The organism is uncultured Idiomarina sp. (genome assembly GCF_964010655.1).
Classification (GTDB): domain Bacteria; phylum Pseudomonadota; class Gammaproteobacteria; order Enterobacterales; family Alteromonadaceae; genus Idiomarina; species Idiomarina baltica.
Genome location: NZ_CAXGLS010000006.1, coordinates 1 through 88,307, shown reverse-complemented (window position 1 = coordinate 88,307; position 88,307 = coordinate 1). Strand labels below are relative to the sequence as shown.

77 protein-coding genes and 1 tRNA gene are annotated in these 88,307 nt (G+C 47.4%); 41 read left to right on the top strand and 37 right to left on the bottom strand.

Annotation, left to right across the window (positions count from 1 at the left end; all coding sequences use genetic code 11):
* From ABNS04_RS03300 to ABNS04_RS03265, 8 genes are all read right to left on the bottom strand, one after another.
* Positions 1–727, bottom strand: a 727-nt coding sequence (locus tag ABNS04_RS03300; RefSeq protein WP_348671184.1) for a saccharopine dehydrogenase NADP-binding domain-containing protein, incomplete at its 3' end; no start/stop codon positions are given.
* A gap of 70 nt (positions 728–797) precedes the next feature.
* Positions 798–2,942: a prolyl oligopeptidase family serine peptidase gene (locus ABNS04_RS03295; RefSeq protein ID WP_272977726.1), complete on the bottom strand. Its 2,145-nt coding sequence runs from the start codon at positions 2,940–2,942 to the stop codon at positions 798–800.
* A 64-nt stretch (positions 2,943–3,006) separates the two neighbouring features.
* On the bottom strand, positions 3,007–4,719 hold the full coding sequence (locus ABNS04_RS03290; RefSeq protein ID WP_272977727.1) for a GNAT family N-acetyltransferase: 1,713 nt from the start codon (positions 4,717–4,719) through the stop codon (positions 3,007–3,009).
* Between the two features lie 47 nt (positions 4,720–4,766).
* Entirely contained in the window at positions 4,767–6,185 is a 1,419-nt protein-coding gene (locus ABNS04_RS03285; RefSeq protein ID WP_272977728.1) for a sodium-dependent transporter, read from the bottom strand.
* A 164-nt stretch (positions 6,186–6,349) separates the two neighbouring features.
* Positions 6,350–7,417: a cell division protein ZapE gene (gene zapE / locus ABNS04_RS03280; protein WP_272977729.1), complete on the bottom strand. Its 1,068-nt coding sequence runs from the start codon at positions 7,415–7,417 to the stop codon at positions 6,350–6,352.
* Between the two features lie 53 nt (positions 7,418–7,470).
* Entirely contained in the window at positions 7,471–8,322 is an 852-nt protein-coding gene (trxA, locus tag ABNS04_RS03275) for a thioredoxin (protein WP_006956118.1), read from the bottom strand.
* 72 nt (positions 8,323–8,394) lie between these two features.
* Positions 8,395–9,780 carry an aldehyde dehydrogenase family protein gene (locus ABNS04_RS03270; protein WP_272977730.1) on the bottom strand — a complete coding sequence of 462 codons (1,386 nt, stop codon included), beginning with the start codon at positions 9,778–9,780 and terminating at the stop codon, positions 8,395–8,397.
* A complete protein-coding gene (locus tag ABNS04_RS03265; RefSeq protein ID WP_272977754.1) occupies positions 9,777–11,219 on the bottom strand; it encodes an NAD-dependent succinate-semialdehyde dehydrogenase in 1,443 nt (480 codons plus the stop codon). Before ABNS04_RS03265 ends, ABNS04_RS03270 begins: the two co-directional genes overlap by 4 nt.
* A gap of 319 nt (positions 11,220–11,538) precedes the next feature.
* On the opposite strand from ABNS04_RS03265, the gene ABNS04_RS03260 reads away from it, so the two are divergent.
* Positions 11,539–13,302, top strand: a complete 1,764-nt coding sequence (locus ABNS04_RS03260; RefSeq protein ID WP_272977731.1) for a DEAD/DEAH box helicase — start codon at positions 11,539–11,541, stop codon at positions 13,300–13,302.
* Here the strand turns inward: ABNS04_RS03260 and ABNS04_RS03255 are convergent.
* The 3 genes from ABNS04_RS03255 to ABNS04_RS03245 are packed head-to-tail and all read right to left on the bottom strand — an operon-like array spanning position 13,299 to position 16,076.
* The gene (locus tag ABNS04_RS03255) at positions 13,299–13,859 is read right to left on the bottom strand and encodes a lipocalin family protein (protein ID WP_272977732.1); all 561 of its coding nucleotides are present in this window, start codon (positions 13,857–13,859) and stop codon (positions 13,299–13,301) included. The genes ABNS04_RS03260 and ABNS04_RS03255 overlap by 4 nt on opposite strands.
* A gap of 2 nt (positions 13,860–13,861) precedes the next feature.
* Complete coding sequence (locus tag ABNS04_RS03250; RefSeq protein ID WP_348671183.1) at positions 13,862–15,418, bottom strand: cryptochrome/photolyase family protein; 1,557 nt, start codon at positions 15,416–15,418, stop codon at positions 13,862–13,864.
* Entirely contained in the window at positions 15,411–16,076 is a 666-nt protein-coding gene (locus ABNS04_RS03245; protein ID WP_006956124.1) for a flavin reductase family protein, read from the bottom strand. Before ABNS04_RS03245 ends, ABNS04_RS03250 begins: the two co-directional genes overlap by 8 nt.
* A 114-nt stretch (positions 16,077–16,190) precedes the next feature.
* On the opposite strand from ABNS04_RS03245, the gene ABNS04_RS03240 reads away from it, so the two are divergent.
* Positions 16,191–16,943, top strand: a complete 753-nt coding sequence (locus tag ABNS04_RS03240; RefSeq protein WP_006956125.1) for a hypothetical protein — start codon at positions 16,191–16,193, stop codon at positions 16,941–16,943.
* 2 nt (positions 16,944–16,945) lie between these two features.
* Complete coding sequence (locus ABNS04_RS03235) at positions 16,946–18,940, top strand: 3-deoxy-D-manno-octulosonic acid kinase (protein ID WP_272977734.1); 1,995 nt, start codon at positions 16,946–16,948, stop codon at positions 18,938–18,940.
* 80 nt (positions 18,941–19,020) lie between these two features.
* On the opposite strand, the gene ABNS04_RS03230 is transcribed toward ABNS04_RS03235, so the two are convergent.
* The 4 genes from ABNS04_RS03230 to mutY all read right to left on the bottom strand — a co-directional run bounded on the left by ABNS04_RS03230 (position 19,021) and on the right by mutY (position 22,840).
* Entirely contained in the window at positions 19,021–20,274 is a 1,254-nt protein-coding gene (locus ABNS04_RS03230; protein ID WP_006956127.1) for a glutamate-5-semialdehyde dehydrogenase, read from the bottom strand.
* The gene (gene proB / locus ABNS04_RS03225) at positions 20,271–21,386 is read right to left on the bottom strand and encodes a glutamate 5-kinase (protein WP_006956128.1); all 1,116 of its coding nucleotides are present in this window, start codon (positions 21,384–21,386) and stop codon (positions 20,271–20,273) included. Before proB ends, ABNS04_RS03230 begins: the two co-directional genes overlap by 4 nt.
* A gap of 147 nt (positions 21,387–21,533) precedes the next feature.
* Positions 21,534–21,806 (bottom strand): oxidative damage protection protein, encoded by a 273-nt coding sequence (locus ABNS04_RS03220; RefSeq protein WP_272977735.1) that lies wholly within the window; start codon positions 21,804–21,806, stop codon positions 21,534–21,536.
* Positions 21,803–22,840, bottom strand: a complete 1,038-nt coding sequence (mutY, locus tag ABNS04_RS03215; RefSeq protein ID WP_272977736.1) for an A/G-specific adenine glycosylase — start codon at positions 22,838–22,840, stop codon at positions 21,803–21,805. Before mutY ends, ABNS04_RS03220 begins: the two co-directional genes overlap by 4 nt.
* A 208-nt stretch (positions 22,841–23,048) precedes the next feature.
* On the opposite strand from mutY, the gene ABNS04_RS03210 reads away from it, so the two are divergent.
* Together ABNS04_RS03210 and trmB are read left to right on the top strand one after the other, a co-directional pair.
* Positions 23,049–24,137: an OmpA family protein gene (locus ABNS04_RS03210; protein ID WP_006956131.1), complete on the top strand. Its 1,089-nt coding sequence runs from the start codon at positions 23,049–23,051 to the stop codon at positions 24,135–24,137.
* A 99-nt stretch (positions 24,138–24,236) separates the two neighbouring features.
* Positions 24,237–24,956: a tRNA (guanosine(46)-N7)-methyltransferase TrmB gene (gene trmB, locus ABNS04_RS03205; protein WP_272977737.1), complete on the top strand. Its 720-nt coding sequence runs from the start codon at positions 24,237–24,239 to the stop codon at positions 24,954–24,956.
* Here trmB and hemW read toward each other — a convergent pair.
* Entirely contained in the window at positions 24,934–26,085 is a 1,152-nt protein-coding gene (gene hemW, locus ABNS04_RS03200; RefSeq protein ID WP_272977738.1) for a radical SAM family heme chaperone HemW, read from the bottom strand. The genes trmB and hemW overlap by 23 nt on opposite strands.
* A gap of 1 nt (position 26,086) precedes the next feature.
* Entirely contained in the window at positions 26,087–26,701 is a 615-nt protein-coding gene (gene rdgB / locus ABNS04_RS03195) for an RdgB/HAM1 family non-canonical purine NTP pyrophosphatase (RefSeq protein WP_272977739.1), read from the bottom strand.
* 109 nt (positions 26,702–26,810) lie between these two features.
* Here rdgB and ABNS04_RS03190 point away from each other — a divergent pair, with 109 nt between their 5' ends.
* Positions 26,811–28,544, top strand: coding sequence for a potassium/proton antiporter (locus ABNS04_RS03190; RefSeq protein WP_272977740.1), 1,734 nt, complete (start codon positions 26,811–26,813; stop codon positions 28,542–28,544).
* A gap of 8 nt (positions 28,545–28,552) precedes the next feature.
* On the opposite strand, the gene ABNS04_RS03185 is transcribed toward ABNS04_RS03190, so the two are convergent.
* Genes ABNS04_RS03185 through ABNS04_RS03170 form a run of 4 tightly spaced genes read right to left on the bottom strand, consistent with a single transcriptional unit; the run spans position 28,553 to position 31,058 of the window.
* Positions 28,553–28,993 (bottom strand): DUF4426 domain-containing protein, encoded by a 441-nt coding sequence (locus ABNS04_RS03185; protein ID WP_272977741.1) that lies wholly within the window; start codon positions 28,991–28,993, stop codon positions 28,553–28,555.
* 9 nt (positions 28,994–29,002) lie between these two features.
* Positions 29,003–29,530, bottom strand: a complete 528-nt coding sequence (locus ABNS04_RS03180) for a YggT family protein (RefSeq protein ID WP_006956137.1) — start codon at positions 29,528–29,530, stop codon at positions 29,003–29,005.
* A gap of 8 nt (positions 29,531–29,538) precedes the next feature.
* A complete protein-coding gene (gene proC, locus ABNS04_RS03175; RefSeq protein WP_272977742.1) occupies positions 29,539–30,360 on the bottom strand; it encodes a pyrroline-5-carboxylate reductase in 822 nt (273 codons plus the stop codon).
* A 2-nt stretch (positions 30,361–30,362) separates the two neighbouring features.
* On the bottom strand, positions 30,363–31,058 hold the full coding sequence (locus ABNS04_RS03170; protein WP_272977743.1) for a YggS family pyridoxal phosphate-dependent enzyme: 696 nt from the start codon (positions 31,056–31,058) through the stop codon (positions 30,363–30,365).
* A 32-nt stretch (positions 31,059–31,090) separates the two neighbouring features.
* Here ABNS04_RS03170 and ABNS04_RS03165 point away from each other — a divergent pair, with 32 nt between their 5' ends.
* Together ABNS04_RS03165 and ABNS04_RS03160 are read left to right on the top strand one after the other, a co-directional pair.
* Positions 31,091–32,125 (top strand): type IV pilus twitching motility protein PilT, encoded by a 1,035-nt coding sequence (locus ABNS04_RS03165; protein ID WP_272977744.1) that lies wholly within the window; start codon positions 31,091–31,093, stop codon positions 32,123–32,125.
* Positions 32,125–33,156 carry an alkaline phosphatase D family protein gene (locus ABNS04_RS03160; RefSeq protein WP_272977745.1) on the top strand — a complete coding sequence of 344 codons (1,032 nt, stop codon included), beginning with the start codon at positions 32,125–32,127 and terminating at the stop codon, positions 33,154–33,156. Before ABNS04_RS03165 ends, ABNS04_RS03160 begins: the two co-directional genes overlap by 1 nt.
* Here ABNS04_RS03160 and ABNS04_RS03155 read toward each other — a convergent pair.
* Positions 33,134–34,759: an amidase gene (locus ABNS04_RS03155; protein WP_272977746.1), complete on the bottom strand. Its 1,626-nt coding sequence runs from the start codon at positions 34,757–34,759 to the stop codon at positions 33,134–33,136. The two genes, ABNS04_RS03160 and ABNS04_RS03155, sit on opposite strands and share 23 nt — an antisense overlap.
* Positions 34,760–34,877: 118 nt before the next feature.
* Between ABNS04_RS03155 and tsaD the strand changes: the two genes are divergently transcribed.
* Positions 34,878–35,897: a tRNA (adenosine(37)-N6)-threonylcarbamoyltransferase complex transferase subunit TsaD gene (gene tsaD, locus ABNS04_RS03150; protein ID WP_272977747.1), complete on the top strand. Its 1,020-nt coding sequence runs from the start codon at positions 34,878–34,880 to the stop codon at positions 35,895–35,897.
* A gap of 2 nt (positions 35,898–35,899) precedes the next feature.
* On the opposite strand, the gene plsY is transcribed toward tsaD, so the two are convergent.
* Positions 35,900–36,490: a glycerol-3-phosphate 1-O-acyltransferase PlsY gene (gene plsY, locus ABNS04_RS03145; RefSeq protein WP_006956144.1), complete on the bottom strand. Its 591-nt coding sequence runs from the start codon at positions 36,488–36,490 to the stop codon at positions 35,900–35,902.
* Positions 36,491–36,574: 84 nt separating this feature from the next.
* Here plsY and folB point away from each other — a divergent pair, with 84 nt between their 5' ends.
* Entirely contained in the window at positions 36,575–36,958 is a 384-nt protein-coding gene (gene folB / locus ABNS04_RS03140; protein ID WP_006956145.1) for a dihydroneopterin aldolase, read from the top strand.
* A gap of 5 nt (positions 36,959–36,963) precedes the next feature.
* Positions 36,964–37,458, top strand: a complete 495-nt coding sequence (gene folK, locus ABNS04_RS03135; protein ID WP_006956146.1) for a 2-amino-4-hydroxy-6-hydroxymethyldihydropteridine diphosphokinase — start codon at positions 36,964–36,966, stop codon at positions 37,456–37,458.
* On the opposite strand, the gene ABNS04_RS03130 is transcribed toward folK, so the two are convergent.
* Complete coding sequence (locus tag ABNS04_RS03130; RefSeq protein ID WP_337877888.1) at positions 37,455–38,549, bottom strand: hypothetical protein; 1,095 nt, start codon at positions 38,547–38,549, stop codon at positions 37,455–37,457. The genes folK and ABNS04_RS03130 overlap by 4 nt on opposite strands.
* 86 nt (positions 38,550–38,635) lie before the next feature.
* On the opposite strand from ABNS04_RS03130, the gene ABNS04_RS03125 reads away from it, so the two are divergent.
* The 4 genes from ABNS04_RS03125 to ABNS04_RS03110 all read left to right on the top strand — a co-directional run bounded on the left by ABNS04_RS03125 (position 38,636) and on the right by ABNS04_RS03110 (position 43,066).
* Positions 38,636–40,072: an AAA family ATPase gene (locus ABNS04_RS03125; RefSeq protein WP_272977755.1), complete on the top strand. Its 1,437-nt coding sequence runs from the start codon at positions 38,636–38,638 to the stop codon at positions 40,070–40,072.
* Entirely contained in the window at positions 40,072–40,779 is a 708-nt protein-coding gene (locus ABNS04_RS03120) for a general secretion pathway protein GspB (protein WP_272977749.1), read from the top strand. The genes ABNS04_RS03125 and ABNS04_RS03120 overlap by 1 nt, the downstream gene beginning before the upstream one ends.
* A gap of 102 nt (positions 40,780–40,881) precedes the next feature.
* On the top strand, positions 40,882–42,663 hold the full coding sequence (locus tag ABNS04_RS03115; RefSeq protein WP_272977750.1) for an acyl-CoA dehydrogenase C-terminal domain-containing protein: 1,782 nt from the start codon (positions 40,882–40,884) through the stop codon (positions 42,661–42,663).
* The gene (locus ABNS04_RS03110) at positions 42,644–43,066 is read left to right on the top strand and encodes a hypothetical protein (RefSeq protein ID WP_272977751.1); all 423 of its coding nucleotides are present in this window, start codon (positions 42,644–42,646) and stop codon (positions 43,064–43,066) included. Before ABNS04_RS03115 ends, ABNS04_RS03110 begins: the two co-directional genes overlap by 20 nt.
* 64 nt (positions 43,067–43,130) lie before the next feature.
* Here ABNS04_RS03110 and putA read toward each other — a convergent pair whose 3' ends face one another.
* The gene (gene putA, locus ABNS04_RS03105; RefSeq protein WP_286682137.1) at positions 43,131–46,298 is read right to left on the bottom strand and encodes a bifunctional proline dehydrogenase/L-glutamate gamma-semialdehyde dehydrogenase PutA; all 3,168 of its coding nucleotides are present in this window, start codon (positions 46,296–46,298) and stop codon (positions 43,131–43,133) included.
* A 219-nt stretch (positions 46,299–46,517) separates the two neighbouring features.
* On the opposite strand from putA, the gene ABNS04_RS03100 reads away from it, so the two are divergent.
* Complete coding sequence (locus ABNS04_RS03100; RefSeq protein ID WP_006956106.1) at positions 46,518–48,017, top strand: CYTH and CHAD domain-containing protein; 1,500 nt, start codon at positions 46,518–46,520, stop codon at positions 48,015–48,017.
* A 10-nt stretch (positions 48,018–48,027) separates the two neighbouring features.
* Positions 48,028–50,871 (top strand): bifunctional [glutamate--ammonia ligase]-adenylyl-L-tyrosine phosphorylase/[glutamate--ammonia-ligase] adenylyltransferase, encoded by a 2,844-nt coding sequence (gene glnE / locus ABNS04_RS03095; RefSeq protein WP_272977945.1) that lies wholly within the window; start codon positions 48,028–48,030, stop codon positions 50,869–50,871.
* Here glnE and lpxL read toward each other — a convergent pair.
* Together lpxL and tolC are read right to left on the bottom strand one after the other, a co-directional pair.
* A complete protein-coding gene (gene lpxL, locus ABNS04_RS03090) occupies positions 50,868–51,794 on the bottom strand; it encodes an LpxL/LpxP family Kdo(2)-lipid IV(A) lauroyl/palmitoleoyl acyltransferase (RefSeq protein WP_006956102.1) in 927 nt (308 codons plus the stop codon). The genes glnE and lpxL overlap by 4 nt on opposite strands.
* Positions 51,795–51,904: 110 nt before the next feature.
* Positions 51,905–53,266: an outer membrane channel protein TolC gene (tolC, locus tag ABNS04_RS03085; protein WP_272977944.1), complete on the bottom strand. Its 1,362-nt coding sequence runs from the start codon at positions 53,264–53,266 to the stop codon at positions 51,905–51,907.
* A 214-nt stretch (positions 53,267–53,480) separates the two neighbouring features.
* Between tolC and ABNS04_RS03080 the strand changes: the two genes are divergently transcribed.
* The 4 genes from ABNS04_RS03080 to parC all read left to right on the top strand — a co-directional run bounded on the left by ABNS04_RS03080 (position 53,481) and on the right by parC (position 58,867).
* Positions 53,481–54,089 carry an NUDIX domain-containing protein gene (locus ABNS04_RS03080; protein ID WP_272977943.1) on the top strand — a complete coding sequence of 203 codons (609 nt, stop codon included), beginning with the start codon at positions 53,481–53,483 and terminating at the stop codon, positions 54,087–54,089.
* Positions 54,090–54,110: 21 nt separating this feature from the next.
* Positions 54,111–54,563 (top strand): DUF1249 domain-containing protein, encoded by a 453-nt coding sequence (locus tag ABNS04_RS03075; RefSeq protein ID WP_006956983.1) that lies wholly within the window; start codon positions 54,111–54,113, stop codon positions 54,561–54,563.
* A 79-nt stretch (positions 54,564–54,642) separates the two neighbouring features.
* Positions 54,643–56,541 (top strand): DNA topoisomerase IV subunit B, encoded by a 1,899-nt coding sequence (gene parE / locus ABNS04_RS03070; RefSeq protein ID WP_207328229.1) that lies wholly within the window; start codon positions 54,643–54,645, stop codon positions 56,539–56,541.
* Positions 56,542–56,584: 43 nt separating this feature from the next.
* Positions 56,585–58,867: a DNA topoisomerase IV subunit A gene (parC, locus tag ABNS04_RS03065; RefSeq protein ID WP_348671182.1), complete on the top strand. Its 2,283-nt coding sequence runs from the start codon at positions 56,585–56,587 to the stop codon at positions 58,865–58,867.
* A 2-nt stretch (positions 58,868–58,869) separates the two neighbouring features.
* On the opposite strand, the gene ABNS04_RS03060 is transcribed toward parC, so the two are convergent.
* Positions 58,870–59,970 (bottom strand): HD domain-containing phosphohydrolase, encoded by a 1,101-nt coding sequence (locus ABNS04_RS03060; RefSeq protein WP_272978728.1) that lies wholly within the window; start codon positions 59,968–59,970, stop codon positions 58,870–58,872.
* An 82-nt stretch (positions 59,971–60,052) separates the two neighbouring features.
* Here ABNS04_RS03060 and ABNS04_RS03055 point away from each other — a divergent pair, with 82 nt between their 5' ends.
* Positions 60,053–60,787 (top strand): 1-acylglycerol-3-phosphate O-acyltransferase, encoded by a 735-nt coding sequence (locus tag ABNS04_RS03055; protein WP_272978734.1) that lies wholly within the window; start codon positions 60,053–60,055, stop codon positions 60,785–60,787.
* Positions 60,784–61,155 carry a ribonuclease E inhibitor RraB gene (rraB, locus tag ABNS04_RS03050; protein ID WP_006956978.1) on the top strand — a complete coding sequence of 124 codons (372 nt, stop codon included), beginning with the start codon at positions 60,784–60,786 and terminating at the stop codon, positions 61,153–61,155. The genes ABNS04_RS03055 and rraB overlap by 4 nt, the downstream gene beginning before the upstream one ends.
* A 19-nt stretch (positions 61,156–61,174) precedes the next feature.
* Here rraB and ABNS04_RS03045 read toward each other — a convergent pair whose 3' ends face one another.
* The 4 genes from ABNS04_RS03045 to pepA form a co-directional block, all read right to left on the bottom strand.
* On the bottom strand, positions 61,175–61,612 hold the full coding sequence (locus tag ABNS04_RS03045) for a hemerythrin domain-containing protein (protein WP_006956977.1): 438 nt from the start codon (positions 61,610–61,612) through the stop codon (positions 61,175–61,177).
* A 101-nt stretch (positions 61,613–61,713) separates the two neighbouring features.
* Positions 61,714–64,563: a valine--tRNA ligase gene (locus ABNS04_RS03040; RefSeq protein WP_348671181.1), complete on the bottom strand. Its 2,850-nt coding sequence runs from the start codon at positions 64,561–64,563 to the stop codon at positions 61,714–61,716.
* Positions 64,564–64,570: 7 nt separating this feature from the next.
* Positions 64,571–65,017 (bottom strand): DNA polymerase III subunit chi, encoded by a 447-nt coding sequence (locus ABNS04_RS03035; RefSeq protein ID WP_006956975.1) that lies wholly within the window; start codon positions 65,015–65,017, stop codon positions 64,571–64,573.
* 2 nt (positions 65,018–65,019) lie between these two features.
* Positions 65,020–66,528: a leucyl aminopeptidase gene (pepA, locus tag ABNS04_RS03030; protein WP_006956974.1), complete on the bottom strand. Its 1,509-nt coding sequence runs from the start codon at positions 66,526–66,528 to the stop codon at positions 65,020–65,022.
* 134 nt (positions 66,529–66,662) lie between these two features.
* On the opposite strand from pepA, the gene lptF reads away from it, so the two are divergent.
* Both lptF and lptG read left to right on the top strand, forming a co-directional pair.
* The gene (gene lptF / locus ABNS04_RS03025; RefSeq protein WP_006956973.1) at positions 66,663–67,778 is read left to right on the top strand and encodes an LPS export ABC transporter permease LptF; all 1,116 of its coding nucleotides are present in this window, start codon (positions 66,663–66,665) and stop codon (positions 67,776–67,778) included.
* Between the two features lie 2 nt (positions 67,779–67,780).
* Positions 67,781–68,848, top strand: coding sequence for an LPS export ABC transporter permease LptG (lptG, locus tag ABNS04_RS03020; RefSeq protein ID WP_006956972.1), 1,068 nt, complete (start codon positions 67,781–67,783; stop codon positions 68,846–68,848).
* Here lptG and ABNS04_RS03015 read toward each other — a convergent pair.
* On the bottom strand, positions 68,845–69,354 hold the full coding sequence (locus tag ABNS04_RS03015; RefSeq protein ID WP_040488268.1) for an RDD family protein: 510 nt from the start codon (positions 69,352–69,354) through the stop codon (positions 68,845–68,847). The two genes, lptG and ABNS04_RS03015, sit on opposite strands and share 4 nt — an antisense overlap.
* A 184-nt stretch (positions 69,355–69,538) precedes the next feature.
* Here ABNS04_RS03015 and ABNS04_RS03010 point away from each other — a divergent pair.
* Positions 69,539–69,625, top strand: a tRNA-Leu gene (locus ABNS04_RS03010).
* Between the two features lie 151 nt (positions 69,626–69,776).
* Here the strand turns inward: ABNS04_RS03010 and katG are convergent.
* Positions 69,777–72,041, bottom strand: coding sequence for a catalase/peroxidase HPI (katG, locus tag ABNS04_RS03005; protein WP_286682133.1), 2,265 nt, complete (start codon positions 72,039–72,041; stop codon positions 69,777–69,779).
* 224 nt (positions 72,042–72,265) lie between these two features.
* Here katG and ABNS04_RS03000 point away from each other — a divergent pair, with 224 nt between their 5' ends.
* Both ABNS04_RS03000 and ABNS04_RS02995 read left to right on the top strand, forming a co-directional pair.
* Positions 72,266–72,553 carry a hypothetical protein gene (locus ABNS04_RS03000; RefSeq protein ID WP_337877929.1) on the top strand — a complete coding sequence of 96 codons (288 nt, stop codon included), beginning with the start codon at positions 72,266–72,268 and terminating at the stop codon, positions 72,551–72,553.
* Between the two features lie 35 nt (positions 72,554–72,588).
* Complete coding sequence (locus ABNS04_RS02995; RefSeq protein ID WP_337877930.1) at positions 72,589–74,310, top strand: TonB-dependent receptor; 1,722 nt, start codon at positions 72,589–72,591, stop codon at positions 74,308–74,310.
* 67 nt (positions 74,311–74,377) lie between these two features.
* Here the strand turns inward: ABNS04_RS02995 and ABNS04_RS02990 are convergent, their stop codons facing one another.
* Together ABNS04_RS02990 and ABNS04_RS02985 are read right to left on the bottom strand one after the other, a co-directional pair.
* Positions 74,378–74,965, bottom strand: coding sequence for a CBS domain-containing protein (locus ABNS04_RS02990; protein ID WP_071463958.1), 588 nt, complete (start codon positions 74,963–74,965; stop codon positions 74,378–74,380).
* A gap of 44 nt (positions 74,966–75,009) precedes the next feature.
* Positions 75,010–75,339, bottom strand: a complete 330-nt coding sequence (locus tag ABNS04_RS02985; protein WP_006956996.1) for a hypothetical protein — start codon at positions 75,337–75,339, stop codon at positions 75,010–75,012.
* 138 nt (positions 75,340–75,477) lie between these two features.
* Between ABNS04_RS02985 and ABNS04_RS02980 the strand changes: the two genes are divergently transcribed.
* The 13 genes from ABNS04_RS02980 to dnaB all read left to right on the top strand — a co-directional run bounded on the left by ABNS04_RS02980 (position 75,478) and on the right by dnaB (position 87,748).
* Positions 75,478–76,263: a PhzF family phenazine biosynthesis protein gene (locus ABNS04_RS02980; protein ID WP_272977920.1), complete on the top strand. Its 786-nt coding sequence runs from the start codon at positions 75,478–75,480 to the stop codon at positions 76,261–76,263.
* A 166-nt stretch (positions 76,264–76,429) separates the two neighbouring features.
* Positions 76,430–78,973: an acylase gene (locus ABNS04_RS02975; RefSeq protein ID WP_272977921.1), complete on the top strand. Its 2,544-nt coding sequence runs from the start codon at positions 76,430–76,432 to the stop codon at positions 78,971–78,973.
* Positions 78,974–79,096: 123 nt separating this feature from the next.
* Positions 79,097–81,454: a ribonuclease R gene (gene rnr / locus ABNS04_RS02970; RefSeq protein ID WP_272977922.1), complete on the top strand. Its 2,358-nt coding sequence runs from the start codon at positions 79,097–79,099 to the stop codon at positions 81,452–81,454.
* A complete protein-coding gene (rlmB, locus tag ABNS04_RS02965) occupies positions 81,451–82,197 on the top strand; it encodes a 23S rRNA (guanosine(2251)-2'-O)-methyltransferase RlmB (protein ID WP_272977923.1) in 747 nt (248 codons plus the stop codon). Before rnr ends, rlmB begins: the two co-directional genes overlap by 4 nt.
* Positions 82,187–82,633 carry a hypothetical protein gene (locus tag ABNS04_RS02960; protein ID WP_006956991.1) on the top strand — a complete coding sequence of 149 codons (447 nt, stop codon included), beginning with the start codon at positions 82,187–82,189 and terminating at the stop codon, positions 82,631–82,633. The genes rlmB and ABNS04_RS02960 overlap by 11 nt, the downstream gene beginning before the upstream one ends.
* A 138-nt stretch (positions 82,634–82,771) precedes the next feature.
* Positions 82,772–83,119 carry a 30S ribosomal protein S6 gene (rpsF, locus tag ABNS04_RS02955; protein WP_006956990.1) on the top strand — a complete coding sequence of 116 codons (348 nt, stop codon included), beginning with the start codon at positions 82,772–82,774 and terminating at the stop codon, positions 83,117–83,119.
* Positions 83,120–83,144: 25 nt separating this feature from the next.
* Positions 83,145–83,444, top strand: a complete 300-nt coding sequence (gene priB / locus ABNS04_RS02950; protein WP_006956989.1) for a primosomal replication protein N — start codon at positions 83,145–83,147, stop codon at positions 83,442–83,444.
* A 10-nt stretch (positions 83,445–83,454) separates the two neighbouring features.
* Complete coding sequence (gene rpsR, locus ABNS04_RS02945; protein ID WP_006956988.1) at positions 83,455–83,682, top strand: 30S ribosomal protein S18; 228 nt, start codon at positions 83,455–83,457, stop codon at positions 83,680–83,682.
* A 41-nt stretch (positions 83,683–83,723) separates the two neighbouring features.
* Positions 83,724–84,176, top strand: coding sequence for a 50S ribosomal protein L9 (gene rplI / locus ABNS04_RS02940; RefSeq protein WP_272977924.1), 453 nt, complete (start codon positions 83,724–83,726; stop codon positions 84,174–84,176).
* A gap of 126 nt (positions 84,177–84,302) precedes the next feature.
* On the top strand, positions 84,303–84,812 hold the full coding sequence (locus ABNS04_RS02935) for an RNA polymerase sigma factor (RefSeq protein ID WP_272977925.1): 510 nt from the start codon (positions 84,303–84,305) through the stop codon (positions 84,810–84,812).
* Positions 84,809–85,333 carry a hypothetical protein gene (locus ABNS04_RS02930; RefSeq protein WP_272977926.1) on the top strand — a complete coding sequence of 175 codons (525 nt, stop codon included), beginning with the start codon at positions 84,809–84,811 and terminating at the stop codon, positions 85,331–85,333. Before ABNS04_RS02935 ends, ABNS04_RS02930 begins: the two co-directional genes overlap by 4 nt.
* 23 nt (positions 85,334–85,356) lie before the next feature.
* The gene (locus ABNS04_RS02925) at positions 85,357–86,310 is read left to right on the top strand and encodes a DUF4097 family beta strand repeat-containing protein (RefSeq protein WP_272977927.1); all 954 of its coding nucleotides are present in this window, start codon (positions 85,357–85,359) and stop codon (positions 86,308–86,310) included.
* 43 nt (positions 86,311–86,353) lie between these two features.
* On the top strand, positions 86,354–87,748 hold the full coding sequence (gene dnaB / locus ABNS04_RS02920; protein WP_006957003.1) for a replicative DNA helicase: 1,395 nt from the start codon (positions 86,354–86,356) through the stop codon (positions 87,746–87,748).
* Between the two features lie 26 nt (positions 87,749–87,774).
* On the opposite strand, the gene ABNS04_RS02915 is transcribed toward dnaB, so the two are convergent.
* Positions 87,775–88,248, bottom strand: a complete 474-nt coding sequence (locus ABNS04_RS02915) for a chemotaxis protein CheX (protein ID WP_006957002.1) — start codon at positions 88,246–88,248, stop codon at positions 87,775–87,777.
* Between the last annotated feature and the right edge of the window lie 59 nt (positions 88,249–88,307).

The window sequence follows — 88,307 nt, the reverse complement described above, 5'->3', positions numbered from 1 at the left end:
TAATGGTTGGGAAATGCTTAACCAAAGATTCAAGCTCTTCGTGATACAGCAGATAAGACGGACGTTCGCCAACATTGGGATAATCTAAATCCTTGCGGACGCTGATTGGATCGGTTTCGTGCCATTCGCCATTTTCCCAGAACTTACCTTTTTGCGTGATTTCACGAATATTGATTTCTGGATTAAAGTTGGTCGCAAAGGCTTGTCCGTGGTCACCGCCATTACAATCGACGATATCGAGATAATGAATCTCGTCAAAGTAGTGTTTAGCAGCGTAGGCTGTGAATACGTTAGTCACACCCGGATCGAATCCCGCGCCTAACAGCGCCATCAGACCCTTCTCTTTGAAGCGTTCTTGATAAGCCCATTGCCAAGAATATTCGAATTTAGCTTCATCTTTTGGTTCATAGTTAGCAGTGTCGAGGTAGTGCACGCCGGTTTCCAAACACGCGTCCATGATTGGTAAGTCTTGGTATGGCAGGGCTACGTTGATCACTAGTTTAGGCTGCACTTGGCGAATCAGATCCGCGACTTTAGCAGAATCGTCAGCGTCGACCTGATACACACCTACTACGCGATCGGCGCCGGCTTGTTCCTGCAAGGCTTCACACTTAGAAAGGGTACGGCTTGCCAAATGAATTTCTGAGAACACTTCTGGCAGCTTGGCACATTTTTGTACAACTACGCCGGCAACACCGCCCGCGCCAATGATTAAAACCTTAGACATTCGCTCTATCCTCTATCGTAAATGCAGTATCATTTCTTGCTGCGAAAGATAGCATAAAATTATCAGTGCTTCATTCGCTATCTTTGCCTTGTGTAACTGTCATGTTGAGCTTATTTGCCGCAAATGTCCAAAGCTTGCTGACGTGTTCGATGGTCATCCATGTTGGTCGATCATTTAAGTGACCAGCAGAAGGCTGTGTAAGCAGCAGTATCGGTTTGTCGCAGTTTTGCGCGCGTTGCAAAGCTGCAGCAAGCTTATAGCTGTGCCAGGGCGCCACGCGAGTATTATTTTGGGATGTGCTGACAATAGTCGCCGGATAACAGCTTGTTTTATCGATATTGTGCAGTGGCGAATAGTTATAGAGCGTATTGAATTGCGACGCATCGCTACTCAGTCCATATTCGGTGAACCAGGCTTTGGCGTTGGCGGTTTGATAGCGCAGCATGTCAAATAACCCATTATCAAGTAGCGCGACGTTAAATAGCTTGGGCGACTCGACCATTACTGCAGCACCAAGCATTGCACCATTACTGCGTCCGTAAAACGCCAACTGAGTGTGTGTGGTGTATTGGTGTTTGATCAGGTACTGAGCGGCGCCTTCAATATCGTCAATCACCTGTAGCTTACCCGCTAATCGGCCTGCATCATGCCATTGTTCGCCGAACTCGCCACCACCGCGGACATTGGCAATTGCGACTTGGCCACCGAGTTCCAACCACGTCAACCAAGCAGGGTTGTATGTAGGAAGCATCGAGATACCAAAACCACCATAAGCGATGAGCAGCGTAGGACGTGCTGTTGGCTCGGATTTAACATCTTTACCAACGATAAACATTGGGATCGGCTGGCCATCAGTGGAGGTGTACGTAATTTGTTTTGCTTGGTAGTTGTCGACCCCTGCCGGCTGTTTGAACGAACGCCAAAGTGTCGTGCGTTGCTGTGCTGCTTGGTAGCGATAGATGCTGCCAGGTTGAGTGAACTGTTCAAATTTAAAGAAAGCCTCGCGTCCGACTTTATCTGCTGTGAGCTCCGAAATATGGCCCTGCCCAGGTAGCGCTAACTCCCTTAATACATGCCCTTTTGAATTCAAAATAACTAAGCGTGACTGAGCTTTATCTAAATAATGAGCAATGATCTGGTCATCAATCACAACGGCGTCAGCTAACGTTTGCTGTTGTTCCTCTACCACGATTTTCTGAGATTGCCGCGGTTGCTGGATATCTAATGCAGCGAGTAACCCTCGACCTTGCTTACCCCGCAGTTTAAATATAAGTGATTGTCCGCTGCGGCCGATAAACGTGGCAAATTCATTATCAGGAAAGTTTATGGCAATCAGTTCGTTGGGCTGCTTTACATCAGCCAGTAAGTACCAACGATTTTTGTCAAAGCCAGACGTCTCTTTGATCAATAATGCAGAGGTATCGGGTAACGTATAGATATAGCTGTCATTTTTTATCCCGGTTGCAATCCGTTTGTCTTGTGTTTGTGCCGAACCTAGCTTATGGAAGTATGTTTGAACCGGTGCCTGGCCATCATAACCGCCATCACTGGTTTTCGGATAGCGGCTGTAGTAGAACCCCTTCGAGTCCTTGGTCCAGGCGAGCTGAGTAAATTTCACACCACTGATGACTGGTTGTGTGGGCGGGTTTGGCTCGGCAACTGGCGTGATGTACCAATCAACCCAGTCGCTGCCTTGTTCGCTCAACGAGTAAGCGATAGTCTTGCCATCAGGCGATACACTATAGTCGTGAATCGAGGTCGTGCCAGAGGGATCAAGTTGGTTTGGATCGATCACGATATGTGGTGCGCCCGAGTCTGATTGACGCACGTAGAGTACCGACTGATCTTGCAAGCCATCGTTTTGCAGATAGAACCAATGTCCAGCGACTTCGGTAGGCGCACTGGTACGTTCGTAATTTGATAACTCGGTCAGCCGTTGTCGAATAAACTCAGCGCTGCTTAACTGACCTAAGCGTTGTTCTGTATAACGGTCCTCTGCAGCCAGCCACTTTACTACTTCCGAGTGCTGTTCGTCTTCTAGGATGCGAAAGTCGTCAGTGACTTCTTCGCCGTGATAGTTATCGGTCACGGATTGTGAGGCAAGCGGGGGATAGCCATAGGGATTCTCAGGCTTGGTTGCTGGTTTTTCGTTCTGGCTCGAGCACGCTGAGACTAAAGCGAAAATTAACAGGCTAGCAAACCGTGTGTGCTTCATAGGATATCCCTTTGGTGAAATGAACGTACTATTCTATGAACCCTGACTCAGTGACTCAATCGCTTTACAGAATTTTAGCGATATCTGAACGCATTAGTGCGCTGAGTTGTTTGAAGGAGTCTGCTTTATAAGTATGTTTGAGTGACTGCATCGCGTTTTGAGGAACGGCAAAGTCAGATGGAGTAAATGTGAGCGCATCATGCTTGCTGACTAACGCGCAGGCAAATAGCACACTGTCTAGCGGCAAATTGGCTTCTTTAAAGGCGCTGAGTAAAGCGTTTGTGGTAGCGTCGAGTGTGTTTGATGGAATCTGGCCGTTAAACCACCAACGTTGTTGCGCTGCTCCCCATTCACAAAGAGGCGTACACAGCGCTTCGGCGTCTGGCGTTATTGGAGAGACCCAAAGCGAAGCATAGCGAGCGCTGACGCGATCTTGCTTACTACTGAGTCGGACCAGGTGGTAGCCGTTGGCACGCCAAAACTGAGCTAAACCTGGCTCGTAACCAAAACTTGTACCGAGCGCATGCACGTTTTGCGTTGCTACCCAGTGTCGAACGGCATTGAGGACATTCGAGGCGATATGCTGTCGACGGTGACTTTCTTGAACGGCGATTCTACTCACTCGACACCATCGTAATGCCGCTAGACGGGGGCTTTGCAGAAAGTAGGTGAGACTTTGAGGCAATAAATTTCCAGGTGGACGTCGTTTGCCTAATTGCACTTGCAAAGCGAGGTCATCTGCCAGTGGACCTTCTAGCGCGAGCCAAGCAACCGCGATGACAGAGCCATTGTTAACGTGCAAGTAAAGGTAATGCTGCGGTTCATCGAGTAATAGTTTGAGATCATTTGGACTACTTTGGTAGTGGGCTTCGAGTAGTAACTCAAACGCTTGGTGCAGAGCATCCTCAGGTAGCTCGCTGGCATGATAAACGCCGCTATCTATTGACTGGGTTAATTGTCGTGGCGCCGCATTCAGCAGTAATGCTTGCTGTAGCCAATACTCTAAAGGGTCACCCGTTAACCAACGGATGGGGTCTTGTAATGTGTGCATCTTCACGTGAGCAAATGTCCGTTCGGCCCACTCGACAAAGTGAATAGCAAAGCCTCGGCCACACCCCTCATAACCATCTACAGTTGTCGCTAGCATCCACGCCGGATACTTTTGCACCAACTTTTGAATCGCCCATAAAGGAATACCTGCCGCTTCATCGATAATGAGTCGCTCTGTTGAGCCAGGTTGCTCAATCAGTGTGTCCCATGCAACAAAGTGAGCATGAGGTGCGTGTTTCAGTAATACTTGAGCATTAGCTTTTCTGGGCGCTGTGACAATACATTGGCTTGCGTTGTCGGCTTGAGCAAGCGCTGTCCCTAAACAACTGCTTTTACCACGACCTCGTGATGCAATAACGATATGCACAGATTCCTTGTCCTGCAACTGTTGGACAAGGTCCTGTTGGGCTGCCGTAGGTAGTGAAGGTGGTTTAGCATCGCTTGTGGCCTCAATGGGCGAACGCATTTGCCAACAATCGATGAGCCGATTTAACGCGGGAGAAGGCTGTTGTGGCGTCAGTAGAACTAGCTCGCCACCGGCCATCAAAGTGCCACACAAAGCGGCTATGGCATCAAAATTCAGTTGGTTTCGACAGTCAATGACGACCTGGTTGAACTCGTGTCCAAGGAAGTCTCTATAACGGTTGGTGGCCGCATGGGCTGCGGTATCAGAGTCAGATAAATAAAGCGAAAGGTTGTTGGGGCATGTTTCGAAAGAGGGGCTCAAAAGAGCCCCATCTGAAATGATATGTAATTGCCTAAAGCCAGTATGTTTTAGAACCACGTGATGCCAAAGAATTTGCTTAATACGGTGTTGATGAATACCACAAATAGGATAGCTGGAATAAAGGTGGTAATGGACACACGTACGTATTTAGCTAAGAAGGTATTGGGGTAATTGCTATTACCCTCAGATAACTCTTTTTCAAGGCTACTATAACGCCAGTGCCACCATACAAATAAGCAAATGAGCAAACCGTTAAGCGGTAAAATGGTGTCATAAAACACATCGTAAATGACGTCAAACACAGACTTTGTAGCGCCGCCGTAACTAACAAACTCGGTAAATGCAGGAATGAATCCAAATGAAGTGGCTGCGATAATTGTGAGTACTGTGGTCGCTGCACACATAATTGATAGTGCTTTTTTACGCGACGTGCCACGTTGTTGAATGATGGCTGCCGTCGGTACCTCGATAATAGAAACCAACGAGGTAATGGCTGCCACAAAAGCGAGCAAGAAGAAAATGGTGGCCGCGATGCTGGCGCCAACATATCCAATCGATGCTTCTAACGCGATAAAAATTTGTGGGAAGAATGAAAAGATCATGCTTACCGAAGAATCGCTGAGTGAGTTAGGGTCTGTATTTGGATTAATTGCGAATATCGCCGGTAAGGTCATGAGACCAGCGGTGAAAGCGACCGCGGTGTCTGTTATCGCGACAAGCTTACCGGAGGTTACAATATCGTCCTTACGGCTGAAATAAGAGCCATAAGTGATGAGAATGCCCATACCGAGTGACAAGCTGAAGAATGCCTGTGACAGGGCGCCACTGATTACCGAACCATCAATTTTGCTAAAGTCAGGAACTAAGTAGAACTGAATGCCGAGTGATGCGTTATCTAATGAAAGTACAAAGATAACGAGTAAAATCAGCATAATAAATAACGCTGGCATCAGGAATTTAGCCGCTTTCTCAATACCCTGGCGAACGCCGCCCATGAGAATAATGTTGACGATTAACGTCACCGCGATAAGGAAACCAACAAAGCTGTAGTCGTTGACAAATTGACCGAAGTAACTCGGGTCCGCTAGTTTATTGAGGTCACCGATAGCGGCATGGTAAAGATAACCGAAAATCCAGACAGTGATGACCATATAAAATATAGCGATCATGAAAGGAGTGAGAACAGCTAAGAAGCCTGAAAAGCTCCAAAATGGTTTGCCACTGCCCAATGCTAAATAAGAGCCGAGCGGATTTTTTTGAGCTTTTCGGCCAAGCCCCATTTCGGCAAGCATGACGGGTAGACATATAAATGCAACAAAGAGTGCATAGATTAAAAGAAACGCTCCGCCACCATTTTTAGTTGCAGCGACAGGGAATCCAACCAGGTTACCAATACCAACCGCTGAACCTGCGGCAGCTAGGATAAACCCGATCTTGGAACTGAATTGATCGCGTTGTTCGCTCATTAGTTTCCTTCTTTTTAATTGTTATTGTAGAGCTCTGTATAGCGAGCCAAAAATTTAAGCAATCCTAGCAAGGGGCAGGGCGCTCGGCAAGCATGCGCCCGCCTGTTCTGCGATTAAAGGTGTAAAGCGTAGGTTTAATAAGGAAATTTAAGAGGTTCTGCGGTTTACCAAGACTGCATTTCTATAATCCGTGAAACACACCGTTGAAATGGAAACTTAAGTAGCTCTGCTTGGTACAGGCGGTCAGGCTCATCGGCAGCATTAAGTATGAGTAAGCAATCTCGGTCGTAGCACTCATCGACTAACGCGATAAAACGGCGAGCCTCATTGTCCAAGTGACTTTCGTGTTGATGCGTTGTGTCGCGTTGGTAGCCGTCCTCGACTCCTTGTTGAGTTGAGTTTTTCGGCTTAAAAGTAAAACGTGGAACCTTATCAACGGCGATCTGCTTATAGTGCTCCGCGAGTTCCATATAGTCACGCTGGCTTCTTGGACCCGAACAGAGCTGAGCGAAGTCAAACAGAATCGTTTTTTCTGAACGACATATACAAGGTAACTCGCGGTTCATGATGGTTACTGGCTTATTATCAGATAACTGACCAAAGTGTGCGGCGACTTGCTGCTTAAAGTCTTGTGCTGACTGCTCAATAAAGTAATACGGCGCTTCACCCTGTTTTAGTCGGCGGTAATCAATACCTGAATCAAGGTCAATGATTTGGCATTGGCGCTCGAGCAACTGAATGAAAGGTTCAAAGCGGTGCCGTGCAAGGCCGCCCCGATACAGCTCCGACGGTGGCGTATTTGAGGTTGTGACGAGGGTGACACCGTGACTAAACAACGCCTGCCAGAGATTAGCTAACAGCATGGCATCACCAATATCTTCGACGATAAATTCATCAAGGCATATCACACGATAATCCTGCGCCCATGCTTCTGCGATACTCAATAAGGGGTCGGATTTACCTTGGCGCTGGTTGAGCTGGTCGTGGATATGCTTCATGAAGTGGTGATAATGCAACCTGACTTTTTCTGAAATGTTCAACTGACCGTAAAACAAATCCATCAACATCGACTTTCCGCGCCCCACCGGGCCGTAAATATACACAGAGGTTGGTTCAATTGACTGAACAAGTTGCTGGCGAAGGTGTTCAAGCCGTGCGCACACTGATGCTTGCAGCGTATCTGCTTGCAATTTTCCTGAGTGAATAAGGCTTTGATACTGTGTCTTTATCATAAAAAAGCGGCCGGTTGAGGGAACCGGCCGAACTCGTTGCTAGTGAACAGCCATTAATACATCATGCTGTAAAGAGTTCTACGCGCCTTCGATGCAAGCGGATCACCGTCAGGTAATTGATTGATAACGTCGAGTGCATATTTTTTAGCTTCAGTGCGTGCGGGATCCTTTCGCATTACTTCAAATAACAATGAAATGGCTTCTTCATCTCGGTGCGACTGGTGCAATTGTAGCGCGAGTTTGATTTTTAATTCGCTATTATCTGGCTCTTCCTCGACCTGCGCTTGTAGTGCTTTAATCTCTGGCGAGTCGGCGCTATCTTCAGCGAGTTCGATTTTGCTCATGATCCGTTGATAGTCACTATCTTGCTCGACCATTGGGATCGTCGCCGCGAGCTCCTTAGCTTGTGCTAAACGACCGTGGTCGACCGCTGCTTCTGCCAGTAGTTTGATGGCAGTCATGTTGCTATTATCAATGTCAAAAGCCTGTTTGGCTTGAGTGTAAGCTTCTGCAGCGTTGCCTTCGGCAAGCGCTTGTTGTGCATTTTGAATAAAACTATCGGCTGGGCTTGGCAAATGGGGTTCGAGCATTGTCATGATTTCAGTTTCAGATTTAACCCCCGCGAAGCTGTCAACAGGCTGACCGTCCTTAAAGAAGGCGACGGTAGGCAAACTACGAACGCCAAACTGCATGGCAAGCTCTTGTTGCTCGTCACAATTAATTTTTGCCAAGGTAATGTCGTCGGGGTATTGGCTCGCAATACGTTCTAATACCGGCATTAATTGTTTGCAAGGCTCGCACCAGTCAGCCCAAAAATCGATGATCACTAATCGCTCTTTGGAGCCTTCTAATAAAACTTGCTGAAAATTTTGTAGCGTAATGTCGACAATATTACTTTGTGCCATGAGTCAGCCTTTATTTAATTGTATCAATACATAGCAACATCGGGGCAACCCATAGAAAATTCAATGGCATCATTACTTGAGCCACGCCAGCAGCTTGTCTTTAAGTTTGGTGTAAGGAGGATAACGCAGCGCTACGTCGAACTTAAAGGAACGTTTCATGACTGCCTTTTGGTGACTGAGCGTGTCAAAACCAAATTTACCGTGATAACGACCCATGCCACTTTGGCCAACGCCTCCAAACGGAAGCGCTTCGTTCAGCATAAACATCAATGTATCGTTTGCACAGTAGCTTCCGGCACTGACTTGGTGCTTAACTTGTTCTAGGGTGCGATTATTTTTACTAAAAGCATAGCAGGCTAAAGGCTTGGGCTTTGCTATCACGTAATCAATGGCGGCTTGTATGGACGTCACTGATTTGATTGGGAGTAACGGACCAAAGATCTCTTCGTGATGAAGCGGGTGCTCGCTGTCCAGTCCATCTAAGTTGATGAGTGTGGGCGCGATATAGTTATCTTTACGCTGATAGTCTCCGCCACTGATGATGTCTGTGTCGTCGAGTAGCTTTACAAGACGTTGCCAATGGTTGGCACTAATAATCCGACCGTAATCATCGCTCTGTTGCGGGTCATTGCCGTAAAACAGTTCGATTTGCTCTTTGATTTTGCTTATCAACGTATCGCGAATGCTGTCCTGAACCAGCACATAATCCGGTGCTATACAGGTCTGACCGGCGTTAAGGTATTTGCCCCAGACCAAGCGTCGAGCGGTGACCTCAATATCACAATCTTCACTTACTATCGCCGGACTTTTACCACCGAGCTCTAGTGTTGTGGGTGTCAGGTGTTGCGCCGCGTTACGTAAAACAGCTTTAGCACCATTACTACCGCCAGTGTAGAAAATATGATCAAAAGGTTGTTGGGTGAGTTCGTTAGCAACCGAGACATCCCCGGTGACAACCTTAATCGCATGGTTGTCGATATAGTAGCCCAGCTTATTGGCGATGACCTCTGCGGTGTTTGGCGCATGTTCTGATGGCTTCAGTATTACACAATTTCCAGCAGCAATGGCGGCAATAGCTGGCGCGATAAGTAGCTGCAGTGGATAATTCCACGCCCCTAAAATAAGCACGGTACCGAGCGGCTCAGGATAGAGTTGACTTGATCCAGGCCACGCCAATAACGGCGTTTTCACACGCGTCGGTTTAACCCACTTATTGAGGTGCTTCAGTGTGTAATCGATGTGACTTAATAAATAGTTGAGCTCAGTTAATCGACTTTCGCTTGGATGTTTACCCAAGTCCTGCGTGAGGGCGCGCTCGATCGAAGACTGCTCTTTTGTGAGAAAGTTTTTAATGCCTTCTAGCTGTTGTTTACGCCAAAAAACCGGGCGTGAAAGCCCGGTTTTGTGGGTGTTACTGAGTGAATCAAATAACTCAGCTATTGATGGGGTCGTGCTCATTCAAGGCCGCCTAACGTGATGGTCTTAATTTCCAAGTACTCATCTATACCGTATTTTGACCCTTCACGTCCAATACCCGATTCTTTAATTCCGCCAAAGGGGTTATAGGCGTGGGAAATCGCACCTGTGTTGACACCGACCATGCCGTATTCAAGCCCTTCACTGACTCGGAATATGCGTGCAGTATCTTTAGCGGCAAAGTAGGAAGCAAGACCGAACGGAGTGTCGTTCGCCTGTTGAATCGCTTCTTCCTCAGTTTCAAAACTCGAAATTGCGATGACGGGACCGAAAATTTCTTCTTGCGTGATTTCCATGTCCTGAGTCACACCCGAAATCACCGTCGGAGCATAGAATAAGTCGCCCAGATCGGTCATCACTGATCCGCCTTCTTCTATCTCTGCGCCATCGGATTTAGCACTGATGACGAGACGTTGAACTTTATCGACAGCGTCTTGATCAATCAATGGTCCCAGATCGACGTCTTCTTTATCACCTGGACCCACATTAAGCGCTTTAACTTTAGAGACTACTTTCTTAATGAACTCTTCTTTCACGCTATCTTGCACCAACACACGGTTCGCTGAAATACAAGTTTGACCGCCGTTGCGGAATTTGCACGCCATCAACTGTTCGGCGGCTGCATCTAAATCGGCATCATCGAACACGATAAAGGGTGCATTGCCACCGAGTTCGAGCGAGATCTTTTTAACGTTCTCGGCACATTGCTTCATTAAGATCTTGCCGACACCCGTTGAACCAGTGAAAGACAGTTTTCTAACTTGTTTTGATGTTGCCAGAATTTCGCCCACGGTTTTTGAATCCGTGGTCGGTAAAATATTAATGACACCGTCCGGAATACCGACTTCGCTCGCAAGCTGAGCCAGTGCGAGACTTGATAAGGGTGTCAGTTGTGGTGGTTTAACAACGATGGTGCAACCAGCTGCCAACGCAGGCGCGATTTTGCGCGTGATCATTGCGTTCGGGAAGTTCCAAGGCGTGATGGCGGCGCATACGCCTACCGGTTGTTTGATCACCATGACACGCTTGCTGTTATCGGTAATGGGTAGAATATCGCCGTTGATGCGTTCCGCTTCACCGGCAAACCAATCGACAAAGCTGGCACCGTACTCGACCTCACCAACAGCTTCAGGTACAGGTTTGCCTTGCTCGGCGCTCATCAGTTCGCCCAAAGCCTGCTTGTTGTCCATGATGGCTTGATACCACTTGCGCAACAGTGCTGCGCGCTCTTGAGTGGATGTGGCACGCCATTTAGCGAGTGCCACTTCAGCGGCGTTGATGGCTCGCTTCGTGAGATCGCCATCGGCGTCGGCCACTTCTGTGATTACCTCGCCATTGGCAGGGTTTGTAACGGCGAACCGTTTTTCCGTCGGTACCCAATGCCCCTCAATGAAACAATCCTGCTTTGTGAGTGACGACATAGAGTGAGATGACATAACGCCTCCTGTTATTCGGGTTAGTATATCAATGTAGGCAAAAACTAATGGAATGGTTCAGTTTTTTAGAAAAATAAATGACTATCTCTGTGTAAATGCATAAAACGTATACAAATGAGTTGTAATTTTCCAATAACTAGGTACAATTCGCGCCTCGCAGTTATCCGTGAATATGAAACACGCAATCTGCGACCGAGTAAGGGTAAGCCTAATTTCTAGAGATGCTCAAAAGCATAATGGTGGCCGGGCGAAACCCTCGAACACACATCGTGGTTTATAACCACCTTATGACTTTGAGATTTTTATGAAAAATGATACTACCGCTGTGTCTTTCCAAGACATGGCATTGCCTTCTGTTGTCTTAAATCAACTTGAAGCGCTAGGTTTTACACAACCTACACCTATCCAACAACAAGCGATTCCTAGCTTATTAGAAGGGAATGATGTATTGGGTGAAGCGCAAACCGGCACGGGTAAAACCGCCGCGTTTTCACTGCCAGCTTTAGCTTCAATTGAAGCGAATCAACGTCAAACTCAGATGCTTGTCGTGACGCCGACCCGTGAGCTCGCGATCCAGGTCGCTGATGCCATCGAAAGCTTCTCTAAGCAAATGAAGGGTATGGAAGTCGCAACCGTTTATGGTGGCAGCGCCTTTGGGCCACAAATTCAAGCGCTAAAACGTGGCGCGTCTGTGGTTGTTGGTACGCCAGGTCGATTGATCGACTTACTCAACAAGAAAGTGTTGAAGCTTGACGGACTGCGCTTTGCTGTGTTGGATGAAGCCGATGAAATGCTAAACATGGGCTTTATTGAAGACATCGAAACTATTTTACAGTCGGTGCCGGATACCGCACAACGTGCGTTGTTCTCGGCGACGATGCCAACCGCTATTCGTAAGTTAGCCAAAACGTACTTGACGGATCCTGTGAACATTCGTATTGCTCCCGTAGAGCAGGCGAAGGCGAACATTCGTCAGCGCGCATGGAAAGTCATGGGCATGACTAAAATGACAGCATTGACTCGTCTTTTAGAAGTGACTGAATATCAACGCGCGTTAGTGTTCGTGCGTACGCGTCAAGATACTATGGACGTGGCAGAGCTTTTACAGCGTCAAGGATTCCGTGCAGCGCCTTTGAGTGGTGATTTGAACCAAGCACAACGTGAACAAACAGTCACTCAATTGCGTAGCGGCCACATTAAAGTGCTCGTAGCAACAGACGTTGTCGCGCGTGGTCTTGATGTACCCGAAATTACTCACGTCATTAACTACGACCTACCGAGTGACACCGAGTCATACGTTCACCGTATCGGTCGTACCGGTCGTGCAGGTCGTAGCGGCGAGGCTATCTTGTTCTATCGCGGTAAAGAGCGTCACTTATTACGTCATTATGAAAAACTGACGAACGGTTCAATTGAATACTTTGACGTACCTTCAGCAGAAGAACTGAGTCGCTTCCGCCAAGAGCAATTGCAGCAAAGCCTATTGAAGCAGCTTGAGTCGGATGTTGACAGCAACATTCAGAAGCTTCTCAGTAGTTGGTTAGCTGACGGGTCGATGACCGCTGAACAGATCGCGCTTAGCCTATTGGCTCAGCGTAACCAGCAGCAGCCGTTATTCGTAAAAGAGGAGCGTCGTCCGCGTCCTGAACGCGCAGAGCGTGCTGATCGTGATAACGGACGTCCTCAGCGTGGTGAAAAGCGTGTACGCGCGACCACTAAACGTGTTCCGGATAGCGAGTTCGATACTTATAAGATTCAGGTCGGCCGTGACCACGGTGCGCGTCCAGGCGATATCGTGGGTGCCATCGCCAATGAAGCTGAGATCGATAGCCAATTCATTGGTCAGATTCAACTGTTCGCACAGCACTCGTTGGTACAACTGCCCAAAGGGATACCTGCTGAATTGAAGAAAGCGTTGCAACGCACACGCGTGCGTCAGCAGCCGATGGCACTTGAGTTATCTGATAGTCCGCTTAAGAAAATGCCGCCTCGCGCGAGTAAAGGCAACGGCGACAATCGCCGCCGCGCTCCGCGTAAAGGTCAACCTGCTGCACGTCGATTCAATTAATCGGCGTTAGCTACCCCGATGTCGGCCAGAGATTGTGTGATAATCATCTGGTCGATATCATATCCCCACTGTTTTGCTTTAGCTAATGCAAAGTCAATATCGCTTTGATCGACATTAGGTGAGCGCGCCAAAAACCAAAAATAGTCGTGTGAATCGCTCGTAACAATCGCCATTTTGTAGTCGGGTGATAACCAGCTGACATAGTATCCCCCATAAAACGGCCAGAAAAAGGTTACCTTGTAAGCGGCTGTCATGCCTTCTACCGGCTCGGCTTTGCCAATTGCGGTCTGCCATTCGTCATCCACTACATTATAACCGCGATTAGTCACCTCGATAGTGCCGTCAGCGTTGAGTCGGTACTCTGCGGTGACACCTTGCAGGTTTTCTTCAAAGCTGTGCGGCATACGGATAATTTCATACCATTTGCCCAAATATTTTTCCGCTGAGAACTGTTTTACTGTCGGCGCCACGGGCGTCGGGTCAGATTTGCAGCCGGTTAGGGCGAACAACACAAATAAAGATAAGAGACCGAGTAACGACTTGTTTAAATAACTCATGATTATAAATCATCCATGTTGTTTAAATAATATTCTGCTTGCTTGGCAAGCGCTTTTTGTTCTTCTTGCGTTTTTTTGTTCCACACCGAATACATCATCGCCATGCGTTGATTATTACTAAAGTGTGATTCATGTCGAGCCAAGAATTGCCAATAAAGCGAATTAAACGGACATGACCCCTCGCCAGTTTTCTTATCCGGATTATAGCGACACTGAGAACAATGGTGACTCATTTTCTTTATATAATTTGCGCTTGAAATATAGGGTTTGGTGGCTAGCACACCATTGTCAGCATATTGACTCATACCACGGGTATTGGGGAGTTCTACCCACTCGAGTGCATCGATATAAATGCCGAGATACCATTCATCGACTTGATTGGGATCGCAGCCCGCTAATAGTGCAAAATTTCCAGTCAGCATAAGACGTTGAATGTGGTGTGCGTAAGCGTACTTTAAAGACTGTTTAATGGCTTGCGATAGACAACGCATGTGTGTCTCACCATCCCAAAAAAACTTCGGCAGATCGCGTTGATGTTCGAGCGCATTAAGATTCTTATATTCAGGCATGTGATGCCAGTAAATGGCACGGATAAATTCTCGCCAACCAATAATTTGTCGAATAAACCCTTCAACTTGATTGATACTGATGGTGTCTTCATTTTCGCGCCAATGAGCGAGAACTGCGTTCACGACTTCAATTGGATGTAACATTTTGCTGTTCATCGCAAACGATAAACGCGAATGGTACAAGCTCCATGCGTGATCGTGCACTTCAGTATCCGTTATCGCATCTTGGTAGGTGCCAAAGTGAGCTAATTGGTGTTGGCAAAAGAATGATAAAATATCCCGAGCTTGCTTGCGTGTGGTCGGCCAAATAAAGTGTTGAGGATCGATTTCTCCAAAGTAATTAATATCCTGTTGGGTCACCATTTGGTGAATATCTGTGACATCATTCGCTGGGCAGCTTGGGGCAATAACAGAGCTACTTTTTGGTAGCTTGTTACGGTTATCATGATCATAGTTCCACTGGCCACCTTCGGGTTTGTCGCCGTCCATCATGATATCGAACTGCTTTCGTACGCGACGGTAAAAGCTCTCCATCAAAAAATTATCACGATCGGGAAACCACTCAGCCAAAACAGTTCGTTGGGTAAGGAAGTGCTCACTGTCGACCCAGTCAATGTGTATATCTTCTTTCCCAGCCCAGCTACGGAGTTGATGATCAACCCGGTATTCATCGGGCAGCATGCAACTCAGCTTCGCTTTGGGGTGCTGGGCTAATATGGCCGCTAAGTTCTGCGTAAGTGACTGGGGGTTGTTTGCATCATCCAGTTTCATGTAATGAACTCGATGACCTGCTTGCTCAATGGCGCTGGCAAAATTACGCATCGCGGCAAAAAAGGCAACGATCTTTTGTATATGGTGTTTGACGTAATCAGTTTCTTGGCGCATCTCCATCATCACGTACAGCACGTTATCATGCTGCGTGCGCCACCAAGTGTGCTTCGCGTTAAGCTGGTCGCCCAATACTAAGCGAACTTCCCTTATGTCATTCATCGTACGTGTCTGCCCCCTTGAGAGGGATCTCCTCTAGGGCTTTATCGGGTTTAGCATAACTGAGTCGAAATAGTCTCGAGGCGCTGTGATAGCTATCAAGGCCAGATACCGCGACGGTCTCTAATGTGTTCAAATCAATAAAGCCATCTTCTTGGATCGCCTCCTCGTCAGTTTGAATCCATTGAATTTCGCCAATGACAAAGTCGGTACCATTGTGCGTAATATTGGTAATTTCGACGAGCTTTACACCCATTGAGAGCGGGCTTTCTTTAACGAAAGGGGCGTGAAAACCATTACAACGGTCAGGCGTTAAGCCGGTTGCTTCAAACTCCGATACCTTTCTATCGTATCGCGCTGCCGTTTGATGTGCCGCTTTAACTATCGATTGGGATACATGATTAATCGTATAAACACCTGTTTCTTCAATATTTTCCAATGTATGGCGCTCAACTGAATCGGGGCGCATGATGAAACCAATGAGGGGAGGGTTAGCGCCTAAATGAACCACTGAGCTGACGATTGCCAAGTTGTCTTCATTTTTACGGCTACTAGTACCAATTAAGTTAGCGCTTTTATAACCCGATAATGAGTTGATGAAATTAACACGATGACGGTTATCCATATTAGCCAAGTCGGCCTGAGCGATATGCTTTGTCATAAGTTGAATACTCCTCTTTTGCTTTCAGTTACGTGCTAGTCTAGGGATAGGATCTAATACCGAACTGCTTTAATTTGTGGCATTATGGGCAGATTAAATGATTAGGGAGCCGTTATGAGCGACGCACAACAAAAAGTTAATGTAATCTGCATCAAATGGGGTGACAAATACGGAAACGACTACGTCAATACATTGTACTCGATGGTCAGCCGTAACCTTAGCTTACCCTATCGGTTTGTATGCTTTACAGACGAAGCAGAAGGTATTCGTGATGAGGTCGAAGTTAAGCCGATTCCAAAAATTGGGTTTGAAGACTTCGACGAGAAGAAAGCATGGGCGAAAGCGCATGGGTGGTTGAAGTTAACGTGTTTTGCGAATCCTCTCTCTGATTTAACCGGACCCACATTGTTTCTTGATTTGGACATCGTCATTGTTGGTTCGCTCGATGACTTTTTTAAACCGGAAGGTGACTTCATGGTTATTAAAGAGTGGGACAAGTCAGATGCTACCGGTAATACCTCGGTATTCCGTTTTGAAGCGGGGGCTCACGAGGATGCGCTGGATTATTTAAAGGCCGATCCCGAGAAAGCAACGGAGTCTGTTCGCAACGAACAAGAGTACATTACACAATTTGTCGACCGCCAAAATCGTCTGAAGTATTGGCCAGAGAAGTGGTGTCGAAGCTTCAAACGTCATTGTATTCGACCGTTCCCGTTGAGCTTTTTCCAACAGCCGCGGATCCCCGAAGATGCGCGCGTTATTATTTTCCACGGTAAGCCACATCCCGATGATGCGTTAGCGGGTCGTAGCGGTAAGTGGTATCGTAAAGTGCTACCAACCCGTTGGATAGCTGAATACTGGCAATAAGCATGTTACGTTGGCTCTACAGCGGTGTGATGACAGGTGTCGCACCGCTGGCGCTTGCTTGGTTTTATTACAGAGGCCGAAAAGATGCTGGTTATCGAGCGCATCTTTGGGAGCGACTGGGTCGCTTAGAGGTTACTGACACTGAGCAAAACGGATTACTCATCCATACCGTATCGGTGGGTGAGACCATCGCTGCGCGTCAGTTGATTCAACAAGCTATTGAAGAGTTTCCGCATAGCCCCATCACGATTAGTTGCATGACGCCTACTGCACGTCGTCTCATCGAGCAAAGCTTTGGTGATAGGGTGTCTGTGTGTTACTTGCCTATCGATCACCCTTGTGCAGTGCGAAGCTTCCTGTCGAAGCTCAGACCGCGCGCGATTTGGGTGATGGAAACTGAGCTTTGGCCTAATTTGTTGTATCACGCCGGCCAACGTCATATTCCTGTGAGTCTCCTCAACGCCCGTCTATCAAAACGTTCAGCACGCGGTTACGCCCGAGTCGGGAAACTCATGCGTGAAAGCTGGCACAGCCTAGCTTATGTTGGCGCACAGTCGCGTGCCACAGCAAAGCGTATGTTATGTTTGGGGGTAAGAGATACGAGGCTCTATATTGATGGTAACTTGAAATATGATGTTTCCGTGCCCACATCAGAAAAAGTAGCCGCAGAGGAATTACTGAAATTGCGCGGAGAACACTTAGTTTGGCTGGCTGCAAGTACGCACCCAGGCGAGGAACAAGCGGTACTGAGCGCGCATCAAAAACTGTTAGAAACGTATCCAGCGATGCTGCTGATTTGGGCACCACGTCATCCTGAGCGGTTTGATGAAGTTGCAGCGCAACTTCAGAGTTCTGAACTCGTTTGGATGCGCCGTAGTGAGTTGAGTGATCAAGGTGTCCCATCGGACTGTAATGTGTTGCTAGCCGACTCAATTGGCGAGATGTTGAAGTGGTGCAGTATTGCTCAAGTGACTTTTGTCGGTGGAAGCTTAATTGAGCGCGGCGGACATAATCCGCTTGAAGCCGTAGCGGCAGGTTCAGCTGTCGTTAGCGGAAGAAAGATATTTAATTTTGCCGAGGTGTATCGGCTGTTAGACGAGCAGCGGGCTGTGCATTGGGTTAAGGACTTAGATCTTGCCACACCACTGCAATATTTATTTGATAATGATTCATTGAGAAAAACGAGCGTAAGTGCCGCTGAAAACGTGCTTAGCACGCATCAGGGCGCCAGTCGACGTATGCTTAAGCATGCGCAAAGATTTAGCGATATAGGACAGCAAATGATAGCGACATTTACGACAAAACGTGATGTGATTAAGTTTGATAAGGACGTGTTGCCAGAATTTGAGGATAACTTTTTTTCTGCCAAATATTGGCAGCAGAAAAAGGCCATAGCAGGCAATGCGACGGGCCGTGCAACTGTTTGGTTTATTCAACAGGGGGATCACGGCATGGTGTTGAGGCACTATTATCGCGGTGGACTTGTAGGTAAGGTCAATAAAGATAAGTTTATGCGAGAGCCGGTAGAGCGAAGCCGTGCTATCGCAGAGTTTGATTTGTTGGTAAAGCTACGCAATCAAAATTTACCTGTACCTCGGCCTATTGCTGCACGTATGCGCAAAGTGGGTGTCATGAGTTACACCGCAGATATTTTAGTTGAAGTGATTCCTGGCGCTGTGGATGTTTACCGATTGCTCCGTGAACGTCAATTGAATGTAGAGCAATGGCAGTCTTTAGGTGCTGCGATACGTCAGTTGCACGATAAGAACGTGTTCCACTCAGACTTGAATTGCCACAATATCATGCTCGATGATAATGATAAGCCTTGGATCGTTGATTTTGATAAGTGTGGATTTAGAGAGCCCGGTGAGTGGAAAAAGGAAAACTTAGACAGGTTACTGCGCTCGTTGAAGAAAGAAAAAGCTAAGTACGATACCTTTTATTGGAAAGAGAGCCGTGATTGGCCCGAGTTATTGACCGGTTACGAAAAAGGTTAGCACTTACTCTAAACGTCTAATAAAAAGGCCTGCCAAGTTTAACTTAGCAGGCCTTTTTTGTACCGTCGCAACCTAAATGATCAGTCGCGAATTTGTCCGTTACCTGTCACTACGAACTTCTCAGTTGTAAGCGCTTGTAAGCCCATTGGACCGTATGCATGCAGCTTACTGGTTGAGATACCAATCTCAGCGCCTAAGCCAAGCTGACCGCCGTCAGAGAAGCGTGAAGATGCGTTTGCCATGGTCACTGCAGAATCAACTTCGCGAATGAAACGCTTAGCTGTCTGATCGTTTTCAGTGACGATGACTTCGGTGTGTCCGCTGCCAAAACGTTTGATGTGCTCAAGTGCACCATCAAAGTCATCAACGGTACGGACAGCTATCTCAAGCGCAAGATACTCTTGGCCGAAATCATCGACTGAAATTTCATCAGCACCGTCAAAATAGCCCACCGATTTGTTGCAAGCGTGAATGGTCACGTCTTTTTCTGCTAATGCTTTGGCTGCCATCGGTAAGAACTTATCAGCGATATCTTGATGGACTAGCAGACCTTCCAGCGCATTACATACACCTGTGCGTTGGGTCTTGCCATTAAGCAAGATGGCGAGCGCTTTATCAAGGTCGGCATCTTTATCAACATAAAGATGGCACACGCCTTTGTAATGTTGAATCACTGGGATCTTACTGGTATCGCTCACGAAATGAATGAGGCCTTCGCCGCCGCGAGGAATCACCAAATCGATGTAGTCTTTCTGCTGCAGTAGCTCGGTCATGACTTCGCGATCTGGCGTTGGTACTACAGTGATCACATCTTTTGGTAAACCGCTTTGCTCTAAAGCCTCATGCAGTGCATCAGCGATAGCTTTACTACTTTCGATTGCTTCGCGACCACAACGCAAGATAACCGCATTACCTGATTTAAAGCATAGTGCGCCCGCGTCGGCTGTGACGTTAGGACGTGCTTCATAAATCATGCAAATGACGCCCAGCGGAATACGCATCTTTTCGATTTTCAAGCCGTTAGGACGTTCTTCCAACAGGTAGCTATCACCCACAGGGTCTTTTAAATCGATAATTTCTTCGATAGCCGTCGCCATACCTTCAACACGCTCTTCAGTTAAATGAAGACGATCCATCATTGCATCGCTCAGGCCTTTTTCTTTGCCTGTTTTCATGTCCGTTTCGTTCACTTTAAGAATTTCATCTTTATGTGCACGAATGGCATTCGCCATCTTCTGTAGTACGGCGTTTTTCTCTTGTTCTGACAGTGTTGCCACCGCGTGTGCCGCATCGGCTGCACGTTTGGCAATCTGTTGTGCTAAATCTTGACTCATGAGTCCTCCAAAATCATCAAATCGTCACGGTGAATCACTTCTGTAATTGGGCTGTAACCAAATTGCTCAGCAATATCTTCCGTCTGCTGACCTTTGATGTGTAATAGTTCGTGAGAACTGTATTGGCAAATACCCTTAGCGATTGCGTCTGTATCATTTGCGCTGCGGACGAGTACCGCATCGCCTCGGTCAAAGTCGCCTTGAACATCGACAATACCGGAACTTAACAGTGACGCACCGTTCTCTAATAAAGCTTTTTCTGCACCCTCATCGATTAAAATCTCGCCTTGCGCGACAAGCGTGTGACGCAACCAGTGCTTCTTGTTACTAATGGGGTCTGATTGACGTCTAAATAAAGTGCCAGGAATCTCGCCTTGCAACAGCGATTCAAAAGTCTCGCCTTTGCGGCCGTTCACAATATAGGTATCAATACCGTGTGAAGTCGCTTTTTCTGCAGCCTCGACTTTTGTTCTCATGCCGCCTGTGCCAACCGCACTGACAGAGCCGCCTGCTAGCGAGAAAATACTTTCATCGATTTGCTCAACCACAGGAATTTTCTTGGCGTCTGGGTTCACATTCGGATCGGCGTCATAAAGTCCATCGATGTCTGAGCAAATAAATAATGCATCTGCGTCAACGAGCGTTGCGACCATCGCCGCCAAGTTATCGTTGTCGCCCACTTTCATTTCATCAGTGGCAAGTGCATCATTTTCATTCACAACAGGTAAAATGTTGTGTTCTAACAATCTATTCAGTGTGTTTTTGATACTTACGTAACGTGCACGGTCACGTAAATCACTGTGCGTCATCAAGAGTTGGGCGCATGGAAAGTCAAAAAAGCGCGACCAATACGCCATCATTTCGTTCTGTCCTACAGCTGACATGGCTTTACGAACGGTGACGGGTAACTTTTGATGCTCAAATGGAATATGCTTTCTTCCAGCGGCAACACTGCCTGAAGAAACGAGTACGACCTCTTGGCCGCGTTCTCTACACTCGTTGATGAAACGAGCGATTGGCAGTAGGTACTTGGTACTCACTCCGGTTTCATCTGGCGCAATGAGCGCACTGCCTACCTTTAGGACGGCTCTTCGCCAGGATGGCGCTTTCATATAGACTCCCTTTTCATGAATTCGTTAGTAGTCTAACAGATTGGCTTTTTTTTCTCTACTCACAGAGCTTTAAAGCTTCATAAGCCAAAGCTATTGTCAATATATTAGTCAAAAATAAATCACTGTGTTAGTGAATTTGTGCATCCATTAATCACTTGGCGGGGTGTAACCCTCAACCGTGACATCCTTTCTTTCGAATAGGAATTCTTTCATACGTTCTTCAAGGAATTTTCGATCGTCTTCCGCCATCATATTTAAACGATTTTCGTTAATTAGCATAGTTTGCTTCTTCTGCCACTCGCCCCAAGCTTCTTTGGAAATGTGATTAAATATACGTTCACCTAGTTCACCAGGGTAGAGCTGAAAATCGAGTCCCTCAGCTTCCTTTTGTAAAAATTCGCAATAAACGGTTCTGCTCATTTTAGTACCTTTAGTTTCTTAAATAGTTTTACTGTAACTGCCGAATACCCCAGTTCAATATCCTCATGGAGTGGCACCCAGCATTGCTTTCTTTCATTAATGGCATCTGTAGCGTGACTGTCAACTACGATCGGATAACAATGCAGGGTGAAATGACTAAAAACGTGCTTAAATGGTGATAATTCGATCAATTGTTCGGGATGAGCTGGCGCTGAGTTCAAGAGTGCTGATTTACTCTCGTACTCTGGAAAGCTCCAAAGTGCGCCCCAAATTCCTGTTGCTGGTCGCTGCTCTAGCAAAATGGATAATGTTTGGATATCCCGTTGAATGAGCAGATAAACGGTGCGAGTCGGGTTTTCCTTTTTAGGCTTAGGCGCTGGGATAGTCGCGACCGTGTCTTCTTGATACGCGAGACAATCGCTCCTAAGAGGGCAAGCCTGACAATCCGGCTTGCTTCGCGTGCAGACCAGAGCGCCCAAATCCATCATTGCCTGATTATAATCATCATGTCGGTGAGCGGGTGTGAGCGCTTCAGAGTGTTGCCATAACGATCGTTGTACCGCTGTTTTACCGGGCCATTCTGACTCACCGAAATAGCGAGCTAGCACACGTTTTACATTGCCGTCGAGAATGGCTGCAGGCTTGCCAAAACCTAGCGATAATATTGCGCCTGCTGTAGAACGGCCGATGCCGGGTAGCGTCTCGAGTTCAGCCTGAGAGTCGGGTAACTGACCGTCATATCGCTCGACAGCGAGCTGTGCGGCTTTATGGAGGTTGCGAGCGCGTGCATAGTAGCCTAATCCCGTCCATAAACTGAGCACGGTATCTTGTTCGGCTTCGGCTAAGTCGGGAAGTGATGGAAAGCGCTCTACGAATCGCTTAAAATAGGGGATAACGGTATTGACTTGGGTTTGCTGTAGCATAATTTCTGACAACCACACCCGATAAGGCGTTTTATTAAGTTGCCATGGAAGCGTCTTGCGCCCGAACTTATCAAACCAACTTAATACATGGCTTGAAAACTGCTCATTCATTAAGGCCTCTGACTTTTATCAAGTTACGTTAGTTCTATTTAGTTTATTGTCTAAAGCTGTGTAAATAAACCGCAAACCTATCTGACAAATAAAAAAATAGCACTATAATTTTAATAATTATGAATGATCATTATGATCTACATATTTAATTTGTCGTACTCACAGTGAGACGTACGAATTTACAGATTGCATGAATAAGGAGATTGCAATGAAAAAACTAAACGCGATTGTTCTAGCCCTTTTAAGCGCTGGTGTGTCTGGGACTGCACTTGCACAACAATCTCAAGTAGAAAAAAACGATATTTATGTGGGAGCGCGTTTGGGAGTTTTTGCGCCTGACTCGGAGCGTGTCGCTGCGCAAAACAATGTTGGTGTGCCGGTAGATAATGGTTTGAGCACTTGGACCGGCGGTCTTGAGCTAGGTGTGATGTTAACCGAAGCTTGGGAAGCACGCGTTTATTATGACTACATGGAAGCAGATTTAGACCCGAGTGGCACTGCTTACGGTAAAAGTTACGGTACTGATGTGCTGTATCATTTTAATGATATGGTCTACGGTGGTTTAGGCCTAACGAGTACTGATATCGGAGATATCGCGGACAAATCGGTTCGGTTGACGGTGGGTCACCGTTCTTTCATCAATAACAATTTAGCTTGGCGCGTAGAAGGTGGTGTTCAGCAAGGGTTTGATGAAGATTACACCGAAGGTTTTGCGAACGTTGGTCTTCAGTATTTCTTCGGCGGACGCAATGCTGTAACAGAGGCGAAACCTCGTCCAGCGGCTGCGCAGCCAACTGAAACGACACCTGCACCGCAGCAGACGATGGATAGTGACAACGACGGTGTGATAGACAGCCGCGATAAGTGCGCTGATACGCCTCGTCGTTACTCAGTGGATGCAGATGGTTGCACCATGTATGAAAATGAAACTGTACGCGAACAGCTGCTCGTTGAATTTGATTTTGATTCCTCGCAAGTTCGCAAAGATGCGATGGAACCTATTGCGGAAATGGCGGAATTTATGAACGAGCATCCGCAGTTAGATCTGACAATACATGGACATACCGACAAAATCGGTGATGCAGAGTACAACCAGTGGTTGTCGCAGCGCCGTGCAGAGTCAGTCAAAAATGTACTGGTTGAAAGCTACGGCATTTCAGCAAGCCGCATTAACACAGTCGGTCATGGCGAGAGTCAGCCTAAAGTTAAAGGTGACAGCCCTGCAGATCGTCAAGAAAATCGTCGCATTGAAGCTGAACTGAAAGTCATGACACGTGTACCTGTCATTGAGAAGTAAATTGCGTTAAGTACCTTGAATAGGTGATAATAGAGAGCAGGCTCATGAAAATGAGCCTGCTTTTTTATTATGGTGACAGCAACAGTTGAGTGTAAATAAATGAGTCAGTTTAAAAGCGCTGAAGAAGCCGCAGCGGCTGGAAAATATGTACGTCGAGTTCGCAGTTTTGTAAAGCGTGAGGGGCGATTAACTAAAGGCCAAGCAGCCGCAATTGAACGTCAATGGCCACAACTTGGTCTTGCGCTAGAGCAAGGTCTGCTCAACTTTGAAACAGTGTTCAATAACAGCAACCCAGTCACTTTAGAAATAGGCTTTGGTATGGGGCACTCGTTGGTTGAAATGGCAAAGAATGCACCTGAGCAAAACTTCATCGGTATCGAAGTCCATGAACCCGGCGTCGGTGCCTGCTTGATGGCTGCAGAGTATGCTGGTGTTACTAATTTACGCCTATTCAATGACGATGCAGTTGAAGTACTTGAGCAGTGTATTGCTGACGAGAGCTTACAGCAGGTGCAAATTTTCTTTCCTGATCCATGGCATAAGAAGCGTCATCATAAACGCCGACTAATTCAACCGGAGTTTGTTGCTCACCTGTGTAAAAAGCTCAAACCCAACGGTGTGATTCACTTGGCGACCGACTGGGAAAACTACGCCGAACATATGCTTGAGGTGTTGTCCGGCGAGCCACGTTTGAGCAACCTATCGACCGCGGGTGACTTTATTCCGCGCCCAGAAGAGCGTCCTAAAACCAAGTTTGAACAACGTGGTGAAACTAAAGGCCACGGTGTCTGGGACCTTAAGTTTCAGAAAGCAAAGTAGTTAAGACGTCGTTCAGAAATCGGTGACCGAGCTGACTTAGCTGCCAATGGTCACCGTCTGATTCGACCCAGCCTTTTCTCTTGGCTTCGTCTAGTGCACGGTCACCGTGTTCGATCGGTAGTCCGGTAAAGTCAGTAAACTGTTGTTTAGATACAGGCTGAAATAGACGAAATTGGTTCATGAAGAACTCGAAGCTTCGCTCTTCGGGGTCAACATCCCACTCCCGATAACGTAACGCGCGCGTCAAATCGAGATAGCCCTGAGGATGTTTCACCTTTTCGCAACGCCGTATTTTATGTTGCTCTGGGAGGGTTATTTTACTGTGTGCTCCACAACCGATACCTAAATAGTCACCAAACTCCCAATAGTTAGTGTTGTGTAGACTTTGGTGCCCTGGTTTACAGTAAGCACTGACTTCGTATTGCTGATAACCGGCTTTCAGTAATCTCTCGTGGCCGCGTTGATAGATGGCCCATAGCGTATCGTCATCGGGCAGTTGAGGCGGTCGGCTGGCAAACATAGTGTTGGGTTCGATGGTCAGCTGATACCATGAAATATGAGGTGGATTTAGTGCAATAACACCTTCAAGATCGCTCAGTGCGTCGTGCGCCGATTGACCGGGCAAACCATGCATCAAGTCCAGGTTAAAGCTGTTCAGAGGTAACTGACTGGCGTGCTCTGCCGCGATGCGAGCTTGCAGCGGGTCATGGATACGACCGAGTGTACGTAAGTGTTCTGCATTGAGGCTTTGAATGCCGATAGAGAGTCTGTTGACACCCGCGTTGATGAAGCCCGCAAAGCGCTCTACCTCGAAAGTGCCTGGGTTGGCTTCCAACGTGATCTCGCAATCATTGGCAAGAGTCAGGCGTTTGCGCACGCCATCAAGTAACCGTTGAATCCCCTCCGCAGTAATCACGCTTGGGGTTCCTCCGCCAATAAAAATAGATTGGATAGCGCGACCTTGCACGCCGCCGAGATCGGCTGATAGGTCATCTAGCAAGCGACTTATATAAGCTTGTTCAGGAATGCTACCTTGTATTTTGTGCGAGTTAAAGTCGCAGTAGGGGCACTTCTCGACACACCATGGAATATGGATATAGAGCGATAACGGTGGAAGCGTAAGTGACATATTAGGCCTGTTCTGCTATGTGTTGCAGTAATTGGGAGAGTGCTTTACCACGGTGACTCAATTGCTGTTTAGCCGCTTTATCGAGCTGGGCTGCTGAACACTGCTGGTCAGCGATATAAAAAATTGGATCGTACCCGAAACCGTGGTCACCTTGCGGGTGCGTTAAGAGCTCGCCGTGCCATTGCCCGTGACAGATTAACGGCGTTGGATCGGCAGCATGGCGCATATAAACCAGTACGCAATGAAAGCGAGCTTGGCGTTGCTTTATGCTCGACATATCCGCAAGTACACGATCGATGTTATCTTGATCGGTCGCATGCTCGCCCGCATAACGCGCCGAGTAAACGCCTGGTGCACCGTCGAGCGCAGGAATTTCGAGGCCAGAGTCATCCGCTATGGCGGGTAATCCCGTATGTAGACAGGCATTACGCGCCTTAATGATAGCGTTTTCTACAAACGTTGTGCCGGTTTCTTCTGCTTCGGGCACGTTCCATTCACTCTGTGGTCGGACTTGCCAAGACTGAGTTGTCTGTTGGCTCGCCAACATCGCTTGTAGCTCGCTCACTTTTCCTTGGTTTCCAGTTGCGAGCACTAGGGTAAAGTCGCTTGTTATCATAGAAAAATCTCAAGTCAAATCGGTGACATCATGATACCGTTTGAACGTGCCTTTTAAAATCAATGATTCATAATAAGCGGCACGGATAAAATAAAAGAATAAAAGGAGAATGCACTTGGATGCTGCAAATACACTGATTTTAGTGTGTGGTTTTTTGTTAGTGGTGAGTATCCTTGCAGGAATAATTTCTAATCGCTTGGGTGCACCTATTCTACTCGTGTTTCTTGTCGTGGGTATGCTCGCGGGAACCGATGGTGTGCTCGGGTTAAGTTTTGATAGCCCTAATATTGCGTTTTTCATCGGCTCTATCGCATTAGTGATTATCCTATTTGATGGTGGCATGCGCACCAATCCTGAGCGCTTTAGGGTTGCACTTTGGCCCGCTATTAGTTTGGCAACTATCGGGGTGGCCTTAACCTGCACCTTGGTTGCAACGACAGCGGTATATTTATTCGATCTACCTTGGACGGCTGCCTTATTGATAGGTGCCATTTTAAGTTCTACCGACGCGGCCGCTGTATTTGGTATCTTTCAGTCGCAGGGTTTACAGATTAAAGAGCGGGTCGGTGCGACACTTGAGATAGAGTCAGGTAGCAACGACCCGATGGCGGTTATCCTCACGCTGACCATGACCAGCGCTGCCGCATCTGGCGAATTTTCAGCGTGGTATCACATGGTGGGAAATGTCGCCTGGCAGCTTGCAGGTGGCTTGGCGATGGGATGGTTAGCGGGTCGTGCATTCATTATTGCAGCCAGGAAATTACCGCTGAGTTTCTCATTTCTACCCTTATTAGCGATTGCCAGTGCCGTGATGATCTATGCACTGACTGCATTTTTGGGTGCCAGCGGTTTCTTAGCGGTGTACTTAATGGGCTTCGTTATTGGCAATTCGCGTCTACCACAACTTGTGCATATTCTGCATGTACAGGATGGGCTAGCTTGGTTAAGTCAAATTAGCATGTTTCTTATACTTGGCTTATTAGTAACACCTTCACATGTTGTTCAATACTTACCTGTCGCCGTGGGTGTTGCTTTTACGCTGATATTCGTAGCGCGTCCGATAGCAGTCTTGGTGAGTTTACTCCCATTCAGCTTTCCCTGGCGTGAGCAGGTGTTTATCAGTTGGGTCGGATTACGTGGGGCGGTGCCTATTATCTTAGCCTTGTTCCCTTGGCTAAGTGGTGTTGAGCAACAAGAGCTCTATTTCGATGTCGCATTTGTCGTGGTGCTCATCTCGCTAATCATTCAAGGCTGGACCATTGCGCCTGTTGCACGTTGGTTACAGTTAGAAGTCCCCAAACGCCCGGAACCGGCGCAGCGGATGCCATTGGCGTCTGTTTCGAGTCGCGAAGCATTAGAGGTCTGGTCTTATCCTATCGATAAAGATTCCCCCGCCTGTGATCACGCGTGGAAAGAGCTCAAGTTGACCGCTCCTGCGACTTTTGTCGGTGTTATTCGTGACGGCGACTGGCTGCAACCCGAGACACAACCTATTGTGCGTGAGGGGGATGTACTGCTAGTGACTGCAACAGTCAAAGATATTGATGAGGTGAGTCGTATCTTAGCATCCGGCGGTAAGGGCATGCAGATGAGTGATAAAGGCTTCTTCGGTGACTTTACTTTAAGGGGCGACTTGACGATTGCCGAGCTGGCGAGCGTATATCCGGCAGGCGATGTGGATGAATCTATCCTCAGCATGACTCTCAATGACCACTTTAAGGACAAGTTCCATCGTCGCGTAGTTATCGGCGATAGCTTGATTATTGGCGCGTTGACAGTGACAGTACGTAGCTTAAATAAAACGGGTGATATTGAAGCGGTGGGTGTTAAAGCAAAAGAGTGAGCAGGGGCTCACTCTTGATACATTTTTTGTTCGAATTCAAGGCGATGGCTATGACCCGCTGAATCGCGAATATCAATTTTAAAGCGCATTAACTCTTCATCACCAAATAAAAAATCGGCAATGTAATAGACGCTTGTGCCCTCATCAATTTTTTGGAACTGCAATGTCTGTACGCCACCGCGAGGGTTTATCACGTGACCTTTTAAGTCTGCAGCGACCGACTGTTGGTTAGAACGATTCAAGACCGCAATATTTACCAATCCTGACTTCTCACTTCGCTGAATATCATAGGTTGAAGCGATCTCGGGCGTTAGAAACGTCGAGTTAAACGCGTTGTAATGAACATCCCACTCGTCCAACTGCTGTTTTTGTTCAGCGAGCGAAGCACCCGTAAAGGTGCTCGCTGCCAATAGCAATGTAAAAGTTAAATAACGACTCAATTGTTGCATTGTTTGCTCCTATACGCCGATTAAGATGCGCAAGAACTGAATCGCAATAATGACAATTAACACCGATAGGTCTAAGCCTCCTAGCGGCGGAATGATACGTCGCACGGGCGCAAGAAAGGGCTCTGTCAATTGATACAACATCGCTTCCATCGGGTTATAGCCTTGGGAAAACCAGCTCAACAGTGCGCGGATAATCAGGATCCAGAATAGGGTGGTTAAAAATGCACTAACGGTAGACAGTAAGCCCTGAACAACAATTACCAAGGGGTTCACCGGGATGTCATTTAACCAAACCAGCGCACCTATTTTGAGCATGCCTAGCGCAATAGCGAGTATTAAACACGCTAAATCTATGCGGCCTTTAGATGGAATCACTTTGCGCAAGGGACCCAACAAAGGCTCGGTTGCTTTGACAACAAACTGACTGAGCGGATTATAGTAATCCGCTCGAACAGCTTGCATCCAGAGTCGCAAAATAACCACAATCGAGTAAAGTTCGATTAAGGTGGTCAGAAGAAACTGCATTGCGTTATTCATGGTCGCTCCTAAAACAGATCCGCCATTTCTTGATTACGTTTCACTGCGGCTTTCACAGCATCGGCCGAAATGTTATGCAGATCGCGTTGTTGATAGACTTCTACGCCTTTTGCGGTTGAGCCGCCCTTACTGGTTACTTGCTTGCGTAAATCTTCTAATGTTAAGTCGCTTTCTTTCGCCATTTGTGCGGCACCTAAACAGGTTTGCTGAACCATAGCGCGCGCTTTTTCTGGGTCAAAGCCGAGTTCCATTGCGCCTTTGGCTAAACTATCCATAAATTCGAAGAAGTACGCCGGGCCACTGCCCGCGACGGCGCCTAGGATATCGAGTTGATCTTCATCGGCGACCCATAGGGTATCACCCACTCCATCGAATACGTCAGTCACATAGGCTTTATCTTTGTCATCGGCGCTATCGGTCACTAAACCTGACATGCCCTGACCGACCAACGATGGCGTATTAGGCATCACGCGGATGATGGTGATGTCATCACCTAAATAAGTGCGGTATTTCGGCATACGAATACCAGCAGCGATGGTGATAATCAGTTTGTCGGCAAGGTTACTGACTTTGCTTTTAATATCAGCACAAACTTGTTCCATTAATTGCGGCTTAACTGAGAGCACGATAACGTCGGCTTGCTCAATAACCTCAATATTGTCTTGGCTAGTATTGACGCCTAAGTTGGACTTCATCGTTTCAAGTTTCTCAGGGCTCGGGTTGCTGACAAAAACATGGTCAGCTGGATAGCCACTTTTGCACATGCCACCAACGATGCTTTGTGTCATGTTACCTGCGCCAATAAATGCGATCTTACGAATATCGTTCATTATCACTCCCGTTGTCCAAAAATTGCACTTCCAATACGTACCATGTTAGCACCTGCGTGTATTGCTTGTCGCATATCACCGCTCATTCCCATAGAAAGGGTGTCAACAGATGGGTGCAGTTGTTGCAACTGTTGGTAAAGTTCACGCATGCTCGTGAAGCTATCAAGTTGCTGCTTTTCATCGGTATCTGCTTCTAAGATGGTCATGATGCCACGTAGTTTCAAGTGCGGGCACTTGCTGACAAACTTTGCGAGTGCATTAACATCACTTTTTTTTACACCGGATTTATTCGGGTCGTTATCGATATTTACCTGTAAGAGTACATTGAGCGGGGGCAAAGCACCTGAACGCTGGTCATTTAAACGACGAGCAATTTTCTCTCGATCGATACTTTGAACCCAGTCAAAGTGTTCAGCGACAAGTTTAGTTTTATTGGACTGTAGCGGACCAATAAAGTGCCAGGTTATATCCAGCGCTTGCAACTGTTGCACCTTGGCAACCCCTTCTTGAACATAATTCTCAGCAAATTCGCGTTGGCCAGCTTCGTACGCAACCCGAATAGCTTCGGCTGAATGCTTTTTACTCACAGCGAGCAGCCGCACGGACTCCCTATAGGTAGTCTGTTCGGCCATAGCGTTAATGTTTTGACGAATTTGTCCAAGACTTTTGACAATATTTTCTGCTACCTTGGTCACCATTATTCCTTGTTTATCAGATAGAGAATTCAACGATGAATGTAAGCGAACTGCTTTCCTTTAGTATGAAGCAATCGGCTTCAGATTTGCATCTTTCTGCAGGCAGTGTGCCTATGATACGAGTGGATGGTGATATTCGACCACTTAAAATGGACCCTCATTCACATCAAGAACTTCGTACCATGTTGTTCGATATTATGTCAGAAGGTCAGCAGGAAGAGTTTAACGAGCGTTTCGAATGTGACTTCTCGTTTTCTATTGAGTCTGTTGCGCGCTTCCGTGTCAACGTTTTCACTCAACGGCACGGTATCGCGGCTGCCTTCCGGGTCATCCCAAGCGAAGTTACGACCTTAGAAGAGCTCAATGCGCCAGAGATATTTAAAGACATTGTCGATGCGCCTCGCGGTTTGGTGTTGGTTACAGGACCCACGGGATCGGGTAAGTCAACAACGTTGGCGGCGATGGTTGATTACATTAACCGTTCACGTTCACAACATATTTTAACAATTGAAGATCCGATTGAGTTTGTGCATGAGAATAAACAAAGCTTAATCAGTCAACGCGAAGTGCATCGTGATACACGCAGCTTTGAAGCCGCTTTACGCTCGGCGCTGCGGGAAGACCCGGATGTCATTTTGGTCGGTGAGATGCGCGACTTGCAAACCATTCGCTTAGCCATGACTGCGGCAGAAACCGGGCATTTGGTGTTGGGTACGTTGCATACCACTTCAGCGCCTAAAACCGTTGATCGTATTATTGATGTGTTCCCTGGAGACGATAAACCCATGGTGCGCTCGATGCTCTCAGAATCATTACGGGCTGTCATTTCGCAAAGCTTATTAAAACGCGTGGGCGGAGGTCGTGTGGCGGCACATGAGATCATGCTGACAACCCCTGCGATTAAGAACTTGATTCGGGAGGATAAAGTCGCACAAATGTACTCTGTTATCCAGACGGGACAGGAGAAAGGAATGCAAACACTCGATCAGTCGTTAAAGAAATTACTCTCGCGAGGCGATATAGATAGGGAAGAGGCGCGTCGTTGCGCTGCGAACAAAGAGGATTTCTAGTGATACGACTCGGGTGCGCGGTTGTCATTTTGACCCTTTCGCTGGCTGTTCAGGCGCAGCAATCTACACGTATTGCGCTAGGTTGTTGTGTCGACCAGAGTGAGCGACAGGCGGTATGGGATGCGTTGAACCTGGCTGAACCCGAGGTGTTTGCTTTACTCGGTAATGGGGTTGCTGCAAACGCTGATGATATGGATGACTTACTTGCGGCGTACGAGGTGTTTAATCGCTACCGAGGTCCGCGGATGCTGCGCAGAAACAGCGCTTTTGTCTCGACGTGGGGAGAGGATGATTACAGTATTGATGGACACGTCGGTGCTGACAACCCGCAACGTTATGCGGTACGCAATCACTTTTTGACCTTTTGGCGTGAGCCGCTGACGTCTGAACGTATGTTCCAAGAGCATGGTATTGCTAAAAGCTTTATCATCGGGGAAGCGCCGCAGCGGGTACAGGTGATTTTATTGGACACGCGTTGGGCGCGCGAGCCGTTAAAGAAAAGAGGTTTGCTTGAGCGAGTCAGCCTTTACTTCGATGACAATAATGGTCCCCTACAAGTGGGTGACGCCAATAGACTGCTGGGTGAAGGCCAATGGCAGTGGTTAGAACAGCAACTGTCGAAAGAAGCAGAAATACGTATTTTGCTTTCTGAAATGCCATTTTTAGCACCACAGAACGGATACCCGAGCTGGGCTCTGTTTACGCAGGAGCAGAAGCGACTGTTTGCGCTGTTAAAAAACCTAAATGTGAAACATGTTGTGCTGGGGCATGGTGGTATTCATTTTGGTCAAATTGTCAAAGCGCCTCAGTTACTAGACTATCCTGTTTGGCAAGTCAGTTCGGGCACCATTAATAGAGACAATGGGACGCCGTATCAGTTTAGTCAGCGACAAGGTTTGGGCGAGCCAAGTACGCGGTTTGGTATGATCGAGATTACATGGTCAGAACAACCGACCGTGACGCTCTCATTGAGAGACGTCAACGGGCGGCCATTGACTCAAACGACAATTAATTTGCGTGACTTGCAGTAATGTTTAATTGTGGCGGTTGACGATGCTGGGTCGCTTGCTCGTAGCTGTAGGCGGCCTCGATCAATACAGGCTCTGCATTCGCCGTGGAAAAGAAGCTAATGCCAACGGGTAGTTTTGGCTGCTTGGGAAGTTCAATATACCCCATCGGTACGGTAATGTGCGGATACCCCGCAACAGCTGCCGGTGAGCTTGCGGAACCAGCGTAATGGTCACCATTCACCAAGTCGATTTTCCAACTAGGACCGGTCGTGGGCGCAACTAACAAATCCAGATCATGCTCAGTAAGCATCTTATCGATACCCTCGGGTCCAGCTAGACGCTTACTTTTCTCCAGCGCATCTAAATAGCGAGATTCATCAGCAGCGGTCATATTGTTTGCCATGATAAAGAGCTCTTGACCAAAATACGGGAGTTCTTTATCTGCCATCCGATTGTTAGCCTCAATTAAGTCCGACATGCTGCGGTACGGCAGATTAGTGGTCGCAAGGTACGCCGCCATATCGTGCTTGAATTCATATAACAAAACGGTGAATTCGGCATCGCCGTACTCACCATAAGTTGGCATTTCCACATCAACTAGCGTAGCGCCTTGTGCTTTTAGCACGTCCAATTGTTGCTCGAACTGCTGATCAAGTAATTCGTTATACCCCATTAAGTTACGAACGACTCCAATACGCTTACCTTTGAGCCCATCTTCGTTCAAATAATCGGTCAACACGGTGTCGGAGCGGAAGCTAGCGGAATCGCTCCCATCGTAGGATGCCATTGCCTGCATTAGTGTAACTGCGCCCGCCACGGTTCGTGCCATTGGACCTGCGGTATCTTGACTGTGCGAGATAGGGATGATGCCGTCACGACTAATTAAACCTAACGTTGGTTTGATGCTGACAATACCGTTTACCGCTCCGGGGCAGACGAGTGAACCATCGGTTTCAGTACCGACTGCGAAGGTGGTGAAGTCGGCAGCGACGGCCGCTCCTGAGCCTGCGCTTGAGCCACACGTGGAGCGGGTAGGATCGTATGGGTTACGCGCTAGGCCGCCAACACCACTCCATCCAGAGCTTGAACGTGTTGAACGAAAGTTAGCCCACTCACTCAAATTGGCCTTGCCTAAGATAATTGCACCTTGCTTACGAAGGTTTGTCACTAAAGTGGCGTCATCCTCGGGATAGTTTTCGGCAAATAAAACGGATCCCGCGGTATTGGCGAGTCCATCCGCTGTATCGATATTATCTTTCAGTAACACAGGAATTCCGTGAAGAGGACCGCGGACATTGCCTTGTTTACGTTCGTTATCTAACATTTTAGCTTGATTTAACGCGTCAGGGTTAAGGCTGATAACCGCACGCAATTGAGCGCCCTGTTGGTTGTTTGCTTCTATCTGACGTAAATAATGCGTTATCAGTTCCGCTGAAGAGAGCTCGCCTTGTGCTAGTGCGTCTTGAATCGTTAGATAATCGGCATGTGCGAATTGAAACGTGGCTTCACTTTGTTGGCTGCTGACCGTGGCGGGATTCGTTTCTGTCGGCAACGTTTGACATGCGGTTAACGCTAAAGCCAAGCTGAGTGATAAGGTTGTTTTGCTAAGTTTGGATAGAGCCATAATCGAGTTCATCCCTGTTATTTTTATGTTGCACTAAAATCGCACACCTTCTTAGGTAAGGCGAGAAAAAATAAGGTAGAATAGCGGAATATTGAGATTTATAGCAGGTTGTATAGGTATGAAAGTTCTGGGTATCGAAACGTCGTGTGACGAGACGGGGATCGCTATTTATGACACTGAGAACGGGCTACTGGCGCATAAATTATACTCACAAGTAAAACTGCACGCAGATTATGGTGGTGTAGTTCCGGAGTTGGCTTCTCGGGACCACGTTCGTAAAGTGTTGCCGCTTATACAGGAAGCGTTTGCCGAAGCCGAGCTATCGCGGGAAGATATTGATGCGATAGCTTACACCTGTGGCCCGGGTCTAGTCGGAGCTTTGCTTGTCGGTAGTTGTATAGGTCGAAGCCTCGCTTTCGCTTGGGATGTTCCAGCGGTGGGCGTTCACCACATGGAAGGGCACCTGCTGGCTCCGATGTTAGAAGATGCACGTCCCGAGTTTCCCTTTGTCGCGCTACTCGTTTCTGGGGGACACACGCAACTAGTTGATGTGAAAGGAATTGGACAATACGAGTTGCTTGGAGAGTCGGTCGACGATGCGGCTGGTGAAGCGTTTGATAAAACAGCCAAGTTGATGGGGCTGGATTATCCGGGAGGACCTCGACTGGCTCGACTTGCTGAAAGTGGGCGTTCTGAACGTTTTAAGTTTCCGCGTCCAATGACCGATCGTCCAGGTCTCGATTTTTCGTTTAGTGGCTTAAAAACGTTTACCGCCAATACGTTGGCGAGCAGTCCTAATGATGATCAAACGCGAGCTGATATTGCCCGCGCATTCGAGGATGCTGTCGTTGATACTCTGGCTATTAAATGTAAGCGTGCGCTCAAACAAACTGGACGCCAGCGACTCGTTGTTGCGGGCGGGGTGAGCGCTAATAAACACTTGCGCCAACAACTTGAACATTTAATGACGAAATTGAAAGGGCAGGTGTTCTATCCAAGAACAGAGTTTTGCACTGACAATGGTGCCATGATTGCGTTAGCAGGCGCCCTTCGTTTAGAGGCGGGCGAAAAAACAGGGTTGGCGATCAAAACTTTCCCGCGTTGGCCATTAACTGATCTTGCTGCGCACGGTTCTTAAAGTTATTGATCTCTACGAAATGAAGTTTCTTTACCTGATGTGAGTCGTATAATATTCGCTTGATGGCGCCACAGAATGAGCGCTGAAATCATAATTACAGGCACGGTGTATTGAGGTTTTATCCAATATGCATAAAACGGCGCAAGACACACGGTAACGAGCGCAGCAAGAGAAGAAATGCGACTCAGCTTGAAGACCAGAAGCCAGGTAGCGATCAGCAACAGCGCCATCGCCCAAGCCACAGGAAACATTGAGCCTAGGGCGGTTGCGACGGCTTTGCCGCCACGAAAATTAAAGTACAAGGGGAAGATATGACCCAGGCAAGCGGCGACAGCTATTAAGCCAAGAAAAAACGGTTCGATCCCTAAAAAATAGGAGCTCCAGACAGGGATCATCCCCTTGAGCACGTCGAACAGAAGCGTCAATATTGCGGGCAGTTTACCCCCAACTCGATAGACATTGGTCGCTCCGGGATTACCGGAACCCGATAATCTGGGGTCGGGCAGTCGCCAAAGCTTACAAATGAGCACGGCACTACTGATCGAGCCCAGTAGATAGGCAGCGAGTATCATCAGTAAAGTCAGTGCGCTCATAGGGTTCGATTCTTCCTAAGATTAGGTTAAGCTTTATAGACCTAGAATAAGCGGTTTTTAGTCGAATTACCAATGAGGAAATTTATGTCCCAACAAGGATTAGATGAAGTACTGATTGAGGGGCTAGAAGTTGACGCAACTATCGGCGTTTACGACTGGGAACAAGATATTCAACAAAAGCTGATCATTGATCTCACACTGGCATGGGATTGCCAGCGCGCAGGTCAGTCGGACAGTATCGATGATGCGCTCGATTATGCCGCAGTCAGCCAAGCCGTTGAACGTTGGATTCAAGCAAAGCCGAGAGCATTAATTGAGACCGTTGCAGAAGGTATTGCCGAGTTATTATTTAAAGATTTTGGTGTTAATGAAGTCCAGGTAAAGGTCAGTAAGCCTGGCGCTGTGCCGACGGCAAACAATGTAGCTGTAAAAATACAGCGGACCCGTGTAGACGGACCGTTCGGATAATTGCGATGGCACGTGTATTTTTAGGTGTGGGTTCGAACTCCGACCGAGAGCGCCACATCCTTAATGGGCTGATTGATATCAACGAGCACTTTAACTGGGTGCAGCGTTCCCAGGTCTATGAAAGTGAAGCGGTTGGCTTTGCAGGACATGCGTTTTATAACCTCGTAGTTGAAGTAACCACAACGCTCGATGTCGAATCGGTCCTTCAGCAGTGTAAGGCGATTGAGAAAGCGCATGGACGTACTCACGGGGGGCCTAAATTTAGTCCCCGTACGTTGGATATCGACGTACTGCTATACGATGACTTGGTTCGCGAATCAGAGCCTCAATTACCGCGTGCTGAAATTTTAGAGAATGCCTTCGTTTTATTGCCGCTAGCGGATATCGCACCGATGCGCAGACATCCGGTTAACGGCAAAACCTATCGTGCTTTGTGGCAAACTTATAACCGAACACAACAGCTAGCTCCACTCAAAGATGAGCGTTGGCTGCCGTTTTAAATTAAGCCACGTTTTATCGCTAACAAGCGCTCCTCATTCAGTACTTGGCCTACCTCAGGCCCTTTAAGGCCTCGTGCAACGATAGATGAGGCATCAATCGATCGAGCCTGAGTCAAGGCACTTACAATACAGCCATCACTGATATTAGGTCGTGCGATATGGCGGATGTGTGCCAATTGCTCGATACGCTCTGGTTGGCGCCACATATCAGCGCCATTAGCAAGCTCTAATAGTTGTGCGGGACTGAGTGGTGAGGGTTGCAATAACCACTTGCGGCTACCAAACACTGCTTGTGCTAACCGTTTATACTGATTGGGCAGACGTAGCTTTTGACTCAACAAATTAATTTCAAAAGTATCGCCTTGGCGTAACATGAGCGTTGCAAATCGTGTGTGAGTGCACTGTGTGACTTGGCTAATTTGTTGTAGGTCGCTCACTGATGAGGGCGATATCGTCAATTCAGGCATCACCTGCGACCATGCATCAATTTCGACTAATAGCTCAATAAACGCTGCTGGCGCATCGGTGGCGAGCGCCTTTTCCCATTCTCGCCATACTCGTTCTGCAACGAGTGTCTTTAACTCGCCCGAACGAGCCATGGCTTTCATCAGGTTTTTGGTTTCCTGTGCGACCGTAAAGCCCAAGGGTTTAAATCGTGCATAGAACCGTGCCACGCGAAGCACTCGCAAGGGATCTTCAACAAACGCAGGCGAAACGTGACGCAATAGCTTGCGTTCAATATCTTGCTGTCCGCCATAGGGATCGATCAGGTGTCCGTGCTCGTCTTCAGCGATGGCATTAATGGTTAAATCTCGGCGTTCTAAGTCTTGGGAAAGCGTTATCGTTGTATCTGTATTAACTTGAAACCCCGTGTATCCTTGTCCTTGCTTACGCTCAGTACGCGCCAGTGCATACTCTTCCCGTGTCTGTGGGTGTAAGAACACAGGAAAATCCTTACCCACTTGTTGATAACCTAAAGCGAGCATTTGGTCAGGGGTTGCGCCCACCACAACATAATCTTTATCACCGACAGGACAGCCCAATAACTGGTCTCGAACGGCTCCACCGACTAAATATATATCCAATTGCACCTCCATGCTTTAAGGTGATGATCGCGAATCACTAGTTTAAGCGCAAGTAACTCGTTACACTGAGGCTAAAAAAGTTTGGCATGACTATGTATCAACAGCATTTTGGATTAACCGCAGAACCATTTTCGATCGCGCCCGATCCGCACTTTCTCTATCATAGTGAACGTCACCAAGAAGCGCTCGCGCATTTAGTGCAGGGGTTGCAAGGCAGTGGTGGTTTTATTCTACTGACCGGAGAAGTCGGTACGGGAAAAACCACGGTATCGCGTGCGTTACTTGAGCAACTGCCCGAGTCGACAGAAATTGCCTTTATCCTAAACCCGATGCTTAACGAGAATGAGTTGTTGGCGACGTTATGTGATGAGTGGGGGATCCGCTATCAAAAAGGACGTGCAACACGTAAAGTACTGACCGATAAAATCAGTCAGTTTCTACTCGACGCTCATCAACAGGATCGTCAGTGTGTCGTGCTGATTGATGAAGCGCAACACTTAAAGCCCCAAGTACTCGAGCAGCTGCGGTTACTCACCAATTTAGAAACGACAAAAAATAAGTTACTACGGGTCATTTTAATCGGACAGCCTGAGCTACAAACCTTACTAAAACGGCAAGAGCTTCGACAGCTGGCGCAGCGCATTACAGCCCGTTATCACTTGTTACCATTGACCAACTACGATACCGAACGATATATCGCTTATCGCTGTCAGATGGCGGGCGCCAACCGAGCACTGTTTACTCAGCCTGCGGCGATGACGGCCCACAAACTGACGGGCGGAGTACCCAGGCTATTAAATTTACTCTGCGATCGCGCGCTCTTAGTTGCTTACGCAGATGGTCAAATGCAAGTCGACAAAGCGCATGTTAAACGCGCCTCACAAGAGCTGGGCCAATTTGACGAGCCTCAACAACGCGCTCAGACGGCGTCACGTTGGCCGTGGCTTCTACTGCCAATCGCGGCAGTAATAATAGCCGCTCTGATGCGCTGGTGGTCAGTTCCCGAGATTCAGGTGGAAGAACCGATTAGCAACTATGACTATCAAAATGCGCAATTACTGGCGACTGCGTGGCAATTGCCTCAACCGCCTCGGCAACAAGCCTTTTGTGATTGGGTAAAGAATTATCAGCTCGCTTGCTTAAAAACCAATGCGGTCAGCGTGTCGCAATTACAGCAAATAAACTACCCGGCGCTATTGTTGCGAGATACTCAAACAGGCATCGTATTGAAGTCGATGGAACCGGTTGATACCCAGGGGTGGACAGGAGAAGTCATCGGCTTATATCAGCGACCCGATATTCGATACCAAGATGGGGCTACGGAATCTGAAGCTTTGACACAATGGGTTAAGGAGCAACTGGCGCGTTATTTAAGCGATACCCAGCAGCGTTTGAATGCGCAAGCACAATTACAAGCGATTCAAAGACAAGCTGGACTACCGATCACTGGCGAGTTAAATCAAGTTACATTGGCGTGGTTAAGTGCACGCTACTTTGAATCCGGTCCGCGCTTACAGGAGGTTAACTGATGTCTTCTATCTTAAAAGCGCTAAAGCAACAGCAGTCCCCCATCGTGCGCACACAAAGCCAACTTAATAACGAGCTATTCGCAGCGCAAAAAAACTCGGCTTCAGGGACTGCCAAGTGGGCTATCGGTGCTTGTGTAGCTGCCATCGCCTGCAGTTTAGTGGTTTTGTATCTCCCTTTGGGTGAACAAGACAACGCGGTAGCGCAACAGGCCCAGCAACCAGAGGTCTATCGTTGGGGAAATGCGGCTACAGTACCTACCATCGATTGGGCGGCAGCACCTGAGCCTAAGCCGGCTGAACCCGAGCCGATAATTGTTAATCCAAGAGGACAAGCAGCTCAGCAGCCAGCAAGTCAGCAAGATGCGTTGGCTACTGAGGGCATTTCTGAGGATTTGCTGAGTCGCTTTGAACAAGCTGTTAAAGCAACGGCCGATGCTAAGCAAAATGACGTCGATAGCGTGATTCCTACTTTATCGAAACTCAATCCGTCGTTACAGCGACAGATTCGTGCGTTCACGTACGATGCACATATGTACGTTTCTGATGAGAGTCGTCGGTGGATAGAGCTTGATCAACAAAAACTAATGGTTGGCGATCAATTTCGCGACATGCAAGTTGTAAAGATCGAGCCACAACGAGTGGTTTTACGCAGACAGGGCAAGCTTTTCGCGGTCGAAGCGCTGGTTGATTGGAAAGGCGCCCAATGATTGACAATTGAGCGTGACCTTTTTACTCTTTAAACAACTGAATTAAACGCCTGTTTGAAAAAACGTCGAACGGGTTCAACTTTGTATAAAGAGAGGTAGGTCATGGCCGATTATCGTGCGCCAAGAGATGACATGGATTTTGTCCTTCATGATGTATTTAATGTCACCGCCGATTGGCAAAAAAGCGACATGCTTGCGGAGATGATGGATCAAGACACAGCGTCAGCGATTCTTGATGAAGCCGCAAAGGTCGCTGAGCAGCTCATCGCGCCGGTATCTCGTCAAGCTGATGAGGAAGGCGTGAGTTTTAATGGCGGTGAAGTCACGACACCCGCAGCTTATAAGGAAAACTTCCGCCAATTAGCTGAAGGTGGCTGGGTGGGCGTTACCGCAAACCCAGATTTTGGTGGTATGGGGCTACCGAAATCACTCTCAGCTCAGTACGAAGAAATGCTGTGTTCGGCCGATGTCGCTTTTTCCCTTTACCCTGGGCTAACCTCTGGCGCCATCATGACGCTTGATTTGCATGGTAGCGACGACATCAAACAAACTTATCTAGAGAAAATGGTGCAAGGCGAGTGGACCGGCACCATGTGCTTAACTGAACCTCATGCGGGTACTGACTTAGGGATTATAAAAACTAAAGCCGAACCACAAGGTGACGATAGCTATCTCATTTCAGGAACCAAGATTTTCATCACCGGTGGTGAACATGATTTGGTCGATAATATCGTACACCTAGTGCTGGCAAAATTGCCTGACGCACCCGCTGGCACGAAAGGTATATCGCTTTTTGTAGTGCCGAAATTTTTAGTCAACGACGATGGCTCAGTCGGTGAGCGTAATGCGGTCAGTTGTGGCTCCATTGAACATAAAATGGGAATCCATGGTTCAGCTACTTGCGTGATGAACTTTGACGGCGCACGCGGCTGGATGGTCGGTGAGCCTAACCGTGGTTTGGCTGCGATGTTTACCATGATGAACTATGAACGTCTGGGAGTAGGGATTCAGGGTCTTGGAACCGCAGAACGCTCTTATCAAAATGCGTTGGAGTATGCGAGAGAACGTATTCAGGGACGCGGTGCAAAAGCGACGCGTGATATGAGTGCAGCTGCTGATCCCTTATTGGTGCATGGCGACATCCGTCGGATGTTGTTAACCATGAAGTCACTTACCGAAGGTGGACGTGCGTTTTCAACCTGGGTTGGGCAACAATTGGACCGAGCAAAATACGGTGAGTCAGATGAAGTGAAGCAACAGGCGGACGCAATGGTGGCACTGCTAACCCCTGTTGCAAAAGCCTTTTTGACGGACACGGGTCTTGAGTCAACAATTCATGGACAACAGATTTTCGGCGGTCACGGCTATGTTCGGGAGTGGGGACAAGAGCAACTCATTCGTGACACCCGCATTGCACAAATTTATGAAGGCACCAATGGTATTCAAGCACTCGACTTACTCGGGCGCAAAGTGGTTGGTTCTAAAGGTCAGCTGCTACATCCATTTGTTGCCGAGATTAAAGCATTTGTTAATGAAGCTGCCACCGACAACTGGAATGCTCAATTTAATCAACTCAAGCAGGCCGTTGATGAACTAGAACGCGTGACCGGACAAATCATTGAGCGCACGCAAAATGATGAGAATCAAGTCAACTCCGTTGCGGTGGAGTATTTGCATTTGGTCGGTTATATTGCGTATGCATACTTATGGTTACGTATGGCATTGGTTGCAGAGACAAAACAAGGCGAACGGCCTTACTTGGCGAGCAAAATTAAGACAGCACGGTTTTATTTTGCGCGGATATTGCCACGTATTTCGTCATTGATCAGTGCCATCGAAGACGGTAGTGAGAGCTTATATTTACATGACGACGAAGACTTCTAAACAAACAATTAGCTTTTATCGCGATAGTCGCCGCCCCCAAGGTTGGGGCGGCTTTTTTTTAGCCCTATGGATGGCGATTTATATTGGTGGAAAGGTTCCGTTGTGGCTGATAGCTATTGGCGTACTGTTAACGATGACGATATTTATTATTATCGTAATTAAGTTCCGACCAAAACAGGAAGCTGCGTATTGGGACGGGCGAGAACTCGTTGAAAGGCGTTTTATCTTGCCACCCAAACACTATCTGCTAAATGAACCACCGCGGGTTGTCCGTCATGAAGCGGATATAGCCGCCGTCGAATTTAGTGACGGAGGTGGTAAACATGAAGTTTATATTATTTACGATGAAGCTCTTGAGCAGCAGCTTGAGGGAACCGACATTGTTATTAAGGATAACCGATAGCCTACAAAAAAGCGGCGCCTGAGGCGCCGCCGCTTTTGTTTGCATCGATAGACAACTCGATCGATTAGTCGTCCAGCGAGAGTAGTGTCGCATTACCACCGACAGCAGTGATGTTGTCGGAACGCGTTTTTTCAGTAATGAAACGCGTGAGGTAGTGCGGTCCACCTGCTTTCGGCCCAGTACCTGACATACCACGTCCACCGAATGGTTGAACGCCGACAATCGCACCGATTTGGTTACGGTTGATGTAAACGTTACCGACATCAACGCGGCTTGCGATGTCATACGCGAACGTTTCGTTACGGCTATGGATGCCAAATGTAAGGCCGTAACCTGTGCCGTTGATACTGTCGATTACATCATCCAACTCTTCAGTTTTGTAGCGGATGACATGAAGAATTGGACCAAAGTTTTCCTTGACTAACTGGCTGATGCTGTCGATTTCAATAGCCGTTGGCGCAACAAAAGTGCCGCCTTGAGTATAATCAGGCATCGGCGCTCGAGCGATCAGACGACCCGCTTGTTGAATATCTGAGATATGCTGTTCCAAATTAGTTTTAGCAATACCGTCAATGACTGGACCGACATCGGTTTCGTGCAACAACGGATCGCCGACTTCAAGTTCTTCCATCGCACCGCGCAGTAAGTCGAAAATACGATCCGCAATATCATCTTGGACAAACAAAACACGCAGTGCTGAGCAGCGCTGTCCGGCACTTTGGAATGCACTTGCGACAACATCAGTGACCACTTGCTCAGGTAGCGACGTTGAATCGATTAACATGGCATTCTGACCGCCTGTTTCGGCAATCAGCGGCACGATAGGCCCAGTGCGCGCTGCTAAAGCGCGGTTGATTGCCTGTGCTGTATAGGTAGAGCCTGTGAAGCAAACACCGCCGATGTCTTCCTGAGAAGTCAGGAAACTACCGACTTCGGCACCACTACCTGGCATAAAGTGCAAGACATTGCCTGGCACACCGGCTTCCAGAGCAAGTTGTACTGCACGATATGCTATAAGCCCAGTTTGCTCAGCTGGTTTAGCGATAACAGAGTTACCGGTTACCAGTGCAGCGACGACTTGGCCAACGAAAATAGCAAGAGGGAAGTTCCACGGGCTGATGCAAATAAAGGTACCGCGACCTTCGAGTTTCAGTTTGTTGTCTTCGCCTGTGGGGCCTGGCAACTGAATCTCGCCGTCCATTAATTTACGCGCTTCTTTCGCATAGTAGCGGCAGAAATCAACGGCTTCACGGACTTCATCAATACCGTCTTGCAAGCCTTTGCCCGCCTCAACGGAACACAGCGCAATTAATTCATTACGGTTAGCTTCCATTAAGTCGGCAAATTTTTCGAGGCAGGTCGCACGTTCGTCAACCGGCACCTCACGCCATGCACGATAGGCTTTATTAGCGCTTTGCAATGCTTGTTCAGCAAGCTTTTTATCGCCCCAATAAATACTACCCACTTGTTTTGTAGTCTCTTGCGGGCTAGTGATGCTTACTTGGTGGTCGGTCTCTACGGTCTTACCGTCAACAATTGGGCCACCTTGCCATTGTTTGTCGCGATACTGTTGTACCGCGGCAATGAAATCATCTGCTTGTGAGTGAATATTCATATTCAATCCTAATGAATTTTTGCGTTCCTCATACATTGCAGGAGGAAGTGGAATCTTGTCGTTAGCATAAACTTCGTGACGCATTGCTGTCTTCAGCGGATGTACAACCAATTCGTCGACGGGGGTATCAGCATCAAGTAGCTTATGAACGAATGACGAGTTAGCACCGTTCTCGAGTAAGCGGCGCACTAAGTAAGGTAATAGATCGCGATGAGGACCCACGGGCGCATATATGCGCACAACCATACCTGGCTTCTGCTTCATCAGCGTGTCGTAAAGATTATCACCCATACCATGTAGGCGTTGATACTCAATGCGGCGCTTATGCGTCTCGTTCATGTGCTCAATAGACATAATGGTCTGCGCATTATGAGTTGCAAACTGTGGATAGATGGCACCATCCGTATCATCGCTTAGTAAGTAACGTGCGCAGGCAATATAAGAAAGATCACTGTGAGCCTTGCGGGTAAACACAGGATATCCTGTGACACCATTCTCTTGACTCCATTTAATCTCATTATCCCAGTACGCACCTTTTACTAAACGTACAGGAATTTCATCGCCGCACTCGCGGGCAAGCGCAGTAATCCAGCATAAGGTGGGCAATGCGCGCTTAGAGTAGGCTTGAACCACCAAACCAAAGCGCGGCCAGCCTTTACACACACCACTCCGATACACTTTTTCGAATAACTCGAGTGATAATTCGTGGCGATCCACCTCCTCAGCATCGATGGTCACGCCAACATCAGCTTCTTTCGCAAGCTTGACGAGGTCGGTGAGCGTCGTCGCCAACTCAGTTAATACGCGTTCGTGGTTCGATGCCTCGTAACGCGGGTGCAGCGCCGATAGTTTGATAGAAATCGTGGGGCGCGGTGCATCCGGATTATTGAATTTTTCATTGGTGATGGTTTTAATCGAATTGACGTACTGTTGCTTGTAGTACTCTGCATCACTCATCGTTAATGCGGCTTCGCCGAGCATATCGTAAGCGTGGGTATAGCCTTTGTCGCGATTTTCACGACTTTCTTTTAAGGCTTCCTCAATCGTACGGCCTAAAACAAACTGTTTACCCATAATTTGCATCGCGGCATACGTTGCTTTACGAACCACGGGTTTACCTAGCTTGCGGATCATGCGGCGGAAGGTGCCTCGTGGCGTTTCCATCGCTTTTCCGGTGGGATTGATAACGCCGTTGGTAAGCGCTAACCCCCAAGTACCGGAATTAACTAACCATGAAGCACTTTGGCCCATATGCTTTTGCCAATCACCGCCTGACAATTTGTCTTGTATCAGGGCGTCTGCAGTGGCTGCATCGGGAATACGTAACAGAGCCTCGGCGAGACACATGAGGATAATACCCTCTTTGGTGTCTAAGCTGTACTCTTGCAAAAACGAATCGACCATACCGTTGTCGGCTTGCTCTCGCACTTGCTCGACTAACTTGGCGGCGCGCTCCGTCACTGTACTAACCGCGTCATCATCTGACGGCACCAGCGGCAACAACTCACGCATATATGCATCTTCATCGACGATATAATTGTCGGTTATTGCTTGCTGCAAGGACTTCAGATCCTCTGCCTGATGGCTTTTGGATAGCACCTCACTCGCTTTGAACATAGCATCTCCTGTTTGGCCAGGCCGAAGCTCGGCGTGCTTCCCCAACGATGGGAATCGGGCGCAAGTATACGATTATTTTTGCGCCGGTAAAGACTTTCCAAAGCTACGTTGCATATTTTCTCGATGGCTGTCAATAAAGCCTTGAAAACAATGTTTATTGACCCTTTGGAAACAAGTCAGTACCTTTAGCACAAAGCTTCCAGCACTGGGTACCCCAACATGTCACAAGAAATTGAGCTCAAACTATTAATTGAGCCACAACAGCGTGAGAATACACTCAATGAATGTCGAACCGTGGCTCAAGAGCACGGAGCAGAATCGTCTTATCAGGCGCTCGAATTGGCGAACGCATATTTTGATACCAGCGATCTGCGATTACGACAGTATGATATGGGTTTACGTATCAGACGTTCAGGAGATCAATTAGAGCAAACAATCAAGTTGGCAGGTCGAGTTCTTGGTGGCATGCACGAACGACCAGAATATAACCTTAATGTTGACTCGATGGAGCCGGATATCACCTTATTTGATGAGGGGATATGGCCGGATGATTTCCCTGTATACGATATCCAGCGCGATCTACAAGCGCTTTTCAAAACGGACTTCACTCGCCACAAATGGCACATTCCAAGCGGGGATGGTCAGATTGAACTTGTGCTTGATATGGGTGAGATTGTCGCGGGTGAAAAAACAGAACGAATCGTTGAGATGGAGCTAGAGCTACAAGGCGGCGACCTTGCTGATGTCTATCGTTTAGCGGAACGTCTCGTGAAAAAAGCGAACGCACGAATGGGTTCTCTCAGTAAAGCCGCGCGTGGTTACTTATTAGCAGGAAAGAGTGCGTTGGAACCCTTTGTTCAAACGCACTTTGTTGATATTAATTCGGATTATTCGCTCGCCGACGCACTTTATAAGGCGCTCGAGTACGGTTTGCGTCATTGGCAACACAACGAGGCATGTCTGGAGTATCACGCCCACGTTCGCGCTGCTCAAGGTATGGCCGACGGAATTTATCTTTGCCGCGCAGTCATTGATCAGCTGAGAAGTCTCGACATTGACTGTCGCGATCTGCCTGAACAATTAGCGGAAATCCACCAGTCGCTAAGCTGGCTAAAGCGTTTTGAAGGATTGGCTGAGCTCACGGCCGAAGATGGCGCTTATCATCGAGCGTTAAAAAAGCAATCAAGTTTGTACGAGCATTTAGAGGATACTCAACAGCAAGTGATACAATTAGCAGAATTGGTCAAGGTGGTGCGTTCTGATAGTTATCAATGTGTATTGCTCGATTTGTCTCAATTTTTAATGGAAAAGCCGACTAACGAGGCGCTTGAGCAGCCTTGTCAAAGTTGGAGTACAGAACTTTTACGCAACGACTGGAAAGACGTTCAAGCGGCGTTCGAGGAAGTTGAGGATATGTCAGAAGAGCGTTATTTAAAGTTGTTGCCGGCTTTACAACATAGCTTAATGCTAGGTACCTGCTTAGGTCAGCTGTACGATGCTCAGCAGCGTGATAACTTCCGTTCGCCGTGGCTTGACCTAGCGCGGGGGATTCGTGAAATTAACGCGCTCCACATTCTACATGAAATGGTAAAAAACAGTGATGATCTTGCCGATGAGAAATTACTGGAATGGCAAAAAGTTCAACGCGAATCCTTACTAACTGCTTTAGAGTACTCACGCAAGGCGGCATTACGTCGTGAACCTTATTGGCAGCAATAAGTGGGTGACCATGCAAAACCGATTAGACCGAGTACCGGCAAAACACTTTATTGAAGCCTCGGAGCCAGTTTGGCAGCGTATTCACGAGCAGATCCGTTTACCGCAAGGCATGCTCAATTCACTACGTCATGGTGTCGCCGTCTCCTCTTTTATTGGCGAGGTAGCTGAGCGGTATCCCGAAGCGTTAGCCGCAGCGTGGCTTGAACCGATTTCGGCAAATGAGATTCGAGCGGCTTTTTTAACTCATATTGCAGCGGTTGAGTCCGAGAATGAACTAAAAGCTGCTGTGAGGCGATTCAGGCATGCTCACATGGCAGCGAGTGCGCTATTAGAATGGCAAGGTCAACGCAGCTTAGCTGAATCACTCGCCTTTTATTCGGAACTCGCCGATACATTGATTATCGAATCATTACACTGGCTTGAACAGCGCTTTTATCAACGTTTAGGGCGTCCGCTCGATATTGATGGCGAACTGCAGCATCTTTATGTGCTCGGTATGGGCAAGCTCGGCGGTCGTGAGCTCAACTTTTCCTCTGATATCGATCTTATTTTTTATTATCCAGAGCAGGGTGAAACACAGGGCGGCTCGCGGTCGGTAGAAAACTCCGTGTTTTTTACTCGGTTAGCTCAGGCGTTAATCGCTGTTTTGGATGAAAACACGTTTGATGGTCAAGCGTTTCGTGTCGATATGCGGCTTCGGCCTTTTGGACAGTCAGGCCCGCTGGTCACGAGCTTAGCGGCTTTAGAGCATTACTATCAGGAGCAAGGGCGTGACTGGGAACGCTATGCGATGGTAAAGGCACGGCTGCTCAATCGTTTAGGCAAGAAGCAGACAAATGCATTTCAAGAACTCATCCGGCCGTTTGTCTACAGACGTTACATTGATTTCGGTGCTATTGAAGCGCTGCGCAAAATGAAGCTTCTGATTACTCAGGAGACCAGGCGACAGGGCGCACAGGGTAATATTAAGTTAGCAGCGGGTGGGATACGAGAAGTTGAGTTCATTGCCCAAGCCCATCAGTTGATCCGTGGTGGACGCGAGAAGTCGTTACAAACGCGCTCAATCTATCGTGCATACGAGGCAATGGTCAACCTCGACATCTTCCAAGGGTCAGTGGCAAAACGTCTACTGCAAGCCTATGAGTTGCTTCGTGAAGTTGAACATCGACTGCAACAATTAGCTGATGAGCAAACGCAAAAGCTACCTCACGATGAATCAGCGCAAGAGAAACTTGCTTATCTCATGGGTGAGGAAGACTTTGCTCAGCTTGAGCAACGCATTGTTCAAGCGATGGACTTTATTCACAATGAATTTAAGCAAGTGGTAGGTGAAGGATCTGAGTGCGACGAGGAAGAGCAAAGTCTACAAGTGCTATGGCAAGATATGCTCGAAGACGACGCGGCACTGGAAATTATTGCTGCAGAAGGTGAGCAAGATGTTGACGGTATCTGGCGTTTAATCAAGCAATTTCGCAGTGAAGCTCGTAAGCGAAGTTCGGGGCCGCGAGGTCGAGCCGCATTAGCGCGTTTAATGCCATTGTTATTTCGGCAGATGATAGCGCAACCTCAATCGATGACGATTCTTGAGCGTGTGCTTACTGTTATTCGCGCCATTATGAGTAGAACAGCTTACATTGAGTTGTTGGCCGAAAACCCAGGCGCCCGAGTTCAACTTTGTCGTCTGTGTGCCGCTTCACCGTGGGTTTCGCAGCAATTGGCACTGCATCCTATTCTACTCGACGAGCTGATCGATCCGCAGCACTTGTACCAACTACCTGATTTGACTGATTACCCAAGCGTACTCAATGAGTTTCTGATACGCACGCCCGAAGATGATTTAGAGTCACAAATGGATGCGTTACGGCAAGCGAAACAGGTGTTGCAGCTTAAAATTGCGGCTGCGGATATCACGGGTGGCTTAGAGCTTATGAAAGTAAGTGACCACTTGAGTTATTTGGCTCAGGCGGTGACCGCAGAAGTCGTGCATCTGGCTTGGCGACAAATGGCGCAGCGTCACGGCACACCGCCAGGACGTTCGATACAGGATACGGGCTTTGGCGTACTGGCATACGGTAAGCTAGGGGGGTTGGAGCTCGGATATGGCTCAGATCTTGATTTGGTCTTTGTGACTCACGCGCAGTACGAAGGCTACACTGATGGTGCCAAACCTATCGAAGTGCAACAATTTTACTTGCGATTGGCGCAGCGTATTCTGCACTTATTTACTACACGAACCGTGGCGGGAGTTTTATACGAGGTTGATTTACGCTTAAGACCCTCTGGTCAAGCTGGCTTATTGGTAACGCAGTTAGATTCGTTTATCCGCTACTTACGCGATGATGCATGGACTTGGGAGTTGCAGGCTTTGGTGCGTGCGCGCCCGATATACGGGACCGATGCTGTGCAAGCTGACTTACAAGATATCCGTTGCGCCATTTTGTCGCGTACGCGAGAAGCAACTAGCTTACGGGAAGATATTCTTGCGATGCGCCAAAAGATGCGGGCACATCTTTCAAGCGGGGGCACTCACTTCGATATCAAGCAAGATCCAGGCGGGATAGCGGACATCGAGTTTATTGCGCAGTATCTAGTACTCAACTATGCGCATGATTATCCACAATTGACCGAGTATTCGGACAATATTCGTATCCTAACTTGCGCCGAACAGTGTCATTTAATCGATCCTGTGGAAGCACAAGATCTTATCAACGCGTATCAAATTTTTCGCTGTGAGAGCCATGCGTTGGCATTACAGGGCGAAGATGCGTTAAGCCAACACGACTTAACCACAGAGCGTGATGCAGTTCGTCGTGTTTGGTCGCGTTTACTGAGCGAAAATGCGAGCGGCATTTAGCTGTAGTAGCTCGGCATATCCTCTTGGGGTCGTGTTTTGAAGCGTCGATGGACCCATAGGTACTGTTCAGGCGCTTTCAATACGGCTTGCTCAACCAGTTGGTTAATGAGCGTTGCGTCGGCGAGGTCATCGCCTATCGGGAAGTTGACTAACTTAGGCTCGTAGTAAACATCGTAGCCCGTGCCATCTTCACGTCGAACGCAACGACTGACAATAACGTTGCAGTTTTTGTGGTTGGCGAACAGCATGGTGCCGGTGGTTGTAGAAGCGTCAGGGACTGCGAAAAAGGGAGCGAATACGACGCGGCGACGGCCATAGTCTTGATCCGGTAAATAACCGGCTATTTCACCGTTCTTGATAGCATTGACCATGCCTTTTACATCGCGACGTTGGATCATATACTTGTTTGAACGCGCGCGCCCTTTAGTCTGTAAGTACTCCATAACGGCATTGTTGTGAGGACGATAGAGTCCAACTGCAGGCTCAACAAAGCCGTGTAAACGTGCATGAACCTCTAAACTCAAGAAGTGGAACAAGAGCATTAATACGCCTTTGCCGCCTTCTTGAGCATCTCTTAGGTTTTCTTCGCCATGGACGTGCAGCTTGCGTTTGATACGCCAATTCGGCCACCACCACGCGATACCCACTTCGAAATAGGCGATTCCCGTATTTTCTAAGTTTTTCTTAACTAATCGTTCGATCTCATCGGCCGGTTTATCGGGAAATGCCAGTGCTAAGTTACGGCGTGCAATGGCGACTCGACGCGGTAACGCCTTCATTAACAATCGGCCCAAGCCTTTACCCATGGCGATCTGTAGGCGATACGGTAACCATGAAACAGAATAAAGGAAAATAACACCGAGCCAAGTTAGCCAGAACTTAGGGTGTAAAAAATAGAGTTTAAACTTGGGTTGTTCGATCACGGACACAGTTCTTATTTTGGAACGAATAATACGTAGATTAACACAAATCAAAAACGTGCAGTGAACCGACCATTCACTGCACGTTCAGTGTTGAAGCTTAATTGAACGACTTATTCAGCCGCCGTGCTATCAACATTTTCAGAGAGGCTTTCGTTGATGGCTTGCAAATCATCAGCTTGCAATTCCCCAACCGTTTGTTCGAGGTTGATACGCTGACGAATATAGCCGTAGCGTGCCTGCGCTAGATTACGGCGTGCATCGAACAAATTACGGGTACTGTTAAGTACATCGACGATAGTCCGAGTACCCACTTCAAAGCCTGCTTCCGTTGCTTTTAGTGCACTCTCGGCTGAGGTTACTGCTTGCTGGAATGCACGGATACTCGCAATTGATGCATTGACCTCGTAGTAGGCATTGCGAACTTGACGCTCAACCGAGCGCTGAGTTTCCACCATTGATTGGCTTGCAGCAACATAGTTGTCGCGTGCCTGAGCAACTTGTGATGAGGTCCGGAAACCGCTGAAGATTGGTACAGAAACTTTTACACCAATAGAGCGCGTGTCAAGTCGAGGTAAGTCTATGGTGGTACCGTCGATCGTGGTTTCACTGTCTTGAGTACTGTAGCTTGCTGTTAAGCCAACAGTCGGGTAGTGACCGGCTTGATTAACTTCGATCTGCTGCTCGGCGATGTCAACATTCACCATGCTTTGCATGAGATTTAGATTGTTATTTTCAGCCTTTTTAACCCAACGGAGGACTTCCGCAGGCTGAGGGTCAGAAGGCGAAAAAGTATCGGTATTGAGACCGGCTAAGGATTGCGGATACTGACCTGTGATTTCGCGAATATTTTCCATCGCAATTTCAACGGCGTTACGCGCTTGAATTTCGCGAGCAACAGCGCTGTCATATTGAGCCTGCGCTTCATGAACGTCAGTAATCGCAGTCAGACCGACTGAAAACCGTTGTTTAGTCTGTTCTAGCTGGCGCTCGATTGCTCGTTTTTCAGATTGGGCAAAGGCTAAGTCGTCTTTTGCTTGCAGTGCACCAAAGTAGGCGTTTACGACGCGTAAGCGCAATGATTGTTCCGCGGCTTGATAAGCGACTTCAGCGCGATAGGCTTGTTTGTTAGCGATATCTGACTCTTTCCATGTGCTCCAGTCAAAAATGTTTTGATTTAAGCTAACGCCAGCGCTCCAGCCATTTGAATCGCGCTGGTATGTGCCTAAGCCTGGCTGGAATGATTCTGATGAAGAATCACTGATGCCAACTTCGCCCGCGATCTGTGGCCAGAATGCGGAATTAGCGATATCGACGTTCTTTTGTGCGGCATCACGCTCGGCGGCTGCCCGGAGTAAAGCTGGATCGTTCTTCACAGCTAACTGGTATACGTCACGTAAATCTTCTGCGCTGGTAGTAAAACTCGCTGTGGCTAGCGCTAAGCCAACAGTAATGGACACTAAATGTTTTTTCATTGCTAACGTTGCCCTGTGCTGATGGTATTCGACAGTGTAATCAGTGTATGAGTCGCTTTGAATATTCAATAAGTTTACATACACGTTTGAATGATTACCAGTTTAAACTTAATCTGGCTTAACTTTAAGCGAAAGAAGGTTTCAGATCACGCTTAAGTGTAACAGAATGTATGCAAATAGATGAGCTGCTTCTTTTTAGCGTTAGTTAGGAGTCATGGTGAAACAGTTTAGTAAAGATGATGTTCAAATTGAAAGTAAAGATTCACTTTATAAGGGATTTTTGTCGGTAAACCAGTACACACTCAAACATAAATTGTTTGCTGGCGGGTGGGGACCCTCGATTACGCGCGAACTGATGGAGCGCGGTGATGCCGTAGTGGTGATTCCCTATGACCCAATCACTCAGGAACTCGTGGTTCTAGAGCAGTTTCGTATGGGAGCTATGAAAAACGAATACGGTCCTTGGTTGTTAGAGTTTGTTGCTGGCATGTTTGATGGCGATGAAACGCCCGAACAAGTGGCGCATCGTGAATTATTTGAAGAGGCGGGGCTGCGCGCTAAGCAGTTAGTCAAAGCATTGAGTTATTATTCAAGCCCCGGGGGGACTGACGAGCGCTTAACTATTTATATTGCTGAAGTCGATGCCAGCCAAGCGGCTGAGCTAGCAGGAGTCGAGTCGGAACATGAGGATATCCGCGTGCACGTCAAACCCTTCGAAAGCGTGATAGAATGGTTAGAGCAAGGGCGCATTAATAATGCGGCTAGTGTGATTGGTCTACAATGGCTTCAATTACATATTAATAAGCTACCATTTGCCAAATAATTAAGGTGTAAAGCGTCGACTATGAGAGATGAGCGGTACGTTATTGATGTAGCTGAGTTACATCGTATTAATGAACGCAACTATGCCGGGTTGGTACGACTTGTACCGGACTCAGAACACCCACATGTCATTCGTGCTGGCGCGCACCTAACGTTTGAAATTACTCAGTTGAGTGAGTCAAAATACACGAGTGATGTCCGCATTGCGCAAAAGCGAGAGCATTGGTCAGCTGATTACTTACTGACACAACTCGACGTGCGTCTATATCATGATGTTCGGATGGCAGAGGTGCTCTCGAGTCAGGGGGTGAGTCGGCTGCGTGTAAACTATCAGCAGCCCAATCCAGAAATGCGACATCCTGATGAAAAACATCAAGTGAATCAGTTCCTAGCAGATTGGTTGATGCTCATTAAAACGCGTGGACAAGTGCCGATGCTACGCTTAGATAAATTTTTACCACACGACTTCAAATAGACCGATAATAGCGGTACATTGAATCCACAATAATAACCATATACACGACAATGTGTCGCGCTGGTCCAAAAATTAGATCATAACCATGACAGATTATAAATCCGATTCGATCGAGGTCTTAAACGGCCTTGAGCCGGTCCAACGTCGACCGGGTATGTATACAGACACGTCGCGCCCTAACCATCTTGGCCAAGAAGTTATCGATAACAGTGTCGACGAAGCGCTCGCAGGGCATGCTAAAACCATCACGGTGGTATTACACAAAGATCAGTCACTCGAAGTGACTGACGATGGTCGAGGCATGCCTGTTGATATTCACCCAGAGGAGAAAATCCCCGGGGTGGAGCTGATAATGAGTAAACTCCACGCGGGTGGGAAATTCTCTAATAAGAACTATCAATTTTCAGGTGGTCTTCATGGCGTCGGTATTTCGGTTGTTAACGCGTTATCCAAACGCGTCGAAATAACGATTCGCCGTGACAGTCAAGTGTACGAAATGGCGTTTGAAAACGGTGACAAAGTTTCAGAACTGGACGTCACCGGTACCTGTGGTAAACGTAATACGGGCACCCGCGTTCACTTTTGGCCCGATGAACAGTATTTCGACTCAAGTAAATTTTCAGTTTTAAAGCTGACCCATCTCCTACGTGCAAAAGCGGTTCTTTGTCCGGGATTGACCATTCGCTTTATCAATCATGTTGACGGAGAGGAAACAAGCTGGTTTTACGAGGATGGCTTAACGGACTACTTACGAGAAGCCGTTGAAGAATACCCCACACTGCCGGAGGCGCCTTTTGATGGAAGCTTTGTCAGTAAAACTGAGGCGGCAGAATGGGCAGTGACTTGGTTACCAGAAGGTGGGGAAGCGGTTACTGAAAGTTATGTGAACTTAATTCCCACTGCGCTAGGCGGCACGCACGTCAATGGCTTGCGACAAGGTTTGTTAGAAGCCATGCGAGAATTCTGTGAATTCCGTAATTTAACGCCGCGCGGTGTTAAATTAACGCCTGATGATGTGTGGGAGCGGTGTAGTTATATTCTTTCACTGAAGATGGAAGACCCGCAATTTGCCGGGCAGACTAAAGAACGTTTGTCGTCTCGCCAGTCGGCGAGTTTTGTTTCAGGTGTCGTAAAAGATTCATTCAGCCTGTGGCTCAATGAGCATACCGAACAAGCTGAGGCGCTTGCAGAACTTTGTATCTCTAATGCGCAGCGCCGCTTGAAAGCCAGTAAAAAGGTTGTTCGTAAAAAAGTAACGTCTGGCCCTGCACTTCCCGGCAAGCTGACAGACTGCTCGGGTCAAGACAGTGAGCGTAGTGAGCTATTTTTGGTCGAAGGTGACTCTGCAGGCGGCTCAGCTAAACAGGCGCGCGATCGTGAGTTTCAAGCGGTGATGCCGTTACGAGGAAAAATTCTCAATACCTGGGAGGTCGACCCAGAACAGATCCTTGCTTCCCAAGAAATACACGATATATCCGTCGCCGTGGGGGTTGATCCGAACTCGGTGGATTTGGACAAGCTGAGATACAACAAGATTTGTATTCTTGCTGATGCTGACTCGGATGGTCTGCATATCGCCACCTTATTGTGCGCTTTGTTCGTAAAACACTTCCGACCCTTGGTCGAAAATGGGCACATCTTTGTGGCAATGCCTCCGCTGTATCGCATTGATGTTGGCAAAGATGTGTTCTATGCCCTTGATGAAGGCGAGAAGCAGGGCATTCTTGATCGTATCGAAGCAGAGAAGCGCAAAGGAAAAGTCAACGTGCAGCGCTTCAAAGGGTTAGGTGAAATGAACCCATTGACACTCCGTGAAACGACCATGGACCCTAATACCCGTCGACTCGTACAGCTCACTATTGACGATGCTGAGGCGATGGAGGAATTGATGGATATGTTATTAGCGAAAAAGCGTGCAGCCGATCGCCGTACTTGGCTAGAGAGCAAAGGCAATATGGCCGATTTGGCAGAATTATAAAAATGACCACTGCGCGAAATGAATTTAAATGGAGAACAGCTCAATGTCGAGTGAAGTAACCGAACGCACACCGCTGAGTAAGTTTACTGAGGATGCGTACCTCAACTACTCGATGTACGTCATTATGGACCGTGCGCTACCGCATATTGGCGATGGCCTAAAGCCGGTGCAACGTCGAATTATTTACGCAATGTCAGAGCTCGGGCTTTCGGCACTGGCTAAATATAAAAAGTCTGCTCGTACCGTGGGTGATGTACTTGGTAAGTTTCATCCGCATGGTGATAGCGCCTGTTATGAAGCAATGGTACTGATGGCGCAACCATTTAGCTATCGTCACCCACTCGTTGATGGTCAAGGAAACTGGGGATCGCCGGATGATCCTAAGTCGTTCGCTGCCATGCGTTACACCGAAGCTAAGTTATCGCGCTTTAGCGAGGTACTGTTGAGCGAGCTTGGGCAAGGCACGGTCGACTGGATTCCCAACTTTGATGGCACGATGCGCGAGCCGAAAATGTTACCGGCACGCTTACCCCATATTCTGCTTAATGGGGTTACTGGTATTGCTGTCGGTATGGCAACAGATATTCCGCCGCATAATGCTCGTGAAGTGGCTAATGCATGTGCGTTATTAATTGATAGGCCGAGCGCAGATTTAGATGAGGTGATGGAGCACTTACAAGGACCTGACTATCCAACGGACGCGGAAATTATCACGCCGAAAGCGGATCTGAAAAAGCTTTACGAATCGGGGCGTGGGACGATAAAAATGCGTGCTAAGTATCATCTTGAAGAAAACGAGATCGTACTCACTGCATTACCTCATCAAGCTTCTGGCGCGAAAGTGTTGGAACAGATAGCCGCACAGATGCAAGCCAAAAAACTGCCCTTAGTTTCTGACTTACGTGATGAATCAGACCACGAAAACCCCACTCGTTTGGTCGTGGTGCCGCGCTCTAATCGTGTTGATACAGAGCAGTTGATGAAGCACTTGTTTGCTACCACAGATCTCGAGAAGCAGTACCGTGTAAACCTCAATATCCTTGGCTTGGATGGTCGGCCACAAGTTAAACCTCTGGTCGGTATTTTGGGTGAGTGGCTAGAGTTCCGTAAGCAAACGGTAACGCGGCGATTGCAATACCGTCTCGACAAAGTAGAAGCGCGTTTGCATATTTTGCAGGGTCTATTAATAGCGTTTTTGAATATTGACGAAGTCATTGAAATTATTCGTTATGAAGACGAGCCGAAAAAAGAACTAATCAAGCGTTTCGCGCTGACGGATACTCAGGCAGAAGCTATTCTGGAGTTGAAATTACGCCATTTAGCGCGTTTAGAAGAAATGAAGTTAAAGGGCGAGCAAGAGGAGCTTGAAAAAGAGCGTGAAAAACTCTCACAGCTACTCAACTCAGACCGTCGCTTAAAAACTCTTATCAAAAAAGAAATTCTTGCTGATGCCGAGAAGTATGGCGACGAGCGTCGTTCGCCTCTAGTTGAACGCGCTGAAGCTAAAGCTCTCAGTGAAACCGAACTTACGCCTGCTGAAGCGGTGACCGTAGTGCTCTCTGCTAAAGGCTGGGTGCGTTGTGCCAAAGGGCATGATGTCGATGGCGAGAAACTGAGCTACAAGTCGGGCGACAGTTTCCAAGCAGCAGCTCAGGGCAAAAGCAACCTACCGGTCGTATTTCTTGATACATCGGGGCGCAGCTATTCTTGCGAAGCCCATTCATTGCCCTCGGCTCGAAGCCAAGGTGAACCGTTAACAGGCCGTTTTAATATGGTGGCGGGAGAAATGGTTCAGCATGCACTGATGGCTAGAGACGAACAGTATTATCTACTAAGTTCTGATGCTGGTTATGGTTTTGTGTGTCAGTTTAAAGATTTAGTTTCACGCAATAAAAATGGTAAGGCGATCCTGACGCTACCCACAGGGGCCAAGGTAATGCCGCCTGTAGAGGTAAAAGATACCGCACAAGCACAGGTGATAGTTGTGTCCAATGAGGGACGCATGCTGGTGTTTCCGATAGCTGACCTACCACAGTTAGCAAAAGGTAAAGGTAACAAAATGATCAGTATTCCGACATTGCGAGCTCAGTCGCGGGAAGAGTATGTGGTCGCAGTGAGTGTTGCAAGCCCAGAGAGCACGGTAACTTTGCATGCAGGCCGCCGTAAGTTGACACTGAAGCCTGCTGATCTTGCGCATTACCATGGTGAACGTGGTCGAAGAGGCAATAAATTACCGCGTGGTCTACAACGTGTCGATAGGATCGAAGTAGAGGCGGTTAGTAACACGATCGACTCATCATCGGAAACCGATGCGAGCGAGGATTAAATCTAGAGCGTCCGTTTTACTCTAATGAGTTCAGTCATCGCTTCATTAAATACAGTCACCCAATAGGGACACAGTTGTGTCCCTGCTAACCGTTTTATTTCAGCGTGGGCTCGGCTATACGGTCTCTTTAAATGATGATTATGGGCGCGTTCATGGGTCATAGCGTCAAATGTGTCAACAATCGCTAATATTTTAGCGCCATCGCAGATGTCGGATTGTTTGAGTCCATTGGGGTAACCCTCTCCGTCGACTCGCTCATGATGTTGTAACACCATTTGTTTTGCTTTTTGCCATTGTGGTAGATTTTCGAGTAACTTGGCTGACAGGTAAACATGCGTTTTTAACGTGTTACTTTGCGCATCTGATAACGCATCTTTCGCATGAAGAATGGACAGAGGTAAAAACGACATTCCGAAGTCGTGTACAAAGCATGCGGCTGTTAATTGTCTATCATCAACTGGTGAGCCTGCATGTCTGTTAATAATTAGGGCAAGTTTTAGTTGGCGTTGGGCTCTACCTTGCCAATAACTTGAACGTTGTTCCGCATGAGTTATGAGTGATTCAAAGAACGATAAGTCCGCTTCTGCATTGTCTTGGGCATTGAGGGTATAAGTTGGCTTATTATTGAGGTCGGCGGTGATAACTAGCTCAGGCGCTAGCGTTACTAGAATTTTTCGTAAGGCGCTATCAATATGTTTGTAGTCCAGTGCTTGGCATAGTCCAATTACCCGTTGATAGCGCTGGTCTGGATACTCAACTCGAACACTGTCTTTACAAGATTGAACAAAGTTGTAAACGTGATCGATTAAGTTAAATACGATGTCACCCATGCTCGCGTTAAAAGAGAATCGTTGATTGCGAACGTCGTCCAGCAGATTTTCAACAGCACCGATGAGCGGTATTAAGGGGGTAAGCCCGATAATGCCTAAGTCGCCTTTGATGGTATGGATCGCGCGGTACAGTGATTCTTGGTGAGAAACGGAGTCTGGCGCAGACTCTAGAGCAATTACGCTGTTCTCTGCTTGTTGATGGAGCTCTTTAATCTCATCCATAAGCTCGATATAAACATCGGTTGAGATATCGGGTCGGGTAAATAAAGCCATAGCTTACCTAATATTTGACTGATCGGAGTTTTATTTTGAATAAACACGATATACTAGCCGAGCAAAACAACAAGGAGTAATGATGTTAGCTGCGATACGCTGGATATTTTTAGGGATCTTTATCGTCCTATTCGGAGTTATCGGCTGTATATTCTGTATATTAAGGCCATTTCATCGTAATAATACATACGTATGGGCACGTATCTTCGGCTCGGTTACACGCATATTGGGTGTAAAACTCGAGGTCAAGGTGCACCCTGATGTACCGCCGGGCGGGCCTTATGTCTATATTTGCAACCATCAAAATAGCTGGGAAATTTTTACTATTGCGGCGATGCTACCGCCAAATACCGTCACGGTCGGCAAAAAAAGTCTGCGTTACATCCCATTCTTCGGTCAATTATACTGGCTCGCCGGCAATATTCTAATTGATAGAAAGAATAAAGGGCGTGCACACGGCACGATTGCGCAAACGGCTGATGCGATTAAACGTAGAGATATTTCAGTGTGGATGTTTCCTGAAGGAACGCGAAGTTATGGAAGAGGGCTGCTTCCATTTAAAAATGGCGCGTTTCACACCGCACTAAAAGCTCAAGTAAATATTGTTCCCGTATGTGTTTCAAATTTACACGAAAAGATTAAAATGAATCGTTGGAGCAACGGTGTACTAAAAATAGAGTTCCTTGAACCTATTAACATAGCCAATTACTCAAAAGAATCACTACGACAACTCTCTCGTGAGACTCACGAGGTGATGAAGAACAAAATTGCTCTACTAGATAAACACGTCAGTGAAAATGATGAAGGAAATTTATGAGTTCAATGCTAGATGTCTTGCTCGAGCAGAGTAATGAAACAATTGATGCCATGCTAGAAGATGGTGTCGATCCAAGTGAATACTATTTAATAGAGCATCATTTGGCGTCACAGGACTTTACCAAGCTCGAAAAGGCCGCTGTAGAAATGGTAAAAGAAGGCTATCACGTTGATGATGCGGACGAGTTTGAGGACGAGCAAGGCGAGCGGTGGTTTGCTTTTGCAGCTTCCACAGAAAGTACGCTTGACCGAGATGTCCTTTCGCGTCAAATTCGCGAGATTTTAGTCGTGGCTGAAGAATGTGAAGTTGAGTACGACGGTTGGGGGACTTTCCTTGACGAAGACGAGGAAGATTTCGAGGACGAATAATTCGTCCTCGAACTTATTGCTATATACCTTGTTGATCCATTTCTAAGCGATAGTCACTACCTAACTCTGATTTTTGTTGGGTGCTAAGCACCTTACCTGCCTGCTGAAAAAAGCCCTGTTCTTCGTCTTCGAGGTGGTGAAGCACTTTATGTTTGAGGCTTTTCAAGTGCTGAAGCCAAGCTGGCGATGACATATCGGTTTGCTCTATCGTCTCAATGAGCTCGTCAATCTCGTGGTGTTCAGCAATACCGTGACGTGATAAGTCGACGGTACTATCGTTGTTAATCAATGGTGAGTAGAAATACCTTTCTTCAGCCGTAGCATGTGCTTGAAGTTGGGCTTTCAAAACGTTGAATTGGGTGCGACGTTCTGCTTCATCCCCCTGCGTGTCGCTCAAGTTGTCCAACAATGCGCGCTGCTTATCATGATCGGTCTTAAGTTCGTCAAAGATATTCATTGCTCTCTCCTTAAGTTAAGCGGTTTATATTCTACGCAGAGAGATGATAATTGGATGAAAAAAGGCGCCATAAAGGCGCCTTCACTTATGCTCGAAACCTATTACAGAGAGGCTATTTTAGCGTGCTGCTGCTTGAGTTGAGCTAACGCTTCTTCAGCTTCTGCCAGCTTCTCACGCTCTTTAGCAATGACGGCCTCAGGTGCCTTACTCACGAAGTTTTCGTTACTGAGCTTGCCGCTTAGGCGCTTTTGCTCTTGCTCGGCTTTTTGCAGGGCTTTATCGAGACGTTTTAACTCGGCGTCCTTGTCAATTAAGCCAGCCATCGGGATGTGCAACTGCATACTATCCACAAGGCTTGTCATACTCGCTGGCGGCTCATCGCCTTCATTCAAGTAGTCGATTTGCTCAAGTTTGGCCAGGCTCTGCAAGAATGTTCTGTTGGCTTCAATACGGCCCCGTGCCATCTCATCATAATGAGATATTAGCAACGGTAATGGTTTGTTAGGCGATAAATCCATCTCACCACGGATATTTCGGATCGCCAAGATCACCCGTTTTAACCATTCCATGTCCTGCATCGCTTGATGATCGACATCGGCGTTTGCTTGTGGGAACGGCTGCAACATAATCGTTTCACCCTCAACCCCGGCCAACGGTTTGACACGATGCCAAATAGTCTCGGTGATATAAGGCAACACAGGATGCAGTAGTCGTAATAGTTGCTCGAGTACAGTGACCAGGGTACGGCGCGTGCCACGTTGCTCTGCTTCAGTACCATTATTAAGTACGGGCTTGGTTAACTCTAAATACCAGTCACAGAACTGGTTCCAAGTAAACTCGTAAGCAATCGCTGCGGCTTGGTCAAACCGATAGGTATCGAGTGCATGACGGAACTCTTTAACAGTGTGGTTGAAGCGCGCAATAATCCACTCATCTGCGAGCGATAAGCGATAGTCTTCACCTGACTGGCCGCAATCATGTTCTTCCGTGTTCATCAACACATAGCGGCTAGCGTTCCATAACTTATTACAGAAGTTGCGATAACCCTCAAGACGTTTCATATCCCAGTTAATATCACGACCCGTCGAAGCCAGCGCAGTCAGAGTAAAACGCAACGCATCGGTACCATGTGCAGCGATGCCTTCAGGGAACTGTTTGCGTGTTGCTTTAGCAATTTTCTCGCGCATTTTAGGTTGCATGAGATTAGCGGTACGCTTTTCGACTAATGCATCAGCGCTAATGCCGTCGATCATGTCTAATGGATCCAGTACGTTACCTTTCGACTTAGACATCTTCTGGCCTTCTTCATCGCGAATAAGCCCAGTGACATAGACCTTTTTGAAGGGGACCTGAGGCTGACCATTTTCATCTTTCAGGAAGTGCATGGTCATCATAATCATGCGCGCAACCCAGAAGAAAATAATATCAAAACCAGTGACCAGCACATCAGTCGGGTGGAACGTTTTTAAATCGTCAGTTTGCTCTGGCCAACCTAGCGTCGAGAAAGTCCAAAGCGCAGAGGAGAACCAGGTATCGAGGACATCATCATCTTGAGACAATTTGATGTCGCCTAGGTCGTTTTCTTTGCGCACCTCTTCCTCAGAGCGTCCAACATAGACGTTACCTTGTTCGTCGTACCATGCTGGAATGCGGTGTCCCCACCACAGTTGACGTGAAATACACCAGTCCTGGATGTCACGCATCCAACTGAAGTACATATTCTCGTATTGTTTGGGTACGAACTCGATGCGACCATCTTCAACAGCTTCAGTCGCCTGTTTAGCTAATGATTCAACACGCACATACCACTGATCCGTCAAATGGGGTTCAATTGGTACGCCGCCGCGGTCGCCGTAAGGCACCTTGTTGGTATGCTTCTCAATCTTATCGAGGAGCTCGAGCTCTTCAAACGCGGCGATGATTTGTTTACGTGCTTCAAAGCGTTCAAGCCCTGCAAACTGTTGAGGCAGTTCGCCCTTAAACTCACCAAGCGACTCAACCGCTTCTCCTTTGCTCGTATACAAACCCGCAGTACTTAAAACATGTGCCGTATCATCAAGTACCGCAATCATGCCCAGTTCGTTGCGTTTACCTATTTCATAGTCATTAAAGTCATGAGCAGGGGTGATTTTAACGCAGCCAGTACCGAACTCACGGTCAACATAGTCATCGGCAATGATTGGAATTCTGCGATTAACGAGTGGTAGCTCAATGTGCTTACCGACTAAGTGTTTGTAACGCGCGTCTTCTGGATGAACGGCAACACAAACATCTCCCAGCATCGTCTCGGGTCGAGTCGTCGCGACAACCAAATAATCTTTACCGTCTTCCGTTTTCTCGCCATCCGCTAGCGGATAACGTAGATGCCAGATGTGACCCTGCTGCTCTTTATTTTCAACTTCAAGGTCAGAAATCGCTGTTTGTAACTTTGGATCCCAATTAACCAAGCGCTTGCCACGGTATATAAGACCTTCTTTGTGAAGCTTTACGAAGACTTCTAGCACTGCTTTAGACAGACCTTCATCCATCGTAAAACGCTCGCGATCCCAGTCGACAGAATCACCTAAGCGACGCATTTGTGAGGTAATAGTGCCGCCAGACTCTTGCTTCCACTCCCAGACTTTGTCGATAAACGCTTCACGACCTAAGTCGGCGCGGCTTTTGCCTTCTGCTGCAAGTTGACGCTCAACAACCATTTGGGTTGCAATGCCCGCGTGATCGGAGCCGACCTGCCATAATGTGTTTTTCCCGTCCATCCGCTGATAGCGGGTCAGGATATCCATAATGGTGTGTTGGAACGCGTGACCCATGTGCAAGCTACCTGTCACATTGGGGGGTGGGATCATAATTGAGTATGCATCACCTTCGCCAGAAGGCTTAAAATAGCCTTTGCTTTCCCACGTTTGATATAACGATTCTTCAATGTCTTTAGGAGAGTACGTCTTGTCCATAATGGCCTTAATTGTGCTTTGCTGTTAACGGCTCGGTGCGCATTTGGCATCCGCGAGCACGATAATGTTTGTATCGCTCTCGTGCGACGGCTTTTTCATCTTCGGGCGCCGGCACAAGGTCAAAAATATGTTGGCTGCGTTGTGCAATCTCTGGCACTTGGCTTGCCAAGTTAAACAGAGCCATGCCTGTACGCGGTTGTTGCTCTGACTGACGCCACGAGAGCGTCACCGGCGCACCGTTCGGCAAGGCTTCACCTACTAACGCATGGGGGATAAACCCATCGGCAGGCCGCTGCCATAACAGTTCGTCGAACAGTTCGGCCTGCTGCTGATCCTCGCATACCACAAGCAATTTGCGATACTGACGAAAAAGATCGGCGATTTTATCGCAAATCAGGTTATTTTTCTCGTCTTCGTCGGTCGTTTGTACTAAAAAAAACGTTGCACTGGGCATAACTAGTCGTTTGCATCCACTTGTTGGCAGCGGTTGATCAAAAATTGGCTAAGCAAGGGTACAGGACGGCCAGTGGAACCTTTATTAGCGCCACCACTCCAGGCGGTGCCCGCGATATCCATATGCGCCCAGTTATATTTACGCGTAAACCGAGATAAGAAACAAGCGGCAGTAATGGTGCCAGCTTCTTTACCGCCAATGTTTTGCATGTCAGCGAAGGGGCTATCCAATTGCGATTGGTATTCGTCCCACAGTGGTAAACGCCATGCTTTATCGCCACTTTGTGACGCCGCATTTAAAATTTCGCTGGCTAATGGGTTGTGCTGACTTAACACTGCTGAGGCGTGTGAACCCAGCGCCACTACGCAAGCGCCGGTTAAAGTCGCCAAGTCGATAACAAGCTCTGGCTCAAAGCGCTCAACATATGTGAGCGTATCGCATAAGACCAATCGGCCCTCAGCATCGGTATTTAGCACTTCAACGGTTTGGCCGCTCATGGTGGTGAGAATGTCACCCGGTCGATACGCTTTACCATCGGGCATATTTTCGCAGCCGGCCATCACACCAATCACGTTAATAGGTAACTGCATTTCAGCCAACGCTTGCATCGCACCAAAGACGCCGGCAGCGCCACCCATATCGTATTTCATTTCGTCCATATTGGCGGACGGTTTAATTGAAATCCCCCCTGAGTCAAAGGTCAGTCCCTTACCGACTAAAACTATAGGCGCCTGATCGTCAGCGGCTCCTTTATAATGCATCAGTGTAAGTACTGACTCATGCTCAGAGCCACGACCAACGGCTAGGTAAGCGTTCATACCGAGCTCGGCCATTTCCTTCTCCTCAACCGTGGTTACTTCCAGTTGAGCATATTTTTCTGCTAGGGCATGGGCTTGATCGGCTAAATAGCGCGGTGTACAGATGTTAGGCGGCATATTGGCGACGTCACGACATTTATCCATACCTGCGGCAACGGCTAAACCGTGGTTAATCGCTTGCTCACCAATGGTTAATTCTTTGCGACTCGGTACGTTAAAAGTGAGTTTGCGTAATGGCCTACGCGGTTCTTCTTTTTTGGTTTTCAGCTGATTAAAGCTATAGATCGTTTGGTGTGCAGCTTCGACCGCCATACGTACTTTCCAATAAGTATCACGGCCTTTTACATGTAACTCACTTAAGAAACAAACCGCTTCCATTGAGCCCGTTTCGTTTAGTGTATTAATCGTCTTAGCTATAATCTGCTTATACTGGCGTTCATCAAGCTCGCGCTCCTTACCACAACCGACGAGCAGTACGCGTTCTGCGAGTACATTAGGGACGTGATGAAGTAAGAGCACTTGACCGGTCTTGCCTTCTAAGTCTCCTCGTCGTAAAAGGTTACTAAGATAACCTTCACTGACGTTATCAAGTTGTTCTGCGACACCGGATAATCTCCGCGGTTCGAAGACACCCACAACGATACACGCGGAACGTTGTTTTTCTGGGTTGCCACTTTTTACGCTGAACTCCATGGACTGTGCTCCTATTTCGGTAGGCCGCAAGGACTGCTATAGTTAGCCTAATAAACAAATTTGTTGTTAAAATAACAAGTTTACTTAAAAATCACAGCTATTCCAGTAAAAACCAAAGTTATGAGTCGAGCAACGTGCGCATTTTTAAATATTTGATTGCTGAGACATTAAAGTCTCAAATCGCGGTATTGGTTGTACTGATGACGATATTTGTCAGTCAAAAATTTGTTCGCGTACTGTCGGATGCGTCAGAAGGCGATATTCCTAGTTCTATTATTTTTCAGTTGTTATCGCTGAATCTACCGGCGCTACTGGCACTGATCATCCCATTGAGCTTATTTCTGGGCATTTTATTGGCTCACGGACGCATCTATGCAGACAACGAAATGACGGTATTACATGCCTGTGGCGTCAGTGAGTGGTATGTGACTCGAGTGACACTGGTTGTTGCGGTGATACTGGCTCTATTGACTGCGGCGTTGACTATGTACGTAGTGCCCTGGTCATTGGAGCAAGAGCAAAAAATTGAGGACAAGGCTCGCGCGGATAGTGGATTAACAGCCCTTATTCCAGGTCGCTTTCAGCAATCTAGCAATGGCAAGGCAGTCATTTTTATTCAAAGCCAAGATGATCAAGGTGATTTGCAGAATGTGTTTGTGGCGCAGCATCAGGCAGAGCAGGGACGGATTCGCTCCGGTAGCGTGGTGGTTTCAACCTCGGGTGAAGTGAATACTGAAAGCTCTGGCTCTCAGTGGTTAGAGCTGCGCGACGGTAAACGCTTTGCAGGCGATGGTGAACATTACCAGTTGATGAGTTTCGAGCAGTATAGGTTGCAAATCAAAGAGCAGCCTGTAGACGAACAGTTACGAGATCTAGAAGCTTATACTGTCAATGAGTTGTGGCAGGAACAATCAAATGCGGCAGCGGCTGAGCTGCAATGGCGTATAGCAATACCGTTGGCAATGCCATTATTGACACTGATTGCTGTTCCATTAAGCCGAGTCAATCCGAGACAAGGTAAATTCGCGCGAATGGCGCCGGCTATTTTAATTTATCTAGGATATTTTCTTGTTCTCATGGCTGCCAAATCGGCGGTACGGGATGGAGTTATCCCAACCTTTATCGGTCTGTGGTGGATACATGTTGCTTTGCTGGTATTCGGTATTGCGTTGCTCAGCCGAGCACGACCTGTCGGGTTGAGATTTTGGGCACACTTGATGTTCTGGCGTCAGCGAAACCGGAGAGTGTAACGATGTTTAGTATCTTGGATCGCTATATTGGCGCGACAGTTCTCAAAACCTCGCTAATGAGTTTAATCGTACTGACCGGGCTTTCGGGGTTAATACGTTTTGTCGAGCAACTCAAGTCGGTCGGACGAGGTAGTTATGAGGTGATCGACGCGGCGCTGTTTGTTTTTTACAGTATTCCGCGTGATGTTGAAGTTTTCTTTCCGATGGCTGCATTACTGGGTGGCTTAATAGGTATGGGGGTGCTGGCGAGTAACTCTGAGCTTATCGTGATGCAAGCCGCGGGTCGCTCAAAGCTTAATATTGCTGGTGCGGTGATGAAAACTGCAGTTGTTATGATGATTGCTGTAATTGCCATTGGCGAATGGGTTGCTCCACCGATGGAAGCTAAAGGTCGGCTAATCCGTGCACAAGAAATCTCCGGAGGTAGTCTTATTTCCGCTCAACGTGGCGTCTGGGCGAAAGATGGCGATGATTTTATTAATATTTCGGAAGTTGAAGACACCGGACGTTTGAATGGTGTGCTGATTTACGACTTTGATGGACAACAGCAACTCGAAACAGTCACATACGCTCAGACGGCTGTGTATAGTAATGAGTCTTGGCGTTTAAGTCAGGTGGTCGAGACTCGACTTACACAACAAAAAGTGATTGAAAAACGCCTTGATAGCACTGTGTGGCAATCAAGCCTGACACCGGATAAATTGGGCGTCGTCACTATAAAACCGGAGTCATTATCAATATCGGGACTGATTGATTACCTCACCTACCTTAAGTCGAACGAGCAGTCTGCTCAGCGTTACGAGTTGGCGTTGTGGCGTAAGGTATTATCACCGGTGACTGTGGCAGTGATGTTACTGGTCGCATTGTCCTTTATTTTTGGCCCATTACGGGAAACCAGTATGGGAGCGCGTATACTGTTGGGCGTAATTACAGGATTTGCGTTTCATGTCAGTAACGAAATTTTTGGTCCCCTAGCACAAGTCTACCAGGTGCCGGCGGTGCTAGGGGCCTTGTTGCCGAGCTTAGTCTTTGCCAGTGTTGCTATTTTTGTCATGCAGAGGAAGAGCTAAAGCTCTTTCCAATAAAATAGCTGGTTAGCTTCTTTTGATAGAGTGACCAGCTCTGTTTTTGCGGCGTAATCTTGCCAAGCTCGGCGGTGTTTTAAGTCCACGAGAACCCAGATATTTCCTACGCCCAACATGCATGTCAAAAGCCTTATAATTACCTGTTTGTAAGTGAGTCGAGAACCGTCTCGCTGTTGTAATTTTAAGCGCCAAGCTCGCATGCCTACGGTCTGACCCGATGTTTTCCAGAAGTAACCAAAAAACACCGCTAAGACGGTTAGCAGAAAAATTGTGAGCCAAGGACCTTGGTCAATAAACTCCGCATGATCCATACCTTCCGGTAATGTGAGCCAGCCTAAGCTGGTGGCGATAGCTGACGCTCCGAGCGCGAGTGCGGTGGCAAGCATAACCATCGCACAAGCGACTAAAAAATCGTAAATCCATGCGGCAAACCGACGAAGAAAGTTTGCTGATGGAAAACTCGCATGCAGTTTTTGAGCTTCTGATGGCATATTTTTATCCATAACAACCTGTAACGGGGAGAGTTTACCATGACCCGGACCGACGCGCAGTAGGATGGTTCGGTTAAGGAATGACCAAACAAACTTAAAACCGAAAAAATTCTGCAATATTTGCTTGATTAGAAAGATGTCACGGGTATAATCCCCTCCGTCGACCAAGACAACCTATCTTAATGCCGAGGTGGCGGAATTGGTAGACGCAGTGGATTCAAAATCCACCGCTGGTAACAGCGTGGGGGTTCAAGTCCCCCCCTCGGCACCAAGCTTCTAGTAAGCTCTTCCTATCACGTTTTCAATGCTAATCTAACGTTTCAGCCGACACTCATTACTACCCAATGGCTTTCATTCGGTGAAATAAAAATGCCGGCTCATTGTTTCCAATCAACCGGCATGCAGATTCGTTGTATTAACGGTTAGGACTTTTCTAGATCAAAGCGATCGAGCTGCATCACTTTAACCCATGCATTTATAAAGTCGTCGACGAACTTGTCTTTTGAGTCATCAAGGGCATAAATCTCCGCCACTGCACGTAACTCGGAGTTCGAACCAAAAATTAAGTCGACCGTCGTTGCGGTGTACTTTGGCTCACCCGTAGTGCGGTCACGACCAATGTATAGCGACTCGTCATCCTGAGAGGGTTCCCATTGTGTATCCATACTCAGCAAGTTTACGAAAAAGTCGTTGTTGAGTGTACCTGGCTGCTCCGTGAAAACTCCGTGCTCAGTACCTTTATAGTTCGCCCCTAAACTGCGTAAACCTCCCAATAAAACGGTCAGTTCTGGGACAGTTAAGTCGAGCGTGTCGGCTTTATCGACCATCATTTGCGCTGGATTCAAACGGCTCTCTTCACTGTAATAGTTTCGAAAAGCGTCTGCAGTTGGCTCCAAGAACTTAAATGACTGCACGTCGGTTATCTCTTGGGTCGCATCTGCGCGTCCAGGTATGAAAGGTACCTTTACGCGATAGCCCGCATCTTCAGCTGCTTTTTCGATAGCAGCGGCACCTGCCAGCACGATAGTATCCGCTAGAGATATTTGCTTATTGCCAGAGAGCGATTGATTGAACTCAGCACGAATGCGCTTAAGTTCATTCAGTACTCGCCTCAACTCTTCAGGGTTATTCGCTTCCCAGTTTATTTGTGGTTCCAAAGCGATCCGCGCGCCATTGGCTCCGCCGCGCATATCTGTGGCACGGAAGCTTGAAGCCGCTGCCCAGGCGGTACGAACGAGTTCTGGCACCGTCAGTTTGCTGGCCAAGATCTGTTTTTTTAACTCGCTAATTTCGCTTTCGTTAATCAGCGTGTAATCGACTTTAGGGATTGGGTCTTGCCAAATAAGGTCTTCTTTAGGTGCCATACTGCCAAGGTATCGTGCTTTGGGACCCATATCGCGGTGGGTCAATTTAAACCAAGCTTTAGCAAACGCAAGTTCGAATTCTTCTGGGTTTTCGTGAAAACGCTTCGCGATTTTGCGATATTCAGGGTCGAACTTTAGTGCGAGATCGGTAGTAAACATGATAGGCGCGTGACGCTTACCTTCGACGTGTGCATCAGGTACCATATTAGCCGCTTGACCATCTTTAGGTATCCATTGAATAGCGCCCGCTGGACTGCGCGTCTGTTCCCAGTCGAAACCAAACAAATTATCCAAGTATTGGGTCGTCCACGCAGTAGGATTGACCGACCATGCACCTTCTAAGCCACTGGTGATCGTGTCCTCAGCATTACCTTTTCCGCAACTATTCTTCCAACCGAGACCTTGTTGTTCTACGGGGGCGGCAGCAGGTTCAGCGCCTAAGCATTCTTCAGGTTTGTGCGCGCCGTGCGCTTTACCAAACGTATGTCCGCCGGCGATCAATGCAACGGTTTCCTCATCGTTCATCGCCATGCGTCCGAACGTGTCTCGAATATCTTTTGCGGCGAGCAGTGGATCGGGGTTGCCATTTGGACCTTCTGGGTTGACGTAAATTAGCCCCATTTGTACCGCGGCTAATGGGTTATCGAGTTTACGTTCACCTTGATAGCGTTTGTCACCGAGCCACTCGGTTTCAGGTCCCCAGTAAACAATATCAGGCTCCCAGGCATCTTCACGACCGCCAGCAAAACCGTAGGTCTTAAAGCCCATTGATTCGAGCGCTACGTTGCCTGTCAGTACCATCAAATCAGCCCAAGAAATATTGCGGCCGTATTTTTGCTTCACAGGCCATAACAGACGACGTGCTTTATCCAAACTAACGTTGTCGGGCCAGCTATTAAGCGGTTCAAAGCGTTGTTGCGCTCCCGCAGCACCGCCGCGTCCATCTTGTACACGATAGGTGCCCGCACCGTGCCATGCCATGCGAATAAAGAAAGGGCCATAATGTCCATAATCGGCTGGCCACCAATCTTGATCCGATGTCATCAGTGCTTCGATGTCCCTTTTAACCGCTTCTAGATCAAGTGCATTAAAGGCCTCTGCATAATCAAAATCGGCATCGAGTGGGTTGGACTCTGGGCTGTGCTGGCGCAGAGGTTCCAAATTAAGTTTGTTTGGCCACCAAAAGCTATTTTCCTTAGCTTGCTCGGTTTGCTGCATATTCTTGTGGTAGTTATGACCTTGCTGCGCTAATGCTTGACCCGATAAAGTCAGTGCTACAGCGGCCGACACCAGTGAGATACTCATTTTTCGTGTGACACTCATTTTGTTAACCTCATGTTGACTGTTTAACCATTTTCGCAATGTAATATAGACCAGTTTTATGGATATATCCCCTGGTTTCTGATTGTTAAAAACGATTAATCTAATCGGTATTTCACACTTCGCACCACTTAACCTGGTATGCCCCCGTTTTCTCGCAGTTTTCATGTTTATCTATTCAATTTTTAGTATGCTAAATAAGTTATTCAATTTGTTATGAGGTTTTCGTGGTCAAATTTCGACGTTCTATGGTACTTAGCGCCCTTATCAGTGCGCTTCCTTTGGCGAGCGTTCAAGCACATGATGGTATTGAGCGTATCTTGGTTTCTGGGCATCAAGCTAATTTGTTAGGTCAGTCGATGTCGGCTTCCGAAGGCGTCTTAGGACAGCCCGAAATTGAAATTCGTCCGATGTTAAGAACGGGTGAACTGATGGAACTCATTCCAGGAATGAGTGCAACGCAACACAGCGGTAGTGGTAAAGCCAACCAATACTTTTGCGTGGTTTTAACTTAGACCATGGCACTGACTTTGCTACATACGTTGATGGTATGCCGGTTAATATGCGTAGCCACGGACATGGTCAGGGCTATACCGACATTAACTTTTTAATTCCCGAGATCATTGCTCAAGTGACGTATCAAAAGGGCACTTATTATGGAGATGTAGGTGATTTCTCCGGAGCAGGCAGTGTTGGTTTTAGCACTCAAATGACGCGGCGCAATGGGCTCGCATCCGTGACCCTAGGCGAAGATAATTATCGACGTGCTTTGGTAGCTGATAGTGTGAATTCAGGAAGCCGGAATGCGACCTTGTATGCGCTTGAGTATCAAACTTATGATGGACCGTGGTCTGATATCGATGAGGATGTTGATAAGCTCAACGGTGTTTTGAGACATAGTATTCGCCTAGATGACGGTGTTCTAACACTCGGAGCCATGGGCTACCATAATGAGTGGAATAGTGCTGATCAAATTCCTGCTCGTGCAGTGGAGTCTGGATTAATTGATGAGCTCGGCTCGATTGACCCGACACTCGGTGGTAAGACACATCGTTACAGTCTCAACGCTATTTACACGACAGCGGACTACGCATTAAGCGCTTATGCCATCGACTATGGTTTGTCTCTTTTCTCTAATTTCACATACTACCTTGATGATCCTGTCAATGGTGACCAATTTGAACAGGTCGACGATCGAATGATTTATGGTGCCTCAGGTAGTTGGCATATCAACAATAATTTCACGGTAGGGTTTGATACGCGCTATGACGATATCGGCGAAGTCGGGCTTTATAAAAGCGAGGCACGCGAGCGTATTGGAGCCGTGCGCAGTGACCGTGTTGATGAGTGGAGCTTTGGCTCGTATGTGACACATGATTACCAGTGGACAGGGCGACTGCGTAGTACCGTATCACTCCGTTATGATTACTTTGACTTTGATGTGAACAGCCGACTGCAACAAAATATTTATGATGTTCAGTTAACCCATAACAATGGTCAAGAATCCGATGCATTATGGTCACTAAAAGGTAGCCTTAATTATCTGTTATTGGATGATATGGAAGTATACCTATCTGCGGGACAGGGCTTTCACTCTAACGATGCGCGAGGCACTGTCACGCGTGTTGATCCTAACTCCGGTGATCGTGTCGCGCCTGTCGACCCGCTTGTTCGTGCTTTAGGTTACGAGGTTGGAATGCGTTGGCGTCCAAATAGCCAGTTTAACAGCTCAGTCGCGCTTTGGGCGCTTGAGCAGGATAGCGAGTTATTGTTTGTGGGTGATGCGGGCAATACGGAAGCGAGTCGGCCATCATACAGAAATGGTATTGAAGTGGCTGCCTACTATAATGTAAATGATAACCTCAGCTTTGACTTTGAATATGCTTATACAGATGCTGAATTTGATGATGCGCTACCTAATGATTATATTCCAGGGGCGGTTGAAGATATTCTGCAATTGGGCGCAACCCATAGGTTTGGGAATAATTGGTTGTCTACATTACGTGTGCGCTATATCGGTGAGCGTCCGTTGACTGAGGATAATAGTGTGCGTTCTGATAGCTCCACGGTGGTCAACTTTTTACTTGCTAAGCAATGGCAGAATTGGTCGGCTCAAGTTCAAATACTCAACTTATTAGACAGTAATGACCATGATATCGATTATTACTATGCATCGCGTTTGCAAGGGGAACCCGCTGCGGGGGTCGAAGATTTACATTATCACGTGATGGAGCCGAGAACTGTGCGGTTTGAGGTAAGTTATACCTTCTAAAACGACGTAAAAAGTATCTTCCGAAAAGAAATAAGGCGGTTTAACCGCCTTATTTTGTTATTAATGTCTAGTCATTTAAGTGGGAGTGATTCACTGCTGAAATAATCTCGGCGAAAGTGGAAGCCGAGTGATAAATATTCACTGACTCTCCGGTTACTTGCGCGATGCGCAGCGACGACACAACGCCACGGATTGAACCTGCTTCAAATACCAGTAAGAAATCGCGCCCAGCAGACTTAAGCGTGGCTGCTGTATCACCAATACGCGCTTTCTGTAGTTGTTTATATTCAACCTGCGGCAACTCATCAAGTTTTCTCATTAAGTCGCCAACAGTTAGATCCGCCCACGGGAGTTGGGTCGATTGACTCACTTGCATAGCATGACGGCTATGAAACTCGCGCAACGCGACTAAGCCCACAATTTGTTCATTACTATTCACGACACAAGCGTAACGAACCTTCGCAGAATTCATGAGCTGCTCAGCACGGTCGAGACTTGTATTTGATCGCAGTAGTAACGGATCGTGGCGCTCGAAGTCATCGAACACATGCAAGGCGTTCGCATGCCAATCACAGTTGAAAGGGTCGCGAGCTTGCGAAGAGAGTGAAACGGCATCACCATGAGATACTGATTTAAGTGATTTAAACTCAGTCATAACGTACTCCTTAATTCCTAAAAATAAATGTCAATACAGCGGAATTAAACAGTCGTTGGTGGAGCCCTTAGTTGTGGGCGAATAAAATCAACGCCGGTAACAAACCGAACGGTGATTTGAACTCGCTCGTCTGTGATGGCTAAAGAGGGAGAAAAGTTCTGACTTGTAATAGCTGGCGAATGATCGGGTTGTTCTGAACCGATATCGTTAGCGCCAGAGGTTTGGATAATACCTTGGGAATGCTCAGCATGATAAACCGATAAATCACAATCAGAAGAGACGCTTTGAACGTTGTGCGCACTCAATGACGCCATCGCAGGTTGCGCGAGTAGCGAAATAGTGACAATGAGTAGAGCAAAAAATTTACGATACATCTTAGCGTTCAGCTCTCAACTAATTTAACTTACAGCTTATGCAATCAACATGAGTCTTATAGATAATAAAAATGACTCTTCTTTGATCACAGTCATAGGTTTATACCTATTTAGAGGAAAACACAAGGAAATAGTTCAATGCAACTTTCTTTATATCAAGTTGATGCCTTTACAGATAGAACCTTCGGTGGTAATCCAGCAGCCGTGGTGCCTCTACTCGACCATACACTATCTGATGATATGCTTCAGTATATCGCGGAAGAGAATAACTTATCGGAAACGGCGTTTTTATCATCAACACGCTCGCCCAGTGTATTCGGTTTACGTTGGTTTACCCCGGCGGCTGAAGTCGATCTCTGTGGTCATGCAACGCTCGCCGCGGCGTTCGTGGTCTTTAGCCATTTGCGCCCCGACATTGAGCAAGTCCACTTTAATACACGCAGCGGTAGTTTGATTGTCACGCGTACGTCATCGGGGATGATGATGGACTTTCCTGCAACAGAACCCCAATCGATTGCCCCGAATGCAGTTGTCAGCCATGGACTTGGTTGTGACCCCGTAGAACTGTTACGTGGCTTTGATCATATTGCGATACTTGAAAATGCAGCGCAAGTGCGTGCTTTATCGCCTGACTTCAATGAATTAAAAAAGCTCGATTCGCGAGGTGTTGTCGCAACCGCAGTTGAAGGAGATGGGTTTGTCAGTCGTTGCTTTTTTCCAAAGCTTAATGTGAACGAAGACCCTGTTACAGGTTCAGCGCATTGCCAGTTAGCTCCTTTGTGGAGTAAGCGATTAAATAAGACGCGGGTTATTGGGGAGCAGCTATCGTCACGAGGTGGTCGCGTGATTTGCGAGGTTGAACAGGATCGCGTGAAGCTTTTTGGACAAGCCGTCGAATATTTGCGAGGAACAATCACGATTTAGTGGTTGGACCATGCTGTAATAACGCGTTATAACAGAGAGTATAAATTATGCGTGTATTTTACATTAAGCTAAACTATGCGCTGATGATTTAGGCAGTACACAAGCGAATAAAGTAGTCTCGCTCATGTGGCGATAACAATAACTTAAACTTCACAAGGAAAGCGCGATGAGAACTTACAAAACCTCACTGCTATATCGAGCCTTGCTAATGGCCGGTGTAGTCTCGCTGAGCGGTTGTAACTTTAGTAACGAAGTGGCTGAATATCAAGCTCCTGAAACTCCGTCAGAACCAGATTATAGTAGCCCCTTACCAGCACAAGATCCTTTATCAACATTTGACGATGACGATGAACTCAGTGCCGACATTCGCTGGACGACCTATGGTGTGCCCTACATAAAAGCGGATAACCTAGAAAGTTTAGGATTTGGCGTTGGCTTTGCTTTTGCTAAAGACAATATCTGTATTTTAGCGGACCAAATCGTGAAATTTAATTCGCAGCGCTCAATGTACTTTGGCCCACATAATCCGATTGGTTCGAATAATAATCAAAACTTAATAGATGATTTTGGCTTTCTTGCGCTAGGTATTCGCGATAACGCCGAACAGGGCTTCGATTCTTTGAGTGAAGAATCTCAAGCATTGTTGACGGGCTATGCGGCGGGATACAACGAATACCTGAGCGAGACAGGCGTAAACAACATCGATCCGACCTGCGCTGGGCAGCCTTTCGTACAAGAAATTACACCTATCGATCTGCTTACGTACGCACAGGGTGTTGCGCTACTGCCAGGGGCTAGCAACTTTACCGGAGCCGTCTTTGTTGCCGCGCCACCAAATCAGAGTTACATGCCACAGCCGGTTGCACCTTCTCAACAAGCAATGACGCTGAGCCCAGTTCATATTGAGATGCCAGAACCTAATCCAACGGAAATGGGCTCTAATGGTTGGGCTATCGGCTCAGAAATGTCTGCGACGGGGAACGGCATGGTGTTGGCTAACCCGCACTTCCCACATACCGGGAACCAACGGTTTTGGCAATTTGGAACGGAAATTCCTGGTGAATTAAAAGTCGTTGGTGGATCGCTATCGGGTATGCCCGGTATCGTCAATATCGGCTTTAATGAGCATGTTGCGTGGACGCACACGTTCTCAACGGCCAATCGGTTTGTCGTTCATCAGCTAGCGTTAGATCCAGAAGACGAAACGGGGACCCACTATCTAGTCGATGGCGAGTCGGTTCCGATGACAACAAAAACGCATCAGATCCAAGTGAATACGGGCAATGGCCTAATAACCCTTGAAAAAACCAGTTATCACAGTGAGTTTGGCACAATTATTAAAGTTCCTAATTCACCGCTAACTTGGGGTACCGACCCTTATGGGAAGGACGTAGCTTACGCGATCTATGATGCGAATCTGCCTAATTTTGAAATTTTCGATCACTGGTTGGCAATGAACCGCGCACGCAACATTGAAGAATATCGCCAGTCATTTGTCGATTACACGGGCACGGTATTTAACAATGCCATGGCGGCTGACGAAGATGGTGATGTGTTCTTTACGGACGGCTCATCGGTCCCTAACTTGAGTGATGAGACGATTGCACAGTGGCAAAGCAACGCTGTTTTGCAGGGGATCAGTGCGTCGGCAGGGTTTCCTGTCGTTCCGGGGACTTCTGCCAGTCACAAAGCGGACGGAAAAATGCCTTTTAGCAAGGCTCCACAACTGCTTCGGAACGATTTCGTGCAGAACTCTAATGACAGCTTTTGGCTAACGAACCCCAATAATCCAATCGAAAACGTATCCCCACTTTGGGGACCTATCGGTAACCAACAGTCTTTGCGCTCTCGTTTGGGTCAAAAAATGTTAGCGGAAGGGGGCTCTGTTAATGGCTTGTTTAGTCGAGAAGACATTGCAAATAAGCTCTTGAGCAACCGCGCATTTCTTGCTGAAGCGGTACTCGACGACTTAGTTGACCTTTGTACCGCGCAAGGTAGTAATCCTGTCAACACTGCGGCTGGCGCAATGAGTATTAAACCTGGGTGCGATGTACTTGCACAGTGGGATGGTACGATGAATAAAGACAGTGTCGGTGCGATGCTATTCCGTGAGTTTGCCTCAGAATGGTCGCGTAACCCGCAGTGGCAGGTGCCCTACGATGCCTCGCAACCGCTCACAACCCCCAGCGGTTTGAAGAAATCAACAGCGGTCTTGACGCTATTAGGCAATGCTATGGCGCGTATTCAGTCGGTAGGCTTGTCGATTGACGCCCCGCTAGGCGAGGTTCAATTCGTTGAGCGTGCGCTTCCAGATGGAACACCGAGTGGTAATCGGTTGCCCTGGGGTGGTGCCAATAACATCGAAGGGGGCTTTAACGTGTTCCGCGCAAACACGGGCTCTGATGGCACGATTTATCCGCGCTTGATTTATCCACAAGTGGAAGGCTCAAACCTAGCGGCAAATGGTGCTGGCTATCATATCAGTTATGGTTCGAGCTGGATGTTCACCATGGAGTTCACCGATGACGGTCCGCAGGCTCAAGGTTTACTGAGCTATTCTCAGTCTCGTAATATCCTGTCTGATCACTACATTGACCAAACTCAGCTGTACTCTCAGGAGCCACAACTGCGTCCGATTTGGTTTGATAATGCAGATATTGATAATAACGTCATTGAGGAACGAACCATTACGCAATCACAAGCGAATTAACATGACGTACCAAAACCCCAGCCTCGGCTGGGGTTTCTTTTTTCTGTCACTGACAATAGTGGTTATAAAGCGTATACTGCATGCATAGTAGTCAATATTTAATTTCAACTTATAAGAGAACTTATGTCAGAAACAAATTCGAACGACCAACCCACCCCTAACTACGAGGTTGAAATACCAAGTAGGGAAGCGTTGCTTGGGTTGGTGCAGAAGCATCTTAAACCTGTTTCGTTTGATGAATTTGTAAGTCATTTCAAGCTTGGTGATGAACGCCAACAAGTAGGCATCAAACGTCGCTTGCGAGCGATGGAACGTGACGGTCAGTTAGTGTATACCAAAGCCAATAGCTACGGATTACCAGACCGAATGCAATTGATTAAAGGGCGTATCATCGGTCACCGCGAAGGCTTTGGTTTTTGTCAGCCTGAAGAAGGTGGTGGTGATATCTTTATTCCTCATCACCAAATGTACTCGGTACTCCATGGCGATGTGGTACTGGTTAAAGTGTCAGGGCAAGATCGCAAAGGAAAACGTGAAGGTCGTGTGGTGAGGGTTATAGAACCCCGTGATAACGATATCGTCGGACGTTACTTTGTCGATCATGATATGGGTATTGTTGTTCCTGATGATAGTCGCATTAACCAAGATATTTTGATCCCCAACCATGCGACCGCGGGTGCGCGTCACGGCCAATTGGTTGTGGTCAAGATTACACGAAGACCTAACAAACGTACTAGCCCCATTGGTGAGATTACCGAAATTCTCGGTGATCACATGGCACCTGGAATGGAGATTGAAGTCGCCATTCGAGAACATGACATTCCTAATGAATGGCCTGAAGGGTTAGATCAAGAGCTTAATAAAATAGCTGATGAAATTCCTAAGCAAGCGTATGAGGGACGTATCGATTTACGTGAATTACCGCTCATCACGATTGATGGGGAAGATTCTCGTGATTTTGACGATGCGGTCTTAGCGATGCCCGAAGAGAGCGGTTGGCGTTTATGGGTGGCGATTGCAGACGTGTCCTACTATGTGAAGCCCAATACGGTACTTGATCAAGAAGCGTGGAATCGAGGCAACTCCGTTTACTTTCCTAACAACGTGATTCCCATGCTGCCAGAAAAGCTCTCGAATGGTCTTTGCTCCCTCAATCCGAATGTCGACCGGTTGTGTATGGTGGCTGAAATCGAAGTGGGGCCGCGCGGCAAGTTGAAATCATCGCGTTTCTATCCGGCAGTAATGAATAGTCACGCGCGCTTAACCTACACTAAAGTTAAGCAAATTTTAGATGGTGATACAGAACTACGCGAGCAATACAAAGATGTATTAACGAATATTGAGTCGTTGCATAGCCTATATAAAGCACTGGCTTCGGTCAGGAAGAAACGTTCTGCGATCGAGTTTGATACGCAAGAAGTTCGATTTATTTTTAATACCGAGCGTAAAATCGAGCGTATTGAACCGGTTAAACGTCATGTCGCACATAAAATCATCGAAGAGTGCATGATTGCGGCTAATGTAGAGGCCGCTAAACTGGTTGAGTCAGTCGACGATATCAATGCATTGTTTCGTGTCCATGAACCGCCTGCCGATGAGCGTTTGACTAACTTTCGTAGCTTCCTGGGTGAATTAGGTCTTGAATTAGGAGGTGGCGACGAGCCTACGCCGACGGATTTCGGCAAGCTTTTGTCTGAGGTTCAACAACGCCCTGATCGAGAACTAATAGAGACGATGCTTCTGCGCTCAATGCAACAAGCAGTCTATCAACCTGATAACACAGGTCACTTCGGCTTGGCATTAAAATCGTATTCACACTTCACGTCTCCGATTAGGCGCTATCCTGATCTCATTTTACATCGCGCGATTAAGGCAATTTTAAAGCGCAAGGGCGAGTTTAAGGGCGCGTTGACCGGTGCATGGGCATATGATGATACTGAGCTCGATGATTTAGGTGTTCATTGTAGTCACACTGAACGCCGTGCTGATGATGCAACGCGACAGGTGGATGAGTGGCTCAAATGTGAGTTCATGCAAGACCATATCGGCTCAAGTTTCACTGGTGTTATCGCGGCGGTTACAAACTTTGGTTTATTCGTGCGGCTTGACGAATATCAAATTGATGGTCTGGTGCACATCAGTAATTTAGGTGATGACTATTATCAGTTTGATAACACCAAAAATATGCTTGTGGGTGAAAATAGTCACCGCGTGTTCCGACTTGGAGATAAAGTAGAAGTGCGTGTTAAACAAGTCAATCTAGACGACCGTAAAATTGACTTAGAGTTGTTAAGTGCAGAGAGTCCTACGGGTAAATCTCGTATGCCTAAAGGCAATAAAGGACAGCAGCGTAACGCTAAAAAGGGTGACAAAAATAGCCGTGGTAAGCGCTCGAATAAGCGCAAGCCGTCAAGTAAAAAAACATCGGGTCAAAAAAATAGTCGCGGTCATTCAAGTAGTAAGGGGCGCAATAAATCATGAGTCAGAAGGTTACAGTTTTTGGTTTGCACGCGGTTCGCTCAGTGCTAACACAGCACCCCGATCGGTTAATAGAGTTATTTGTTTCACGTGAACGTCAGGATGCTTCCGTTGCTGAGGTGATAGGTCAAGCGGAGGCGATTGGTATTCGGCCTCAGTGGATACCGCGTCAAGCGCTTGATAAAAGAGCCGAGTTTGGTAACCATCAAGGCGTGGTAGCGACAATAAAAGCTTTACCGCCACTGAATGAGAATGATTTTTCAACATTGATTGAAAAAGCCCAAGGTGCCCCGTTATTTTTAGTACTCGATAACGTGACTGATCCACACAACCTAGGTGCATGCATGCGCACGGCCGATGCCGCTGGCGCGACAGCTGTGGTTGTGCCTAAGGACAAATCAGCACAGATTACGCCTACCGTACGAAAAGTAGCGTGCGGTGCAGTAGACAACATTCCTTTGGTTGTTGTAACCAACTTGGCACGTGCGCTTCGCACACTGCAAGAGCTCAATGTGTGGGTGGTTGGTACAGCAGGTGAAGCCGATAAATCACTTTATCAAATCGATTTTAAGGGTCCGCTCGCATTAGTTATGGGAGCCGAGGGCAAGGGAATGCGTCGACTGACCCGTGAAACTTGCGATGAATTGGCATCTATCCCATTAGATGGCTCTGTAAGCAGTTTAAATGTATCTGTTGCCAGTGGGGTTTGTCTTTTTGAGGCGGTGAGACAGCGTCATGCCAATTAGCCGCCGTTTACTTCCGATAATTATCGCACTGGCACTGATTGGTTTACTGTTCCTCAGTTGGACGCCAAATTGGAATGAAAGTACCTTTGTGCGATCAACTAAGCCTTATGTCAGCATCAGTTACGAATCGAAAACAGATGAGGCGATTGTTAATCAGGTGCTCGAAGATTTACAGAATCGGTTTGATGTGAGACACGAATGGCATATCGAATCGGCGAAGAATGCGGAATATGCGATTCGTGTTGAAGTGGATAAGCAAGATGATTTCTTGACATTACAAGCCGACATCGTTCGGTCCGAGACGCCTCTTGATAGAGTCATGGTAAGAGGGCCAGAAGGCGTCAAAACTGAACTGGCAGGGCGATTAGTATCTTTAGTGACCGACGAAGTCAGCGCAGCACACAAAGCGTCCCACCCTGAAGCGCGAGATTATTAATCATTGCATTTTGTGCATAAATTAGTTAAACTCGCGCGGCTCAAATCAGCCGTTTTATCTTTTTAAATAGAGTATTCCTTGCTTCTATGTCAGTTTGGCTGAACTGAACAGAGGCTACTGAACCAAAAGGAAGCAGTAATGCGTCATTACGAAATCGTATTTATGGTCCATCCAGACCAAAGCGAGCAAGTACCTGGCATGATCGAGCGCTACAGCGAAACGATCAAGCAAGGTGGTGGCCAGATCCATCGTCTAGAAGACTGGGGTCGCCGTCAACTAGCTTACCCAATCAACAAGCTTCATAAAGCGCACTACGTGTTGCTAAACATTGAAGCGAACGCAGAAGTTGTTGACGAGCTGGAAACAGCCTTCCGTTTCAACGACGCTGTTTTACGTAACCTTGTTATGCGTAAAAAAGAAGCGATCACTGAACCATCTCCTTTAACTAAAAAGGAAGAGCGTAAAGGTGATAGCGAAGCCGCTTAATTGAGGTTTTGCTCCTTTAGCAACTATGAATCGACTTCATTTAACTGGACACGTTTGTAAACCTGCTCGACTCGAAAAGAGCCCATCAGGTATTGAGCACATCCAATTCTCTCTTGAGCACCGCTCAATGCAAGCAGAAGCAGGAATGAGCCGACAATCATTTGTTCGTTTACAAGTCATCATGAGTGGCGAAGGGCTTACGCACTGGTTGGATAAATTGACGGTGGGCAGTGAAGTACATACCGAGGGTTTCTTGCATCGTCATGAAGACAAGCAAGGGTTAGCCAAGCTAGTTCTTCACGCTCAGCATCTAGAAATGATTTAAGGAGGCCATAATGGCTCGTTTTTTCCGTCGCCGTAAATTCTGCCGTTTTAAGGCTGAAGGCGTAAAAGAGATCGATTACAAAGACATCGCTACGCTAAAAAACTACATCACTGAATCTGGCAAGATTGTTCCTAGCCGTATCACTGGAACGTCAGCTAAGTATCAGCGTCAGTTAGCACGTGCTATCAAACGTGCTCGTTATTTGTCTTTGCTGCCTTACACTGATTCACATCAGTAAGTTAGCAAAGGCTCGGATACCAAGATTTAGAGGTAGCGAAAATGAATATCATCTTATTAGATAAGATCGCTAACCTAGGTAGCTTAGGCGACCAGGTTGCTGTTAAGTCAGGTTACGCGCGTAACTTCTTGTTCCCACAAGGTAAAGCGGTTCCTGCAACTAAAGAAAACGTTGAGCTTTTTGAGCAACGTCGTGCTGACTACGAAGCGAAATTGGCTGACCAATTAGCTGCAGCTCAAGCGCGCGCTGAAAAAGTCAATGCTTTGGAATCTGTTACTATCGCTTCTAAAGCGGGTGACGAAGGTAAATTATTTGGCTCTATCGGTACTCGTGATATCGCGGACGCAGTTACTGCGGCTGGCGTTGAAGTGAAGAAGAGCGAAGTACTTATGCCAAACGGCACGTTGCGTGAAGTAGGTGAGTTTGAAATCGAACTACACTTGCACGCTGACGTGTTCGCTAACATCACTGTAAAAGTGGTTCCAACTAAGTAATATGTTACTGAGTTATGAAAAGCTGCCTTAGGGCAGCTTTTTTTTTACCTGCCTTGTAAACCTAGCCTCGCATTAACGCGACTTACTCTATAAATTAGCTAATAAACTTTTTTCAGGGAGAGAACCTTGTCAGACAGCAACGACATAGAGTTAGCTGCCAATGGCGATAAGCATGCGTTTAGACGCTTATATGAGCGTTACGTACGTGGTGTCTACGGAATGGTGTTCAGGTTAACTGCTGATCGCTCACTGGCCGATGACTTGGTACAGGAAGTCTTTGTACAGGCCTGGCGTTCATTACCCAAATTTGATGGTCGAGCAAAGTTTTCAACGTGGCTTTTTAGTCTTGCTAATAATGTGGGTATTACAGAAATGCGAAAGCAGTCACGATGGTTTAAACGCAATGAGCGAGCCATTGACCATAATACGCTGGACGAAGCTGACAGTAGCGACATTGATTTAGGCGAGCTCGATAAGTTGATCATCCGCTTGCCTGAGCAAACACGACAGGTTTTCGTTCTACATGCGTTACAGGACTATTCGCACCAGCAAATTGCTGACCTGTTACATATTGCCGAAGGTACGAGTAAATCCCAGTTTTTTCGCGCTAAGAAATTAATGCAGGAGTGGTTATGAGCAACGAAAAAGAGCAACAGTTAGAAGCACTTATTGCGCACCAACGTGAGACTCCTGACGCAATAGAGCCGAGTGATGACTTATGGCAGGGTATTGAACAGCGCTTAGAGGGGCAAACGACTGAGGACTCACGTACATGGTGGGCAGCTGCCGGTGGGGCGCTCGCCGCGAGTCTGTTGGCGGTGGCTGTCTTTGTTGGCTACCAAGGTGCTCAGCCAGGAGAAGATATCAGAACTAATGAATCACCTTATTACGCGGCAGCGGCACAGATGATCAGCACCCAAGCGCAACAGGTTTCGGCGCTGCAAAGGGGTTACAAACTTGCTGGAATTGAGCAGAGTGATGAGCAATTAACTACACAGCTACAACAGCTAGCTAAAGCGCGACAGTCGGTATTAGAAGCGTTAGCGTCTGGCCCTGGTAATGCACAGCAATTGGAGCTGTTGCGTTGGATTAACGAACAAGAACTGGCTTTATTAGAGCAAAGCTATCAACAAAAGCCAGTATTGAAACAAATTTAAGCTTGGTGAACGAGGAGATTACTATGAAATTTTTAACCGCATTATTGATGGGAGCTGTTGCGCTGTCAACAGTGAACGCTGTTGCACAAGAGCGTGTCGATGAAAAAATGGAAGTGCCGAAGGGGACGGAAGTATTTGTTGATAACGAACGCGGCTCAATCGAGATCATGGCGAGTGATGACAACGTGGTTCATGTTACTGGAACACTCGACAAACGCACTGAGCAATTTATTTTTGAACTACGTGGCTCAACATTGCAGGTGCAAATCAAAACACCCGAGCAAAATGGGTGGTTCGACGATGATGAAGGGTCAAAGTTAACTATTTATATGCCTAAATCAAGCCATCTTGATGTAAAAGGTGTATCCATGGATGTCGATGCCTTTGATTTGCAAGAAGGTATCGAAGTAAACCTCGTGAGCGGTGATGTGAAAGTCGAAAATATTGGTGGCGGTGTCGAAGTCAGTACTGTCAGTGGTGACATTGATGCGCGGTCTATTGCTGGTACCGTCAGGCTAGAAAGTGTTAGTGGGGATATTAGCGATAAAGGCAGTAGCGCGAGAGTCGCTCATTATCAAGCCGTTAGCGGCGATATTAGTGTTTACGCCGATATGATGGAAGAGTTCTACTTACAAAACGTCTCAGGCGATGTAACGGCTGAATTACCAAGTCTCAAGAAAGCTAATTTAAAAAATGTCAGTGGAGACGTTAATCTTTCGCTTAAATTGGCAGACAGTGGTGAATTGAAAGCTTCATCCGTGAGCGGCGATATGGCGTTTACTTTCAGTGCGATACCGAACGCCAGTTTTGATATTACAACTAATGCTGGTGGTGACATTGTTAACCGTATTAGTAACGACAAACCCACTGAATCGCGCTGGGGAACTTCGTCAGAATTAAACTTCGAAGTCGGTACTGGAAGTGCGAGAGTGGGTTTAACAACCGTCTCAGGAACTGTCGAAATTCGTCGCGATTAACGATATAGTAGCGCTCATTGGCGAGTGTACAGAGACTGTAACGATGGCGGAAAAAAATAAGCAAAGAGATAAGTCGATTGAGGCGCTGCGTTCAGCGCCTCATTCGATCGAAGCCGAACAATCTGTGTTGGGTGGGTTGATGTTAGATAATGACGCTTGGGATAAAGTTTCTGGGCTGATTATCGCGCAAGATTTTTATCATCGTGCTCATCGACTGATTTTTACTGCAATGCAATCCCTCGCCGATAGCAGTCAGCCAATGGACTTAGTGACTGTTTCTGAGGAGCTAGAGGCGAACACTGAGCTCGACGCCGTGGGTGGCTTTGCGTATCTAGGTGAAATTTCGAAAAATACACCGAGTGCAGCCAATATTGTCGCTTATGCCAATATTGTACGAGAGCGGGCGGTGCTCAGAGAGATGATTGCCGCAGCGAATGATATTGCCGAGTCAGGTTACGATACCCAAGGACGAACGAGCCAACAGTTACTCGATGAGGCGGAGAGTAAAGTATTTCGTATTGCTGAGAAGCGCACTAGTGCAACGGAAGGCCCCAAGGGGGTCAGTGATATTCTGGCTAAGACGATTGAGAAAATAGAGACGCTTAGCAACATAAAAAATCATAACGGTGTAACAGGCACATCGACTGGCTTCCATGATTTAGACCAGATGACTGCCGGTCTGCAGCCTTCAGATCTTATTATTGTTGCCGCTCGACCGTCGATGGGTAAAACCACCTTCGCGATGAACTTAGCCGAAAACGTCGCAATGAACGAAGAAAAACCGGTGCTGGTGTTTAGTTTAGAAATGCCATCTGAGCAAATCATGATGCGTATGCTGGCATCACTCAGTCGCGTTGACCAAAACCGTGTGAGGACGGGACGTTTGGAGGATGATGATTGGGCTCGTATTGCCTCAGTCATGAACATTCTCAATGATAAGAATAATCTGTATATCGATGATTCCTCCGGATTAACACCGACAGAAGTTCGCTCTAGGGCTCGTCGTGTTGCGCGAGATCACGGTGGGTTATCGATGATTATGGTGGATTACTTGCAGTTAATGACAGTACCGGGGATGTCAGAAAATCGTACACTTGAAATTGCTGAGATCTCGCGCTCATTAAAATCTTTAGCTAAGGAATTGAGTGTTCCTGTCGTAGCGCTTTCACAGCTTAACCGCTCACTTGAGCAACGCTCAGATAAGCGTCCTGTCAACTCCGACTTGCGCGAGTCTGGATCGATCGAGCAGGATGCTGACGTTATTATGTTTATCTACCGTGATGAGGTTTATCACCCAGACAGTGCAGAGAAAGGATTAGCGGAGATTATCATTGGTAAGCAAAGGAATGGACCCATCGGTAAAGTTGAACTTAAATTCCATGGGCATCTATCGCGGTTTGATAATTTTGCTCGAGCGTCTGATGATGAGCGCTATTAACTTATAAAAAGAGAGCTTAGCAACAACTAGGCTCTCAGCTTATCAAAACATATTTCGATGTATGCCTTACCGGCAACATGGTTGAAGGGCATGATCAGCTTTGCGCCCTCAGAGCGATGAGATATAGTATGGTCGCGTCCCGAGACGACGATTGGTGTGGCCATATCAAACTCAAAACCGCGCTCGGCGAGCTCCTTTTTGGCACCGCCTGTAACCATATTAGTGATTTCACCCACCATATCGCATACCTCTTCATCCACTGAATCGGGTAGCTCGCCCAACATCTTATGCATGATTTCACAGGCTAGATTTTCTTCAAAGGATATTGAAAAGGAGCCTTTAACTTGTGGACCTACCATTCCAATGATGCCCGACACATCGCCACGAGCGTATTCATCCTTTTTAATTTGAGGCTTTCCTGGCTTAAGCTCTATTTGAGCCATCATTGAAAGCACGTTTTGAAGTGCGTTCAAAAATGGGTTGACGAACGCTGCGTCCATAAATAATTACCTTTTACTTACCGCAATTGATTTTTTTTGTGTCACGCTGCTCGTTAAGT

What these genes read in the sequence shown, in the direction of transcription:
- ABNS04_RS03295 (WP_272977726.1), bottom strand. Translation starts at nt 2,942, where the DNA reads ATGAAGCACACACGGTTTGCTAGCCTGTTAATTTTCGCTTTAGTCTCA.
- ABNS04_RS03285 (WP_272977728.1), bottom strand. Translation starts at nt 6,185, where the DNA reads ATGAGCGAACAACGCGATCAATTCAGTTCCAAGATCGGGTTTATCCTA.
- zapE (WP_272977729.1), bottom strand. Translation starts at nt 7,417, where the DNA reads ATGATAAAGACACAGTATCAAAGCCTTATTCACTCAGGAAAATTGCAA.
- trxA (WP_006956118.1), bottom strand. Translation starts at nt 8,322, where the DNA reads ATGGCACAAAGTAATATTGTCGACATTACGCTACAAAATTTTCAGCAA.
- ABNS04_RS03270 (WP_272977730.1), bottom strand. Translation starts at nt 9,780, where the DNA reads ATGAGCACGACCCCATCAATAGCTGAGTTATTTGATTCACTCAGTAAC.
- ABNS04_RS03265 (WP_272977754.1), bottom strand. Translation starts at nt 11,219, where the DNA reads ATGTCGTCACTCACAAAGCAGGATTGTTTCATTGAGGGGCATTGGGTA.
- ABNS04_RS03260 (WP_272977731.1), top strand. Translation starts at nt 11,539, where the DNA reads ATGAAAAATGATACTACCGCTGTGTCTTTCCAAGACATGGCATTGCCT.
- ABNS04_RS03255 (WP_272977732.1), bottom strand. Translation starts at nt 13,859, where the DNA reads ATGAGTTATTTAAACAAGTCGTTACTCGGTCTCTTATCTTTATTTGTG.
- ABNS04_RS03250 (WP_348671183.1), bottom strand. Translation starts at nt 15,418, where the DNA reads ATGAATGACATAAGGGAAGTTCGCTTAGTATTGGGCGACCAGCTTAAC.
- ABNS04_RS03245 (WP_006956124.1), bottom strand. Translation starts at nt 16,076, where the DNA reads ATGACAAAGCATATCGCTCAGGCCGACTTGGCTAATATGGATAACCGT.
- ABNS04_RS03240 (WP_006956125.1), top strand. Translation starts at nt 16,191, where the DNA reads ATGAGCGACGCACAACAAAAAGTTAATGTAATCTGCATCAAATGGGGT.
- ABNS04_RS03235 (WP_272977734.1), top strand. Translation starts at nt 16,946, where the DNA reads ATGTTACGTTGGCTCTACAGCGGTGTGATGACAGGTGTCGCACCGCTG.
- ABNS04_RS03230 (WP_006956127.1), bottom strand. Translation starts at nt 20,274, where the DNA reads ATGAGTCAAGATTTAGCACAACAGATTGCCAAACGTGCAGCCGATGCG.
- proB (WP_006956128.1), bottom strand. Translation starts at nt 21,386, where the DNA reads ATGAAAGCGCCATCCTGGCGAAGAGCCGTCCTAAAGGTAGGCAGTGCG.
- ABNS04_RS03220 (WP_272977735.1), bottom strand. Translation starts at nt 21,806, where the DNA reads ATGAGCAGAACCGTTTATTGCGAATTTTTACAAAAGGAAGCTGAGGGA.
- mutY (WP_272977736.1), bottom strand. Translation starts at nt 22,840, where the DNA reads ATGAATGAGCAGTTTTCAAGCCATGTATTAAGTTGGTTTGATAAGTTC.
- ABNS04_RS03210 (WP_006956131.1), top strand. Translation starts at nt 23,049, where the DNA reads ATGAAAAAACTAAACGCGATTGTTCTAGCCCTTTTAAGCGCTGGTGTG.
- trmB (WP_272977737.1), top strand. Translation starts at nt 24,237, where the DNA reads ATGAGTCAGTTTAAAAGCGCTGAAGAAGCCGCAGCGGCTGGAAAATAT.
- hemW (WP_272977738.1), bottom strand. Translation starts at nt 26,085, where the DNA reads ATGTCACTTACGCTTCCACCGTTATCGCTCTATATCCATATTCCATGG.
- rdgB (WP_272977739.1), bottom strand. Translation starts at nt 26,701, where the DNA reads ATGATAACAAGCGACTTTACCCTAGTGCTCGCAACTGGAAACCAAGGA.
- ABNS04_RS03190 (WP_272977740.1), top strand. Translation starts at nt 26,811, where the DNA reads ATGCACTTGGATGCTGCAAATACACTGATTTTAGTGTGTGGTTTTTTG.
- ABNS04_RS03185 (WP_272977741.1), bottom strand. Translation starts at nt 28,993, where the DNA reads ATGCAACAATTGAGTCGTTATTTAACTTTTACATTGCTATTGGCAGCG.
- ABNS04_RS03180 (WP_006956137.1), bottom strand. Translation starts at nt 29,530, where the DNA reads ATGAATAACGCAATGCAGTTTCTTCTGACCACCTTAATCGAACTTTAC.
- proC (WP_272977742.1), bottom strand. Translation starts at nt 30,360, where the DNA reads ATGAACGATATTCGTAAGATCGCATTTATTGGCGCAGGTAACATGACA.
- ABNS04_RS03170 (WP_272977743.1), bottom strand. Translation starts at nt 31,058, where the DNA reads ATGGTGACCAAGGTAGCAGAAAATATTGTCAAAAGTCTTGGACAAATT.
- ABNS04_RS03165 (WP_272977744.1), top strand. Translation starts at nt 31,091, where the DNA reads ATGAATGTAAGCGAACTGCTTTCCTTTAGTATGAAGCAATCGGCTTCA.
- ABNS04_RS03155 (WP_272977746.1), bottom strand. Translation starts at nt 34,759, where the DNA reads ATGGCTCTATCCAAACTTAGCAAAACAACCTTATCACTCAGCTTGGCT.
- tsaD (WP_272977747.1), top strand. Translation starts at nt 34,878, where the DNA reads ATGAAAGTTCTGGGTATCGAAACGTCGTGTGACGAGACGGGGATCGCT.
- plsY (WP_006956144.1), bottom strand. Translation starts at nt 36,490, where the DNA reads ATGAGCGCACTGACTTTACTGATGATACTCGCTGCCTATCTACTGGGC.
- folB (WP_006956145.1), top strand. Translation starts at nt 36,575, where the DNA reads ATGTCCCAACAAGGATTAGATGAAGTACTGATTGAGGGGCTAGAAGTT.
- folK (WP_006956146.1), top strand. Translation starts at nt 36,964, where the DNA reads ATGGCACGTGTATTTTTAGGTGTGGGTTCGAACTCCGACCGAGAGCGC.
- ABNS04_RS03125 (WP_272977755.1), top strand. Translation starts at nt 38,636, where the DNA reads ATGTATCAACAGCATTTTGGATTAACCGCAGAACCATTTTCGATCGCG.
- ABNS04_RS03120 (WP_272977749.1), top strand. Translation starts at nt 40,072, where the DNA reads ATGTCTTCTATCTTAAAAGCGCTAAAGCAACAGCAGTCCCCCATCGTG.
- ABNS04_RS03115 (WP_272977750.1), top strand. Translation starts at nt 40,882, where the DNA reads ATGGCCGATTATCGTGCGCCAAGAGATGACATGGATTTTGTCCTTCAT.
- ABNS04_RS03110 (WP_272977751.1), top strand. Translation starts at nt 42,644, where the DNA reads ATGACGACGAAGACTTCTAAACAAACAATTAGCTTTTATCGCGATAGT.
- putA (WP_286682137.1), bottom strand. Translation starts at nt 46,298, where the DNA reads ATGTTCAAAGCGAGTGAGGTGCTATCCAAAAGCCATCAGGCAGAGGAT.
- ABNS04_RS03100 (WP_006956106.1), top strand. Translation starts at nt 46,518, where the DNA reads ATGTCACAAGAAATTGAGCTCAAACTATTAATTGAGCCACAACAGCGT.
- glnE (WP_272977945.1), top strand. Translation starts at nt 48,028, where the DNA reads ATGCAAAACCGATTAGACCGAGTACCGGCAAAACACTTTATTGAAGCC.
- tolC (WP_272977944.1), bottom strand. Translation starts at nt 53,266, where the DNA reads ATGAAAAAACATTTAGTGTCCATTACTGTTGGCTTAGCGCTAGCCACA.
- ABNS04_RS03080 (WP_272977943.1), top strand. Translation starts at nt 53,481, where the DNA reads ATGGTGAAACAGTTTAGTAAAGATGATGTTCAAATTGAAAGTAAAGAT.
- ABNS04_RS03075 (WP_006956983.1), top strand. Translation starts at nt 54,111, where the DNA reads ATGAGAGATGAGCGGTACGTTATTGATGTAGCTGAGTTACATCGTATT.
- parC (WP_348671182.1), top strand. Translation starts at nt 56,585, where the DNA reads ATGTCGAGTGAAGTAACCGAACGCACACCGCTGAGTAAGTTTACTGAG.
- ABNS04_RS03060 (WP_272978728.1), bottom strand. Translation starts at nt 59,970, where the DNA reads ATGGCTTTATTTACCCGACCCGATATCTCAACCGATGTTTATATCGAG.
- ABNS04_RS03055 (WP_272978734.1), top strand. Translation starts at nt 60,053, where the DNA reads ATGTTAGCTGCGATACGCTGGATATTTTTAGGGATCTTTATCGTCCTA.
- rraB (WP_006956978.1), top strand. Translation starts at nt 60,784, where the DNA reads ATGAGTTCAATGCTAGATGTCTTGCTCGAGCAGAGTAATGAAACAATT.
- ABNS04_RS03045 (WP_006956977.1), bottom strand. Translation starts at nt 61,612, where the DNA reads ATGAATATCTTTGACGAACTTAAGACCGATCATGATAAGCAGCGCGCA.
- ABNS04_RS03040 (WP_348671181.1), bottom strand. Translation starts at nt 64,563, where the DNA reads ATGGACAAGACGTACTCTCCTAAAGACATTGAAGAATCGTTATATCAA.
- ABNS04_RS03035 (WP_006956975.1), bottom strand. Translation starts at nt 65,017, where the DNA reads ATGCCCAGTGCAACGTTTTTTTTAGTACAAACGACCGACGAAGACGAG.
- pepA (WP_006956974.1), bottom strand. Translation starts at nt 66,528, where the DNA reads ATGGAGTTCAGCGTAAAAAGTGGCAACCCAGAAAAACAACGTTCCGCG.
- lptG (WP_006956972.1), top strand. Translation starts at nt 67,781, where the DNA reads ATGTTTAGTATCTTGGATCGCTATATTGGCGCGACAGTTCTCAAAACC.
- ABNS04_RS03015 (WP_040488268.1), bottom strand. Translation starts at nt 69,354, where the DNA reads ATGCCATCAGAAGCTCAAAAACTGCATGCGAGTTTTCCATCAGCAAAC.
- katG (WP_286682133.1), bottom strand. Translation starts at nt 72,041, where the DNA reads ATGAGTGTCACACGAAAAATGAGTATCTCACTGGTGTCGGCCGCTGTA.
- ABNS04_RS02995 (WP_337877930.1), top strand. Translation starts at nt 72,589, where the DNA reads ATGCCGGTTAATATGCGTAGCCACGGACATGGTCAGGGCTATACCGAC.
- ABNS04_RS02990 (WP_071463958.1), bottom strand. Translation starts at nt 74,965, where the DNA reads ATGACTGAGTTTAAATCACTTAAATCAGTATCTCATGGTGATGCCGTT.
- ABNS04_RS02985 (WP_006956996.1), bottom strand. Translation starts at nt 75,339, where the DNA reads ATGTATCGTAAATTTTTTGCTCTACTCATTGTCACTATTTCGCTACTC.
- ABNS04_RS02980 (WP_272977920.1), top strand. Translation starts at nt 75,478, where the DNA reads ATGCAACTTTCTTTATATCAAGTTGATGCCTTTACAGATAGAACCTTC.
- ABNS04_RS02975 (WP_272977921.1), top strand. Translation starts at nt 76,430, where the DNA reads ATGAGAACTTACAAAACCTCACTGCTATATCGAGCCTTGCTAATGGCC.
- rnr (WP_272977922.1), top strand. Translation starts at nt 79,097, where the DNA reads ATGTCAGAAACAAATTCGAACGACCAACCCACCCCTAACTACGAGGTT.
- rlmB (WP_272977923.1), top strand. Translation starts at nt 81,451, where the DNA reads ATGAGTCAGAAGGTTACAGTTTTTGGTTTGCACGCGGTTCGCTCAGTG.
- ABNS04_RS02960 (WP_006956991.1), top strand. Translation starts at nt 82,187, where the DNA reads ATGCCAATTAGCCGCCGTTTACTTCCGATAATTATCGCACTGGCACTG.
- rpsF (WP_006956990.1), top strand. Translation starts at nt 82,772, where the DNA reads ATGCGTCATTACGAAATCGTATTTATGGTCCATCCAGACCAAAGCGAG.
- priB (WP_006956989.1), top strand. Translation starts at nt 83,145, where the DNA reads ATGAATCGACTTCATTTAACTGGACACGTTTGTAAACCTGCTCGACTC.
- rpsR (WP_006956988.1), top strand. Translation starts at nt 83,455, where the DNA reads ATGGCTCGTTTTTTCCGTCGCCGTAAATTCTGCCGTTTTAAGGCTGAA.
- rplI (WP_272977924.1), top strand. Translation starts at nt 83,724, where the DNA reads ATGAATATCATCTTATTAGATAAGATCGCTAACCTAGGTAGCTTAGGC.
- ABNS04_RS02930 (WP_272977926.1), top strand. Translation starts at nt 84,809, where the DNA reads ATGAGCAACGAAAAAGAGCAACAGTTAGAAGCACTTATTGCGCACCAA.
- ABNS04_RS02925 (WP_272977927.1), top strand. Translation starts at nt 85,357, where the DNA reads ATGAAATTTTTAACCGCATTATTGATGGGAGCTGTTGCGCTGTCAACA.
- dnaB (WP_006957003.1), top strand. Translation starts at nt 86,354, where the DNA reads ATGGCGGAAAAAAATAAGCAAAGAGATAAGTCGATTGAGGCGCTGCGT.
- ABNS04_RS02915 (WP_006957002.1), bottom strand. Translation starts at nt 88,248, where the DNA reads ATGGACGCAGCGTTCGTCAACCCATTTTTGAACGCACTTCAAAACGTG.